Here is a 113,555-nt window from a genome sequence, read left to right as displayed (position 1 = left end):
CAGCATTCGCATCGTCCTGCATTCGAGCATCACAGAGGGAGCGGAGCGGCAGGCGAAGCAGCCGTTCTATATTCCCTATAGCACCGGCAATTCGCCGATCCCGAACGGTAACATGCTGCGCAAGCCGCAATGCCATTTCGGCTGGGATTGGAACATCGCCATTGCACCTCTCGGGCTCTATGGCACGATCGCGCTGAAGAAGCTCGAGATCGCCCGCATCGAGAATGTCGTCATCCAACAGATCCACAATGACGACGGTTCTGTCGATCTGAAGGTGACGGTAGCGCTTTTTGCCAAGGGAACTGGCGTCGCGCAGCTTTATTTCGAGCTGGATGACGAGCGGGTGCGCCTCGATGTCGGCGTCAATGCTGGCGAGACCTCGATCACCCATGTCTTCCATGTCGACAAGCCCAGGTTCTGGTGGCCGGCCGGCAATGGCGAGCAAGCCCTCTACGCTTTGTCCGTGGAGACGAATTTCGAGACCGTTACGCGGCAGATCGGTCTGCGGACGGTCGAGCTGATCACCGACGAGGACGAGGCCGGCAGCCGCTTTGCCTTGAAGGTGAACGGCCGCGAGATCTTTGCCCGCGGCGCCAACTGGATTCCGGCTGACGCGCTGTTTTCGCGCTCCAAGCCGGAGCTGACCGAGGATCTGCTGCAATCGGCGGCGGCCGCCAACATGAACATCATCCGCGTCTGGGGTGGCGGCTTCTACGAGCATGACTGGTTCTACGACATCTGTGACCGTCTCGGCCTGATGGTGTGGCAGGACTTCATGTTCGCCTGCAATCTCTATCCGTCCACGGGCGATTTCCTGGAGAATGTTGAAGCGGAAGTTACCTATCAGGTTCGCCGGCTGGCAACGCATCCGTCGCTCGTGCTGTGGTGCGGCGATAATGAACTGGTCGGCGCGCTCACATGGTTCGAGGAATCCCGTAAGGATCGCGACCGCTACCTCGTCTCCTACGATCGTCTGAACAGGACGATCGAGCAGGCGATGAATAAGGCCGCGCCGGACGCGATCTGGTGGCCGTCGAGCCCGGCATCGGGCTATCTGAATTTCGGCGATGCCTGGCATGCCGATGGCTCGGGCGACATGCACTATTGGTCGGTCTGGCACGAGAACAAGTCCTTCGACAATTACCGCACCGTGCGCCCGCGCTTCTGCTCGGAATTCGGCTTCCAGTCCTACACGTCGCTGCCTGTGATCAAGACCTATGCCGAGGCGAAGGATATGAACATCGCTTCTCCGGTCATGGAGCTGCACCAGAAGAATGCCGGCGGCAACGAGCGCATTGCCGGCACGATGTTCCGCTATTTCCGCTTCCCGAAGGATTTCCCGAACTTCGTCTATCTGAGCCAGGTCCAGCAGGGTCTCGCCATCAAGACGGCGGTGGAATATTGGCGGTCTTTGAAGCCGCATTGCATGGGCACTATCTACTGGCAGCTCAACGACACCTGGCCGGTGGCATCATGGTCGAGCCTCGATTACGGCGGCCGGTGGAAGGTGATGCACTATCTGGTGCGGCGCTTCTTCCAGCCCGTATCGGTCGCGGCGATCCCGTCGGAAGACAACAAGACCATCCGTTTCTCTTTGGTCAACGACACCAATGCCGACGTCACGGCCGATATTTCCGTCTCGCTGCTGAAGCTTGACGGCGAGCGGGTACCTTTAACCACGGCGCATGCGGTCTGCACGCCGGATGCTGCTGTTGTTGCATTGTCGATCGATGCGGATCAGGTGCCGGCCGATTGCCTGCTGGCGTGGCATTTCACCGCATCGAACGGCATGGGCGGCGAGGGGCATTATGTTCACGGCACCTACAAGGCTCTGGAGTTTCAGCCAGCGGGCCTGTCGGTGTTGAGGGAGGAGAAGGAAGAGAACGGCACGGTGGAACTCACCGTCACCGCAAAGGGACTTGCGCTGTTCGTGATGATCGAGAGCGAGACCGAGGGGCGTTATTCCGACAATGCCTTCGATCTTGCCGCCGGCGAAAGCCGACGCATCGTCTTTACGCCGACTAAACCGCTGGCCGGCGGTGTCCCCGCATTCCGCATCTACGATCTGCAATCCAGCCAATCAGTGGATTGAGTTATCACGCCGTCACGGCGGCGTTTTCGGGGCGACAAGCCCAAGACAGACGGCCGGGAGGCCATTGGAGGACTATCGATGACGAAACTTGGATTTCAGCTTTATAGCGCCCGTAATTTTCAGCCCTATTCGGAGATCTTCGTCAAGCTCGGCAAGGCCGGCTACGCCGAGGTCGAAGGCTTTGGCGGCATTTATGCCGATCTGGACGAGGCGGGCCTGAAGAGCCTGCGCGCCGAGCTCGACAAGAATGGCCTGGTGATGGCCAGCGGCCATTTCAGCCCCGACTTTCTTGACGGGCAGGTGGAGAAGGCACTCACGATCGCCAAGACGCTCGGCATGGACTCGATCTACGCGCCGCATATCGGCGCCGACGAGCGCCCGAAGGATGCCGCCGGCTGGCTGGCATTCGGCAAGCGCCTGCAGGAAATGAGCAAGCCCTACAAGGATGCGGGCTTCGAATTCGGCTGGCACAATCACGATTTCGAATTCGTCAAGCAGGCCGACGGCTCGCTGCCGATCGAGCAGATCTTCGAAGGCGCTCCGGATATCTCCTGGGAAGCCGATATCGCCTGGGTCATCCGTGGCGGCGGCGATCCCTTTGCCTGGATCGAAAAGCTCGGCTCGCGCATCACCGCCGTTCACGTCAAGGATATTGCGCCGGCAGGCGAGAACAAGAATGAAGATGGCTGGTCCGACCTTGGATATGGTACGGTTCCCTGGGCAAAGCTGCTCAAGGCGCTGGCCGGCACCAAGGCCAAGCACTACGTTATCGAGCATGACAATCCGAGCGACGTCGATCGTCTGATCACCCGCTCCATCGCATCCTTCAAGAGCTTTTGAGGCACTTCCACATGGCTAAGGAACTTGGCGTCGGCATCATCGGATGCGGCAATATCTCAACGACCTACTTCTCGCTTTCACCGCTCTTCAAAGGCCTGAAGGTGTTGGCATGCGCGGATCTCAACATGGATGCGGCGCGTGCGCGCGCCGAGGAATACAAGGTCAAGGCCCAGACCATCGACGAACTGCTCGCCAATGACGAGCTGGACGTTATCGTCAACTTGACCATTCCGGACGCGCATTTCCCGGTTTCCAAGCGCATTCTCGAAGCCGGAAAGCATGCCTACTCCGAAAAGCCGCTGGTGCTGACCCTTGAGCAGGGTGAGGAACTGCGGCGGATCGCCAAGGAAAAGGGGCTGGCCGTCGGCTGCGCTCCCGATACCTTCCTCGGCGGCGCGCATCAGCTTGCGCGCAAGTTCATCGATGACGGCGGTATCGGCCGCATCACCTCGGGCTCCTGCCATGTCATGAGCCCGGGCATGGAAATGTGGCATCCGAACCCGGACTTCTTCTTCCTGCCGGGCGGCGGACCGATCCTCGACCTTGGTCCCTACTACATTGCCAACCTGATCAACCTGATCGGCCCGGTAAAGCGCGTTGGTGCCATGACGTCCATGGCGTCGGAAACCCGCACCATCACCAGCCAGCCGCGCAATGGCGAGACCATTCCGGTGAAGACGCCGACGACGATCCAGGCACTGCTGGAGTTTGTCAGCGGCGCGAACATCACGCTCACCGCGAGCTGGGATGTGTGGTCGCATCGCCATGCCAATATGGAGCTATACGGCACCGAGGGCTCGCTATACGTGCCCGACCCGAACTTCTTCGGCGGCACCGTCGAGGCCAGCGGTCGTGACAAGGACATCAAACCGCTTGAGAACTGGGCGCATCCTTTCGGCATCGCCAATCAGGAAAGCCCGAGCGGCGCTCGCGCCAACTACCGCACAGCCGGTCTTGCCGACCTCGCCGCATCGCTGATCGACGGTCGCGATGCGCGTTGCTCGCTCGACCGCACGCTGCACGGTGTTGACGTCATGACGTCGATCCTGAGATCGGGTGCGGAAAACCGCTTCATCGATCTGACCACCACCTGCACGCAGCCGGCGGCACTCGGCATCGAAGAGGCGCAAGCGCTCTTGAAGTAAGCGCAGGAAAAGCTAGTTTGCGCGCGGGTGAACAACCCGCGCGTTTTTTCATCTCGAAGGAATAATCATCATGGCTTGGCAACCGGCATCCGACCGCTATGCGAAAATGAAATACAACAGGGTCGGCCGCTCCGGCCTGAAGCTCCCGGCAGTTTCGCTCGGGCTCTGGCACAATTTCGGTGGCGACACCCCGCATGACCGCAAGGTAGACATGTGCCGCACGGCGTTCGATCTGGGCATCACTCACTTCGATCTTGCCAATAATTACGGCCCACCTCCCGGCAGCGCCGAGACGGCTTTCGGCGAGATCCTGCGCACCGAATTCGCCGGCCTGCGCGATGAGCTGATCATTTCGTCCAAGGCCGGCTACGACATGTGGCCCGGTCCTTACGGCGAGTGGGGCAGCCGCAAGTATCTGATCGCTTCCTGCGACCAGAGCCTGAAGCGCATGGGCCTCGATTATGTCGACATCTTCTATTCGCACCGCTTCGACCCGGATACGCCGCTCGAGGAAACCTGTGGCGCGCTCGATCACATCGTTCGTTCGGGCAGGGCGCTCTATGTCGGCATCTCCTCCTACAATTCACAGCGCACGCGCGAGGCCGCCGCAATCCTCAAGGATCTGGGCACGCCGTGCCTGATCCATCAACCGAGCTACTCCATGCTCAATCGCTGGGTCGAGGATGATGGCCTGGTGGATACGCTGGAAGATCTCGGCGTCGGCTCGATCGTCTTCTCGCCGCTTGCACAGGGCATGCTGACGACGAAGTATCTCGGTGGCATTCCGCAGGATAGCCGCGCCGCCCAGAACCACTTCCTGAAGCGCGACTTCATTCGTCCGTCGATCATCGAGAACATCCAGAAGCTCAACGAGATCGCCGAGAAGCGCGGCCAGACATTGGCGCAGATGGCGATTGCCTGGGTTCTGCGCGGTGGCCGGATCACTTCGGCGCTGATCGGCGCAAGCCGCTCCTCGCAGATCGTTGATTGCGTCAAGGCGCTCGACAATCTCGAATTCACGGCGGAAGAGCTGAAGGAGATCGATGTTTACGCCCGCGAGGCCGACGTCAATCTCTGGGCCAAATCAGCCGAGCGGGATTGATCATCCTGAAACGCCCGGAACCCGGTTCCGGGCGTTTTTGTTTGTCTGTGCCGGGGCCGCGCCGGCGCGGGTGCGTAGCAGGCGTTTGCCTGACGAAAATATCCGGCTTGCGAAGGAAATGTGCCGAGGTTACCGTCGGTGCTTGCGGAAAGCGGAAGTATCCGGGCATGGCCGACGTTGGGCCTGGTAGCGCTACCTACAGCGATATTCGAGAATATCCACACAAGATCAGCGTTTTCATTACAGAATTGTAACCCAACCGTCAGATTCGCTTCATGTCCGTGAGGATAAGTTCGCGCGCAAATTCTGAATCGAGGAAACAACCAATGAAAAGACTCTTCACCGTCCTTCTGGCGGCGTCCATCCTGGCGATGCCGTTGGCTGCGGAAGCTCAAGTCAAGCAAGCACCGCCTGCCAACAAGCCAGCCGCGGTTGAGAAGGATGTGGTGAAGAAGAGGGTGGTTGTCCGCAAGGGCGGCTGGGTCAAGGGTCGTCGTCTGTCGGCTTCCGATCGCCGCCGCGCCACCGAGATCGATTTTCGCGCCAACCATCTGACGGCGCCGCCGCGCGGCTATCATTGGGTTCGCATCAACGGCAGCATCCTTCTCGTGGGCATCACCAGCGGCCTGATTTCCAAGGTGCATGAGGCTCGCTAGCTTCGACATGATATCGGGATGAGAAATGGCGGCCCTCAAGGCCGCCTTTTTTATCGCGCTCATTGCTATCGGCTTGAATCAAAATCCCCGGCTTGAGACCGGGGATTGAGCATTCGTCTTTTGTCTATCTCAGCTCAGGCGGCCAGCCGCGTGTGCCAGCATGGTGTAGACCTTGCCGGTATCTGAGGTCAGATAGGATTGCGTGACGGTGCGGTCGCGATCGGTGCGGGCAACGTCGGCAAGCAGCTTTTCGAAATCGGCGATGTAGCGATCGACCGCGGTGCGGAATTCCGGCTCGCGATCATACTTGCGCTTGATCTCGTCGAATGTCTGCTGGCCCTTGAGCGTATAGAGGCGGCGGGTGAAGACATCGCGCTCGCCGCGCTGGTAGCGGCGCCACAGATCGACCGAAGCATCATGATCGATGGCGCGGGCGATATCGACCGAGAGCGAGTTCAGCGATTCCACGACATGGCGCGGATTGCGGGCGACGGGAGCAGCTGCCGCTTCCGTCTGTGCACGCGGTGCAGCCTGGCGAGCTGGCGGCAGATCGGCATTCTCGTCACGCGAGGCGCCGCGTAAGAGGTCGCTGATCCAGCCACCACCGGCCGTTTCCTGACGGGCCGGAGCAGGCGTCTCTGCCGGGCGCTGCGGCTGCACGGCCGGGCGTTCGGCGGGAATGGAGCCGCGCAAGCTAAGGGATTCGATCGAGGGCTGCTGTGGCTGCGGTGCCGGCTGCTGCACGCTCTGCTGGGGAGCAGGAGCGGGCTGCTGAGGCGCAGGCTGTTGCGGCCTGGGAGCGGGAGCGGCGGCTGCAGTCGGTGCAGGTGCCGCCGGTTGCGGGCGCTGGACCGGCTGCGGATTTGCCAAGGCGCGGGCCGAGGGCTCGGAGATTTCCAGCTGCTGGGTCGAGCGGCCGACAATCTGCGAGATGTCCTGCAGGGCCTTGATCTGCTCGGCGACGGCGCGGCGCATGGCGGCAGCGCTTTCCTTGGCTTCTTCGGGAAGATCGAAAGCACCGCGCTTCAACTCGCTGCGGGTCATGTCGAGTTCCCTGCGGATATCCCCGGCCGAGCGGCGGATCTCGTCGGTTGCCCCGGCGAAACGGACGACGGCGTCATCGACAGCGACGCGCAAGGTCTCACGAAGCTGTTCGGCGGCACCATCAGACGTCTTGCCGGCTTCCGCGAACATCTGCTCGACTTCGGACAGCGAAGCCGTGAGGCCGCCGCGAAGGCGGTTGGTCAGATCGTTGGAGCGACGCTCGGCGCTGGCAAAGGTGCTTTCAACGGCCTGGCTCGCTTCCTCGCCGGCCTTTTGAAGTGTGCCGCGCATGCCTTCCGCGGCATCCTCGGCGCGCTTCTCCACTTCGGAGAGAACGCGGCCGATATCCGCGAAGGAAGACTGCACGCCCTGGCGCAGATTGCCGGTGACCTGGTTGGAGCGCTGTTCGGCACGGTCGAAGGCGGTCTCGACCATGGTGCCCAGGGCGCGCATGGTGTTTTCGATTTCTTCCGAGCGTTGAACGAGGCCGACCGCCAGGTTCTGCAGGGCGGTTTCGCGCTCTTCCAGTGTCGACACCAAGTTCGACTGAGCGGCACCCAGAAGCGCGGAAGCTTGCGTCAGCACCTTGGAGTGATCGTCGAAGCGGCCGACGATGCTGCCGACCTGCGACAAGGTCTGGCCGGTGATTTCCGAGAGCTTGTCGACCTTGCCTTCGAGGAGGCGGCTGGAGGCCGAAACCATTTCGCCGGCCTTGGCGGCGGAGTCTGCGAAACGGACAGAGGTCGCGGTAAGACGATCATCAACGCTTGCATATTCGGCTGCGGCGTTGCTGAGCAGGCCGGTGATCGCCGAGTTGTTTTCGGCCAAGCGGGCGATGATGCCGTTGACGCTTGCCAGCAGGTTGTTTTCGAGTGCGCTGACGGTGGTGACCGCATGTTCGGTGCGCGATGCGATGGCATTGATCAGGGCGGCATTTTCGGCGCGCAGGCGCTCCGTGCTTTCCTGGGCCGCAGCCGAGATGAGGGCTGCGGCTTCCTGACCCGTAGCCGCATAGCGGTCGACGATCGGGCGGGCCTTCTCATCGATCAGGCGCGACAGTTCCGTCGAGCGTCCTGCCAGCATCGAGTTCAGTTCGCGGGTGCGCTCGTCGAGCGAGGTACGGATCGATGCGCCGCGCGCTTCCAGTGCCTTGTCGACATCTGTCAGCGTGGCGTCGATTTCGCGGGCACGGTCTTCCAGCGCAGTGCGGATGGCGGTGCCGCGCTCTTCAAGTGCCTTCTCGACCTGGGACATGGTGGAGGCGATTTGCTCGCTACCGCCGGCAAGCGTGTTGCGGATGGCGGCACCGCGGGCTTCCAGCGATTGTTCGGCCGATGACAGGGCCTGCGAGATCGTGTTGACCTGGTTGCTGACGAGGCCTTCGGCTTCGGCAACCTTGTTGACGATTGCATTGCCTGCTTCAGAGAAGGTCTGGGCGACGGCTGCCGCCTGGCTCGCCAAGCGGCTCTGCGTTTCCGAGACGCGGTTGACGAGGTCGTCGGAACGCTCGGTCATGGCGCGTGTGAAGGCATCGCTGTGGTTGCCAAGATTATCGGCAAACTGCTGGCCGGTGCTGGCAAGCAGGTCGGCGGTGCGGGTTGCCTCGCCGTCCATACCCTGAGCGGCATCGGCAACGGCGGTGCGCAGCGTTGTCGCGAGATTGGCGGCCTTGCCTTCGATCGTGCGGTTGACGGCTTCGAGGCCGACATTGAGCGCGCGATCCATGGTCGACAGGCGTTCCTCGATGCGAGCAGCGGCTTCGCTGCCACTGTGATCGATCTGAGCAGCACCCGTTGCCAGGGTCTCGGACAGGCGATTGCCTGCCGCATCAACCTGGGCGGTAACGCCGGTCACACCTTCATGAATGCGGCTTTCGAGAGCGGACAGGCTGGCTTCGACGCGCGAACCGGTATCGGCGAAGCGGCTGGTCATGCCGTCGATCGACTGGTTGAGGTTGGACGAGAAGCTTTCCGCCGAGCGGGCGATATCGCCTGCTGCCTGCTGAATGCGGCCGGCAACGTCGCCAGCGCCGCTGCTGAGGCGTTCTTCCAATGCTCTTGCGCTTGCGTCGATGGTCTGGCGGAGCGAAGCCTCGCGGTCTTCGAGCGACATTTCGAGCATGCTGGCGCTGGTGGCAATCGACGTCCCGATGTTGGTCGTCTGCTCCATCAGCGTATTGTCGATCTGAGCGTGCGCATCACGCAGCGTCAGGCTGATGGCGTTGCTGCGGTCTTCCAGCGTCGAGCGCATGCGCTCGTAAGCAGAGGCCAGGTTCTGATCCATCTGGGACAGGCCTGTGCCGAGCGTGTCTTCAAGCTGGCGTGTCGTGCTGCCAAGCGCGTTCTCGACCCTGTCCGTGCCGCTGTTGAGCAATCCCGACAGAGATTCCGTGTGGGCTGCGAGCGAGCGGTCGAGGCGATCCTGATTTTCGGTGTAGGCAGCGCGAATGGCATCCGCCTTGTCGCCGAAGGCGCCAGCCACGCGGGATTCCGCGCCGGAGACGCTGTCGAGCAGGGCGTTGGCACGCGATTCCAGGGCGCCTTCAAAGCGGCTCTGGTTTTCGGCGAGCGAGATTGCAAAGGCCATGCTCTTGTCGTCGAGCGTGTTGGTCAGCGCGTCATGGCCGCTTGCCACGGTGTGAGCGATGGCCTGGGCGCTGTTCGTCAGGGTTTCCTCGAGCTTCGCCTGGTTCTCGGAGAGAGCGATTGCCAGTGCCATCGTTCTGTCGTCGAGGCTGTTGACGATCTTGTCATGAGTGCCGGCGACCGTGCTGGAGAGTGCATCCAGGCGGCTGGAAAGAGCGTCTTCAAGGCGGGACTGGGTGTCGGAAAGCGAAATGGCCAAAGCCATGGCCTTGTCATCCAGCGCATCGCCAATGGCGGCGTGATTGCCGGCGAATGCGTTGGTGATGGCTTCCGCACGGTTGGCCAGCGTTTCTTCGAGACGAGATTGACCGTTCGTCAAAACGTCGGAAAGTGCCCGTGTCTTGCCATCAAGCGTATCGGCGACGCGCTCGGCGTGGCCGGAAACCGTGTCTTCCAGGCGGGACTGGCTTTCGGACAGAGCGATGGCAAGCGCCATGGTCCGGTCGTCAAGCGCTTCAGCAAGAGCAGTATGATTGCCGGCGAAGGCCTTGATGATCTCTTCGGCGCGGTTCGAGAGCGTTTCCTCAAGGCGGCTCTGTCCGCTGGTCAAGGCAGCCGCGAGTGCGCCAGTCTTGCCGTCAAGCGTATCGGCGACGCGCTCTGCATGGCCTGCCACGGTTTCTTCCAGTCGCGCCTGGCTTTCAGAGAGGGCGATGGCAAGCGCCATGGTCCGGTCGTCGAGCGCGTTGGTGACGGTTTCGGCGTGACCGGACACTGTGCTTTCCAGGCGCGCATGGCCGTCGGCGAGGGCGCGGGCAAGCGCCTTGGTCTTTTCATCCATGGTGCCGGCGACCTGCTCGGCATGTCCGGAGACGGTATCTTCCAGCCGCGACTGGCTTTCGGAGAGAGCAATGGCAAGGGCCATCGTCTTGTCGTCGAGCGTATCGGCGAGCTTGCCATGTGTCTCGGCAATGGCGCCGGTGATGGCGTCGGCGCGGCTTGCCAGCGTGTTTTCGAGGCGCAGCTGGTTCTCGGCAAGCGAGATCGCCAGCATCGAGGTGCGTTCGTCGAGTGCGGCAGTCAGATGCTCATGCGAACCGCTGACGGCGCTGACGATGCCTTCCGAGCGTTCGGCCAGCGTCTGTTCGAAGCGTGACTGATTGTCGGCAAGAGCACCGAACAGGGCCGTGCTGCGAGACGCCATGACGGCGTCGATGCGCTCATGGGCGGAACCCAATGCCTGGGTGATCTCGCTGGTGCGGGACGAGAGCGTATTGTTGATCTCGTTGGCGCGGCCGGTGAAAGCGGTGGTGAGTTCTTCCGTGCCGCTCTGCAGGGCGGCAGAGACATCCCGCGTCACGCCCTGGACGGCATTGGTGAAGGTGCTTGCGTGGGTGCTCAGCGCAGCGTTCAGTTCGCCTGTACCCGAGGTGAGGGCGGAGGAAATGCCGCTGGTGGCATTCTGCAGCGCAGAGGTGATCTCGCCGGCCCTGGAGCCGATGGCGCTTTCCAGTACTTCCTGGCCGGTCGCCAGAGTGGTCGCTAGTGCGAACGACTGGTCGGTGAGGGAGGAGCCGAGGCGCTCGATGCTGGACGTCAGAATGCCTTCAATGGCTTCCGAGTTGCTGCCCAGGGACTGATTGATCCGGGCAAGGCTTTCCGAAAGCTTGCTGTCGAGCGTGCCGGCGCGCTTGTCGAAGGCGGAGGTGAATTCCGAGACATGCTCGTCAAAGGTCGTCGAAAGCTGCGCGATCGTCGACTGGAAACGCTCTTCGAAGAAGCCCGAACGAAGATCGATGTCCATCATGGTGTCATCGGCCGTCGATTGCAGGCTCTGGCGGAAGCTGGCACCCTTTTCGTCAAGAGACGTATTGAGCTTGGCCAGCACAGTATCCAGCGTGCCGGTGATCGAGCGTTCACCGCCGGTGAGGCTCTCACTGATTTCCCTGGTGCGGGCGACCAGCGTTTCGTTGAGCTGGCGGGCGCGCTCGTTGAGGGCGTTGTTCAGCTTTTCGGTATTCGCATCCAGCGTCGAGGCGCGGGTTTCAAATTGGCCGAGCAATTCCTTGCCGCGTTCGCCAAGCGTCGACGAGAGGGCGTCCAGGCGTGAATCGAACTCATGGCTAAGCGCGAGGCCCGAAGCGTTGAGGTTCTGCAGCAGGCTATCGGTCTTGGCTGCGAGCAGAGTTCCGAGCGCCTGAACGGCGGAATCCGACTTTTCCATCAGCGCCGCAGCGCGGGTATCGATCATCGAGGCAAAGGCTTCGCCCGATGTAGACAGGCGTACGGCGATCTCTTCAGTCGCCAGCGACAGATCTTCCTTGATCTGGTCGTGGACGCCCGAGATCGATGAGCGAATCCGCTCGGCGTGATTGACGATCGCATCGCGTTCGGTGCCGAGTTCGTGGACGAGGCCGCGCACGCGCAATTCATTGTCGGCATAGCTGCGCTCGAGCGCGTTGACTTCGGAATGGACGAGGGTTTCCAGCTCGGTGGCGCGCGCAATCGTGCGCTCGATGCCCTCATTCATGGCCGAGACTTCGCGACGCACTGCCTGACCGACGGTCATGATGCGATCGGAGGCGACGGTTTCAGGCTCGACGAGGCGCAGCGCCACTTCCGCCATGGAGCGGGCGGCATTGCGCATGTCGTGCGCCCGCGAGATCATCATGCCGAAGGCATAGAACATGAGGACGGGTATGACGATGCCGACAATGCAGGCAATGACACCGGGAAGGGCGACGAGATCGGCTACGGATTGGATGTTTCGGATCTGCGCGCCATAGAGAAGGAAGGCGAGGCCGGCGCCGCCGATGATCCAGAACAGCGAAAAGATCGTGGCGTTGCGGACCGCATGGCTCTGGGAGCCGCTATCCAAAGCCTTCAGGAGGCTGGCGGGGCTTGCCCGATTGCCGTCGTTTGCCGCCGCAAGGTTCGGGCTTTTAGGTGCCTCCGCGGGGCGGGGCGTTGCGGCAGGGGCGGGCGCGCTTCGTGCGCTGCCAGCCTTGCGGGCTGCATCGTCCTTGGTCTGCTTCATCGGCTGTTTCGGCGGTTCAGACACTTTTCGCTCCGGGACATCAGGCGTGGGACCGCTGCGAGACTCCAAGTTCTCGTCACTGAAATCGATCTGCAAAGCTTCGTCCAATGCCTGAAAGGCCTTGTCCTCGACCGACTCGATGTACTTTTTGTTCGCCATGCGGTTACGCCTCGTTACAACTCACTCGGGCTTGCCGTGTCGTTTCCGGAAATTCCGCCGTATCCAGAAAAGACGAACCCTGCCTCCCGTGGGGTCCTCCGTCTTCGATAAATATCGAGGGTGGATTTCCCATTACATTTCAGAGTGGATAACTGGTTTTTCAAACGGATGTTATGAAAACATTACCATCATCCACTTCCTGGGCAAAGGCATGCGCCATAAACCCAATCTAGCCGTATCGTAGTGACACATTCCCCCAGTCATGACAATTAATTCCACTGTAAAGTCAGTGGATCGTTAAGGCGCGATTAACCTTCCTAACGTGTTCAAGCGCATGAAAATCCAATATTCTGGGCATGTTTAACGCGCGTTAACCATGTCGTGAGTTTTACGCCCTCAATGTGCCAAAATTTAACTCGATGGCCATGCCAAGACCGCAACTATGCGGCAGGTCGCTAAAACAGTCACAGGTTAAGGACGGGAGCGTTGGCACATGGCAGCACTGAATATTGCATTTGAATCTCCGGATAATTCGCGCGGGCCGACCCCATCAAGGGAGCGGGCGATCGACCTCGTCCATCTCGCAAAGCAGACCATGGGCGACAAGGCTCTCGAAGTCGAAGTGTTGCAGATGTTTGCCCGGCAGGCCCGATCCTGTCTTCAGGAGATCGGCAGCGGCGATGCCAACCGCATCCATGCGGCATCCCACAAGCTGAAGGGCGCAGCAAGCGCAGTCGGCGCCTTTCGTGTCGCGGACGCGGCGGGCGCTCTGGAAAACGATGGTAGCGACGCGACCCATATGGCCGCCGTCACCACATGCGTCATCGAGGCAGAGAACTTCATTCTGAAGCTGTCGCGCTGAGCTGATCCTTTCGAAAGCCTGCAAATGCATCGTTGCGCCGCCAAGCGGGAAATCCGTTTCGGCGGCGCAAATGTTGACTGCCCCAGCGAATTGTTGGAAGTAAAATTCCGGATCGTCCTTTACTCACGAATTTCGGAATTCATCTACATGACCCAATTGACCATCGTCGCCTTTGACGGCACCCGTTTTGACCTCAATGTCGACGACGGCTCCACCGTAATGGAAAACGCCGTACGCAACTCCGTTCCGGGCATTGAGGCGGAATGCGGCGGAGCATGTGCCTGTGCCACCTGTCATGTCTATGTCGACGACGAATGGACGGAGAGGGTCGGCAGTCCGCAGGCGATGGAGGAAGACATGCTGGACTTCGCGTTCGATGTCCGCCCCACGTCGCGGCTCTCCTGTCAGATCAAGATGACGAGCACTCTTGACGGGCTCGTTGTCCACGTTCCTGAACGTCAGGCTTGAAAGACGCCAGGGCTCGCGCAGCTTTGGCCGCGTGGTCCCGGCTCTCAGTTGTATCTGAAACTCTCCGGCCGCCCCAAAAAGATGCCCCGCTCAGCTGGTACAGCGAGCGAGGCGAGGCGGGCGCATCACCGACAGGCAAGGGAGGAAACGCCTGTGGCTTCAAGACGCGCCAGGAGAACACTTAGCGCATGCTTTGGAAAACAAACCCCGATTGCGCTGAAAGAGTGAACAAACCCGCCAGCGCAGGCATTCAAAGAAGATCACTTCGAGATATCGTCCGGCATTTTCGAATCATCCGGTTCGTTTATCCCTGTGATTAATAAGAAAAACCTATTTCAGATTATCGTAAAGTTCAAAGAACGACATGACCGGACGATTCACAGAAATAGTGGCTGTTTTCCCACAATTCGTGACATTTGAGTGGTCTTTTGCGTGAATGAATGTCCCGGGGTGATCTACTGCCGGTTGTTTCCGCGGCTACGGTAGTAAAGCAATCTCTGTATTCGGTTCTGAAAGTTGATGGCTTCGATGCGATCGAATCGCGCCTGATCGGCATCGTGCCGCTCGGTTTCCCGCGCCGTCACCTCATTCGCTTTGTCCTGAAGCGCGTCGCAATTGCTGGCCGATGGCAAGGAGAGGATCAGCCGCTCCATCTGCCGGGCGTGCTGGCGCGCAATCTCGACGTGACGATCCTCGTGGCGACGAATGTCGGCAGCAAGAGTGTCCCAGATCAGGGAAAGCTGCTTGCTCGCACGGCGCCGGTCGCGCCAGCGGGGCAGGATGATTTCGGTGTCGACCGTGACCCTGGCGCTGGAAATGTAGCAGCGGCCGCTTGCTTCACTATAGGTCGCGCTGCCGCCGAAGCGAATTCGCGTCGCGCCCGGATGATGGCTGCTGGAGCCCATCGCGAGCGGTCCTTGATGGTTCAATGCGGCATCGAGTTCGTCGGCGCTGCTGCCCTTGATGTCGAAATAGGAAATGGTTTTGCGGGTAACCACCTCGGCATGGGCGATTTCAGTCATGCAGAGCGCGAGCAACAAGGCACACGAAATACTGATCTTATGGGATGCAAGCGGCATTCGTGACGCAACCATGTTGAACTTCGGCGAACCTTGCGGCATAGGCACTGTGAGCGCAATATCGAGCGCAAGGTTTTTTCATTTTCAATGGGATGGGACGGTTCGTGACGGAGCTTCGCAGCCATAGCTGGCATGTCGCGCATGGCCGCAGCATCGAGGTCGGCAAAAAAAGCGTCATCATGGCTATCGTCAACGTGACGCCGGATTCATTCTCTGACGGTGGCCACTACGAGGCTGTCGATGCCGCGGTGGAACATGCGCTTGCCTGTATCGCTGACGGCGCTGCCATTGTGGATATCGGTGGAGAATCGACGAAGCCGGGCGCCGATGTCGTTAGCGCCAGCCAGGAGCAGGGGCGGGTGCTGCCCGTCATCGAGGCATTGCGAAGCAGGACCGATGCGCTGATCTCGGTGGATACCTATCGGGCTGACACGGCGCGGCTGGCAATCGGAGCCGGCGCGCATATCGTCAACGATGTCTTCGGTCTGCAACGCGAGCCGGATATAGCTGGTGTGGCGGCGCAGACGGGAGCGGGGCTTTGCATCATGCATACCGGTCGCGACAGGCAGAAACTGCCCGATGTGATCGACGATCAGATCCTGTTCCTCAGCCGTTCGCTCGACATCGCCGCGGCGGCTGGCGTCAGCAGGCAAAATATCGTGCTCGACCCCGGCTTCGGCTTCGCCAAGGAGAATGCCGAAGAGAATCTGGAATTGATGGCGCGTTTCAATGCGCTGCTTCGGTTCGACTTGCCGCTGCTGGTGGGCACCTCACGCAAGCGATTTGTCGGCACCATCACGGGGCGTGATGCCGCCGGCCGCGATGTCGGCACGGCCGCGACCAGCACAATCTTGCGTTTGCAGGGAGCAGCCCTATTCCGCGTACACAATGTCGCAATCAACAGGGATGCGCTGGCCGTTGCGGATGCTATTCTCAGGACGCGCGCGAGACTTAAAGCATGATCCCTGAACCAAGGGAGCGGTTTTCGAACGCCGTTGTGCCTGTTCGAAACGGAGGGACGCCATGAGCGCTGTGACATATACCATTACTCTGCAGAATTGCGCTTTCTTTGCCCGCCACGGCGTGCATGACGAGGAAGAATTCCTCGGACAGCGCTTTTTTGTCGACGCCGAGCTCGACGTGGAGGCCGGTGATGCGCTGGAGCGCGATTCGATCGGCGATACCGTCAATTACGGCATCGCATTCACCGTTATCGAGGAAATCGTCACCGGCCGCCGGCGATATCTGATCGAGGCGCTGGCGCTCGATGTGGCCAAGGAATTGTGCAAGCGCTTTCCGGGTATCCGCCGCGCGAAGATCACGGTGCGCAAGCCCAATGCGCCGGTTCCGGGTGTTCTCGATTACGTACAGGTGAGTGTTGAGCATTTTGCCTGAAAACGGAGCCGTGCGGGCGACGCTTGGTCTTGGCGGCAATCTGGACAATCCGGTCCATGCAATGGCGCTTGCCTTGCACACGCTTGACGGGCGGGATGACTGCCGGGTGGTTTCGGTGTCGCGGCTTTACCGTACGCCGCCCTGGGGCAAGACGGATCAGTCTCTGTTCTATAATTCCTGTGCCGCAGTCGACACGACGCTGGCGCCGGAGGCGTTGCTTGACGTCTGTCTTGATATAGAGCGTGACATGAAGCGGGTTCGGCTGGAGCGCTGGGGGCCGCGGACGATCGACATCGATATCCTGACCTATGGCGATCTGGAGCAGGCCGAGCCGCTGTTGACCATCCCGCATCCGCGCATGACCGAGCGCGGTTTCGTGCTGATGCCTCTTGATGATTTCGCGGGCGATCTCCTGGTGAAGGGCCGCACGATCAAGAACTGGCTGCGGGACGTCGATATCGAAGGGATCGAGGTTGCGGATCAGAGCCGGGATTGGTGGCGATCCGCCTGATATCAAATGAAAAGGCCGGCAGAATATGCCGGCCTTTGACGATGAGCATCATGTCTGAAGTTACTGGATCGATCCGACGGCCATCTGATCGATGTCTGCCCGCTTCAGCGTTACGCCGATGACAGGCACCATCTGCTCGCCGACCTTTACCGAAATCGTAACGTTCATCGACTTGTTGTCGGAAACGCGGGCGATCATGGCGCCGTTCAGCTTCTGGCGGATCAGGCCGAGAACGACCGTGCCGTCATTGACTGTGCCCGAAGTGATGTCCAGGCCCTTGCCGGCCGCGCCGTCCAGGAATTTTCCGCTATAGGAGCCGCCGCTCTGGGTGATCTCAGCCGACATCGGTTGCTGGAAGACGCCGACGCGGCAGGTGCCGTCGAGCTTGACGCCCGCATTGTTGCCGTCGAGCGGCTTGCCCGTAAGGTTGCAGCTGAATTTCGTGCCCTTGTACTTGCCGGCGACAATTTCGCCCGGACCGCTCCATGAGCCGGCAACGGACTGGAAGAAGGCCTTGTCGCGAGGAGCCGCGTCGGCCGATTGCACCCAAGTGCCGGTAGAGAGGGTCGCGGCGGCGAGGCCGCTTACAAGAAGAAATTGACGCGAAAACATGGACATTCCTTAGCGAGGCGGAACCGTAAAATTGGTTCTCACTTTTGCCCGAGAATGGTTAATGCTTGGTTTCTTCAGCGCTCGTAAAGCCGGATTTACAGGCGCTCACGTCGTTGGGCGGCCGGTTACACCAGGCGTGAGGTCTCCGGCGAAGTCGGTAATGCCGGGGCGCTTGAGCGCCTTGAAGGATAGAGGTCGGCAGAGATCCATGGCCGCGATACCGATTCGCGCCGTCATCATGCCGTTGACGACGCCTTCGCCCAATCGTGCCGAAAGCTTGGAGGCGAGCCCGTGGCCGATCAATTGCTGCACGATGCTGTCGCCGACGGCGATCGAACCGGTAACAGCCAGATGAGCCAGCACGTCGCGCATCAGCCTGACCATGCCGAGCGTGCCGGGCCTGCCGCCATAGAGCTCGGCCATGGCCCGCACCAGTTTCGCCGCCTCGTAGAGAACGTAGAGAATGTCGACCAGCGCGCGCGGGCTGACGGCGGTGACAACGGAGACACGTTTCGAGGCGCCGAGGATCAGTGCCCTGGCGCGGCGGTCAAGCGGGCCGAGCAATTCGCGCTCCGCAAGGTCGATCAGCTGCGGTGCGTCGATGATGTCGTCTTCGGCCGCCTTCAAAGTGGCGCGGCCTCGCGCGGTCTCCGGATTGGCCTCCAGAATAGTGCAGAGATGCTTCACCAATGCCTTGGCCCGACCGGGGCGTGTTTCGACGATGGCAGCCTCCGCTTCCGCCTTGATGCTTTGCACGGCGGCCAGCCGCATCATGCCGGCGGTTTCCCTGAAGACAATGGCGAGTATGGCAAGGATACCGATGGCGACCACGGCGAGGGCCGTATAGCCGAGCCAGTCGGCGCGGCTGAATAGGTCACGGATGAGTTGATCCGTCCAGAGCCCGAAAGCGAGAGATATCAGGATGCCTAAGGCGCTCAGCGCTACCTTGCCGAAGGAGAAACCGCGACGGCGTGGCTTGGCGCCGACGCCTCCGGCAAGTGCCGGGTCGAGGGCAGGGTTGATGAATGGATCGTCCTCATCGGCAGTCAGGACAATCTCGGTATCAAAACTTTGCGGCTTGCGGCGCGGCGTTTCCGCACTGGTCTTCGCAGCCGTACCGCTCGGCTCCAGCGAAAAGGCTGCCGGACGGCGGGAGGTACTGCCTGGTTCGTTTGGGGTCGGTTTCGTCATGCGAGACGGTCTCCGAACAGGAACTGCATGGCGCGATCGAGGCGGATATGCGGCACTGAAAGCTTGATGCCGCTGCCGGTTTCGTCCAGCTCCGGCGGGCGGAACCGAACGACATTCACCTCCGGCAAGTGGACCTTTGCCCCATCGGATTCAAGGGCTTCAAACAGCCAGCGTGGATTCTCGGGAAGATCGCCGGGGAACACCGCCGTCTTGCGATCGCCGTCGAAGATTTCGCCGGCGATGGTTTCCTTGTCCATCGGCGTGCCGACAATGACGGGAAGGGTCTGTCCGTCGCGCGTCACCGTCGCCTCGCGGGTGGCGCGCACGGAGGCAATGGCCATGACCTCGATGCCGGCGCCGGCCATGCCGATGCGCTCGACGGCGCGCTCCACTAGCCGACGGGTCAGGGCCTCCAGCCGGTCATGGCTCTCATGATGCAGATGATCGGCCTTGGTGGCTGCCACCAGCACGCGATCGATCCGGCGGCCGAGCAGCGAGGAAAAGAAGGAATTGTTGCCCGGACGAAAGCAGGCAAGTACATCCGTCAGCGCGCGCTCGAGATCCTGAACCGCTTCGGGGCCGCGATTGATGGCCTGCAATGCGTCGACAAGGACAATCTGGCGATCGAGCCGGGCGAAATGCTCGCGAAAGAAGGGTTTGACCACGACCGATTTATAGGCCTCGTAGCGGCGTTCCATCATTGCCCAGAGCGAACCCTTCGGCGCGCTGCGCTCAGTGGGGAGTTTCAGCGGCGCAAAGGTGAGGGCGGGTGAGCCATCGAGATCCCCGGGCAACAGGAAGCGCCCCGGCGGCAGCGTCGAGAGCGAGCGTTCGTCGGATTTGCAGGCCTTGAGATACCAGGCAAAGGCAGTCGCAAGCTCGCGCGCCTTCATCTCGTCCGCGGGGGCGGCGATGTCGGCATTTTCGGTCATCGCCAGCCAGTCCTGCGAGAGTTCCGCACGAATGCCGGTTGTGGCCAGCGCCAGTGTCTCGTCGCTGAAGGTGCGGAAATTCTTGCCGAGCAGCGGCAGGTCGAGCAACCATTCGCCGGGATAATCGACGATATCGATGGAAAGGCGGCCTGAGGAGAACAGCCGGTTCCAGCCGCTGGCACTTTGATACTCCAGGGTAATGCGCAGTTCCGAAATTGCGCGTGTCGAATCCGGCCATATGCGCTCTTTCACCAGCGACCGGATATGATCCTCATACTGAAAGCGTGGTACGGCATCGTCCGGCTGAGGTTCGAGACGGACAGAGGAAACGCGGCCTGATTGCACCGGCTCGAACAATGGCAGGCGTCCGCCATTCAGCAGGTTGTGCACCAGCGACGAGATGAAGACGGTTTTGCCGGAGCGGGAGAGGCCGGTTACGCCCAGACGGACTGTCGGGCTGACAAGCCCAGTCGCACGATCAGCGAGATTGTCGAAAGCGATGAGAGCGTCGTCGGTAAAGGAGGTCAGGCTTGGGGGCAAGGCGGGATCCCTGGGTGACAGCGTGACCGTGAATATAGGAAACGAATCTTGCTCCGAACAGATGGGGCGATATTGGCGAGCCATACCGCCAGATGCGCAACTTGCCTCGCCCGAGGCTGATATCTCTATTCGGTGACAAAATCCGTCAGCGACCAACCGGAGGGTGTCGCGTCGATGACGGCGAGGCCGGCTGTCGGAAAGCCACGCGGAAGTGCTGCGGCCAGGGCTTCGTGACCAATCAAGGTTTCCAGCGTCTGCTCGATGATCGGATTATGTGCCACCAGCATGACGGACTCCTGGTCTGTCTGCGAAGCGATCAGGGAGAGGTAGATATCCAGCGTTCCATTGTAGAGAGCATCGACGAAGCGGAATTCGGTGGAAGGGCTGACAACGCGGCGCATGGCATCCGCGGTCTGGCGACAGCGAAGCGCCGTCGATGAGATTATCAGGTCCGGCTTGTAGCCTTTGTCGGCCACTTCGTCTGCGACGGTCTCAGCCGCGGCATAACCGTTATCGCTCAAGGGGCGGTCAAAATCCCGCTGCCCCGGCGCGGCTTGTTGGGCCTCCGCATGGCGCAGGAGATAGACCCGTGATGGCGGCGGCGAGAGGGTCGTCATGATGAAGTTCCGAAGATCGATTCGTCCCATGAGGTAGCGTCTATTCGCATGGGCCGTCAACTGCGCTGAGATCCGTCGAATCGGGAAATGAGGCGTAGTCACGCGAAGGTTATGGAACCGCCAAATTTGGCCTGTCGTCAATATATGATGAAAAAATAGACCCTTAGCCGAATTTTATGACAAATTTAAAAATCGGTTGACAGCGTCTATTTGGCTTGAATCGACACTATCGGTTGGGATATACACCCCGCGATATGAGATGTTCTTCAGGAGAATCGCGTTGAGTGAGAAGATCGATCTTAGTAATTATGTGCCCTCGGAAGACGAGGAGTTCATGAACCTGAATCAGCGAGCTTATTTCCGAGCAAAGCTGATAGCCTGGAAAAACGACATCCTAAGAGAAGCGCGCGAGACGCTGGGTCACCTGGCTGAGGAGAGCGCAAATCATCCCGATCTTGCCGACCGGGCATCTTCGGAAACAGACAGAGCCATCGAGCTTCGAGCTCGCGACCGCCAGCGGAAACTCATCTCTAAAATCGATGCTGCAATGCAGCGTATCGACGAGGGTACCTATGGTTACTGTGAAGAGACAGGCGAGCCGATCGGCCTCAAGCGTCTCGACGCACGCCCGATTGCGACCCTGTCGATCGAAGCGCAGGAACGTCACGAGCGCCGCGAGAAAGTCTATCGCGACGAATAAGCGTTCCGTTTCGATTGGAACCTATAAACAAAAAGGCACGACGTCATATGCGTCGTGCCTTTTTGATTCGGCCGCGTTTTCTGCCGCGCATTATTTGTCGCGGCTGACGCTCATTTCACCGAAGATACGAGCCACTTCCTTCTGAAGCGCGCTGTCAGCTCCCGTCATCGGGGCAAGTTCGGGGTCGACGCGCTGCGCCGGGGCTGGAGCCTGAGATGGGGCCGGCTGCTGCTGGACCTGGCGCTGCGGGGCAATGTTTGGAATGATCCGTTCCGCCGTCAGGTTCTTCGACATTTCCGCTTCCAGAACGCGCTGGAAGTCGTTGCCGGTTTCGGTCGGACGCGGGGTCTCAATGCTGGGCTCTACGGGAGCTGTGCGCGCCGGTTGCGCCGACAGGACGACCTGGCGTGCGGCGTCCAATATGTCGGCGGCCTCCGCCTCGGTAATTGCGGGTGCGGGCGGTTGCACGCGCTGCGGCGGCGCAGCGACGGGCGGGGAGAGTTCGGCCGGGCGCGCTACCGGTGCTGGCGTGGCAGCAACGGTTGGCTCTGTGCGCAGATAGGCTTCGACCTTGTCTTCGACGGTCTGCGGGCGTTGCGGAAGCGCGGCCAAAGGGCCTTCGAGTTCCTCGACCTTTTTCCGTGACTGCGGTCGGTCCTCGAGTGCCGTGGGGCTTTCGAGCGGTGTCGATGCTCCCGCCCGCGCGGGATCGGAGATACCGGATTCGATGACGATATCCGTGGGGCCGCCGATCATGATCAGGTGCTCGACGCCATCGCGCCGGACAAGCACGAGACGGCGACGTGCGTCGACGGCTGCTGCGTCCAGTACCTGAAGGCGCGGCTGGCGATTCTTGCCACCGCGCACGAAGGGAGACGGCGCCCGGTTGCGCATGACCCAAAGAATGCCGATCAGCACGAGGAGGGCGATGCCAACCCCGCCGGCTGCGAGAAAGAAACGGCTGCCATAGGCTCCGGCGATTTCGTCCAACATGTCGAGATACTCCGTATTTATCCCCGATGTCGCGGCCCGCGCGCAACTACGCCAGGGTAGATGTTTCGACCCTGGCCTTCCTATGCGGCGATCATATGGACAGGATCATAGCGGATACAAGATGCGATTGTAGCCTGTTGCGCTGTCTTGCCTGTGAATTCAAGCCTTTCTGGCCCGGCAAAGCTTTTTGCTGATGATGCAAATTGCTAAAGAAGATTCGAAAGGTCCGACTCCGGCGAGCCGTAACGTGTATGACATGTCGCGAGGAGAACGGCGGAGACGAGGGGTTTATGACGAAGCAGCGTCCGTCCGACGAGTATAGCGTGCCGCTGGTGGATCGCGGGGTTCGTTCCGGCACTGTGCTGCGCATCATGCTGCTTGCGCTGGTGCTTGTCGCCGCTGCCGCCGCGTTCGTCGTGTTCAAGAGCCAACTCGACAATGAAGCCGTGCTCGGTGGCCTGGGCATTCTCGCCATGGTCGGCATCTTCTTCCTGGTTTCCTCGATCATCGGCTTTGTCGAGGTCATGCCGCAGCCGCAATCCGACAGTCTGGCGCGCTCGTTTCTGAACAGCCATCCGGATGGAACGCTGATTACCGACGAGAAGGCTCGCATCGTCTATGCCAATGCCGCCTATGGCAGGCTGACCGGCGCCACCAAGGCGACGGAAGTGCAGTCGCTGGAGACGTTGCTGTCGCGCAACCGCGAGTCCAACGAGGCCTTGTACCGCCTCGCCAACGGCCTGCGCGACGGCAAGGAAGGATCGGAAGAATTCCGGCTTCTGAAGCCGCTCGGTCCTTTCAATGGAGTCGGGCAGACAGCCCATTGGTATCGATTGAAAGCGCGGGTATTGCAGCCGGAGCAGGGCGGCAGCACGGCGCTGCACATCTGGCAGATCACGGATATCACCTCAGAGCGCGACGATCAGGAACGCTTCTTCAAGGAGCTCCAGAACGCGATCGACTATCTCGACCACGCGCCGGCAGGCTTTTTCTCCGCCGGCCGCAAGGGCGAGATCTTCTATCTCAATGCGACGCTGGCGGAGTGGCTGGGCTTCGACCTGACCAAGTTCGTGTCGGGGTCGATGACCATCCGCGATCTCGTCGCCGGCGAAGGGCTGGCGCTGATCCAGTCCGTCCAGGCCGAGCCCGGATTGAAGAAGACGGTGACGCTCGATCTCGATCTCAGGCGCTCGAATGGCCAGAGCCTGCCGGTACAGATCGTCCACAGCGTCACGTCGATGCGCGATGGCGCCCCGGGCGAAAGCCGCACCATCGTCCTGACACGCCAGAACGGCGGCGACACCGAGCAATCGGCTTCTGCGGCTGCGATGCGCTTCAGCCGGTTCTTCAACAATACGCCGATGGCGATCGCTTCCGTCGATGGCGCCGGCCGCATTCTGCGGACCAATGCGCCGTTCCTGAAGCTCTTCTCGGATCTGGTGTCGCGCGACGATATCGAGCGTGGCGCGGCTCTGGAGACCGTCGTCAACGACAGCGACCGTTCGCGCCTGCATCAGGCGCTGGCGGCTGCCAAGGATAGGCAAGGCGATATTCCTCCGATCGATTCCCGCAATCCCAAGGACGACACCCGGCATTTCCGCTTCTATATCAACGCCGTGATCGACCAGACCGACGAAGCGCCGGAAGAGGCTGCGATCGTTTATGCCGTCGAAGTGACCGAGCAGAAGGCGCTCGAGACGCAGATGGCGCAGACGCAGAAGCTCAACGCGGTGGGCACGCTTGCCGGCGGCATCGCGCATGACTTCAACAACGTATTGACCGCAATCCTGCTCTCTTCGGATCACCTGCTGCTGCAGGCACGGCCTTCCGACGCCAGCTTTGCGGATCTGATGGAAATCAAGCGCAACGCCAATCGTGCCGCTGTGCTGGTGCGGCAATTGCTCGCCTTCTCGCGCAAGCAGACCATGCGGCCGTCGATCCTCAACCTGACCGACGTGATCGGCGATCTCCGCATGCTCGTGGACAGGCTGCTATCGGGCACGCATGTCAAGCTGGATGTCGACTATGGCCGCGACCTCTGGCCCGTCAAAACCGATCTTTCGCAGTTCGAGCAGGTTCTCATCAACCTTTGCGTCAATGCGCGCGACGCCATGCCGGGCGGCGGTACGCTGACCTTGCGCACCCGCAATCTTCTGGCCGCGGATGTCAGCGCCTTCAACTATGCCTATCTGCCGCATGAGGATATGGTTCTCGTCGAGGTCAACGATACCGGTACGGGTATCGCGCCTGAAATCATGGACAAGATCTTCGAGCCCTTCTTCACCACAAAGGAAGTAGGCAAGGGCACGGGCCTCGGCCTGGCGATGGTCTATGGCATCATCAAGCAATCGGGCGGCTACATCAATCCGGAGTCGGAAGTCGGCAAGGGAACGACGTTCCGCATTTTCCTGCCGCGCCACATGGTCGACCCGGCTGTCGCGGCCGAAGCAAAGGCAGCGGAAAGCCGTGGCGTTACGGCGATGGATCAGAGCGTCGCAACGGCGACACCGGCTGAAGAGCCGGCGGATCTGACCGGCAAGTCTGCCGTCGTGCTGCTGGTCGAGGACGAGGAAGCCGTGCGTCGCGGCGGCAAGCGCATGCTAGAGACACGCGGCTATACCGTCTATGAGGCGGGTTCGGGTGTCGAGGCGTTGGAAATCATGGACGAGCTTGACGGTCAGGTCGACGTCGTCGTCTCCGACGTCGTCATGCCGGAAATGGACGGCCCGTCGCTATTGCGTGAGCTGCGCAAGAAATATCCGGATATGAAGTTCATCTTCGTTTCTGGCTATGCGGAAGATGCGTTTGCCCGCAATCTGCCGGCCGACGCACAGTTCGGCTTCCTGCCGAAGCCTTTCTCGCTGAAGCAGCTGGCGGTCGTTGTGCGGGAGACGCTGGACCGATAGGCGAATTTTCCCGGTCGATATTGCCGATGCCGTCGCATCGGTGATATCAACCGCGCATGATCGACCTTGCCAAGCCCATTTGCCAAATGTGGTGGCGCTCCTTCTAGGAGCGGCAGTCGTCATTTTACGAAATCGACCCTTGCCGCCGTGATCCGGCAGGCATGGTCATTTCCCTTTTCCTTCCCGATGGCGGCGGCTCCCTTTACGGAGCAAAAATGTCTTCCCCTATCGATACACGTCCCGTCATATTGACGGGCGACAGGACCACGGGTCCTCTCCATCTCGGTCACTACGTCGGATCGCTGAAGAGCCGCGTCGCACTTCAGCGCTCTCACCGGCAATTTCTGTTGCTGGCGGATACACAGGCGTTGACCGACAATGCCCATGATCCGGTAAAAGTCCGCCGCAATGTTCTCGAAGTCGCCTTCGACTATCTTGCCGTCGGCATCGATCCGTTGGAGACGACGATCTGCCTGCAGTCCGCGCTGCCGGCACTGGCGGAACTGACGCTGCTCTATCTGAATTTCGTGACGGTCAGCCGTCTGGAGCGCAATCCGACGATCAAGACCGAAATCCAGCTGCGTGGCTTCGAGCGTGACGTGCCCGCTGGTTTCCTCTGCTATCCGGTGGCCCAGGCGGCCGATATCACCGCCTTCAGGGCGACGGTCGTGCCCGTGGGCGAGGATCAGGCGCCGCTAATCGAGCAGACCAACGAGATCGTCCGCCGTCTCAACCGGCAGGTCGGTCGCGATATTCTTGTCGAAGCCGAGGCCATGATACCCGCCGTGGGCCGGCTGCCCGGTGTCGATGGCAAGGCGAAGATGAGCAAATCGCAGGGGAATGCGATTCCGCTTTCGGCATTGCCAGACGAAATAACCGATGCCGTGCGGCGCATGTATACCGATCCCACGCACCTGCGTGCCAGCGATCCCGGCAAGATCGAGGGAAATGTTGTCTTTATCTATTTCGACGCCTTCTGCGAGGATCGGCAGCTCGTGGACGACTTGAAGGAGCGGTATCGGCGGGGTGGGTTGGGTGATGTCACCGTCAAGAGATATCTGGAAGATATTCTACAGGCGTTGCTTGCGCCGATCCGCGAGCGCCGCGCCCGATATGCCGCTGAGCCAGGCTATGTACTGGACATATTGCGCGAGGGGAGCCTCAAGGCAAGGGAGAGGACGGAGGCAACCCATGCCGAATTGCGGGCCGCCCTTGGCCTTTTCACATTGACCTAGGGCGGCTGCGGCTTTGTTTATTCCGCCAGAGCGACGGCGATTTCGGCACCGAGACGTGCATTGTTCTCGACGAGAGCGATGTTGGTCTTGAGGCTGCGGCCATCGGTAATGTCGAAGATGGTGCTGAGCAGATACGGGGTCACGGCTTTGCCGGCGATCTCGTCGCGCTCGGCACTGTCGAGGGCGCGCTGGATGTAGATTTCCATTTCCTCGCTCGGAATTTCGTCGGCTTCCGGCACCGGATTGGCGATCAGCATGCCGCCATCGATGCCGAGCTGTTCGCGGGTCGTCTGGAAATTGGCGATTGCGGCCGGGCTATTGAGCGTCAGCGGGCTCGGCAGGCCGGAGGAACGCGACCAGAAGGCCGGGAATTCGGCGCTGCCATAGGTGACGACGGGCACGCCGCGGGTTTCCAGAACTTCCAGCGTCTTCGGAATATCGAGGATCGCCTTGGCCCCGGCGCAGACGACGATGACGCCGGTGCGGGAAAGCTCTTCAAGGTCGGCCGAAATATCGAAGCTTTCTTCTGCACCGCGATGGACGCCACCAATGCCGCCTGTCGCGAAAACCTTGATGCCGGCGCGGGCAGCCGCAATCATCGTGGCGGCGACCGTGGTCGCACCGGTGCGGCGCTCGGCGATCGCGAAGGCGAGATCGGCACGCGACACCTTCATGGCGCCTTCTGTCTTGGCAAGGGCTTCCAGTTCTTCCGGCTCAAGACCGATATGCAGCGTGCCGTGGATAACGGCGATGGTTGCCGGAACCGCGCCTTCCTGGCGAATGATCGCCTCGACGCTGCGTGCCATCTCGATATTGCCGGGGTAGGGCATGCCATGGGTGATGATGGTCGATTCCAGCGCGACGAGCGGCGCGCCGCGCATCTTGGCGGCGGCGACTTCCTTCGAATAGGCGATCGGAAGCAGTGGCGAGATAGGCTTGGTCATTGTCGTGTCCAATTGACTGAAACAGGATAGGCTAGTGAAGCGAGCTTCATGACAGAATAGCGACCTCGGGAACAAGGGCCAACATCGACTTTAGAAGCTCGGGCGAGAGATTTTCAGCCGTGGCCAAGGGCGACTGCACCGTGATCGCGGCTGCGGCTACACCGTGGCGGACAGCTTCGGCCAGATCGTGTCCGGCGAGCAGCGCGGATAAAACGCCGGCCGCAAGGGAATCTCCCGCACCGGTGACATCGGCGACATCTTCGACGATGGGCGGCTGCAGGCTGACGACGGCATCACGCGAAAACGCGATCAGCTCGCGCTTGCCACGGGTAATGACGCCGTTGCGCAGACCGAGCGCGCGCAATCCGCTGACCCATTCCAGAGGATCGTCCGGACGGCTCTCGGTGAGCGCCGCGGCCTCGGCTTCATTGAGAAAAAGATGATCGATGCCGGCAAGGCTCGGCTTCAACCTGATAACCTTGGCCGGTGAGATCGCGATGGCGGCGACGGGCTTGCGGCAGGCAGACGCCCTTGCGGCAATCGCGCCCAAGGTTTCGGCCGGCAGGTTGGCATCGCAAAGAACAAGGTCCGTCGCCTCGAATGCATCGCGAACGGCGCGAATCGCCAGCCGCCTGGGCACGAACAGCTGATAGAGTTCCATATCGGCAAGCGCGATCACCAGATTGCCGTCGCGTTCGAGGATCGCGGTGTAGCTCGGCGTCTTGCGGTCGAGGAAGACGAAGGGCGTATCCTCGATGCCGGCATGGCTGGCGGCCTCCGCGACCATCTCGCCCGAGGGGTCGCCGCCTCGGGGGGAGATCAGCCGGACATTGAAGCCGAGACGGGCAAGATTGCGGGCCGCATTGAAGCCGCCGCCGCCCGGCTCCTCGAACCATGCTCCCGGATTGCTGGCGCCCGGCGCCGTCTCGCCGAAGATGCGGCCGCGACGGTCGACATGCGCGCCGCCAAGAACGAGAATCTTCTTCGCCATATGGTTTTCCTCAGCGATCAAAAAGGCGAATCGGGCCGGTCGCCAACATGCTGGAACCCATTGCCTCCGGTGGGTAAGTGTCTGGGAAGAAAGGAGAAAACAAAAGTAGAACGGAATTCATTTTATCTTTTTCTTTCAATCGCTTGTTGTGCTCTTGTGAAAAGAGAACAAATAGAGTACACAATTCTCATCGGCGGCGACATTGCTAGAGCGGCTTCAATAACCTAAAGGTGGATCGAATGTCTCAGAATTCTTTGCGGCTTGTAGAGGACAAATCGGTGGATAAAAGCAAGGCACTTGAAGCGGCACTCTCTCAAATTGAGCGGTCGTTCGGCAAGGGCTCGATCATGAAGCTCGGTTCCAACGAGAACGTGGTTGAAATCGAAACGGTTTCCACGGGCTCGCTGAGCCTTGATATTGCCCTTGGCATTGGCGGCTTGCCGAAGGGGCGCATCATCGAAATCTACGGGCCGGAAAGCTCGGGTAAGACGACGCTGGCGCTGCAGACCATTGCAGAGGCCCAGAAGAAGGGTGGCATCTGCGCCTTTGTCGACGCCGAACATGCGCTCGATCCGGTCTATGCCCGCAAGCTGGGCGTCGATTTGCAGAACCTTCTGATTTCGCAGCCGGATACCGGCGAGCAGGCGCTTGAAATCACCGACACGCTGGTGCGCTCCGGCGCCGTCGACGTTCTCGTCGTCGACTCGGTTGCTGCCTTGACGCCGCGCGCCGAAATCGAAGGCGAAATGGGCGACAGCCTGCCGGGCCTGCAGGCTCGTCTGATGAGCCAGGCGCTGCGCAAGCTTACGGCTTCGATCTCGAAGTCCAAGACCATGGTGATCTTCATCAACCAGATCCGCATGAAGATCGGCGTCATGTTCGGCTCGCCGGAAACGACGACCGGCGGTAACGCGCTGAAGTTCTATGCCTCGGTTCGCCTCGATATCCGCCGCATCGGCGCGGTCAAGGAGCGTGAAGAGGTCATCGGCAACCAGACGCGCGTCAAGGTTGTCAAGAACAAGATGGCGCCTCCCTTCAAGCAGGTCGAATTCGACATCATGTATGGCGAAGGCGTTTCCAAGACCGGTGAACTGGTCGATCTCGGCGTCAAGGCCGGCATCGTCGAGAAATCCGGCGCCTGGTTCTCCTACAACAGCCAACGCCTTGGCCAGGGCCGCGAGAATGCGAAGCTCTTCCTGCGCGACAATCCGGATCTCGCCCGCGAGATCGAACAGTCACTGCGCCAGAATGCCGGCCTCATCGCCGATCGCTTCCTGCAGAATGGCGGTCCGGATGCCGATGATAGCGATGCCGCCGCTGAATAGCGGTTTAGCGGGCCGATCCAGGCTTTGATTTACGACCGAAAACCGAAACCGGCCGCATTGTCCAAGGGATGTGCGGCCGGTTTTGTTTGTGCGGCTGGACAGGGGCGGGAGCGAACGATAAAAGCCACTGACTTTGATGCAAGTTGCCGAGCGCAGTACTGAAGGGCCCCATATGAGCGGTGTGAATGAAATCCGGTCGACCTTCCTCGACTATTTTAAGAAAAACGGCCACGAGATCGTGCCGTCGAGCCCGCTCGTACCGCGCAACGATCCGACATTGATGTTTACCAATGCCGGCATGGTGCAGTTCAAAAACGTGTTCACCGGCCTGGAGCAGCGTCCCTACAAGACGGCTTCGACGGCGCAGAAATGCGTGCGCGCCGGCGGCAAGCACAACGACCTCGACAACGTCGGCTATACGGCCCGCCATCACACCTTCTTCGAAATGCTCGGCAATTTTTCCTTTGGCGATTATTTCAAGGAGCGGGCCATCGAGCTTGCCTGGAACCTGATCACCAAGGAATTCGGGCTCGACGCCAAGCGCCTGCTGGTCACGGTCTATCACACCGATGACGACGCCTTTAACCTCTGGAAGAAGATCGCCGGCCTTTCGGACGACAAGATCATCCGCATCCCCACCAGCGATAATTTCTGGGCGATGGGCGATACTGGTCCCTGCGGTCCCTGTTCGGAAATTTTCTACGACCATGGCGACCATATCTGGGGCGGCCCTCCGGGCTCTCCGGAAGAAGACGGTGATCGTTTCATCGAGATCTGGAACCTCGTCTTCATGCAGTTCGAGCAGATCACCAAGCAGGAGCGGGTCGACCTGCCGCGCCCGTCGATCGACACCGGCATGGGCCTCGAGCGCGTTGCCGCGGTTCTGCAGGGCAAGCACGACAATTACGATATCGACCTGTTCCGCGCGCTGATTGAGGCCTCTGAGGAGGCGACAGGCGTAAAGGCCGAGGGCGAGCATCGCGCCAGCCATCGTGTCATTGCCGACCACCTTCGCTCTTCCGCCTTCCTGATTGCCGATGGCGTTCTGCCGTCGAATGAAGGCCGCGGCTACGTGCTTCGCCGCATCATGCGCCGCGCCATGCGTCACGCACAGCTGCTGGGTGCCAAGGAACCGTTGATGTGGCGGCTGCTGCCGGCGCTGGTCCAGCAGATGGGCCGCGCCTATCCAGAGCTGGTGCGCGCCGAGGCGTTGACTTCAGAGACGCTGAAGCTTGAGGAAACACGTTTCCGCAAGACGCTGGAACGCGGCCTCTCGTTGCTGAACGACGCTACCTCGGAGCTGCACAAGGGCGATAGCCTGGATGGCGAAACTGCCTTCAAGCTCTACGACACCTATGGCTTCCCGCTGGACCTGACGCAGGACGCCTTGCGCGCCCGCGGCATCGGCGTCGATATCTCCAGCTTCACCGATGCGATGGAGCGGCAGAAGGCCGAAGCACGCTCGCACTGGACTGGCTCCGGCGACAAGGCGACCGAAACCATCTGGTTCGAGCTCAAGGAAAAGAACGGCGCGACCGAATTCCTCGGCTACGACACGGAATCAGCCGAAGGCGTTATCCAGGCGATCGTTAAGGATGGTGCCGCTGTCGACAGCGCTTCGGCTGGCGACAAGGTGCAGATCATCGTGAACCAGACGCCATTCTATGGCGAATCCGGCGGTCAGATGGGTGATACCGGCGTCATCTCCGGCGACAGCGGCAAGCTGGCGGTGGGTGACACCCAGAAGAAAGGCGAGGGCCTTTTCGTCCATATCGCCGAGGTTTCCGACGGTACGATCAAGGTTGGCGACGCCGTGGTGCTGACGGTCGATCACGCAAGACGCTCGCGCCTGCGCGCCAACCATTCCGCCACCCATCTGCTGCATGAAGCCCTGCGCGAAGTGCTGGGTACCCACGTCGCGCAGAAGGGCTCGCTGGTTGCGCCCGAGCGCCTGCGCTTCGACGTTTCCCATCCAAAGCCGATGACGGCCGAGGAGCTGAAGGTCGTCGAAGAGATGGCGAACGAGATCGTGCTGCAGAATTCTTCGGTTACGACCCGCCTCATGAGCGTCGACGACGCGATTGCCGAAGGCGCGATGGCACTGTTCGGCGAGAAGTATGGCGACGAAGTGCGCGTGGTGTCCATGGGGCAGGGCGTGCATGGCAGCAAGGCCGGCAAGCCCTACTCCATCGAGCTTTGCGGCGGCACGCATGTCTCCGCCACCGGGCAGATCGGCCTCGTCCGCATCCTTGGCGATAGCGCCGTTGGCGCCGGCGTGCGCCGTATCGAAGCTGTCACCGGCGAATCCGCGCGTAGCTATCTTGCCGAGCAGGACGAGCGCGTGAAGAACCTCGCCTCAACGCTGAAGGTCCAGCCGGCCGATGTCGTTTCCCGCGTCGAAGCCCTGATGGACGAGCGCCGCAAGCTGGAGCGTGAATTGGCCGATGCCAAGCGCAAACTCGCCATGGGCGGCGGCCAGGCCGGTTCTGCCGATGCGGTTCGCGAGGTCAATGGCGTCAAATTCCTCGGCAAGGCCATTTCCGGCGTCGATCCCAAGGATCTCAAGGGTCTGGCGGATGAAGCCAAGGTCAGCCTCGGCTCCGGCGTCGTGGCGTTGATCGGCGTCTCGGAAGACGGCAAGGCCAGCGCGGTCGTGGCCGTCACCGAAGACCTGATCGGCCGCGTAAGCGCCGTCGATCTCGTGCGCGTTGCCTCAGCTGCTCTCGGCGGCAAGGGCGGCGGTGGTCGTCCCGACATGGCGCAGGCCGGCGGCCCCGATGGTGCCAAGGCCGACGAGGCACTTGAGGCGGTTGCTGCAGCTCTCGCCGGCTAATTCGCTGATTTTATATTTCTGACTAAAATGGCGGATGCTTCGGTGTCCGCCATTTTTCTTTGTGCGGGCAACTCCGCAGGATTTGTCAAATCGGGTTATGGTCTTGTCGGGCCGATCGGTTTGCAAGAGGTTTGACATGAATGGTGGAACGGCGTGGACGCTTTACGAGACCCGGTTGCGCCGGGTTTCGGCCTATATCCATGAGCATCTGGATGAAGAGCTCGATATGGAAAAGCTCGCCGAAATCGCCTGCATGTCCAGCTATCACTGGCACAGGATCTATCGGGCAATCTATGGCGAGACGGCTGCGGCCACGGTCAAGCGGCTGCGGCTGCATCGTGCCGCCGGCGATCTCGTCAACACCCGTCTATCCATCAGCGACATTGCAAAGCGGTCGGGCTATCCCAACCTCCAATCGTTCAACCGCATCTTCAGATCCGTCTACGGCATGCCGCCGGCGCGATATCGGAATGAGGGAAGCCATACGATCTTCGAACCCAGCACCCAAGGAAGGATCACTGTCATGTTCGACGTTACGCTTCGCACCATTTCGCCTATGTCACTCGTCGGTGTCGCCCATCGCGGCTCCTACATGCAGATCGGCCAAGCTTTCGAAACCCTGTTCGGCACCATCTTTGCCCGCGGCCTTGCCGGGCCGGACATGCGCATGATCGGCGTCTATCTCGACGATCCCGATGTCGTCGAGGCTGACAAGCTGCGCTCCGTCGCCTGCGTCACCGCCGGCGAGGGAATGACGGCCGAGGCGCCGTTGGAGCGGCGCGCGCTCGATGGCGGCGAATATGCCGTGCTGCGCCACAAGGGCCCCTACGCAAACATGCACAAGGCCTATCAATGGCTCTATGCGCAATGGCTGCCGGCATCGGGCCGACAGCTGCGCGATACGGTCATGTTCGAGGAATATATCAACAATCCGCGCGACGTGCCGCCCACGGAGCTGTTGACCGACATCTACATGCCGCTGCAATAGCGGGTGCCGTCTTTTATGAGTAAATCGGCATAAACAACTGCCGTCTCAGGGATTCGGCTTCTTTGGCATCGCTGCATTGTCGATGTCGTTGCCACGGCGGTAGGCGTCGCGGTCGCTTACACGGCTCCAATAGTCGATGAAGGCCGGGCGCTTTTCGATCGTCCCGAAATTCAGCCCATAGCCGACATGCGAGCCGACATAGACGTCGGCGGCCGTAAAGCGGTCGCCGGCGATGAAGGGCGAGGTCGTGATCGCGTGCTCGATGGTGTCGAGCACATTTGTGAAGCTGCCGCAGCCGGCCATGCGCAGGCGTTCCGGCGGCACTTCGAAGCCAAGCGCACGATTGGTGACCGCCATCTCGAATGGACCGGCGGCAAAGAACATCCAGCGGAAATAGCGGCCGCGTTCGGCTGCCGTCGGCGCAAGGCCGGCTTGCGGAAAGGTTTCTGCCAGATAGGCACAGATGGCCGCACCTTCGGTGACGATGGTATTGCCATGCCTGATGGCCGGCACCTTGCCCATTGGGTTCACCGAGAGATATTCGGGCGCCTTCATCGTCGTGCCATAGTCGAGATATTCGGTGCGATAGGGCTGGCCGGTCTCCTCCAGCATCCAGCGGGCGATGCGCCCGCGCGACATGGGATTGGTATAGAAAACGAGTTCTTCGGCCATCTCTCTCTCCCTTTGTTGGTCGCATTCTTGCCACTACACGACGCCGGCGGCAAGATTTCCGGCAAAAGAAAACCCGGCGCTGAGGCCGGGTTTTCGCTAGTTCCAATCTCGGCGAGGCTTAGGCAGCCATGGCCTTCTGGAGGTTTTCGTCGATCTTGTCGAGGAAGGCGGTGGTCGACAGCCAAGGCTGATCCGGGCCGATGAGCAGGGCCAGATCCTTGGTCATGAAGCCGGCTTCGACGGTATCGACGCAGACGGTTTCGAGCGTGGCGGCAAACTTGGCCAGTTCGGCATTGTCGTCGAGCTTGGCGCGATGGGCGAGACCACGGGTCCAGGCGAAGATCGAAGCGATCGAGTTCGTCGAGGTTTCCTGGCCCTTCTGGTGCTGGCGGTAGTGTCGGGTCACCGTGCCGTGTGCGGCTTCGGCTTCAACCGTCTTGCCATCCGGCGTCAAGAGAACCGAGGTCATCAGGCCGAGCGAGCCGAAGCCCTGTGCAACCGTGTCGGACTGGACGTCGCCATCGTAGTTCTTGCAAGCCCAGACGTAACCGCCGGACCACTTCAGAGCGGAGGCGACCATGTCGTCGATCAGGCGGTGTTCGTAAGTGATGCCGATTTCGTCGAACTTCGCCTTGAACTCGCTCTGGTAGACTTCTTCGAAGATGTCCTTGAAGCGGCCGTCATAGGCCTTGAGGATGGTGTTCTTCGTCGACAGGTAGACCGGCCACTTGCGCATCAGGCCGTACATCATCGAGGCGCGGGCGAATTCGCGGATCGATTCGTCGAGGTTGTACATGGCCATGGCAACGCCGGCGCCAGGAGCGTCGAAGACGTCCTTTTCAATGACCGTGCCGTCTTCGCCGACGAACTTGATGGTCAGCTTGCCCTTGCCGGGGAACTTGAAATCGGTCGCGCGGTACTGGTCACCGAAAGCGTGACGGCCGACGACGATCGGCTTGGTCCAGCCCGGAACCAGGCGCGGTACGTTCTTGCAGATGATGGGCTCGCGGAAGATGACGCCGCCGAGAATGTTGCGGATCGTGCCGTTCGGGCTCTTCCACATCTGCTTGAGGTTGAATTCCTTGACGCGGTCTTCGTCCGGCGTGATCGTCGCGCACTTGATGCCGACGCCGTGCTTCTTGATGGCGTTGGCGGCATCGACAGTGACCTGGTCGTTGGTCGCATCGCGGTTCTCGACCGAGAGGTCGTAATAGTCGATATCGATATCGAGGTAGGGGTAGATCAGTTTGTCTTTGATAAACTGCCAGATGATGCGAGTCATTTCGTCGCCATCGAGATCGGCAACGGGGTTAGCGACCTTGATCTTCTTCATACTTCTGCCTCGTTTAAGCTGATGGGACCGGATGGTCCTGTGGTGAATGTGAAGTCCCGAGCGCTATAACACCGCAAGCCCGGAACGCAAAGCCGATAGAGCCCTCGACATCGCGTTTTTGATCATTCGCCGGATCACCTGCTTTTTACGAGCGGGCCATTGCCAAAGCATTCGATGGGTCTAATGTCGCCGGTGTTTTGCCTGCCGCAACGGAATCATATCATGCAGAAATTTGCTGTCTCCGCACTTGCCTTTACGCTCTTTCAATTTTCCCTGGGCGCCCAGATGGCGCTCGCAGCCGATGCGACGGCCCCGGTCAAGGTCATCATGGATGCGACCGTCTCCAACTGGGCCGGCGGCGACAGCGACTGGCAGGATATTTTCGACGAAAGCAGGCTCAAGGAAGACTACAGCAAGGATTTCGCTGCGAAATATCAGGCGGCAGCTCAGTTTCCCGCGGCCGACGAGGATGGCATTTCGCCGTTCGACTATGATGTCATCGTCAATGCTCAGGACGCCTGTCCGCTGGAAGAGGTGAAGCTGGCTGCCCAGCCACCAAAGGGCAATGTGACCGAGGTGCTGGCGACCTTCAAAAAGTCCACCTGCATGGGCACCGATGCCGATTATCAGAAGACGACTACTGTGCGTTTCGAAGTCATCCAGGAGGCCGGAAGGCCCGTCATCGACGACATCGTCACGAACGACGATAATGGCAGCCCGAGCTCGCTGAAATCGGTCATGCAGGATCTCGTCAAGCAGCAGCAACAACCTTCCGATCAGCAGAAGCCGGCCAACCCGCAATAGTCAGTTTGTGCTGAAGCCATTTTTGTCCGGCCGGACTATGAGCCAGAATGTGGTGGCAGCGAGCCCTACAGATCCCACTGCCGTAGCTAGAGCCAGAAGCGTGTATTCGTCGGCTCTGATGGTGCTTATATTGCCTCCAATAATGAACATGGAAAAGAGCACTGCCGCCCCTAAAATTGCGCCTGCGGCGGTGTAGTGGCCGATTTTTGTCCATCCTCTTAGAAACAGAGCAAAATGGATGGGGAGCCCCAGGCTGAACGCAATCGCATAACCAATCGCGGCCAAGGGCAAAATGGCCTCCCATATCGATATGTAATCTTCCAGTCCCCGTCTCAGGAGGAGCGCCGCTATGGCTGCTGAAGGCAACGGCGCAAGGGCGACCCCAGCCGCCAACCTTGGTGGAATTCGCACCGTCTTCATTCACGCCTCGATCATTTCGCAGCTATGGATTGCCGTAGACCATATGTAAGCGCTCGTTAAATGACAATTGACTTGAGGTGCCGAACGGGACACTCAAAAGCCTTGCCGATTGCCGCCTCTCTCGTTATTCCGACCGTGATTTGCGTGATTAAGGTTCGCGCGCGGAGATAAAGCGTCATGGCAGGCACGAATAGCGAGCGTAAACTTCTGGCCGAAGGGCCGGCCGTCATTCTGGTCGAGCCGCAGATGGGCGAGAATATCGGCATGGTGGCGCGGGCCATGGCGAATTTCGGTCTTGCAGAGCTCCGCCTCGTCAATCCGCGCGACGGCTGGCCGAACGAGCGGGCACAGGCGACTGCCTCCAAGGCGGATCACATCATCGAGGCGACGAAGGTCTACGATACGCTGGAGGAGGCAATCGCCGATCTGAATTTCGTCTATGCGACGACGGCACGCGAGCGCGATGGCTACAAGCCCGTCTGCTCGCCTGTGGTGGCTGCGGAGACGCTTCGTGCGCGGTTCAAGGCCGGCGAGGGCACCGGTATCCTCTTCGGGCGCGAGCGATGGGGTCTGACGAATGAGGAAGTGGCGCTGGCTGACGAGATCGTGACCTTTCCGGTCAATCCGGCCTTTGCGTCACTGAATATCGCCCAGGCCGTGCTGTTGATGTCCTACGAGTGGATGAAGTCGGGTATGGAGGACGTTGCCGAGGTGCCTTTCCAGGCCATCGAGCAGCGGCCTTCCACGAAGGATCAGCTCTTTGGCCTGTTCGACCAGCTCGAGGAGGCTTTGGATGCCCGCAATTATTTCCATCCTGCCGGGAAAAAGCCGAAAATGGTCGACAATCTCCGAGCTGTCCTGTCGCGCAGGGCGTTTACCGAACAGGAAATCAGCGTGCTGCGCGGCGTGATCTCGTCCCTCGACCGTTTTACGCGGAATGCTCCTCGCGGCAGCGGCTCGCATCCCCGGTCCTCCAAAACGACCAAGGAAACCAAGAACGATGACAGCAGCGGCGAATGAGCTGAAACCGGTCCTGGTCTTCGACTCCGGTATTGGCGGGCTTACCGTCTTGCGTGAGGCGCGGGTTCTGATGCCAGAGCGCGGTTTTATCTATGTCGCCGACGATGCCGGTTTTCCCTATGGTGGCTGGGAGGAGCAGGCGCTGAAGGAGCGCATCGTCGGTCTCTTTGCCAAGCTGCTTCTGCAATATGATCCTGAAGTCTGCATCATCGCCTGCAATACGGCTTTCACGCTTGTCGGCGCCGATCTGAGGGCAGCCTTTCCAACGATGACGTTTGTCGGAACGGTCCCGGCGATCAAGCCGGCGGCGGAGCGCACCCGCTCAGGTCTGGTCTCTGTGCTGGCGACACCGGGCACCGTGAAGCGCGCCTACACCCGCGACCTGATCCAGTCTTTCGCCACCCAGTGCCATGTCCGGCTTGTGGGATCGGAAAATCTGGCTCGTCTGGCGGAAGCCTATATCCGCGGCGACGCGGTGTCCGACGAAGCAGTGCTCGCCGAAATCAATCAATGTTTCGTCGAGATGGATGGCCGCAAGACCGACATCGTCGTGCTGGCCTGCACGCATTATCCGTTCATGGCGAATATCTTCCGCCGGCTGGCGCCATGGCCTGTCGACTGGCTGGATCCCGCTGAGGCAATTGCGAGGCGTGCGCGCAGCCTGGTGCCGCAGGTGGCGGACGCCGTTCATCCCGATAATTTCGACTTTGCAATGTTCACCTCCGGCGCGCCGGATTTCCCGACCCGGCGGTTGATGCAGGGTTTTGGACTGAAGGCTTGATGATGACTGACACAATATCGTTGCGTAAACTCGATCGCGTGGACATGCCGGCAGCAGCGGCCGTTCATCGCGCCTCCTTCAACGAGCGCCTTCCGACGCTCTCCGGGCTGCATACATCGGAAGAGGATGTCGGCTTCTGGAGTGCCGTTGTTTTCAAGGACTGCCAGATCTGGGGCGCCGAAGAAGATGGCCGCCTCGTGGGCGTCATTGCCTTTCTGGAGGATTGGATCGATCAGCTCTACGTTCTGCCCGAAGCTCAAGGTAGGGGTATCGGCGGCCGATTGCTCGATGTCGCCAAATCGGCCTATCCCGTGCTCTCGCTCTGGACATTCCAGAGAAACGAGCCTGCGCGCCGTTTTTACGAAAAGCACGGCTTCTTCGTGGTTGACGAGTCGGACGGGGCAGGCAATGAGGAGAGGGAGCCGGATGTGCTTTACAAATGGGAAGCACGACTGCACCGACTTTAAGTCGGACGGAGCGGCGGATATTGGGAGATCGATATTTGATGTCTTTTGAAAATGGTTGCAGTTTGATCGTCGAGGCAAGCCATGCGCCTGCGTGACTGCCATAACTTTCATGATTTCCGCGCTCTGGCAAAGGGCCGGCTTCCCGGTCCGATCTTCAATTATATCGATGGCGCTGCCGACGACGAAGTGACGCTTCGGCGCAATACCGCAAGTTTCGAGAGCTGCGATCTGGTGCCGAACGTTCTTCGCGGCGTCAGCGAGATCGACATGTCTGTCACCGTCATGGGACAAAAGCTCGCGACGCCCTTCTATTGCTCGCCGACGGCCCTGCAGCGTCTGTTCCATCATCAGGGTGAGAACGCGGTCGCGGCGGCAGCGGCTTCGCTCGGCACCATGTTCGGCGTCTCTTCGCTTGGCACGGTCAGTCTTGAGGAAATCCGCAAGAGGCATGCGGGACCGCAGGTTTACCAGTTCTATTTCCACAGGGATCGTGGGCTGAACCGGGCGATGATGGAGCGGGCGAAGGAAGCGGGCGTCAACGTCATGATGCTGACGGTCGACAGTATTACCGGCGGCAATCGTGAGCGCGACCTTCGCACCGGCTTCTCCATTCCCTTCAAGCTCAATCTCGCCGGCATCGCACAATTCGCCATCAAGCCGGCCTGGGCGTTGAATTATGTCACCCACGAGAAATTCCGCCTGCCGCAGCTCGACGAGCATGTGGACATGAGTGGCGGCGCGATGTCGATCGGCAAATATTTCACCGAGATGCTCGATCCATCGATGAACTGGAGCGATGTCGCCGAAATGGTGAAGCATTGGGACGGTCAGTTCTGCCTGAAGGGCATCATGTCTGTCGAGGACGCCAAGCGTGCCGTCGATATCGGATGCACCGGCATCGTGCTGTCGAACCATGGTGGCAGGCAATTGGACGGCTCGCGGTCGGCATTCGATCAACTGGCCGAGATCGTCGATGCCGTCGGCCATCGCATCGATGTCATGATGGATGGTGGCATCCAGCGTGGTACACATGTGCTGAAGGCCCTGTCGCTCGGAGCCAAGGCGGTTGGTCTCGGCCGCTTCTACCTCTATCCGCTGGCCGCCGCCGGCCAGGCGGGCGTCGAACGCGCGCTCAAGCATTTGCGCACGGAGATCGAGCGCGACATGAAGCTGATGGGCTGCACCTCAGTCAGTGAGCTGTCGCGGGCGAATCTCCGGTTTCGCTGATATCGCGATTGCCTGTGGGTTTTTTCAATCCACGGGCGCGAAGCTTGGAAATCTTTGCTAGACGAGGGCGCGTCCTTTCAGAAAGATGGGACGCAACCGCATTTGATTCTTGATCATAGGGGAAGTGCATTGCAGGTCGGCATCGACATGGGAACGGCGTCCGGCGGGACCAGCGCCCAGCTCGATATCGAGGAGCTGCTGGCGACTCGTCTCCTGGTACAAGGCAATTCTGGTTCCGGGAAGTCGCATCTGCTGCGACGCCTGCTGGAACAATCCGCGCAATGGGTGCAGCAGGTCATCATCGATCCGGAAGGCGATTTCGTCACACTGGCCGATAAATTCGGGCACGTCGTCGTCGATGGCGAACGCACAGAGGCCGAGCTTGCCGGCATCGCCAACCGCATTCGCCAGCATCGTGTGTCCTGCGTGCTGACGCTCGAAGGGCTCGATATCGAGCAGCAGATGCGTGCCGCTGCCGCCTTCCTCAATGGCATGTTCGATGCCGATCGCGAATTCTGGTATCCGGTGCTCGTCGTCGTCGACGAGGCGCAGATGTTTGCACCGTCCGTGGGTGGCGATGTCTCCGAAGATGCGCGCAAGATGTCGCTCGGCGCCATGACCAACCTGATGTGTCGCGGCAGAAAGCGCGGTCTTGCCGGCGTCATCGCCACGCAGCGCCTGGCAAAGCTTGCCAAGAACGTTGCGGCCGAGGCTTCCAACTTCCTGATGGGCCGCACCTTTCTCGATATTGACATGGCGCGCGCCGCCGATCTGCTCGGCATGGACCGGCGTCAGGCGGAAATGTTCCGCGATCTGAAGCGCGGCAATTTTGTAGCGCTCGGCCCGGCGCTGTCGCGGCGGCCGCTGCCGATCACCATTGGTTCCGTCGAAACCTCGGCGCGTTCATCGAGCCCGAAGCTGATGCCGCTGCCGGATGCGCCGCAGGATGTGGAAGACCTGATCTTCACGCCGGATCCGGAAGAGTTTTCCAAGGCCATCGTGCGTCGCACCACGCCTGCGCCACGTCCGACAACTGACATTCTGGCCGAGCTTTCCCGCTCCGTGCCGGCGGCAAGTTCGGCTCCGGCCGAGCCGAGGGTCAGCCAGCCGGAACTATCGAGCGAGGATCGCGAGGCGAGGGTGGGCGGTGTGCTGTCGGAGATCCTTGACGATCCGGCTTCCGGCTTCCGCACGGATTCGGTGCTCTATCAGGAATTTCTCGTGCGGCTGCGCATGCGCCGCGTGCCTGGTACACCGATGAGCTTGTCGGAGTTCCGTCGCCGCGTGGCGATCGTACGTTCAGGCGCCGACGAAGCGATCATGGCGACCGATCAGTGGGCAACGGCTCTTTCGCTCTCCTCGAGCGTCACTGATGATCTGCAGGGTGTGTTCCTGATGCTGGCCAAGGCGGCGATCGGCAGCGAGCCATGCCCATCCGATGCCCGTATCGCCCGCGCCTACGGCACGCATTCGGCACGTCGCGCCCGGCGTCTGCTCAGCTATTTCGAGGAACAGGGCAGCGTTGTCGTCCACACGGACTTCTCCGGCAAGCGCATCGTCGCTTTCCCGGATATGGGATGCCAGACTGTGCCGGGCGACGCCAATGCGCCTGATCTTGATGGCGGCGAGCAAGCGGCGGCGGAATAGCTGCCGTATTCTTGCTGAAGAGCGCCAGGCGCTGTTGACATTTTCATGACGACCCCTTAGAGACCGCCCCAACGCCGGGCAGAAATGTCCGGTGTTTCATTTGACATGTCCCGTGGCTTTCTCCGTTCGCTAATGTGAGAAGCCTGTCAGAGCTCGAAAACGGAGTTCAGAGGAGGGCGTGTTTCCTTCGCGGTTCGGCAACGGGCCGCGGCAACGTTTGAAAGGAAATGCGATGAGCAAGCGCGAATCGTCCAAGTACAAAATTGACCGCCGTATGGGCGAGAACATCTGGGGCCGTCCGAAGTCCCCGGTAAACCGTCGCGAATACGGCCCGGGCCAGCACGGCCAGCGCCGCAAGGGCAAGCTTTCGGACTTCGGTGTGCAGCTGCGCGCCAAGCAGAAGCTGAAGGGTTACTACGGCGACCTGCGCGAGAAGCAGTTCCGCGCCATCTTCGCTGAAGCTGACCGCCGCAAGGGCGACACCTCGGAAAACCTGATCGGCCTGCTCGAATCGCGCCTGGACGCGATCGTCTACCGCGCCAAGTTCGTTCCGACCGTCTTCGCAGCGCGTCAGTTCGTCAACCATGGCCACGTCACGGTCAACGGCGTTCGCGTCAACATCGGTTCGTTCCGCTGCAAGGCTGGCGACGTCATCGAAGTTCGCGAAAAGTCCAAGCAGCTGGTCACCGTTCTGGAAGCGGTTTCCCTCGCTGAGCGCGACGTTCCGGACTACATCGAAGCCGACCACAACAAGATGGTTGCGACCTTCGCTCGCGTCCCGGCTCTTGCCGACGTGCCTTACGCCGTCGTCATGGAACCGCATCTGGTCGTCGAATTCTATTCGCGTTAATAAGCGGATATTCTTCTTGATGAATGGAAAAGCCGCTCCCTTCGAGCGGCTTTTTTGTCTTGGAGCGCTCTATGACCGATTTGCAGGCAGTTCTTGACGGCATCCATGCTGAGCTTTCGCCGCGCATCGGCGAAGGCAAGGTCGCCGATTATATTCCGGAGCTCGCCAAGGTCGATCCGAAGCAGTTCGGCATGGCGATCGCGACGGTCGACGGAGAGGTTCATAGTGTCGGCGATGCCGATGTAGCCTTTTCCATCCAGAGCATTTCCAAGGTGTTCATGCTGACGCTGGCGCTCGGCAAGGTCGGCGAAAGCCTGTGGAAGCGGGTGGGACGCGAGCCGTCTGGCACCGCTTTCAACTCCATCGTCCAGCTCGAGCGTGAAGAAGGCATTCCCCGCAATCCCTTCGTCAATGCCGGCGCCATTGCCGTCAGCGATGTGGTGTTGTCAGGTCATGCGCCGCGCGAGGCGATCGGCGAGCTCCTACGCTTCGTGCGCTATGTGGCCGATGACGAAACGATCACGATCGACGACAGGGTGGCGCGGTCGGAGACACAAACGGGTTTCCGCAATTTCGCGCTCGCCAATTTCATGCGTGCCTATGGCAATCTCGACCATCCGGTCGAGCACACGCTCGGTGTCTATTTCCACCAATGCGCTCTTTCGATGAGTTGCCAGCAGCTTGCCAAGGCGGGGCTCTATCTCGCCGCACGCGGCAGCAATCCGATCACAGGCCATTCGGTCGTCTCACCGAAGCGGGCGCGACGCATCAATGCCTTGATGCTGACCTGCGGCCATTATGATGGCTCGGGCGACTTCGCCTATCATGTCGGCCTTCCCGGCAAGAGCGGCGTCGGCGGCGGCATCCTGGCCGTAGCGCCGGGCATCGGCTCCATCGCCGTTTGGTCGCCGGGCCTGAACAAGGTCGGCAATTCTCAGCTCGGCGCGGTGGCGCTGGAAATGCTGGCAGCACGCACGGGCTGGTCGGTATTCGGTGATTGATGCGGTGTCTTCTTGACGCGCTTTCTGCTATCAGCGTGGCAAGATACTGAGGACGATGGAATGAATATCGCGACGACGGTGATGGACGAAATCGATATCGAGGCTGAAGACGCCGGCTCCGGCGTGCATCCGATGTTTTTCGACGCGCCTCGGTCCGTCTCCTTCAACAAGCTCCGCAAGCGGCTTTTGCGGCAGGTGCGTCAGGCTCTGGAGGATTTCCAGATGCTGAAGGGGCAGAAGCGCTGGCTGATCGGCATTTCCGGCGGCAAGGATTCCTATGGGCTGCTGTCGCTGCTGCTCGACCTGAAATGGCGCGGTCTGCTGCCGGTGGATCTGATCGCCTGCAATCTCGACCAGGGCCAGCCGAACTTTCCGAAACATGTCCTGCCGGAATATCTGGCCAAGATCGGCGTCGAGCATCGTATCGAATATCGTGACACCTATTCCATCGTGAAGGAAAAGGTGCCTGAGGGTGCCACCTATTGTTCGCTCTGTTCGCGTCTGCGCCGCGGCAATCTCTATCGCATCGCACGCGAAGAGGGCTGCGACGCGTTGGTGCTCGGACATCACCGCGAGGATATCCTCGAAACCTTCTTCATGAACTTCTTCCACGGTGGCCGCCTGGCATCGATGCCGGCAAAGCTTCTCAACGACGAGGGCGACCTGATGCTGCTGCGTCCGCTCGCCTATGCCGCCGAAGACGACCTCGCCAAGTTTGCCGCCGCCATGCAGTTTCCGATCATTCCCTGCGATCTCTGCGGCTCGCAGGATGGGCTGCAGCGCAACGCGATGAAGGACATGCTTGCCGATATCGAGCGGCGCATGCCGGGCCGCAAGGATACGATGCTGCGCGCATTGGCGCATGTGAATCCCTCACATCTGCTCGATCCCAAGCTCTTTGATTTCGCTGGCCTGATGACTGGGCAAACCGACACCAATTAGGCAGTTTTGCCACACCAGCGCCATCGAATCGGTCATAAGAGGAAGCCCTTTCAAAACAGAGGCCTCCGATGACTTTCTCCGATACGGACTTCGACTATCTGACGACGATCGTTGCCGAGGCGGCGGCGCAGGAAATCCTGCCGCGGTTCCGCAATCTGGGTGACGCTGACATATCGGAAAAGACCTCGGCCATCGATCTAGTGACGGAGGCTGATCTCCTTGCCGAGAAGCATATCACAGCGGCGCTGAAGGCGCGCTTTCCAGGCGCTCTTATCGTTGGCGAGGAGGCTTATGAGGCCGATAAGTCGGTCGTACCGGCGTTGGCACATGCGGATCTGGCCTTTACCATCGATCCGGTGGACGGCACGTTCAATTTCGCGGCGGGATTGCCGGTGTTCGGCACGATCGTCGCCGTCGTCGCCAAGGGCGAGACCATCGCCAGCCTCATCTATGATCCAGTTCTCGGAGATAGCGTCACCGCCATGCGTGGCGCGGGCACCTTCCTGCGCCGGCAAACGGGGCAGACGAGGCGGCTTTCGGTGGCGGCGCCCGCAGCGCTCGGCGCCATGACCGGCGCGATATCCTGGGGGCATATGGATGAGCCGGAGAGGTCGCGCATCTGCTCCAATCTCGCAAAGACGCGCATGACGTTCTCGCTCAATTGCTCCGCCTATGAATATTGGATGGTGGCGTCAGGCAAATGGCATTTCATCGGCCATTCCAAGCTAATGCCCTGGGATCATCTCGCCGGCGTGCTGGCGCATCAGGAGGCCGGCGGCTATACGGCCAAATTCGACGGCTCACCCTACCGTCCCGGTGAAACGACGGGCGGCATCATCTCTGCGCCGGATAGGGATAGCTGGCAAACGATCCGCCGGGACATTATCGGCGACTGAAAGGAAGGACCACATCATGACATCGCTCGTTGACATCACCACCCTCGCTCATGTGTTGCGCCGCGCCGCGCAGATGGAAATTCTGCCGCGCTTCCGCAGGCTTGGCAGTGATGATGTCCGCGTCAAGAGCGAAGCGACGGATCTGGTGACCGAGGCCGACGAACGCGCCGAGCGGATGGTGAAGGCAGAGGTGTCGCGGCTCTGGCCCGAGGCGCTCTTCATCGGCGAGGAATCGGTCGCGGCCGATCCGACGCTGCTGGACAAGTTGGCCGGCGCGGATCTGGCCATCATCGTCGACCCCGTGGATGGCACGTTCAATTTCGCCTCCGGCATCCCGGCTTTCGGTGTCATGGCTTCGGTGATCTCCAGGGGCGAAACGGTTGCCGGGATTATCTTCGATCCGATGGGCGACGACTGGGTGCTGGCGGAACGCGGCAGTGGCGCCTGGTTGCGGCGTCCGGATGGCGAGACGCTGCGCCTGAAGGTCGCCCCGCCGGTTGCGCTGGAGGACATGGTCGGCATGGCATCGACCGGCTTCCTGCCGAAGGGCAAGCGGGCTGAGATCATGGGCAATCTCGCCAAGGTGCGTTATTCCACCAACTATCGCTGTGCTGCGCATGAATATCGCACGCTCGCCGGCGGCCATGTCCATTATCTCATGTACAATAAGCTCATGCCCTGGGATCATCTGGCCGGTACGCTCATCTCGCAGGAAGCCGGCGCTTATGCGCGCCGCTTCGACGGTTCGCCCTATCTGCCGCAGCATCTCGATGGCGGACTTTTGATCGCCGTGGACAAGGATTCCTGGGAGCTGCTGCGGCGCGAGGTTTTCACCGTCTAGCAGGCTGCATCGGCCCGGCTCGGCAACCGGCGTGACCACTTGGAAAGTCACGCGGGGAAGGTTATCTTCTTGGCAGAGGCAAGGGCCGTGGGTGGCGCTTGTCGAGAGGATGAGGCAGATGTCCGAGACGAGCCGCAAGCTGACCACCATCTTCTGCGCTGACGTGCAGGATTATACGCGTCTTATGGGCAGGGACGAGGAGGGGACGCTTGCGACCCTTCGTCGATATCGCGATGCCATGACGCGGCTGATCGAGGCGCATGGCGGCCGAGTGATCAATACCTGGGGCGACGGTGTCTTCGCCGAGTTTCCAAGCGTTGTCGAAGCCGTGCGGGCAGCCGTTGATGTCCAGAACGAGCTTGCTGGCTACAATGCTGCGCTCGATACCGAAAAGCAGATGCTGTTTCGCATCGGCATCAACCTTGGCGATGTGATCGCCGATGGTAGTGATCTCTATGGTGACGGTGTCAATATCGCCGCACGGCTCCAATCGCGCGCCTCTCCCGGCGGTATCGTCATCTCCAATACGGTTTACGACCAGGTCCGCAACAAGGTCGCGGTCGGCTTCGACTTTCTCGGTCAGCTCGAGGTCAAGAATATCGAGGGCGGCGTGCCGAGCTATGCGGTGCGCGTGGGTGACGTGCAGGTGGTCGACACCAGGACATCCGAATATCGGTCCAACCCGCAGCCGGCTCCGGCCCGGGCGCCGGATATGGCGGCAAGAATACCTCTGCTGCAGGATTGGCGGCTCAATTACGGGACGCCGCTGATTATCTGTGCCGGTCTTGCCGTGCTCAATGGACTGACCTGGAGCGGTGAGTTCTGGGCGAAATGGCCGATACTCATCATCATCTGGGTCAACGCGTACCGCTTCGTTCGCAGCAACAAGCAGGTCGACATGGCGATTGCCAGCCTAGTCATCACCGGCATCGGCATCGTCGCCATCAATCTATTCACATGGTACGGTACGCCATGGGCGGTCTGGCCGCTGTTCGGCCTCGCCATCGCCGCTGCGGTGCGCTGGGTCAGCCGTCCGCGCAGCGGCGTTTGAGGAAGGTCACGTCGATCAGACGTGACCCATGCCGGGCTCCAACGCCGGCGTATCGCCGGGATGCGTGAAGAGCTTGCCGCGCTCGGCCCATAGGGTTGCGAGGATCGTGAGCGCACCGAATATGGTGAAGCCGGCGATCAGCGGCTGAGCGGTTCCATCGAACATCTGGCCGACGATGCCGCCAAGGAGAACACCGACCGTCGTGGAAATCGAGCTGGTGATGGCTGCTGCCGTGCCCGCCAGATGTCCCATCGGCTCCAGGCTGATGGCCATGCAGTTGGTGGTGATGACCGCGAACATCATCAGCATGATCGAGATCAGCACATAGATGAAGGTGAAGCTTGGCTGGCCGAACATGCCAACGATGTAGCCGACAGCGCCGAGAAGGGTGAAGACGATCATGGCTGCGTGGGAAATGCGGCGCATGCCGAAGCTGCGGACGAAATAGCCGTTGGCGAACTGCGCCACAGCGGTACCGGCGGCCGTTGCCGCAAAGGCGATCGGGAATGTGTCCCCAAGGCCATAGACTTCGCCGAAGACCTGCTGCACCGAGACGATGTAAGCGCAGATCACGCCGGTGTAGAGCGTCAGGCCGATCATGTAGCCGCAGGTGATGCGGTTGGTCAGGACTGTCTTGAAGCCGGAGATCACGGATGCGACCGAAAGCGGCAGGCGCTCTTCGACGGGAAGCGTTTCCTTCATGCGGAAATAGGCGACCAGGAACAGGCCGGCGCTGACGATGCCGATCAGGATGAAGATCCATTGCCAGTTGGAATAGGCAACGATCAACTGGCCGACGAAGGGCGCCACCATCGGCATAATCATGAAGACGATCATGACGTAGGACATCACACGCGCCATTTCACGGCCACCGAAGCAATCTCGAACGATGGCAAGCGTGGTGATGCGCACGGCCGCAGCGCCGACGCCCTGGGCGAAGCGCAGAGCAAGCAGGGCGAAGAGACTGCCGCTCCAGGCCGCTGCGAACAGCGTCACCGTGTAGAAGGCAAGGCCCCCGAGTAGAATGCGCCGCCGGCCATAGGTATCCGACAGGCTGCCGAAGAAGAGCTGGCAGATGCCGAAGCCGAGGAAATAGACGCCGATGACAAGCTGCGTATCATTGGGGTTGGCGACATTGAGGGATTGGCCGATGTTCGGAAGCGCCGGCAGCATGCTGTCGATGCCCATCGAAATGCTCGCCGTCATCAATGCAATGATGAAGATGAATTCGACGATGCCGAGGCCGATGCGGTTGGAGCCGGATTGGGCCGGCGTATTGTCTTGAGGCGGGGTCATGGGAATGTGCCTGTCAATGCAATGCGAGGGATTGGTCGGCCGGTGGCGGCGCGTTGTGCGGGCGGAACAGCCGCCCCTTTTCGGCAATCAGCACGAACATCAGGCCGATCAGCGAGACGGTGAAATAACCGATGACCATCGGTGTCGCCGTTCCGTTGAAATACTGGCCGATGCCGGCGCCGATCGATGCGCCGCCGACCGTGCTCATGAAGCCGAGTACCGAAGACGCGGTGCCGGCGACATGGCCGAGCGGTTCCATCGCGAGTGAGTTGAAATTCGAGCCGATCCAGCCGAACTGGAACATGGCCAGCGCGAAAAAGATCATGAACAGTGGGAAAGGCATTGGCGCCGGGCCGTAAAGCTGCACCATCAGCCAGATGAAGGTGATGAAGGAGAAGCCGAGCAGGGCGGCATGCGACAGCCGACGCATGCCGAAGCGGCCGACGAGTTGCGAGTTGATGAAGGAAGACAGGGCCATGAACAGCGCCACGCCGCCAAAGGCGACGGGTGTATAGACGCCAAGTCCATAGATGCCGCTGTAGATCTGCTGGGCGGAATTGATGAAGCCGAAGAGCGCGCCGAACAGGAATGTGCTGGCGATGGTGTAACAGAGCGCAACGCGGTTGGTCAGTACCATCTTGAACCCGGATGCGACCGACCTGATGGTCAACGGCCTGATATTTTCGGGTCTCAGCGTTTCGGGAAGCCGGAAGTACATCCACAGACCGACAAGCGTCGCCATGGTGCCGATGAAGACGAAGATCATGTGCCAGGTGCTGACGAGCATGATGATCTGGCCGCTTCCAGGTGCGATGACCGGAACGATCATGAAGACCATCATGATCAACGACATCACCTCGGCCATCAGACGGCCGCCAAAGACGTCGCGGACGATGGAGATGGTGATGACGCGCGTTGCCGCCGAGCCAAGGCCCTGAATGAAGCGCAATGCAAGCAGCCCGGCAAAGGATGGAATAAGAGCAATGCCGAAGGCCGAGACGACGTAGACGACAATGCCGATCAACAAGGGGATGCGGCGGCCGAAACGATCCGACAGGGGGCCATAAATGAGCTGGGCCGAGCCGAATCCGATCAGATAGGCCGTAACCACATATTGCCGATGGTTTTCGTTCTCGACGCCGAGACTGGAGCCGATCTGCTGCAGGGCAGGGAGCATGATATCGATGGCCAAAGAATTGATCGCCATCAGAAAGGCCGCGAGCACGATGAACTCGCGTTTGCCCATGGGCAGCTGCCCCTGGGACATAGCCTGGGATGAAGTCGTCACGGTTTTATTCCCATAAACATATCAAGGCGCTGCCCGACGGCAGCGCCTTATCGATCGAATTGAACATGGAAACCGGACGAGGAGCCCGGTGACCGGTCAGGAGGCGGCGCGAACGCTGATGCCGCTTTCCTGGAAGTGCTGCTGCAACTCGCCCGCCTGGAACATTTCGCGCACGATATCACAGCCGCCGATGAATTCGCCCTTCACGTAAAGCTGGGGAATGGTCGGCCAGTTGGAATAGTCCTTGATGCCCTGACGGATCTCGGCGTCTGCGAGGACATTGATGCCCTTATAGTCGACGCCGATATAGTCGAGGATCTGGACCACCTGGCCCGAGAAACCACACTGCGGGAACTGGGGCGTGCCCTTCATGAAGAGAACAACGTCGTTATTCTTTACTTCATTTGCGATGAATTCGTTGATGCCGCTCATTGTCCAGTTCCTTTCACATGCGGGGTCAAGGCCCGCAGCGTTAAATCTGCTCCCATAAATAGCAAGCGACCGATTGGATTTCCAGACGCAAAACGTACCGTATGTCTTTTTCATCGCATGAATGAATTTTCGACGCGCGCGACCGGTGAGCCGCAGAATTTGTCGATTAGCCATTTTTCTTGAACAGTGCGTTTTGAAATCGCCTCTTCAACTCGAAGACTGAACAACACAAATAAATCGGAAGCAAGGGGCGATTAATATTAGGGTGCTATCTAATTTACAAACGGCCGGTATGTTTGTTAAAGTCGGTCGAATGGTGCGGTTTGGCGCGCATCGGTTCCTTGCTGAGCATTGCATTCGTATTTTGAGGGAGCGAACACCATGAGCCATCATCATTATTCCGAGGGCCAGGTTGGTGAAGAGCGTGAGTTTTACAGCTCTGAAGAGACGAGTGAGGGCGAGCGGGAATATTATGAGCATGTCCGCACGCCCAAAGCCTCGATATTGAACAGCACTGTTACCGTCAGTGCCATCGTTCTGATTCTCAGCATAGCATTTGGCTATCGCGCTTCGATCGCGCCGACACCGCAGCTGGCCACGCCTCCGATTGTCGAGAGGATTATGACGGCACCACCGGCGGATCCATGTGCGGAGACGTCGCCTTATCCCGGTCGCGAGTGCTGATCTGATTCGCTTTTTTGGCGTTCGAGGCGACGGATAATGCCGCTTCGTGTAGCAGGTAGGTGGGTGTTTCCCTGAAGTCCTCGTCAGTTTTCGGCGCGCATGACGATACTCTTTTGATTTTTCATGTTTTTCGAATGGCTTTGTGGAATATTGCCATGAAAAAGCCGATAGGCCGTGGTCTTCGCATTGCTCTGTGTATCTGACGCCGCAAGCCTGCCCCGGGGACTGACAACATTATGGACAATATTAGGAAAAGGGTAGTTCTCCACTTCCCTGGCTTCGAGCCATTGGATGCTGCTGCCCATCGGGCCCGCTACGAACGCTCGGCGAGGCAGGCCGGTGCCGTGTGGGACTTTTCCGTTAATATCGGCGAATTGAAGAATTTTGGCCGGGCGCCCTATTTCGATGTGAGCACGGCCGGTGCCGAGTGGCAGACGCAAAGCCGCGTTCACATTGTCGATCACGATGATCTTGTTAAGGCGCTGAATGGCAGGCCCTTTTTTACCCGGCTGGCGCAGGGTTATCTCGCAGCCGCAAGAGTTGCCTCGTCGGGAGGGATGACGGGCTATTTTCGCCATGCCTGGCGTTTTGGCCTGTTCTTCATCTTCCCGTTTCTGCTGATGCTCGTCGGGATGTTGCTCAGCCTTTCCATTGCATTCACACCGTTCATGTTCGGATTGCCGGCCTGGAGTCATATTGGCAGCATCGCGTTGGCGGTGGCCTTCTTCGTCTACATTTTCCTGCCGCAAACCGAAAAGCTGCATACGTTGCATCTCTTTTCCGATTGGGAGATGGCTGTCGCGATGGCCCGCCTGAACGGCATCGGCGGCGAGCAATGGCTCGAGGCATGCGCGATCAGCGTACGACAGGCGCTGGACGAGTCGGATGCCGATGAGATCGTCATTTCATCACACAGCATGGGATCGTCAGTGGCGACCCACGTAGTCGGTCTGCTGCTTGAGCGTGAACCTGAGCTTCTTCGCGGCAAGCGCGTGGTGTTTGTGACGCTGGGAAGCGCCATTCTGCAATGCGCCCTGATGCGGCCGGCAACGGTGCTGCGCTCACGCGTCGGCCTCATCGCGCACTGCAAGGATATCTTCTGGCTGGATGTACACTGTCTGACCGACGCGATCCATTTCTACAAGACGAAGGTCGTTGAGGTTTGCGGGCATCCGGATGCCGAACAGGCCTCGATCCTGTTCATACGCTTCAAGCAGATGCTGTCGGCAAAGCACTATGCCAAGATCAAGCGCGATTTCTTGCGGGTTCACCGGCAATATGTGCTGGGGCCGGACGTGCGCGCCTTCTTCGATTTTACCCTGATGACCTCGAGCCCGTTGCCGGGATCGCGCTTCGCGGAATTTTCTGTGAAAAACATGCCGGAGCTGACGGTCAACTCCGGCATTGAGGCGCAGGTCGTCTCAGTCGGGCGCTGACGTCTGCAGCGCCAGGGCGTGCAGGACGCCGCCCATATTGCCCTTCAGGGCATCATAGACCATCTGGTGTTGCTGGACGCGGCTCTTGCCGCGGAAAGCTTCCGCGACAACTTCAGCGGCGTAGTGATCACCATCCCCAGCCAGGTCACGAATGGTCACCTTGGCTCCGGGAATGCCGGCTTTGATCATGTCTTCAATATCGCCGGGGTTCATTGGCATGAGTGGTGTACCTCGATTTATTCAGCGGCAGCGAGAGCGCCGCCATCCATGAAGGCAGGAAACCACGATTCATGCGCATCGCGCAACTGCTCAACCGGCAGCGACAGCACGCCATCGATGACGAGTGCGTCACCGCCGATGGTGCCGAGGCGACGGAAGGGCACGCCGGCGCTTTCCGCATTGATGCAGACGAAATCGGCGACATCGGCCGGAACGGCGATGACGTAGCGCGCCTGATCCTCACCAAAAAGCGCTGCATGCGTCGGCGTTTTGCCTTCGCTCAGATCGATTTTCAGGCCCTTGCGGGATGCCATCGCCATTTCGGCAAGAGCCAATGCCAGTCCGCCCGATGAGATATCGTGGCAGGCCGTGACCTGGCCGTTGCGGATGGCGGAGCGGACGAAATCGCCGTTGCGGCGCTCGGCGAAGAGATCGACTTCCGGAGCCGGACCCTCGGTCGAGCCGAGAATATCGCGCAGGTAGATCGAGGAGCCTAGATGGCTGCCATCGAGGCCGATCATCAGGACACGGTCACCTTCAGAGGCAGATCCGATGCGGGCCATCGCCTTCCAGTCCGGCAGCAGGCCGACGCCTGCGATGGTCGGTGTCGGCAGGATGGCGACGCCATTGGTCTCGTTGTAGAGCGAGACATTGCCCGAGACGATCGGGAAATCCAGCGCCCGGCAGGCTTCGCCGATACCCTTGATGGCGCCGACGAGCTGGCCCATGATCTCGGGCTTCTCGGGATTGCCGAAATTGAGGTTGTCGGTTGCGGCCAGCGGCTCGGCGCCGGTTGCGGTGATGTTGCGCCAGCATTCGGCCACGGCCTGCTTGCCGCCTTCGAACGGATCGGCTTCAACGTAACGCGGTGTTACATCTGACGAGAATGCCAGTGCCTTGGTGGCATGGCCCTCGACGCGAACGACGCCGGCATCGCCGCCCGGCAGCTGCAGCGAATTGCCCTGGATCAGCGTATCATATTGTTCATAGACCCAGCGGCGGCTGGACTGGTTAGCGGAGCCGACCAACTTCAGGAGTGCCTGGCCGTAATCTTCCGGTGCAGCCACGAGATCGGCGGGCAAGGCAGCGCGCTTGTCGGCTTCTCGCCACGGACGGTCATATTCCGGAGCCTGATCGCCGAGGTCTTTGATCGGCAGGTTGGCAACTTCCTCGCCCTGATGGATGACGCGGAAGCGCAGGTCGTCCGTCGTCTTGCCGACGATGGCGAAATCGAGGCCCCACTTGACGAAGATCGCCTTGGCGACGGCTTCCTTTTCCGGCTGCAGCACCATGAGCATGCGCTCTTGGCTTTCCGACAGCATCATTTCATAGGCCGTCATCTGCTCTTCGCGCACCGGCACCTTGTCAAGCTCAAGCTCGATGCCGAGATCGCCCTTGGCGCCCATTTCGACGGCAGAGCAGGTGAGGCCGGCCGCACCCATGTCCTGGATGGCGATGACGGCGCCCGTCTGCATCAGTTCTAGGCAGGCTTCCAGCAGGCACTTTTCGGTGAAGGGGTCGCCGACCTGAACGGTCGGGCGCTTCTCTTCGATCGATTCGTCGAATTCGGCCGACGCCATGGTCGCGCCGCCGACGCCGTCACGGCCGGTCTTGGCGCCGAGATAGACGACGGGCAGGCCGACGCCCTTGGCTTCCGACAGGAAGATGGCATTGGACTTGGCAAGGCCGGCGGCAAAGGCGTTGACCAGGATATTGCCATTGTAGCGCGCATCGAACTCGACTTCGCCGCCGACTGTCGGCACGCCGAAGGAGTTGCCATAGCCGCCGACGCCGGCGACGACGCCGGAGACGAGGTGGCGGGTCTTTGGATGGTCCGGCTCGCCGAAGCGCAGCGCGTTCATCGCGGCAACCGGGCGGGCACCCATGGTGAAGACGTCACGCAAGATGCCACCGACGCCTGTGGCAGCGCCCTGATACGGCTCGATGTAGGATGGGTGATTGTGGCTTTCCATCTTGAAAACGACGCAGTCGCCATCATCGATGTCGACTACGCCGGCGTTCTCGCCAGGTCCCTGGATGACGCGCGGTCCCTTCGTTGGCAGGGTGCGCAGCCACTTCTTCGATGATTTGTACGAGCAGTGCTCGTTCCACATCGCGGAAAAGATACCGAGTTCGGTAAAGGAAGGCTCGCGGCCGATCAGATCCAGAATGCGCTGATATTCATCCGGCTTCAGGCCGTGGGAGGCAATCAGTTCGGGGGTGATCTGGATCGAATTGGAAATGGTCATGGGCGCTCGAGGGTCCTTGCCTGGAAAGGGTTTGAAGGCCGGTCAGGGGATCGAGGTCTCTTTAGCGCAAGTCAACCTGTCGTGCGACAGGAAAATCACCGGCGTTCACAACACGCCGGCATTGATAACAAGCTAGCAGCGATATGGCCATTTGCGGCCACGCTCCGCCGATCAGAATTTGTAGCCGACCAGAAGGCCGACACGCGTCATGCCGCCGTTCGGACCATCGCAAAGGTTCGCATGCGAAGAATGCGCAATTTGCGCCATCATGTTCCAATGGCTGTCGAAATTGTAACCGATGCCGGCATATTCATGGAAAAGCAGGCGACAGCCGAGCATCGGCCCATGTTCGGTCCAATCATTGAGATTGCCCGAATGCACCGTTCCGCCAAAGCCGGCTTCGGTGAAGATGCCGTTGCTGTGGGTCAGCGTCCAGGAAAGGCCGGCATAGACCTGCGTCGCAGATCCGGCTGTGCCGATCGAGGTTCCCAGGTGGATACGCGGATGGGCCAGCTGATCTTTCCAATTGGCGGCCGGATTGTAACCGAACGGATTGAACAGCACCTGGACGTCCGGGAACACGCCGTTTTCGTGGTCGTATCCGCTCTGGATCGAGCCGCTTGCTCCGAAACGGAGTTCGTCGAAAATCTTCGGCGGGGCTGCCGGTGCAGCCATATCTGCCGCAATTGCGACGGACCCACCTGCGAAAAATATGGAACTGATTGCCAGAAAACTCGTAACTAAACGCTTGCTAAAATTGCATGCTGAAACGCTATCGATGGCCATGCACTCCCCCTGAATGGCGGGCGAATCTATAGTAACATTGATAGAATGGTAGTGTGCTAAGAGTCGAGATGGCGGAATCGGAATTTCACAAGTCGGCTGTCGATAAAGTGCCGAGGCTTGCTTAAATGTGACTATCGTAACCCGACGATCCGTTTTCCAGCAGCCGCCGCAATGTCATGAAGCCTGCAGCGACGTCTTCGCGCCGTTTCGGAGACGAGAAAGCGACCCGAACGCGGTGATAGACCTTCTCCATGCGCGCCGCCTTGAACTCGTCTTCATCGTCTATGAGGACGCCGTCGGCAATGGCGGCATTCTTGAAGGTGCCTGACAACCAGGGTTCAGGCAGCTTCAACCACAGGAACGGCAGATGCGGGTGGGAGTTGAACTCGAATCCCGCGAGCGCCTCCTGTGCAATTTGTTCACGCGCCCTGATTTCCTCGACCGATTTGCGGCGCAGATCCAGAGCATGACCGCCCAGTACCAGACGGGCGCAGGTTTCTGCCAGAATGAAGGGCAGGCCGCCGGTGGTCATCTTGTGCGTGACCTTGATGCGCTGCGCGAAATGCGGGGGGCAGGCGACCCAGCCGCCGCGCACGCCTGCTGTCACGGATTTCGCCAGGCTGCTGACGACGAAGGTGCGCTCGGGCGCGATGGCTGCCATCAACGGGTTCTGGTCGCCGGTCATGCCGCCGTAGAGATCGTCCTCGATCAGCCAGACGCTGTGCCGGCGCGCAATGGCGGCGATCGCGCGTCGGCGCGATTCCGGCATTGTCACCAGAGTGGGATTATGTGCTGTCGGCATGAGGAAGGCCAGGCGCGGATGCTGCTGCTGGCATAGCCGCTCGAAATCATCCGGAATCATGCCGTACTCGTCGGAATCGACCAATATGGAGCGGCGTCCGAGGAGGCGGGTGGCACGGCTGATCTGGGTATAGGTCAGGTTTTCGAAGACGATCTTGTCGCCGGGCGAGGTGACGGCCGAGATGACGGCAATGGCGCCGGCATGGGCGCCCAAGGTCGGCACGACGGTCTCGATGTCGGGCTTCCAGCCGTTGCGGGCAAGCCAGATCTGTCCCGCCTCAAACCAGCTCGTCGGAAAATTCCTGGAATAGGAGGAGATTTCCGACTGATGTTCGTTGCTGATATCGGCGAACAATTTGCCGATGATCTCCCCCTGGCCGATGTCGGGAGCCGCCGTCGTATCGAAACGTATCCGTGCATCTGGCGTATTGAGGCCGCGGGTGCCGGCAAGCGCCTGGGTGATCGGATCCACCTGTTCGATCTGCTTGCCGTTCGAACGCTCCAGCACATAGGTGCCGCGACCGACCTCGCCGGCGACGAGGCCACGCTCGTGCACAAGCGCATAGGCACGGCTCACCGTGCCGATGGTGACGCCGATATCGTAGGCAAGATTGCGTTGCGGCGGCAGCTTGGTGCCGGGCGGCAGAACGCCATGGGTGATCGCGTTCTCGATGCTGTCGGCAACGCGGATATAGACCGGTCCGTTGCCACTGGAAATGTCAGGGAGCCAATTTGTCATAATGACAATTTCCTAGATTGTCTTGATTGTAGAGTCAATACTAAGTGTCAATTGTATCGTTTGGCTCGGTACGCCACGAAATGTCACCATCAAGCGAGCATTTAAATGAGTACAATTGATACAATCCACCCAACTGAAGCCGAGAAGGCTTTCGCCCCGGTGCGGGACGCGGCGGCGGCGCAGCCAAGGTCGCGTGCCGCGCATAGGCTCTGGACATCCTTCTTGCTGTGGATGCAGAAACGCGAAAGCCGCCGGGTGCTACGGGACTTGACGAATGATGAGTTGAGCGATGTCGGGCTGACACGAAGCGAGGCCAGGACCGAGGTCAGCAAGTCGTTCTTCTGGGATTAAAGCAGGACGGTGCGCGACAGCCAAGGCGGCATGGGTGCCGTCTAGCTTAGCCCCAGAACGGAACGAACGAAGTCGGCGCGTTCCTCCACGCCGATTTTCGGCAGGATATGGACCTGATAGCCAAGCGCGGGATAATCGACCGTCAGCCGATCATACTCGGTGATGGCCTCGGAGACGTCATGTCTTCGCTCGCGGTCGCCGACATATATTTCCGGCCAGGGCGGCGTGAGGAAGACATGTCCATTGTAGCGATGTGACTGGCCGTAGGTGGTCAGGGCCGGTTCGCCGGTAAGCTTTTGGAGGGCCGACGCGGCGTCGATCAATCCCCTGTCGAAGAAGATAATGCCGGGAAGCTTCGCGGCTGCCTTGCGGTCGGCGAGTGATACATCGATTGCCCTGCGGACGAAGGCGGTGGCATCCACCCATGGCAATGCTGAGCCGCCGCTGTCCAGTTCCTGGGTGACAATACGCCGGCCGGGCTCCTCGATCACGTGGTGACCGCGACGCCTGAGCGCTTCCAGCAGCGTCGATTTACCGCCGCCCGAGCAACCTGAAAGAATGACAAATCTATCCATGACAATGGTCCCTAAAGTTGAGGGCACGTCATGCTTTGGCTGCAGTGTCGCGGAATGCGAGCGGGCTATTGGCCTAGGTGCAGTTCTTCGAACCCGCAGCCCAGCGATTGACGTCGCCGGTGATACGGCCGCCGGAGGCGCCGTTCAACATCGGACCGAAGGCCTGCAATTGGGCCGGATTGCCTTCCGCCTGGACAACCAGGGACGGACGGCCGGTCGGATGTTTCTTGTCGACCACGAGGATGCGCGGACGACCAGTGAAGGAATTGAGTTCCGGGGCTAGCTGATAACTGGCGAAAGTCGGGTCGGACGATTTGAACCAGCAGGCGCTGGCACTCAACATGACGCGCTCCATCGTCGACAGCGCGCTGTGATCGGTCGCGATGATGCTCGGCGGACGCGGGCCGCATGAGGTGACCAGAAGCCCAAGCATCGCGATGGCAGCGGCGGAGTAAAGTCCTGTCGGGAGGCGAGGGCGCATCAATCTCTTTCCAATAAGCGGTTAGGTCTGGCTTTGCCGAAGGAGCGGAACCGCTTTCTTGCCGACGCCCTGCTCTTTTGTGCAAAGACGTCGATTTTATGGTTTCCGCGCCAGGCCCGGGGATTTATCAGGCTGCGATCACGCCAAGTGCAGAGGCGAAGAGGCCACGGCCATCATTGCCGCCATGTGCAGCCTCGATCAGGTTTTCCGGATGCGGCATCATGCCGAGGACATTGCCCTTGGCGTTGATGACGCCGGCAATGTCATTGACGGAGCCGTTCGGATTGGTTCCCTCCGCATAACGGAAGACCACCTGGCCATCGCCTTCGATAGTCTTCAGCGTCTCGGGATCGACGAAATAATTGCCGTCGTGATGCGCGACCGGGCTGCGGATGACCTGGCCCTTGGCATAGGCGCTGGTGAATTCCGTCTCGGCATTGACGACTTCGAGCTTCACTTCGCGGCAGACAAATTTCAGCGAGGCGTTGCGCATCAGCGCACCCGGCAGCATCCCGGCTTCGACCAGGATCTGGAAACCGTTGCAGACGCCGAGAACCTTGACGCCCTTGTCGGCCTTGTCCTTGATCGCCTGCATGATCGGCATGCGGGCGGCGATAGCGCCGCAACGCAGGTAATCGCCATAGGAAAAGCCGCCGGGAATGACGATCAGGTCGACATCCGGAATCTCGGTCTCGGTCTGCCACACGGTCACCGGCGCATGGCCGGAAATCTTGGTCAGCGCCGCGATCATGTCGCGATCACGGTTGAGGCCGGGGAGTTGGACGACTGCTGATTTCATGATGCTGTTCCCGCAATAGGCTAGGGGTAATCGCTGGAATGTGCTTCTTGAGCCATACCTCATTGCTTCCGGCAAAGAAAGAATGGCTCGCGAAGGAGGACAATCAGTCGATCGAAATGCTGAAGTTCTCGATGACCGTGTTGGCGAGGAGCTTTTCGCACATGGCTTTCAGCTCCGCCTCGGCCTTGCTCTTGTCGGTGCCTTCAAGCTCGAGGTCGAAAACCTTGCCCTGGCGGACCTGATGAACGCCGTCAAAGCCAAGCGCGCCGAGCGCGCCTTCGATTGCCTTGCCCTGCGGATCGAGAACGCCGTTCTTCAGCGTGACGGTTACACGAGCCTTGATCACGATTGTCCTTCCTGAACTTACTTGACGAGAACCGGTCCCGTGCCGCGCACGGGTTCGTTTTCATTTATGATGCCGAGGCGGCGGGCCACTTCGGAATAGGCTTCCAGCAGGCCACCCATATCGCGGCGGAAACGGTCCTTGTCCATCTTCTCGCGGGTCTCGACATCCCAGAGACGGCAGGAGTCGGGCGAGATTTCATCGGCAAGGATGATGCGCATCATGTCGCCTTCGAACAGGCGGCCGCATTCGATCTTGAAATCGACGAGCTGGATGCCGACGCCGAGGAAGAGGCCGGTCATGAAGTCGTTGACGCGGATGGCAAGCGCCATGATGTCATCGAGCTCGGCAGGATTTGCCCAGCCGAACGCAGTGATATGCTCCTCGGAAACCATAGGGTCTTCGAGCGCGTCGGACTTGTAATAGAATTCGATGATCGAGCGCGGCAGCACCACGCCTTCCTCGATGCCGAGGCGCTTGGAGAGCGAGCCGGCGGCAACATTGCGCACGACGATCTCGAGCGGAATCATCTCCACTTCCTTGATCAACTGCTCGCGCATGTTGAGGCGACGGATGAAATGCGTGGGAATGCCGATCTTGTTCAGATGGCTGAAGATATATTCGCAGATGCGATTGTTCAGAACACCCTTACCATCGATAACTTCGTGCTTCTTCTTGTTGAAGGCGGTGGCATCGTCCTTGAAGAACTGGATCAGCGTGCCCGGCTCAGGTCCCTCGTAAAGGATCTTGGCCTTGCCCTCGTAGATACGGCGGCGACGGTTCATTGGTATTGTTCTCTGTCTTTGGCGCTCACGGGATAGCGCAAGTGGATCGTATGTGGGCGTCCCCATAACGGATAAGAAGCGAATTCACAATCCGCCAACGCCTCCTTACTCGGAATTCCGGCCATGGCGGGGTGCCAAAGCAAGAATCGGGATCCGGTCATCACCTGTTTTACAGGCTTTTATCTAACGATGGAATGAAGGTGGCCGGTACTTCACAGGCTAGTGAGCCGGTCTGCATCCATCGAACGTCCGTTTCAGCTATATCACGGCTTCAACTGGCTGAGGAACTTGGCAAAGACCATCGTTCCCTCGGGCCACGGCCCGTGGCCGGATTCGCTGTTGATATGGCCGGACTCGCCGGCATCGATCAGCAGAGAGCCCCAGCTGTTGGCGATGTCATCGGCGTGCTCGTAGCTGCCGAAGGGGTCGTTGCGGCTTGCAATCGTCATCGAAGGAAACGGCAGTGGTTCGCGCGGGTAGGGGCCGAACGTCATCAGGTGTTTCGGGCGGATGTCGGGATTGGCGACATCGGGCGGCGCGACCAGGAAGGCGCCGGCGACTTTGTTGCGGAAATGCGGGATCGCATGGATCACGGAGGGCACGCCAAGCGAATGCGCCACGAGCACGACCGGCTTGTCGCAAGCATTCACCTCTTCGGCAATGCGGGCGATCCAATCATCGCGAACGGGCTTCGACCATTCGGCCTGTTCCACGCGCCGCGCCGTCGAGAGCTTCTGCTCCCAGCGCGTCTGCCAGTGATCCGGGCCGGAATTGGTGTAACCGGGGACTATGAGGATATCTGCGTCGGAGACTTTCATGATGCGCCGATGTGGAAAGTGTGAACCCAACTGTCAAGGGAAAAAGGCGACAATTGCGGCAAAATTTGTTAGGCTGGCCTTTGCCGGTAGCGAATGACGATGTCGGCGCCTGTTTTGCCGCCATTTGCACCGCTAGCCGAGCACCACGGTTGAGGAGGAGAGCATTATGACGGCATTTCACGTCATGGCTGGAGCGGACCATAGCTTTACGCGCCCCGCCATCCGCAAGATCGGAATCGCCGATCTCGTCGACGCCCTTAAAATGGGGCTGGACGATTTCAGCGAGAAACCTTCGCACTACGTTTTCCTGTGTCTGATGTATCCGATTGCCGGCATTGCGCTGGCGATCTGGAGCACTGACCGGAATCTGTTGCCGCTGCTGTTTCCGCTGATGTCCGGCTTTGCCTTGCTCGGCCCGATGGCGGCGATCGGTCTCTATGAGATCAGTCGGCGGCGCGAGAAGGGACTGGATACGTCCTGGAGCCATGCCTTCGACGTGCGCTTTTCTCCGGCACTGCCGTCGATCATCGTTGCCGGCCTCATGTTGCTCGGCCTGTTCATCGTCTGGCTCTTTGTGGCGCAGAATATCTATTTCCTCTATTTCGGGGATGGCGTAGCGCCTACGCTTTCTTCGTTCGCCTCCAGTGTCCTGACCACGCCGGAAGGGATGGCCATGATGCTTTGGGGCGACGCGATTGGCTTCGTCTTCGCACTCGTCGCGCTGGCGACTACGATCGTTACCTTTCCATTGCTGCTGGACCGCGACGTCGGTGTCGTCGCCGCGATCGATGCGAGCATCCGGGCGACGCTGACCAATCCCGTTCCGGTGGCTGTCTGGGGGCTGATCGTTGCGGCGCTTCTTGTCCTCGGCACCATCCCGATTTTTGCGGGCCTGGCCGTCGTCATGCCGATACTTGGCCATGCATCCTGGCATCTCTACCGCAAGCTGGTGGTGGCCCAGGACTAGACGCCGGCGTTTTCAGCGGCTCCTGGAAATCGTTGGAACCGCAACAGCGTTGCCACGTTGATCCGCATCATCAAGGAGATGCGGATCATGGCTTGGCTTACGCACATCTTCACTCGTTTTGCGATCACGGTCTCGGAATGGACGGGCAAGCCGGCCATATTCGTGCTGGCCTTGTTCTCCGTCATTCTCTGGGGCGCCACCGGGCCGATCTTCGCCTATTCCGATACCTGGCAGCTTGTCATCAATACCAGCACGACGATCGTCACCTTCCTGATGGTGTTTCTGCTGCAAAACGCCCAGACGCGTGACACGCGGGCAATCCAGGCCAAACTCAACGAGCTGATCCTGACGAGCGCGGCCGAAAACCGCTTTGTCGGCATCGAAAATCTCGACGACGAAGACCTCAAGCATCTGGACCGGCTGGTCGAGAAGGCAGCGAAGCGCCATCACGAGCGGCATGCGGGCGATGCGGGTGAAAGCGTCGAGCACAATCGCACGGTCGCCGCCAAATCTACCAACAAACGAAAAAGGCGGCGCACTAGCGGCACCGCCTCAACTCGCAATCAGAGCAATCCAGCCAAGTCTTAGCCGAAGACGCGCTTGAAGATCGTGTCGACATGCTTGGTGTGGTAGCCGAGGTCGAACTTTTCGCGAATGTCTTCTTCGGACAGTGCTGCGCGCACTTCCTGGTCGGCGAGCAATTCCTCGAGGAAGTCCTTGCCTTCTTCCCAGACCTTCATCGCATTGCGCTGGACGAGGCGATAGGAATCCTCGCGAGAAACCCCGGCTTGCGTCAATGCGAGCAGTACACGCTGTGAGTGAACAAGTCCGCGGAACTTGTTCATATTCTTCATCATATTGTCGGGATAGACGAGCAGCTTGTCGATAACGCCGGTCATGCGGGCAAGCGCGAAGTCGAGCGTCACGGTCGCGTCCGGACCGATCATGCGTTCGACGGACGAATGCGAGATATCGCGCTCGTGCCAAAGCGCAACGTTTTCCATCGCAGGGATGGCATAAGAGCGAACCATGCGCGCGAGGCCCGTCAGGTTTTCCGTCAAAACCGGATTGCGCTTATGCGGCATGGCCGAGGAGCCCTTCTGGCCAGGCGAGAAATATTCCTCGGCTTCGAGAACTTCGGTGCGCTGCAGGTGGCGGATTTCAGTCGAAAGACGCTCGATCGAGGAGGCGACAACGCCGAGGGTGGCGAAGAACATCGCGTGACGGTCGCGCGGGATGACCTGCGTGGAGACCGGTTCCGGCTTCAGGCCGAGTGCGGCGGCGACATGTTCCTCGACGCGGGGATCGATATTGGCGAAGGTGCCAACAGCGCCGGAGATCGCGCAGGTTGCGACTTCCTCGCGGGCGGCGATCAGACGCTGCTTGCAGCGCTCGAATTCGGCATAGGCCAGCGCCAGCTTGACGCCGAAGGTGGTGGGCTCGGCATGGATGCCATGCGAGCGGCCGATAGTGACGGTGTCCTTGTGCTCGAAGGCGCGGCGCTTCAGGGCTTCCAGCAGCTTGTCGATATCGGCGAGCAGCAGGTCGGTAGCCCGCACGAGCTGGACGTTGAAGCAGGTGTCGAGCACGTCCGACGAGGTCATGCCCTGGTGCACGAAGCGCGCGTCCGGGCCGACGATTTCCGCCAGATGCGTCAGGAAGGCGATGACGTCGTGCTTGGTGACGGCCTCGATCTCGTCGATGCGGTCGACATCGAAGGTCGCCTTGCCCCCCTTTTCCCAGATGGTGTCGGCGGCCGACTTCGGAATGACGCCGAGAGCGGCCAGCGCGTCACAGGCATGGGCCTCGATCTCGAACCAGATACGGAACTTGGTTTCGGGCGACCAGATGGCGACCATTTCCGGTCGGGAGTAGCGCGGGATCATGGGCTCAAAACCTTCTTGTCTGACGGAAAGGGAAAACTTGGCGCCCCCATAACAAAGACGGGCGGCAATCACAATGTTTGTCGCGCCGATCTTTCACCTCAACGCCTATGCCGCGCAAGATATGTGGCTGCAGCGACCAGGAAAAACAGGCCGAAGGGCAGAAACAGGGTCAGGCCGAGGACTGCGAACTGGTAGACGGCGCTGGCGCCGGTGAACAGGAACTGGAATATCCAGATAAGCGAGCCGAACGGAGCGTGCCAGCGCGCGTAGAACCAGCGATAGTCCATGGCGAAGAGGAAAGCCGTCGCGGCTACGGTGCCGACTGATAATACGAGAAAGAATGCGGCGAAACGTACGCTGGGCGGCCGGTGCTTGGTGAAATGCCCGGTAAGCGGCACCATGACGAGCCAGGAGAGGGTGCCACCGAAAAAATAGACGAGCGTGAGGGCGGTCAGGTGGCTCGTCAGAAGGCCATTGCGCAGATACAGCGCCGCCAGCGCTGAAATCGCCATTGCCGAACCCCAACAAGCTGCACCACCCAAAAGTCCAAGGCAATAGGAGGCGGCGGTCCGCGTCCGGTCCGCCGCCTTGATGGTGCTGGTCGGATTAGTTCGATCCAACGCGACCTCGTTCGGCCGCGGCCCTGAGATCGCCGATCGTCTGCTTGTAGGCCTCGACCGATTCGCCCTTGAAGATTGCGGAGCCCGCAACAAGGACATTGGCGCCGGAGGCGATGATGAGTTCGGCTGTATCGGTGGAAACGCCGCCATCGACCTCCAGCTCGATTGGCCGGTCACCGATCAGAGACCTGGCATTGCGGATCTTGTCGGCCATTGCCGGAATGAATTTCTGGCCACCAAAGCCTGGATTGACCGACATGATCAGGATCAGGTCGATATCGTCGAGCACGTTTTCCAGGATCGAGAGCGGCGTGGCCGGATTGAGGGTGACGCCGACCTTCTTGCCGAGGTGCCGGATCGTCTGCAGCGAACGGTGCAGGTGGACGCCGGCTTCGGCATGCACGGTAATGCGGTCGCAGCCGGCCTTGGCGAAGGCTTCGAGATAGGGATCGGCGGGCGTGATCATCAGATGGCAGTCGAAGGTGGCGGTCGTGTAGGGACGCAGCGCCTTGATCACATCTGGGCCGAAGGAAATGTTCGGCACGAAATGCCCATCCATGACATCGAGATGGATCCAGTCGGCTCCGGCTTCGGTCACATCTTTCACTTCCTGGCCGAGCTTGGCAAAATCGGCGGCAAGAATGGAAGGGGCAATGCGGATCGGCAAGGTCATGGGAAAGCTGAGCTCCATCTGATTTTTTCAGCTTGGATTAGCACCGCTTCGGCGGGCAAACAACAGCCCGGGCGGATCGCCTCAATTCGATGGTGTGGTTACCGGCACGAAAGCATTGCTGCGCCACTCCAGCAGCCGATAGGCATTTTCGGTCAGTTCATGGCTCTGACCGAAGGTGATGGGGCCGATGGCCGTCTGGAACGCCGTGCCGATGAGCTTGTCGGTTATCGCCTTGTTTTCCGCTTTGGCGCTTTCGGCTGCCTGATTGGCGATCTGGACTGCCGCGGCCGACGGCAGGATATAGCCGTCCGGTTCGATGCCGCCGGCGCGCATGGCCTGCACAGTCGGCTGCGCTTCGGGCAGGCTGGTGTAGTCGGGCAATGCGATGGCCTGTACACCCTCCTGCAGTGGTACCGGTTGATCGGCGGCGCGCATGGCATCGCCGCCCATGATCGCAAGCGGAATATTCTCGCTCTTGGCGTCGCGGGCAATGACAGCCACATCGCTGCGGTCACCACCGATGAAGACGCGTGTGGCGCCAGCTTTCTTCAGGCGGCGCACGAGGGCGATCTGCTGATCCTGACCGGGGCGGTAGGTATCGGTGAAGACGGGCTTCAAGCCCTTTTCTTCAAGCGCAGTGCGGATCGCGCCCACCAGTTCGCGACCATGGATCGTGCCGTCGTCGATCAGGGCCAACGGGTCGGCTGCCCAGTTTTTCAGGATCGTGTCGATGGCCATTGCAGCTTCGGCGGTGTCTACCGGCGCCAGGCGAAAGAGCGGCCAGCCGTTCTTCACGGCATCTTCCATCAGGATGCGCGAACGCACGGAGACGGTAATGGCTGGAATGCCGGCATCCTTGAGCCGGGGCAATGCGCCTTCCAGCGTCTCGGTGCAGAGAAAACCGATGGCTACCTGCACCTTGGCGGCGATCATTGCCTCGGCTGCAGCCCGCCCGCCATCTTCCGTGCAGGGTTCGTCGACGACCGTCGCCGTGTCCTTCTGCGCCTGGATCTCGAAATTGGCGCCGGCGATAATCTCGGCTCCAAGCGTGGCGAAATTGCCGTCCTGCGGCGCCACGACACCGATATGAACATCTGCGGCGTAGCTGCTGCCGGCCGCGGAAAGCAGCACAAACAGAAGCGGAAGGCGACGCAGAACGTTCATCGATTGCTTATCCCGGACAATTTTCTGCTCTATTTATCCGTCTGAAGGAGATCGTCAAAGAAAAAGCAGCACAATCCCTCTGTTTTCAATAGAGCTATTGTAGAAAAGCTAACACCTGCCCGCCATATTGAACGAAGACGGGGTATCACAGGAAGATGGAGACGGTGGTGCTAGACAGGCAGCGTATGGATCCCGCGCTTTATCGCGATGCCATGAGCCGCTATGCGGGCCATGTGCAACTGGTGACGACGGCGCTCGGCGGTGAGCGGCGCGGCGTGACGATCACGGCAGCCTGCTCGGTATCGGACAGTCCAGCGACGGTTCTGATCTGCCTCAACAACAGCAACATCAAGAACGAGATCTTCTTCAACAGCGGAATCTTCGCACTGAATACGCTCGGTGCCGATCACCAGTCGCTGGCCGACGCCTTTTCCGGCAAGACGCAGATGACGACCGACGAGCGCTTTGCCGCCGGCAAATTCGAGACTCTGGCCACCGGCGCGCCTGTCCTTGCCGATGCGCTGGCCGCCTTCGATTGCCGCGTCATCGAGATCAAACAGGCTTCGACTCACAACATCATCTTCGGCGAGGTCATGGCCATACGCTATAGCGAGCCAAAGCCGGCATTGCTGTATATGAACCGAGGCTACCACGCGCTATAACTTCCGTGAGGGAGTTATCATGGCGGATCAAGAATCATCACCTTCGCTGCCGAGTTCGATCGAAGAGACGATAGCGCTGCTCGGCGCTCATGATTATCTGGCCGGGCGTGCCCTCGGCACGGTACTTTTTCTGGCTTTGAAGATGAAGCGGCCGCTCTTTCTCGAGGGCGAGGCCGGTGTCGGCAAGACGGAGATCGCCAAGGTCCTCTCCAAGGCGCTCGACCGGCCGCTGATCCGCCTCCAATGTTACGAAGGCCTGGATGTCTCATCGGCCGTCTATGAATGGAATTATCCGGCACAGATGCTGGAAATCCGCCTTGCGGAAGCCTCGGGTCTCACCGATCGCGAGCGCATCGAGGCAGATATCTTCTCCGAACGCTATCTGATCCGCCGGCCGGTGCTGCAGGCGCTGTCGGGCGTCGGCGGCCGGGCACCGGTATTTCTGATCGATGAGCTGGATCGCACCGATGAGGCTTTCGAAGCATTCCTTCTGGAGGTTCTGTCCGATTTCCAGGTGACGGTGCCGGAACTTGGCACCATCCGCGCGAGTGAACCGCCCATCGTCATCATCACCACGAACCGCACGCGCGAGGTACATGATGCGCTGAAGCGGCGCTGTCTCTACCATTGGGTCGATTATCCGCAGGCGGAGTATGAGCTCGAGATCATCCGCCGCAAGGTGCCCGATTGCAGCGAGGCCCTGTCGCGTCAGGTCGTTGCCTATGTGCAGAAGTTGCGCACGCTTGATCTCTACAAGAACCCGGGCGTTGCCGAGACGATCGACTGGGCGAATGCGCTGACACAACTCGATCGGCTGGCGCTTGATCCGGAGACCATTTCCGACACGCTCGGAACGCTGCTGAAATACCAGGACGATATCGCCCGCATTCAAGGCGGCGAAGGCAAGCGCATACTGGACGACGTGAAGTCCGAACTGATTGCGACGGGATAATTCATGGAGCCCGGCGCGCAAGAGGGTGTCGTCGCCACATCGTCACCGGCCGGTGATGGACGTCTCGCCGACAATATCGTCCTTTTCGGGCGTGCCCTGCGAAAGGCCGGCCTGAAGATCGGGCCTGGCGCCATTGTGGATGCTATCCAGGCCGTGGAAGCGATCAGTATCGGTTCACGCGAGGAGTTTCATGCCGCTCTCTGCTCGGTCTTCGTCAAGCGGCATGACGATCTGGCGATTTTCGACGAGGCGTTCCGGCTGTTCTGGAGCCCTCGGGATCTCCTCGCGAAGATGATCGCGATGATACCGCCTGAGGCGCTGGATCGCAGCGACGTCAAAAGGCCGAAGGCCGGTGAGACCCGCCTGGGCGATATCCTGTCGAATGAGCGCGAAGGCTTGCGCCCTCAGCGCGAGACGCCCGGCATAGACATCGACACCCGCTTCACGACGTCGGGCAGCGATATGCTACGCCGGCTGGATTTTGCGCAGATGTCAGCGGCTGAGATTGCCGTTGCCAAGAAGGAGCTTGCCAAGCTGCGGTTGCCGCTGGATCGCGTGCGTACGCGCCGCTTTGCATCCTCGCATAGACAGGGCAAGGTCGACCCGCGTGCAACGATGCGATCTGCCTTGCGCACCGGTGGAGCATTGATCCTTCCGCGCTTTCGGCAGCCGAGGTACATACAGCCGCCGCTGGTAGTGCTGGCGGATATTTCCGGTTCGATGAGCCAATATACGCGCATCTTCCTGCATTTCCTGCATGTGTTGACCGAACGGCGTCGGCGGGTACATACGTTTCTCTTCGGTACGCGGCTCTCCAACGTTACCAGAGCCATGCGCCACAAGGATCCCGATCAGGCGCTCAATGAGTGCGCCGCGGTGGTGCGCGATTGGTCTGGAGGGACGCGCATCGGCGAGACGCTGAGGGAATTCAACCGGCTTTGGGCGCGCCGGGTACTCGGGCAGGGCGCGATTGTGCTTTTGATCACCGATGGGCTGGAGCGTGAGGGCGTGGAACAGCTTGCCGAGGAGATGGATCGTCTGCATCGCTCCTGCCGGCGGCTCATCTGGCTCAATCCGCTCTTGCGCTTCGATGGTTTCGAGGCGCGCGCTCGCGGCGTAAAAGCCATGCTGCCGCATGTTGACGAATTCCGCCCGGTTCACAATCTAATATCTCTGGCCGATCTCGTATCTGCTCTCACCGCCGGGCGCGCTGATGCCTACGATCCGCGCCGGTTTCTCAATAGATCATGAGGCTCCGATGTCAGACATATCAGAAAGCCTGGATCCGCTTGCCATCGCGGAGGAATGGGCCTCGGCAGGCCGCAACGTGGCGATGGCGACGGTCATCGACACCTGGGGGTCGGCACCGCGTCCGGCGGGCAGCCACCTTGTGATCGACGGCGAAGGCAATTTTCACGGCTCGGTTTCGGGTGGTTGCGTGGAAGGCGCCGTCATCACAGAGGCGCTCGACGTGATCGCGACAGGCAAATCGCAAATGCTCGAATTTGGTGTCGCCGACGAGACTGCATGGCGCGTCGGTCTCTCCTGCGGCGGCCGAATCCGTATCTATGTGGAAAGGCTGGCCTGATGGATCGTCAGATATTGGCGCGGCTGAATGCTTTGCGGCATGCGCGGCAAGCAGCGATCCTCGTCACGGATCTGTCGGGCGGGTCGGACCAACTCATTGTCGAGGGAGACAGACTGGAAGGTGTAATGGCCGAGGCTGTGGCGTCGGCGTTTCGTTCTGGCAGATCGTCGGCGGTGGAAATCGAGGGGCGGGGCCTCTTCCTGAACGTCCATCTGCCGCCACCGCGCATCGTCGTCATCGGGGCCGTACACATCAGCCAGGTTCTGGCACGCATGGCAGCGCTTGCCGGCTTTGATGTCACCATCATTGATCCCCGCACGGCCTTTGCGACGCAGGAGCGCTTCGAGGGGATCGACCTGATTGCCGATTGGCCAACCATTGTGCTGAAGGAACGCCCTCTGGACAGTTATATGGCGCTGGCTGCCGTCACCCACGATCCGAAGATCGACGATGAACCGATTCTGGAGGCGCTGCGAACGGGTTGCTTTTATGTCGGCGCGCTCGGTAGCCGCAAAACCCATGCCGGCCGCCTGGAGCGACTGAAGCGGGAAGGCGTGGCCGACGCTGATCTCGCTCGCATCCATGCTCCTATTGGTCTTCCCATCGGTGCTGCAACCCCGGCGGAGATCGCCGTTGCCATTCTTGCCGAGATTATCGGCTCGCTTCGCGCACGCGATGTGTCGTTGCCCAAGGGTGCGCAACCATGATCGTTGACGCAATTTCAACGGCGGCCGAGACCTGAAATGGATCATTTCGGTCGATTGCCAGATGGCATGTTAGCCGGCGAATAATCGCCGCTACGGCATGTTCAAGGCATGCATGTGGAGGACTGTCATGGAAATACCGCCGCGCGATATCGTGGCCAAGCCGGCCGTGGAAATATCGGTGGCTGTCGTGTTGCTCGCGGCCGGGCGGGCAAGCCGCATGGGCGAGGGCGGGCCACACAAGCTGCTCGCAGAGTTCGATGGCGTAGCTTTGGTCCGGCGGTCGGCGTTATCAGCGATGGCGAGCGGTGCCGCCTCTGTCGTCGCCGTGACAGGCCACAGGCGCGGCGACATCGAGCGGGCACTCGGCAATCTCGCCCTCGAGCAGGTCTACAATCCGGATTACGCAGCCGGCATGGCAGGTTCGCTGGCCGCAGGTGTGGGGACGCCGGCTGCGCAGCGGGCGGATGGTGTGCTCGTCATGCTGGCCGATATGCCTGGTATCACGGCCGATGACCTCAAAACCTTGATTTCTGCCTTTCGCGAGGCGGGTGGCTTGGCGATCATCCGCGCGGTATCGGGCGGCAAGCGTGGGAACCCCGTCATTCTTCCCCATAGCATGCTGCGTGCCGTCATGCAGCTCGAGGGCGATGTCGGCGCGCGGCATATTATCGAAACGTCGCGGCTTCCGGTTATTGACGTCGATATAGGCGAGGCGGCACATCTCGATGTGGATACGCCCGAGGCCGTTGTCGCAGCCGGCGGTGTCTTGAAGGGATAGGGAATGGACAATAACGATATCGAAGACATGTTTCAGTCGCTTGGGCCAGTGACGATCAAGCGCATGTTCGGCGGCAAGGGTATCTATCATATGGGGCGTATCCTCGCGCTCGAAGTCGATGACGAGATCCTGCTGAAGGCCGATGAGGTCAGCGCCGGCGAATTCGAGGCGGCCGGCGCGCGGCGCTGGGCCTATGAGGGAAAGAAGGGCAAGGCAATCAACATGCCCTATTGGTCGATCCCCGAGGATGCTTTCGATGATCCGGACATCATGACGCGTTGGGTGAGGTTGGCCTACGAGGCCGCCTTGCGTGCCGATAAGTAGGCGTCAGCGGAAGTCTTCCTCGCTGAGATGTGCGATCGTTGCCCTGGCAAAGTCCGAGAGCTGAGCCGGCAACTCGTCTCGGCCGAACCAGCCGAAGTCTGAGAGCTTGTCGGGCTCGACAAGATACGCCTCCCCGGAAAAGTCCTTGCAGACGTAGATCAGAGAAATCCAGTGCTGCTGATCCGCCGCAACAATGACTTCCGTTGTGCAGAGATATTCGATCTTGCCGATGCAGAGGCCGCTTTCCTCTTCCGCCTCGCGTATAGCGGCGTTGGCGGCAGGTTCCATATGGTCCACTTTGCCGCCGACGATGCTCCAGAAGCCGGCTTCCGGCGCCTTGAGGCGCTTATAGAGCAATAGCTTGCCGTCCCGCAAAATTGCGAGACCGGTTCCTAGTCCGGGGAAATCAATGCCGGGCTTGCCCATGCGTACATCCCGAGATGTGCGGCTGAATGGGCCTATCAGGCCTTGGCGTTCGCGACGATGAGCATGAAAGCCGGGATATCGTCACCGAAGCCGACCGGGGTCGGGCCGTCATCATGGTCGCGGTAACGGTTGCGGCGCTCGCGATTGTCATCATTCGCAGCGGGGAAGGGCCGGTGATTGTTGCGAGAACCGTTGCTGGACTTGTTGTTATTCTCGGATTTGCGCTCGTTTCTCACGCTTTCAGCCTTTGCTGGTGCTGCTTCGATCACTGCGACGCCATTATCTTCGACGTCGATATCAGTTTTATGACTCGAGGCACTCCGGCCTCTGGGGCTGCGATCACGATCGCGATCACGGCCTTTGCCTTTCGGCTCGCGGCGGCGGGAAGAACGATTGTCGTCCCCACCTTCTTCGGCTGGCGGCAATGCCGACAGATCACCGTTCAGCCATTGCACATCTTCGCCGATCAGCTTTTCGATGGCGTCGATATGCTTGGTGTCGCGCTTGGTCACGAGGGTGAAGGCGGCACCGGAGCGGCCGGCACGGCCGGTACGGCCGATACGGTGGACATAATCTTCCGAATGGATCGGAACGTCGAAATTGAAGACGTGGCCGACATCGGGAAGGTCGAGACCGCGTGCGGCGACGTCGGAAGCAACGAGAAGCTGGATCTGGCCGTCGCGGAAGTTCTGCAACATCGTCGTACGCGAACGCTGGTCCATGTCGCCATGCAATGCACCGACCGAGAAGCCGTGGCGTTCAAGCGAACGGAAGAGGTCGGCCACATCCACCTTGCGATTGCAGAAGATGATGGCGTTCTTCAGATCCGTCTGGGCGCGGATGAGGTCGCGCAACGTGGCGCGCTTCTCGTAATCCTTGCTGTGCGAGGCGACGAAGCGTTGCGTCACGGTCTTCGCCGTCGATGCAGGCTTGGCGACTTCGACACGTTCCGGATTCTGCAGGAAGCGGTCAGCCAACTTCTGGATTTCCGTCGGCATGGTGGCCGAGAAGAACAGCGTCTGGCGGGTAAAGGGAATGAGCTTGGCGATGCGCTCGATATCCGGGATGAAGCCCATATCCAGCATACGGTCGGCTTCGTCGATGACGAAAATCTCGACGGCGCTCATCAGCAGCTTGCCGCGCTCGAAATGGTCGAGCAGGCGGCCGGGCGTGCAGATCAGCACATCGGCGCCGCGTTCCAACTTGCGATCCTGTTCCTCGAACGACACGCCGCCGATCAGCAGCGCGATGTTGAGGCGGTGGTTCTTGCCGTATTTCTCGAAGTTCTCGGCGACCTGGGCCGCCAGCTCACGCGTCGGCTCCAGGATCAGTGTGCGCGGCATGCGGGCACGCGCACGACCCTTTTCAAGCAGGGTCAGCATCGGCAGCACGAAGGAGGCCGTCTTGCCTGTACCCGTCTGGGCGATACCACAGATATCGCGGCGCTGCAGCGCAAATGGGATGGCACCGGCCTGAATCGGAGTCGGTGTGGTGTAGCCCGCGTCAGTAACCGCGGAAAGGACTTTTTGGCTCAAGCCAAGGTCAGCAAATGTTGTCAAAGGGAAAACTAGTTCCGTCTTGGTTCGGTCGAACACTATGAATCGACACGCAAGAACGTGCCGGAATGCAGCGCGACATAGAACCAAATACCCGTGAAGTCAAGGAAAGCAGCCGCTTCTGTGGGCTCGAAGTTCATTCATGACGCAATTTTTAGATTAGTGCCACATTTGTTGCGCCTTTGTCACAACTTCGGCGGCTAAATTGCCCCAAGTCCCTGAATGTAGCTTGCGAGTTTCGTGCCGGCATTGATGAAATACATAGGATCTATGGGGTGTCCGTTTTCGCGAACTTCATAGTGAAGATGCGTGCCTGTCGAGCGCCCGGTGCTGCCGGCGAGGCCGACGACATCGCCGGTGCCGACCTTGTCGCCGACCCTGACCAGCACCTGTTCCATATGACCGTAGCGCGTGGATATGCCGTCGCCATGGTCGATCTCTACCATATTGCCATAGCCGCCTGTCCAACCCGCCGAAACTATCTTTCCGGGAGCCGTTGCCTTGATCCGTTCGCCGGGGCTGAAATGAAAATCGGTGCCGGTATGAAGGGCCAGTGTGCCGAAGAATGGGTCCTTGCGATTGCCGAATGGGCTGGTGATGAGCTTGCCCGGCGCAGGATTTCTGAATGGCAGGCTTTCGGCGGTGCCTCGCACCGTTTCCAATCGCGTCAGGGCGGTATCGAGATCGGCCATGGACTGCTCAAACTGATCTACATTCTCCGGCGCGACATAGGGGCCGCCGACGCCGCCATCCTCGTCCTCTTTGCTGGCAACTTCGTCCGGAACCTTGACGCCGACATTGTGCATGATCGCCTGAATCTCGTTCGTCGTACCGGATGCGTCGGCTGTAAGATTACGGATGCGCGTCAGCTGATCCTGTTCGATATGCTTCAGGGACAGCGTCACTTTGGAGAAGACGCGATCTGCGCGGTCGGCGACGGTTTCCGGGGCGGGGACATAGGCGAGGGTGGAATTGTCGGGGGTAACGTCGGCGGGTTTGCCGCCCGAGAGAAGCTTCTCGATCGCCTTCGGCGCCGTCAGCTCAGCATGTTCGTTCTTCGGAGCATTCGCATCGGCATGGGGGCTCTTGTCGGTCAGGCCTGAGCTCTCGGCTCTGTCGAGAAGCGCATTGAGCTTGCCGCCGCGCGAGGATAGCTGCTGCTGCTGCTCGATGAGTTTGTCGACCTTCTCTTCCACGACCTGCTGATCCAGAAGCTGGCGGGAGGTGACACGATCGACCTGGGCGCGCAGCGCCGCAATGCGGTCCTCATAGTCATATTGCATGCGGGCCTGGCGCGCCATGGTCGCGCCGATCAGGTCGTCACGCAGGACAAGGTAGGAGGTCGCCAGGAGATAGCCGATCGAGAAGAGGCCGACTAGGCAGACGGCAATTGCGGCCATCCATGGGCGCACGGTCATGTGACGCACAGTGTCACCGCTCGCCAGAATGATCGTGTGGTGCCGCTGCTGCTTGCCGAAAACCCGGTTCTGAGGTCTTGCTGTCACCGAGACTCTCCCAATTGATACCATTTGGCATCTATTGGAACTACACGGCATTATGGTTAACGAATGCTTTCTATTTCAGTATTAGATACCGGAAAAGTCGTTTTGCGTTAGTATATCAAGCATTGCTTGTAGATGTCAGCGATCGATAGAAGGAAGGCGTCAGCCCAGCTTCCGCGCGCGCTATGTCGTTGAACGGCGCCTTGAGCGAGCCGCGGAAGTTCGCGCGCACCAGCTCCTGAAATGCTCGGGCTGGATCGCGCTTTTCCCGGGCGCAGAGAAAGCGAAACCACTTGGCGCCAACGGCGACATGGCCTTTTTCGTCATTGTAGATGACATCGAGCACGGCGGCACTTTCCATATCACCGGTCTCTCGCATCTTCGCCTGCAGCGCAGGTGTCACGTCCAACCCTCTTGCCTCCAGGATCAGCGGTACGACGGCGAGGCGGGCGGTCAGGTCGGTGCGGGTGGCGTGCGCTGCCTGCCACAGGCCGTCATGGGCGGGCAGGTCGCCATAATCGGCGCCAAGTTCCTGCAGCCGCACGCGCACCATCCGGAAATGCTTGGCTTCCTCGAAGGCGACCTGCATCCAGCCGTCGAAGAAGGAATTGGGCACGGGCTCGGTGGCGAAGCGCGCGACGATGTCGAGCGCAAGATCGACCGCGTTCAGTTCGATATGGGCAATGGCGTGCAGCAAGGCGATGCGGCCCTTGAGCGTATGCAGCGAGCGCTTCTCCATATGCTTCGGCGGCACCAGTTCGGGCCGTTCCGGTCGCCCGGGCCGATCGGCCAGCGGCGGGTCGAGCGGCGAACGCAATGACAGTGTGCGGGCAAACCAGCGCGTCGCGGATTCCTGGGCGAGCGCGGTCTTGCGATCGAGATCTGCCGAGCGAATGGCGGCGATGGCGCCGCCGCGTAGCGAGGTGATCGTATCTGGATTGCCGCCCATGCCGTCAAAGCTCCCTTGCGGCAGCCAGAACGGCGTCGGCATGGCCGGCGACCTTGACCTTGTCCCATATGCTGGCGATCCGGCCGTCGGCGCCGATCAGGAAGGTCGAGCGGACGACACCCATATAGGTGCGGCCATACATGCTCTTTTCCCGCCACACGCCATAGGCAGTCGCCATCGTCTTTTCCTCGTCCGAGGCGAGCGGAACGGTGAGCGCATATTTTTTGACGAACTTGTCGTGGCTCTTCACCGTATCGGGGGATATGCCGAGAATGGCGGCGCCGGCGTTGGCAAAATCGGCTGCAAGCGCCGTGAAGGAAATCGATTCGGTGGTGCAGGCCGTGGTGTCGTCCTTGGGATAGAAGAAGAGGACGAGGGGTTTTCCGGCGAAATCAGCAAGACGTATCCGCCCGCCGCCATCGCGCGGAAGATCGAAATCCGGGGCCTTGTCACCAACATTCAACTCAATGGGAGAAACTTCCGTCACGGGAAAATCTTTCTTTTGCCGGGTTTTTAGACGATACTAAGGTTGAGCCATATATGCTGCTCAGGTATGCCGTCCACATGGGACGCAGCGTCACCAACAAAATTACCGAGAATGAAAGGGACGCACAGGAGTGATCCGAGGCGAAAAGGTAACATTCCGCAAAAAGGATCTTGTGTCACTCGACCATCTGCCGTCTGCTCAGGTCGATGATCCCCTGATTGTGCATGTGCCCGAGCGTACCAGCCGCAATCGCTCGCATGTCTGGCACGTCTGCCGCATGACGCTGGTTTTCATCGCATTTCTCGCCATCATTCTCGGAGCAGTGATCGCCACGATCGAAAGCGGCATCTTCGATGCCCCCTTGTCCCAGAAGGCGCAGACGGCCCTCGATAAGGCAATCGGCCCGCGTTACAAGGCGGAGGTCGGTGCAACCGTCGTCCGTTTCACATCGGATCTGCGGCTGGCCCTGGAGGCACGCGACGTCAATGTAGTCGATCAGGACAGCGGCAAGCATCTGTCGACCATGTCGACGGTCAATATGGAGCTTGATCCGCTGGCTCTTCTCGAAGGCCGCGTGGAAGTGGCAAGCGTTGCCGCAGAGGGTATCGCACTCGATACTTCGCTCCTGCCTCAAGGCAATCCCGTCGATCTCACGGCATTGCGCGTCGATGCGCTGCCGCAGGCGTTGACCTCAGCCTTCGACAACCTCGACTTTCTGGAGCGCTTCGTGCAGCGCGGCGGTACGAATTCGGTGCGCATTTCCGGATTTTCGGTGAAGCTCGCCAGGCAGGAGGGCGACCCTATCTCGCTGGTGGTCGATAATCTCACTTTCGAGCGAAACGAACCGAATTCACTGCATCTGTACGGACAGGTGGCCGTCAACGGGTCCGTGGCGACACTCGACGTGAAGGCGGCGCAACAAGAGGCCGGCCATACCTCGTCGCTGATCGCGAAAATCACCAATCTCGATCTCAAGCCACTGACGATGGCTTATGACGCGAACGGTACTCCGCGTCAGGGCATCATGAGTTTCGCCGATGTGACGCTTTCTGCCGTCAAGGGTGGTCCGGGCACCGATCCTAAGCTGGAAACCGCCATCGCTATCCAGCCGGGCGTATTCTACATGGATCGCGATCCTCAGGATCTAACGCAGGGCGATATCAATCTCGCCTATAATTTCGATCATCAGACCCTCGAGATCGCGCCGTCGAAAGCGATATTCGTGGGCACAATCGTGCCGTTCTCGGGCGCTCTCATTGATCTCGACCGCGTCGATGCCAATGCGGGCAAGGGTTTCGGCATCGACTTCCTGATCAAGGAAGGCACGGCCGCTTCCTCGATCTCGGGGGAAAAGCCCGTCAGTTTCGACGGTCAGGCGACGGGACGCTTTCTGTCGGCGACCAAGGAATTCCAGTTCGACACCATCGGCATATCGACGCCACAGGGCGCATTGTTCGGCTCGCTGCACATGAAGCTCGGCGACAGCTCGCCGGAAATCAGCTTTGGTGGCCGCGCCGACAAGCTCGACACCACTGTCGTCAAGCAGCTATGGCCCTTCTGGATGGCTTCCAAGCCGAGAGTATGGGTGGAAAACAATCTGTTTGGCGGCTCGGTGACGAATGCGGTCATATCCGTCTTCATTCCGGCGGGCAGGTTGAGAGAGGCTGCGCAGACCGGCAAGCTGCAGCTCGGCAAGAACGAGTTGCATATCGCCTTCGATATCGACGGGGCACGCCTCAATGTTCCCGGGGATATACCGCCGCTGCGCGACACGAAGGCGCATTTCGATCTCACAGGCCCGACGATGGGCGTCGAGATCGCCACCGCCACGTCCTATTTCCCGACGGGACGCACGGTTACGCTGAACGATAGCAGTTTTTCGATACCGGCGACCTACGACAAGCCGCTGATGGCCGATCTCGATCTGACGATTTCAGGCACCGGTGACGCCGTCGGCGAATTGCTGACATATAAGCCTCTCGAGGTCCTTCAGCGCACCGAATTCAAGCCTGAGGATTTCAACGGCAAGATCGTTGCCAAGGTCGATGCCCGCATCGGTCTGGTCGCCGACCAGAAGCCGCCACCGCCGGATTGGGGGGCGAAGCTGACGCTCAGCAATGTCGACCTGCTGAAGCCGATGAACAATCGCAAGATTACCAATCTGACCGGCGAGATCGATGCGGATCCGCAATCGGTCCATCTGCAGGCACAGGCGCAGATAGACGGCATTCCCGCTCAGATCGATATGGTCGAGCCGACAGACGGCAAATCGACCGTCAAGCGCGGTCGCGTGATCACGGCAACGCTGAGCGATGCTCAGCGCAATACGGTCATGCCGGGTCTTCGCGATATGATCGATGGACCTGTGAAGGTGGAATTGACGCGCATCGACGATGATCGGCAGGGCGTCAAGGTCGATCTCGGCAAGGCCGCGTTGACGGTTCCGTGGATCGGCTGGTCGAAGGGCGTCGGCATCCCGGCAAGCGCCCAGTTCGAGGCGTCCGGCCCCGACAGCCAGACAGCGCTCAAGAATTTCACGCTGAAGGGTGACGGTTTTGGCGCCAGCGGTGATCTGATGATCAGCAAGGGTGCCCTGTCGTCCGCGAGTTTCGACAGCGTGAAGCTCTCGGCCATGGATGATTTCGGATTGTCGCTGAAGCACAGCAAGGGAGGAAGTTATGACGTCCTCGTATCGGGCAACTCCGCAGATATCCGCCCCATCCTTGCGCGGTTGAAGTCGTCCTCCGCCGGCGGACGGCAGAGCGGCGGTGACGACGATTCAGCAAGCGCGACAGTTCGCGTCAATCTCGACAAGGTTGTCGGCTTCAACGATGAGGCCATCGGCAATCTCAAGGGGACCTATTCGATCGCCGGCGGCAAGACGACGGCTGCGGATTTCTCCGGCGTAACCCGCAGCGGCGAGGCGTTCGTCACGCAGATGAGCAAGGGCAGCAACGGCGTGATCCGCATCACCAGCGGCGACGCAGGCGCAGTGGCGCGCTTCACCGATCTTTACAAGCATCTCAAGGGCGGCCTGCTCAATCTGTCACTACGCTCGACCGGCCAGGACAATTGGGATGGCTCGCTCGATATCCGCAAGTTTGCCATTATCGATGAAAAGAAGCTCTCAACGATCGTTTCGACCCCGAGCGGCAAGAATGGAAAGAGCCTGAATGCGGCCGTCAAAGACAATATCGACACGCGTTCGCAGAACTTCGAACGCGGCTTTGCGCGGCTGGTAATGCGCGACGGAGCACTCTCGGTCGAGAATGGCGTAGTACGTGGCGTTCAGGTCGGAGCAACGTTCCAGGGGACGCTGAAGGACGCCGACGGCAAGATGGACATGACCGGGACCTTCATGCCCGCCTACGGCCTGAACCGACTGTTCGCGGAGGTGCCGATCGTAGGCTTCCTGCTGGGCAACGGCAGCGACCGCGGCCTGATCGGCATTACCTTCCGCCTGACCGGCAGCTTCGACAAGCCGAATATGCAGATCAATCCGCTGTCGATCATCGCGCCGGGTGTCTTCAGGCAGATCTTCGAGTATTGAGGCAGCGCGAAGCGGAGACGTTGTCTGCGCATTGCGCAAAGGCCATAAGAGCAGACTATCTTTCTTCCGCCAATCGTTTGCGTATGCGTTCCGGTCCACCGCTCATGCGTTGGGCGAATGGTCGATCCGGATTGACGACGCGCCAGAACGGGGCGTCGCCACTTTCGCTGATCTGCACGAGGTGTCGCTGAACGGTGACAGGACAGCAGGCGTCGGCGCCATATTGCGCTGCAAGCGACTTTCGCAGTTCGCCGACATCTGACAATCGACCCGGCGGTGCTGCCCAGAGGGCATGGGAAACCATATCTTCGCTCGGAATCAACATGCTCTGCGTAGCGCTTCGGCCTTTGGCTCTCGTCTTGATGACGGGTAATTCATCCATAATCCACCTCCAGAGTTTCGGATCCTGACAGAGGACGAACGCGTAGTCTGCGACCCGACACATGGATGCAGAAAATTCGCTGAGGGATCAGGCCATGAACGTATGGAGAAATGCCCGGGCCATCATCTGGGAGGGATTGGGCTTTATCAAGTTCTCGATCGTGCCGCACTATCGATCGAACCACGGTGCTATTTCCCTGCTATCCCATCCTATCAGGGATTGAATTTCTTGAGCCACTCCAGCGTGGCCGGAACCATGTGGTCATCGATCATTTGCGGCCCGGTAAAGGCGCTGAAAACGTGATCCGTATCGAAAACGTCCAGGCGCTCTTCGCCATCGTGATAGTCGAGAAGAACCTGTCCGGATGCCGGTTGGGGCGTGACGGTCGTATCCTTGCTGCCGACGATGACCTGTAGCGGGCCGGGATAATGCGCGATTGCGGCGATGGTGCTGGTAGTCGGCATTTGCTGGAAGAAGGACGCCTTTAGCGTGGTATCGGCGCCCCAGGGCAATTTGGAGGTGATTTCGGTATCCGGCGGGCTGGTCAATCCCTTGGCGACACTGTCGGCGCCAAGCAGGCCGGCATAGGTATAAAGAGGCGTCACCACCGGTGCCCACAAGGTCACCGATTTGACCTCCGGCCGTGCCATTGCCACATGGGCACCGACAAGGCCGCCCTGGCTCCATCCGAGGATCGATATTCTGGAACTGTCGACCTTGTCGCTGGCCTTGAGCCAATCGATCGCGGCAATGCCATCCTTGATTTGACCGGAGAAAGTGGTGTCGGCCCATTTGCCGTCGCTGTCGCCCGAGCCGCGGAAGTCGATCCTCAGGCTGGCATAGCCGCTTTCCGCGAAAAGCCTCGCGCTGCGGGAAAATACGCCTTCCTTGGTGTCCTTGATCGCCAATTCATCGCGCGTGCCGCCGAAGCCGTGGAACATGACCACGACCGGGGCCTTGGGGTTGCTGTCGATGGTGGACAGGGTGCCGATGACCTTCTGTCCATCGACATTGAAGACGATTTTCGTTTCAGCCGCAGACGCAAAGCTCGCGATGGTCACCGCAACAATGCAGGTAAACCCCAATCCGAATGCCTTCAGTCCAAACATCTGCCGTCCTCCCCGATCGCGATTTATGGAGGCTAGTGAAGGTGGACATAGCGGTCAAGGACGGGATCTGAACCTATCGACCTGCGTGGCCGATTGCTCTTGTCAGAACGAGAAAGGCCGGCTGAGTGTGCCGGCCTTTCCAGTTTCATATAGCACTCGGCAGCTCAGGCGGCCGGGTGGATCAGGATGTGCTTCTTCTTGCCCAGCGACAGCTTGATGACGCCATCGGCGGTGATTTCACCGCTGCCGATCGTCCGGCGCTCGTCGCTGACGGCCTCGTCGTTGATGCGCACAGCACCGCCCTGAACATGACGGCGTGCCTCGCCGTTCGAGGCGGCCAGACCGGCGCGCACAATCAGCGACAGAAGGCCGAGACCGGCTTCGAGTTCGGACGCGGGGATCTCGACGGACGGCAGGTTTTCGGACAGGCCGCCTTCCTCGAAAGTCTTGCGCGCCGTCTCTGCTGCCTGTTCGGCGGCAGCGCGGCCATGCAGGATCGCCGTGACCTCGGTCGCAAGGATCTTCTTGACCTCGTTGATCTCGGAGCCGGTGAGCGCCGAGAGGCGGGCGATCTCATCCATCGGCAACGTGGTGTAGAGCTTCAGGAAGCGCTGGACGTCAGCGTCTTCGGTGTTGCGCCAGTATTGCCAGAAGTCATAGGCCGAGAGCAGGTCGGCATTCAGCCAGACCGCGCCGTTGGCGGATTTGCCCATCTTGGCGCCGGAAGAGGTCGTCAGCAGCGGCGAGGTCAGCGCGAAGAGCTGCTTGGTCCCCATGCGGTGACCAAGGTCGATGCCGTTGACGATGTTGCCCCACTGATCCGAGCCACCCATCTGCAGGCGGCAATCGTAGCGCTTGGCCAACTCGACGAAATCGTAGGCCTGCAGGATCATGTAGTTGAACTCGAGGAAGGACAGCGACTGCTCGCGTTCCAGGCGCGTTTTCACGCTGTCGAAGGACAGCATGCGGTTGACCGAGAAGTGGCGGCCGACATCGCGCAGGAATTCGAGGTAGTTCAGCGAACGCAGCCATTCGGCGTTGTTGATCATCAACGCCTCCTTCGGGCCTTCGCCGTAGGTGAGGTAGTTCGAGAAGCAGCGCTTGATCGAGGCGATGTTGCTCTCGATCGTGTCGACCGTCATGAGCTGGCGGGACTCTTCCTTGAACGAGGGGTCGCCGACCATGCCGGTGCCGCCACCCATCAGCGAGATGGGCCGATGACCGGTCGCCTGCATCCAATGCAGCATCATGATCTGGATGAGCGAACCGGCATGCAAGCTCGATGCCGTGGGATCGAAGCCGATATAGGCGGTCACGGTTTCCTTGGCGAAGAGGTCGTCGAGTCCCGTTTCATCGGAAATCTGATGAATGAAGCCACGCTCTTGCAGGGTGCGCAGGAAATCGGATTTGAACTCAGCCATGATCTTGGTCTCTCGAAGCCGCATCGATGGAGGATGCAGCGAAGTCGCTATTGTTGAATGTCGCGGGGCGCGTTTAGCATTGATTTGCCGGCGCGTCACCATTTTGGTGACATGCGAATGCCAAGTTTCGGTCTGCGGGCAAGGGGCAGGCGGCGCTATTGTAAATTAAAGCGTCTCAACGTGAATACACCGCCACTTCGCCCCGAAGCCGCCGGGAATATGCCGCGCATTCGCCCAAATCAAATCCTAGTCATTTATTGTTGATCCCCCGCAGTGCGCCACATGTTTCCTGAAAGAAACCGGTATGTCACCTTTGCTTTCGATGATGGGATTGTCATCCAAGAAGACGATCTGGGCATTCTTTGCCTTGATATTGGTTTTGGCCGGGATCGCTGGTGCGAACTCGGCCGAGGCGCAGAACTCCCCTGAAAAGAGAATAGCGCTTGTCGTCGGCAACGCCGCCTACAAGACGGGCGCATTGCCGACGCCGGCCAATGATGCCGGGCTGATCGCGCAAACGCTGCAAGCCGCCGGCTTCGATGTGATCGGCGCGCGCGACCTCGACCAGAACGGGTTGCGCGATACGCTCAGGGATTTCCTGGCAAAAGCGAATGCCTCTGGGCCGAATACCGTGGCTTTCGTCTATCTGGCTGGCTACGGGCTCCAATACCAGGGCGGCAATTATTTCGTGCCGGTGGATGCGCAGATCGCCAATGCGACTGATGTTCCCGTCGAGGCGATCCGGGTGACGGATTTCACCAAGTCCCTGGCTGCGATCAACAATCGCGGCAGCATCGTCGTGCTAGACGCGGCGAGGGCCAATCCGTTCGCGCAGTCCAATCAGCCGCTGGCCGGCGGCCTGACGCTTGTCGAACCCGACGCGCATCAGTTGATTGCGTTCAATGCCGCACCGGGCACCGTCGCGCCGCCGGAAGCCGGTCCCTATGGTTCCTATGCCCATGCGCTGGCGGAAATGATTCGCCTCGGCGGTCTTTCGCTCGGCGATGTGTTCGACCGCACACGCCTGCGGGTCAGCGATCTCACCAAGGGCGCCGAGATATCCTGGGACGCCTCGAAGTTCACCAACACCTTCACATTCTTCGATCGCGCTCCCGATGCGCCGGCGGCTCAGGTGTCGACCTATGACAATGCCGCGATCCGCACCAAGGCCATTCGCGACTTCGATGAAAAGGATGCCTATTTCGCGGCACTCGATCGCGACTCGCTGCAGGGCTACGAAGATTTCCTTGCCGCCTATCCGAACGACTCCATGGCGCGGCGCGTGCGTGCCATCATCGCCGCCCGCCGCGAGGCGATCACCTGGCGTGAGACGTGGATCGCCGATACGCCGCAGGCCTATTGGTCTTATCTGAGGCGTTATCCGCACGGCCCGCACGTCTGGGATGCCCGCCGCCGTCTCGATCACTTTGAGGCAACCCTGGAGCCGCCGCCATCATTTACCGTGATCGAATATGATGTACCGCCGCCGCCACCGACGGAGATCGTCTATGTCGATCGGCCGGTGCTTTATTTTGATGACGCCGATTTCGGCTATGCGCCGCCGCCGCCCGTGGTTTTCCTGGCGCCACCGCCACCGGATTTCGTGGTGCTGGCACCGCCGCCGCCCGTGGTCGACCTTTATGTTCTGCCGGCGCCGGTCTTCGTTCCGGTCGCAGCCTGGGTGCTGCCGCCGCGCGATGTCGCTCCGCCGGAAAACAACATCATCTTCAACAACATCCACAACACGGTCGTGAACAATACGGTCATCAACAACAGCACGACCGTCAACAACACCACCGTCAATGAAACCGGTGCTGCACCCGCGGCGCCCGGCCTGACGACCGGGCAGAAGCTGGCCGGAGCCGCTGTTATAGCCGGTGCCGGTGCGGCGGTGTTGCATGTGGCTCTTCCGCCTTCGATACAGAAGAAGGCCGCGGTTCTGCAGAACCCGAACCCGGCGGCAGCCGTAAAAGCGGCTGCCGGCAGCCCCGTTGCTCCTGCAACGCAGCCGCAAGCCGGAAATGCTGCCACCGCTCATACGCTTCCCGGCGCCAATGGCCAGCCTTTGCCGGCTGCTGGCAAGCTTCCGGCTGCTCAGGGGCAGGTACAGACGAAGCAGGTGCAATCGCCGCAGGCAGCGCCCGGCGCCGTGCATAATCCTCCGGCCACCACTGTTGCCAAACCCGCTCCAGCGGGCGCGAACGACAATGCGCATGCGCTTCCCGGTGCAAAGGGGCAGCCATTGCCTGTGGTTGGCAATACGCCTCCGGTGAAAGGTCAGGGCCAGGTCGCAAAGACGCCGCCGCCGCAGGTCGCTCCGGCCGCCAAGCAGAACCCGATTGCTGCTGAACCCAAGCCGAATGCTCATGCCCAGCCGGTAAAGCCGGCAGCAGCTCCGGCCATTGCCACCAGAGCCCCCGCCAAGCCGAGGGCGGCCAACAACAATCAGCCGCATATCGCAGCTGCGCCGCCGCCACGGCATGTGAACCCTGTGGCCGCACAACCAAGGCCGGCGCCGCACGCGGTCGCACAGGCGAGGCCGCCCGCTCCGAAGCCTCAGGCTCAGCCGAGACCGCAGCCGCAGCCAAAGGTCGCGCAGCAGGTGAAGAGACCTCCGCCACCACCGCAGAAGCCGCCGGAAAAGAAGAAGTGCGGAGCGCCAGGGTTTCCTGCATGCCACTGATCGGCGATTTCAGCTGGTGATCCGGGGGCCGCGCATGCGGCCCTTGCTTTTCGAGCGCATATATCGCGGTCGCTGGAGCGCCCCGCTGCCGTTAGCGGCTTGCCGGCCGGTGACCGTCGTGGTTGAACATGAAACCTAGTTTCAGGATCGGGAAAAGGCAGACAGATGAGCGACGCCACCATACTCGAGACTCCCCGCCTTGTTCTGACGATGTGGAATGAGGGCGATGCCGAGATGATTCGACAGCTTCATTCGACAATCGAGACGACCCGCTATCTTTCGGGAGCGGCGCCATGGACGCTTGAGAAGGCGGAAGAGCGCTTGAAGAGCTGGTTCGATGAACAGGCCCGCGACGGCACGACCAAATACAAGATGTTGAGACGAGATGACGGCCGTTTTATTGGGCGGGCCGGGTTCTCGCGCTTCCAGGAGAGCGGGCGGGGCGAGTTCGAGCTCGGCTATTCGATCCGGCAGGATGCCTGGGGTAACGGCTATGCCACGGAGATAGCCGGCGCGCTGGCGCAATGGTTTTTCAGCCGTGGTTTTGCCAGGGAATTTATCGCCTTCACGCATCCGGAAAATTCCGCTTCGCAGCGAGTGCTGCAAAAGATCGGCATGCGATACGAAGCGCCGATCACAGTCGGCGGCGCTCCGGGGCTCTGTTTCAGGATGTCGCGCTAAGAGCAGAAGCCTCTTAGCGGATACGCTTTGCGGCCGGTTCCGGCACCAGTTCGCCATTGAGGCGACGATCGAGATAATCCTCGCATTCACCGAGGAGCGTGTCGACCTGGCCGTTGAAGAAGTGGTTGGCGCCTGACACGATCTTATGCGTGATCAGGATGCCCTTCTGCGTCTTCAGCTTTTCGACGAGGCCGTTGACGTCCTTTTCCGGAGCGACCTTGTCGGCATCGCCGTTGATGATCAGGCCGGACGAGGGGCAGGGCGCGAGGAAGGAGAAATCATAGATGTTCGGCTGCGGCGCGAGCGACATGAAGCCTTCGATCTCAGGGCGGCGCATCAGCAGCTGCATGCCGATCCAGGCACCGAAGGAATAGCCGGCAACCCAGCAGCTCTTGGAATCGGGATGCAGGCTCTGGACCCAGTCGAGTGCCGATGCGGCATCGGAAAGTTCGCCGGCGCCATGGTCGAATTCGCCCTGGCTGCGGCCGATGCCGCGGAAGTTGAAGCGGAGAGTGGTGAAGCCACGCTTCTGGAACATATAGAAGAGCTGGTAGACCACCTGGTTGTTCATCGTGCCGCCGAACTGCGGATGCGGATGAAGGATGATGGCAATCGGGGCGCTTTTTTCCTTGGAGGGCTGGTAGCGGCCTTCAAGGCGGCCTGCGGGGCCGTTGAAAATAACTTCGGGCATTGATACTCCGGCTCTTCTTTTTCTGCGTTTGAACCCAACGGCACGCAGCAAGTTGACTTGACGAATGCGCTCATCTTTTCTAGAACGCAGTTTAGAACAATTCGAAACTTGATGCGGTGTTCCGCGCGTTGTGTGTTCAACGATTTATGGAACGTGTCATAAGGCATGCCCGGCTGAAATTTCAAGGAAAATGAGCCGAACGCAGCAAAGCAATGTCAGGCAGGAAGAAGATCGTGGCGACAACGCGCCTTTATCTCGACTGGAATGCCACCGCGCCGCTTCATCCGGCAGCGCGCGATGCGATGCTACGTGCAATGGATATTCAGGGCAACCCAAATTCGGTGCATGGCGAAGGCAGGGCGGCGCGTGCCGCCGTGGAGACCGCACGCCGGCAGGTTGCCAACCTGACGGGTGCAGCGCCCGCCCATGTCGTTTTCACCAGCGGCGCCACCGAGGCTGCCAATACGGTGCTGACGCCTGAGTTTCGCATGGGGCGCACGCCGCTTGTCGTCAGCCATCTCTATATATCCGCTGTCGAACATCCGGCGGTGCGCGAGGGCGGCCGGTTTTCGAAGGATGAGATCAGCGAGATCCCGGTGACCTCGGCCGGCACGGTCGACCTTGTGGCCCTGGAAACAATGCTATCGGCTCATGATAAGGCGAGCGGACTGCCGATGGTCGCGGTCATGCTCGCCAACAACGAGACCGGAATCGTCCAGCCGGCCAGCGAGGTGGCCAGGATTGTTCAGGCGGCGGGCGGCATCTTCGTCGTCGATGCGGTTCAGGCAGCGGGCAGGGTGGCGATCGATATCAATGCGATCGGCGCGGATTTTCTGATCGTGTCGTCGCACAAGATCGGCGGCCCCAAAGGAGCGGGGGCGCTGATCTCGCGCGGTGAAGTGCTGATGCCGAAACCATTGATCCATGGCGGTGGCCAGGAAAAGGGGCATCGGTCCGGCACGGAGAATACGCTGGCTATCATTGGCTTCGGGGCTGCTGCGGAAGCTGCGCTCGTGGAGTTCGATGGCCGCAATGCTGGAATCGGCACTCTGCGCGATCGGCTGGAAGACGGTATGCTGGTTGCGGCACCCGACGTCATCATCCATGGCAAGGAGGGAGCGCGGGTGCCGAATACCAGCTTCTTCACTCTGCCGGGATTGAAATCCGAGACCGGCCAGATCGCCTTCGATCTTGAAGGCGTCGCCATTTCAGCTGGCTCTGCCTGCTCATCGGGCAAGGTCGGCGAGAGCCATGTGCTCGTTGCCATGGGATGCGACCCGAAGCTCGGGGCTCTGCGCATTTCGCTCGGTCCGACCACGACCGAGGCGGACATAGATCGCGCAATCGCTGCGTTTATTCGCATCGCAGGCCGCCGCAAACTGGCGGGTGCAGCGGCCTAGGGCCCACAAATTTGCGGAAACGACAATTTCCGCTTGCCAAGCGGGCTGAAAAGTCCCTTTTGGCCGACTACATAGAGGGCAGACATAAGTCTGCCGCAACGTTGACAAGCTGCCGGACCTTGGATCCGGCGAGATTGGAGAACGAAATGCCTGCAGTCCAAGAAACGGTCGATCAGGTTCGCCAGATCGACGTGGACCAGTACAAGTATGGTTTTGAAACCATCATCGAAATGGATAAGGCTCCCAAAGGCCTTTCCGAGGATATTGTCCGCTTTATTTCCGCCAAGAAGCAAGAGCCGGAATGGATGCTGGAATGGCGTCTTGAAGCCTATCGCCGTTGGCTGACGCTGGAAGAGCCGACCTGGGCTCGCGTCGACTATCCGAAGATCGATTTCAACGACATCTATTATTATGCCGCGCCGAAGAGCACATCTGGCCCGACCTCGCTCGATGAGGTCGATCCGGAACTTTTGAAGGTCTACGAGAAGCTCGGCATTCCCCTGCGCGAGCAGGAGCTCCTTGCCGGCGTCAAGACCTCGAAGATCGCCGTCGATGCGGTGTTCGATTCGGTTTCGGTCGTCACGACGTTCAAGGAAGAGCTGAAGAAGGCTGGCGTGATCTTCATGTCGATCTCGGAAGCGGTCCGCGAGCATCCGGATCTCGTGCGCAAATATCTCGGCACCGTCGTGCCGACATCGGATAATTTCTATGCGACGCTGAATTCGGCCGTCTTCACCGACGGTTCCTTCGTCTTCGTGCCGAAGGGCGTTCGTTGCCCTATGGAGCTGTCCACCTACTTCCGCATCAACGAGAAGAACACCGGCCAGTTCGAGCGTACGCTGATCATCGCCGAAGAGGGGGCCTATGTCTCCTATCTCGAAGGCTGCACGGCGCCGCAGCGCGATGAAAACCAGCTGCACGCGGCCGTTGTCGAGCTCGTCGCGCTTGACGATGCCGAGATCAAGTATTCGACCGTCCAGAACTGGTATCCGGGCGACAAGAACGGCAAGGGCGGTATCTATAACTTCGTCACCAAGCGTGGCGATTGCCGCGGCCACCGTTCCAAGATCTCCTGGACGCAGGTCGAGACCGGCTCTGCGATCACGTGGAAATATCCGTCCTGCATCCTGCGCGGCGACGATAGCCGCGGCGAGTTCTACTCGATCGCCGTCTCCAACGGCCATCAGCAGGTCGACAGCGGCACCAAGATGATCCATCTCGGCAAGAACACCTCGAGCCGTATCGTCTCGAAGGGCATTGCTGCCGGCGTGTCGCAGAACACCTATCGCGGCCAGGTCTCGGCTCACCGCAAGGCGTCGAACGCGCGTAACTTCACGCAGTGCGACTCGCTGCTGATCGGCGACAAGTGCGGCGCGCATACGGTGCCCTATATCGAGGCGAAGAACTCGACGGCGCAGTTCGAGCATGAAGCCACGACGTCGAAGATCTCTGAAGATCAGCTGTTCTACTGCCTGCAGCGCGGCATCCCGACCGAAGCGGCGATCGCGCTGATCGTCAACGGCTTCGTCAAGGAAGTGCTGCAGGAGCTGCCGATGGAATTCGCCGTCGAAGCGCAGAAGCTGATCGGTATCTCGCTTGAAGGCAGCGTCGGGTGATGGCGGCTGCGGACACGGTCACGCTCTTTCGTCCAGTGGGATTGGAAGAATTGAAGTTGATTGAAGAGAGTGGCTGGAAAGCATTTCCGCCACGTCTCCCGGATCAGCCGATCTTCTACCCGGTTACGAATGAAGAGTACGCCGCGCAGATTGCGAGGGACTGGAACACCAAGGTCGGCTCGCGACGCGGTTATGTGACACGTTTTGAGGTAAATGCCGCCTATGCATCACGCTTTGAGCGAAAGATCGTTGGTGGAAGAGAACACGAAGAGCTTTGGGTGCCGGCGGAAGAACTTGATGAATTCAATCGCAATATCGTTGGTGCGATTGTCGTGACGCAAAGTTTTTCGCCCGCAGAAGAGCGGTAAATTTATAGGGACAATCACCGCTGGTTGGATCGCCGATCACCAGGGTGGGACGAAGGAAACGAATATGCTTGAAATCAAGAACCTGCATGCCCGTATCGCCGAAGACGGCACCGAGATCATCCGTGGCCTGAACCTGACCGTGAAGGCGGGTGAAGTTGCCGCCATCATGGGCCCGAACGGCTCCGGCAAGTCGACACTCTCCTATATCCTCGCCGGTCGCAGCGACTATGAAGTCACCGAAGGCGAGATCCTTTATAATGGCGAGAGCATTCTCGAGCTCGACGCTGCCGAGCGTGCCGCCAAGGGCATATTCCTGGCCTTCCAGTATCCCGTGGAAATCCCCGGCGTCGCCACCATGCAGTTCCTGAAGGTTGCTCTGAACGAGCAGCGCAAGGCACGCGGCGAAGACGAACTGACGACGCCGGATTTCATCCGCCGCGTCAAGGAAGCAGCCGCCAAGCTGCAGATCAACATGGACATGCTGAAGCGCCCGCTCAACGTCGGCTTCTCCGGCGGTGAGAAGAAGCGCGCCGAAATCCTGCAGATGGCGCTGCTGGAGCCGCAGCTTTGCGTGCTCGACGAGACCGACTCCGGCCTCGACATCGATGCACTGAAGATTGTCGCCGATGGTGTCAATGCGCTGCGTTCGCCTGATCGTGCCGTGATCGTCATCACCCACTACCAGCGCCTGCTCGACTACATCGTTCCGGACACCGTTCACGTCCTCTACAAGGGCCAGGTGATCAAGTCCGGCGACAAGACGCTGGCGCATGAGCTCGAAGCCAACGGCTATGCCGACATCATCGGAGCTGCAGCCTGATCGGGGCGGAAAGGATACGTCGATGAACATTCAGACGACGAACCGCCTCACCGCTGCCGAAACGGCGTTGATCGAGGCATACAACAATCAGCTCGGCGATCTGCCCGGTGACGGCGAAGTCTTTGCCGTCCGCGATCGCCTGCTTGATGATCTGAAGACCACAGGCCTGCCGACGCGTCGCGTCGAGGCCTGGCACTATACCGATTTCAAGAATCTGCTCCGTCTGGTGCCAGCCGACATCGGCAAGGGCCTTGCCGAAGCCTTGCCGCCGATTGTCGAGGGATCTTCGGTGGTTACCCTTCTCCAGGGCAAGGCGAGCGAGAAGGCTGCCGCCAAGGATCTGACGATCGGTCGCTATGCCGATAGCCTGATCAACGGCACGGCCGCGGCAGGTCTGGAAGCGCTCGGCAAGGATGACGCCGTCGGGCGCATCAATGCGAGCTTCGTACGCGATGGCTATGTCATCGATTTCCCGGATGGTACCGAACTCGACGCGCCTCTGGAGGTGCAGTTGGTTCATGCCGGCGGCCAGATCCACAGCCGTCTTCCGGTTACCTTCGGCGCTGACGTCAAGGCGACGGTCATCGAGCGTCACCAGGCTGTCGAAGGTGCTGCGGCACTCGTCTCGTCGGTGAGCGAAGTCAAGATCGGCGAACGGGCCGAAGTGACCTGGATTATCCTGCAGGAGCAGGGCAGCGAGGATACGCATCTCGGCCAGCTCCGCATCGATCTCGGTGCGGATGCCAAGTTGAGGCTGTTCGTCATCAACGCCGGCGGCAAGCTGGTGCGTCAGGAGCTCTACATCAAGGTGACGGGCGAGGGCGCCGATCTGACGCTGCGCGGCATCAACCTGCTCGGTGGTGACACGCATACCGACGTGACGATGGTGCTTGGTCATGACGTTCCGAACACCGGATCGACTGAGGTTATCCGCAATGTCGTGTTCGACCGCGCGCGCGGTGTCTTCCAGGGCATGATCCGGGTCGCGCCGGATGCGCAGAAGACCGATGCCAAGATGGCCTGCAACACGCTGCTGATGTCCGACGATGCCGAGTTTTCGGTCAAGCCCGAGCTTGAAATCTTTGCTGATGACGTGCAGTGCGGCCATGGAGCCACTGTCGCCGATATCGACGGCAACCATCTCTACTATCTGATGGCGCGCGGCATTCCCGAGAACAAGGCGCGGGCCATGCTGGTCAACGCCTTCGTGGCCGAGATTGTCGAGGAACTGGAAGACGAAGCACTGGTCGAGGCGCTGGAAGGCGTTATCTCCGGTTGGCTGGAAAAGCACGCCTGATTGGAGGCAAAGCTCGTGGACAAGATCGTGCCGGCAACGGCCTATGACGTCGAAGCCATTCGCCGGGATTTCCCGATCCTGGCGACGACGGTGCATGGCAATCCGCTTGTCTATCTCGACAACGGCGCGTCGGCGCAGAAGCCGCAGGTCGTCATCGATGCCATTTCGCACGCCTATTCGAATGAATATGCCAATGTGCATCGCGGCCTGCATTTCCTCTCCAATGCCGCCACGGAAGCCTATGAGGCGGCGCGCGAAAAGGTGCGCCGCTTCCTGAATGCACCGTCCGTCGACGATATCGTTTTCACCAAGAACTCGACGGAGGCGATCAACACCGTCGCCTATGGATGGGGCATGCCGAAGATCGGCGAGGGCGACGAGATCGTCGTCTCGATCATGGAGCATCACTCGAATATCGTTCCCTGGCATTTCATTCGGGAGCGGCAGGGCGCGAAGCTCGTCTGGGTGCCGGTCGATGACGAAGGTGCGTTCCATATCGAGGATTTCGAAAAGAGCCTGACGGAACGTACCAAGCTCGTTGCCATCACGCATATGTCGAATGCGCTCGGAACGGTCGTTCCGGTTAAGGAAGTGTGCCGAATCGCTCATGAGCGGGGCATTCCGGTGCTGATCGACGGCTCTCAGGGTGCGGTGCATATGCCGGTCGATGTGCAGGATATCGATTGCGACTGGTATGTCATGACCGGCCACAAGCTCTATGGTCCCTCGGGCATCGGCGTTCTCTACGGCAAGAAGGACAGGCTTGCCGAGATGCGGCCTTTCCAGGGCGGCGGCGAGATGATTTTCGACGTCACCGAGGAAAACGTCACCTACAACGACCCGCCGCATCGCTTCGAAGCCGGCACGCCGCCGATCGTGCAGGCGATTGGTCTCGGTTACGCGCTCGACTACATGGAGAGCATTGGTCGTGCGGCAATCGCCCGCCATGAGGCCGATCTGGCGGCCTATGCGGCCGAGCGGCTGCGCGATATCAATTCGCTGCGCGTCATCGGTACAGCGTCTGGCAAGGGCGGCATCTTCTCCTTCGAGCTCGCCGGTATCCATTCGCATGACGTCTCGATGATGATCGACCGCAAGGGTGTTGCCGTCAGGGCTGGAACACATTGCGCCCAGCCGCTCTTGAAACGCTTCGGCGTTACCTCCACATGCCGTGCATCGTTCGGCCTGTACAATACGCGTGCCGAAGTGGATGCTTTGGCTGATGCGCTGGAATATGCGCGCAAGTTCTTTGCCTAAGGAGGCAAGCGATGTCACTCGACGAAAGCGAACAGAAGATCGACGTACGCGAAGGGATCGTGCATTCCAGCATCCCCGAGGACGAACTGGCGCGCCTCAGCGACGACATTATCGGCGCGCTGAAGACGGTCTATGATCCTGAAATTCCCGCCGATATCTTCGAGCTCGGACTGATCTACAAGATCGACATCGAAGATGATCGCATGGTGAAGATCGTCATGACGCTGACAGCACCGGGTTGCCCGGTCGCAGGCGAAATGCCGGGTTGGGTCGAAAATGCCGTTGGCGCGATCGAAGGCGTTTCCGGCGTCGATGTCAGCATGACCTTCGATCCGCCGTGGACGCCGGACCGCATGTCGGAAGAAGCGCAGGTTGCTGTCGGCTGGTATTGAAGCTTTAAGCCGACGGATTTACATTAAGACTCGAAGCGCCGGATCTTGACCCCGGTTGTGGAAGGAGAATGAGCCCATGGGCTTTGCAATCATGAGCATGACGGATACGGCAGCTGCCCGCGTCAAGGCGATCGTCGAGAATTCGGGTCCTGATGCCAAGGGGGTTCGCGTCGGCATAAAGAAGGGCGGCTGCGCCGGGATGGAATATACCATCGACCTGGTGACCGAGCCGAACGCGAAGGACGATCTGATCGAGCATGATGGCGCCCGGGTCTGGGTTGAGCCTTCCGCTGTGCTTTATCTGCTCGGCACCCAAATGGGTTTCGAAAGCACGACCCTGCGTTCAGGCTTTACCTTCACCAACCCCAACCAGACATCGGCCTGCGGCTGCGGCGAATCCGTCGAGCTGAAGCCTGCGGATCTGGCCGCGCTGGCAGCTCAACGTCAGGCCGCGCAGCCCGCATAAAGCGAATCCCTGCGTATTTCACCTTCATGCGTTTCGTGCTTTGATCGACGCATGCCCGGGTTTTCCGTTGCTCCCTGGTTAACCGGTTCAGCCGGATAAAGTCAGCAGGCGGTGCGGGGGATTTTATGGCTGCTTCGGCATGGGTTTACACATTGATCCCGGCTACGGCCGCAATCGCTGGCTCCGTGGTTGCGGTGAATACGCGGCCGGGCCCCAATCTTGTCAGTGCAATCCAGCATTTTGCCGCCGGTGTCGTGTTTGCGGCCGCCGCTGGAGAGATCCTGCCTGATATCATGCACCGAGGCTCTCCTCTGGCGACGGTTATCGGCGGCGCGATCGGCGTCGCCGTCATGCTGTTGGTCAAGCAATTGGAGAATTGGGCCAAGGGACCAGTTGGCCTGCTGGCTGCGATTGGCATCGATATCCTGATCGATGGCCTGGTGCTCGGCATCGGGTTTGCGGCTGGCCCGAAGGTCGGCCTACTGCTGACGATCGCCCTGACGATCGAGGTGCTGTTCCTTGGTCTGACCGTGGCCAACGAACTGGGCGAGAGCGTTCGCTCCCGCACCAGGATTGTTGCAATCACGGCGGCGCTTGCGCTCCTGCTGCCGATCGGCGCTCTGCTCGGAACGCCGGTGGCGTTGCTGCCCGGCCCGATCTTGACCGGATTCTTCGCGTTCGGGCTGATTGCGCTCCTCTACCTCGTCACCGAGGAATTGCTGATCGAAGCCCACGAAACACCCGATCGTCCTTGGGTGACGGCGATGTTTTTCGCGGGCTTTCTCGTGCTTCTCCTGCTTGAAGAGTCGATCGGTTAGCGATTGCGATTCTCAATGTGCTGATGGCACCGGTGTCAGCTTGAGGCCGAGCGCCTTGACGACCTTGAGGATCGTCGCGAATTCCGGATTTCCTTCGCCGCTCAATGCCCGGTAAAGCGCCGAGCGGTTCATGCCGACATCCTTGGCAAGTTTGCTCATATTGCGCATGCGCGCCACGTCGCCCAATGCCCTGGCAATGGAGGACGGATCATCAGTCGCAAAAGCGGCTGCGATATAGCTATCGGGATTATCCGTATCGAAGCGATTTTCCTCGTTCATGTCATAGGCCTTTCCGTATGAGCCAGTCGCGGATGATCTCGGCCTCGTCTTGATGGAGGTCATGACCAGTTGGCAGCACAAGTGCGCTGACATCCGCGCCGGCGTTTGCAAATTGTTGTCTCACGAGTTCCGCATCACCGGGCGCGCGGCGTTGATCGTGCTCGCCGGCGGTAATCAGGATCGGCAGGTCGAGCATGGGTGGAAATTCTGCCTCAGGCGCTGGTGAAAGGGGGCGTATCAAGACGGCTGACGATGCGAGTCCGGGCTGTCGCTGCAGGACCGATGCAGCCATGATGGCGCCGTTGGAGAAACCGACCAGAATGGGCGGCTGCGCAAGCTGCTTTGTCTCTATCGCCATTGCAATGAAACGGCAGAGCCTGTCCGTCTGCCGGTCGAGATCGTTGTAATCCAGGCTGCGGTCAGGGTTGCGGCGAAAGAAGGCAAAGCCATCCTCCCATTCGACCACGCCGCGCAGAGACATATACGGCCGTTGCGGCGCAATCGTATCCGCAAGCGGGATGAGAGACGTTTCATCGCCGCTGCTGCCGTGCAGCAGAATCAGCGGAGGCGAGGGATGGTCCGCTCGCCCGGTGACGACATAAAATTCCGGCCATTCCGGCATAAAACTGACTTCCAAAGCCCATTGCCGCGTCATTAAAAACGCCGCGCATCCGGTGGGACGCGCAGCGTTTCATAGACAAGTTTCGCAATAGATTTATGTCGGCATTTGGCGAAGCGACTGAACCGCTTCGCTTTTTCGCGAAATATTCTATTCGGCCGCCTCGGCGTAGGACTCGACCGGCGGGCAGGAGCAAATCAGGTTCCTGTCGCCATAGACGTTATCGACGCGATTGACCGGCGACCAGTACTTATCCACCCGGAAGGCACCTGGCGGGTAGCAGGCCTGTTCGCGCGAATAGGGTCGATCCCATTCGCCGACAAGGTCTTCCACCGTATGAGGCGCGTTCTTGAGGGGGTTGTTGGTCTTGTCCATCCGGCCCTCTTCAATGGCGCGGGCTTCCTCGCGGATTGCCAGCATCGCCGCGCAGAAACGGTCGAGCTCGGCCTTCGTTTCCGATTCGGTCGGCTCGATCATCAGCGTTCCTGCGACCGGCCAGCTCATGGTCGGTGCGTGGAAGCCGCAATCGATGAGGCGCTTGGCAACATCGTCAACCGTCACGCCGGCGCTTGCGACCAGCGGGCGCGTATCGATGATGCATTCATGCGCGACGCGTCCGTCCTTGGACTTGTAGAGGACGTCATAGGCACCCTTCAGACGGGCGGCGATGTAGTTGGCGTTGAGGATCGCCACCTTCGTCGCCTGCGTCAGGCCTTCGCCGCCCATCATCAGGCAGTAGCTCCAGGAGATCGGCAGGATCGAGGCCGAACCGAAGGCTGCTGCCGAGACAGCACCGCTGCGGCCGTCCGTTTCCGGGTGGCCGGGCAAGTGAGGCGCCAGATGCGCCTTGACGCCGATCGGCCCCATGCCGGGGCCGCCGCCGCCATGCGGGATGCAGAAGGTCTTGTGCAGGTTCAGATGGCTGACGTCTGAGCCGATGTCGCCGGGGCGGGAAAGACCGACCATGGCGTTCATGTTGGCGCCATCGAGATAGACCTGACCGCCATGCTTGTGCACGAGATCGCAGATCTCCTTCACCGTCTCCTCGAAAACGCCGTGCGTCGAAGGATAGGTGATCATGCAGCAGGAGAGGTTGTCGGCATATTGCTCGGTCTTGGCGCGGAAATCGGCCATGTCGATATCGCCATCGTCGCTGACCTTGACGATCACCACCTTCATGCCGGCCATCTGCGCGGAGGCCGGGTTGGTGCCGTGCGCCGAAGTCGGGATGAGGCAGATGTCGCGATGACCCTGGCCATTGGCAATGTGGTAGTTGCGGATGGTCAGGAGGCCGGCATATTCGCCCTGTGCACCGGAGTTCGGTTGCATGGAGAAGGCGTCGTAGCCAGTCACGGAGCACAGCTTCTCAGTCAGATCATCGATCATTTCGCGATAGCCGAGCGCCTGATCGGCCGGCACGAAAGGATGAATGTCGGAGAATTCCGGCCAGGTGATCGGCAACATTTCCGCCGTCGCATTCAGCTTCATCGTGCAGGAGCCGAGCGGGATCATCGAACGGTCGAGCGCCAGGTCGCGGTCGGAGAGACGGCGGATATAGCGCGTCATCTCGCTTTCCGCGCGGTTCATGTGGAAGATCGGATGCGTCAGATACTCGCTGGTGCGCAGCAGATCCTTCGGCAGACGATAGGAAGGCTCGAAATCGGCGATGCGGAAATTGCCGCCGAAGGCACGCCAGACGGCTTCCAGCGTCGCAGGGCGCGTGCGCTCGTCGAGGCTCATGGCGATCTTCGTCTCGCCGACTTTGCGCAGGTTCACACCCTCGGCGACGGCGGCCCGCAGGATCAGGCCCTGCATGTGGCCGACCTCGACGGTGATCGTGTCGAAGAAGCTTTCCGGCTCGACGGTATAGCCGAGCTTTTCCAACCCTTTGGCCATCAGAACGGCCTTCTGGTGGACCTGCTGGGCTATGGCCTTCAGCCCCTGCGGACCGTGAAACACCGCATACATCGAGGCCATGACGGCAAGCAGAACCTGCGCGGTGCAGATGTTCGATGTCGCCTTTTCGCGGCGGATATGCTGTTCGCGGGTCTGCAGCGACAGGCGATAGGCGCGGTTGCCGCGCGCGTCGACGGAGACGCCGACGAGGCGGCCGGGCATGGAGCGCTTATGATCGTCCTTTACGGCCATATAGGCCGCGTGCGGACCGCCATATCCTACCGGCACGCCGAAGCGCTGGGAGGAGCCGATGGCGATGTCCGCACCCATTTCACCGGGAGACTTCAGGAGTGTCAGCGCCAGCAGATCCGCAGCGACGACGGCGATGGCGCCGGTTTGATGCAGTCGCGAAATCAGGCCGGTGAAATCGCTGATACGGCCATGGGTGCCCGGATACTGGAAGATCGCGCCGAAGACATCGACCGGATCTAGATCGGTGAAGGGATTGCCGACGATCACGGTCCAGCCGAGCGGCTCGGCGCGCGTCTTGATCAGCGCGATGGTCTGCGGATGGCAATCGGCATCGACGAAGAAGGCCTTGGCCTTCGACTTCGCGACGCGTTCCGCCATCGCCATGCCTTCGGCCGCGGCAGTCGCTTCATCGAGGAGCGAGGCGTTGGAGACATCGAGACCCGTGAGGTCGCTGATCATCGTCTGATAGTTCAGAAGGGCTTCGAGACGACCCTGGCTGATTTCCGGCTGATACGGCGTATAGGCGGTGTACCAGGCGGGGTTTTCCAGAATGTTGCGCTGGATGACCGGCGGCGTGATCGTGCCATAATAGCCTTGGCCAATCAGCGAAACCAGAACCTTGTTCTTGTTGGCGGTGTCGCGCAGCTTGTCGAGCGCCTCGCGCTCCGTCATCGGCGCGCCCCATGCGAGCGGCGCCTTCTGGCGGATGGCCGGCGGCAGCGTCGCATCGATCAGGCCGTCGAGGCTCTTATAGCCGATGACGCGAAGCATATCGGTCATCTCCGACGGAGACGGACCGATATGACGGCGATTGGCAAAATCGTAAGGCTGGTAATCGGTGAATGTGAATTCCGTAGGCGTCGTCATTACCCGATCAACTCCTTGTAACCGGATTCATCAAGAAGACCATCAAGATCGCTGACATTCTTCAGCTTCAGCTTGAAGAACCAGCCGTCGCCCATCGGGTCGGAATTGACGAGTGCAGGATCGGCAGCGATGGCTTCGTTGACTTCGGTGATTTCTCCATCAAGCGGACAATAGACTTCGGAAGCCGCCTTGACGGATTCGACGGTTGCCGCGTCGGCGCCCTTGGAGAGGTTGGCGCCAACTTCGGGCAGTTCCACGAAAACGAGATCGCCGAGCTGTTCGGCGGCATGTGCGGTGATGCCGACCGTTGCGACGTCGCCTTCAACCTTCAGCCATTCATGTTCTTCGGTGAATTTCAGCATGGATAAATCCTCTCTGGAAAAGACGTTCAGCGTTTGTAGGTAGGTTTGACGAAAGGCAGGGCGCTGACAGCGACGGGCAGGTACTTGCCGCGTACCTCGGCATAGACGGTCGTGCCGGGCGAGGCGAGCGAGGTCGGCACATAGCCCATGGCGACGGGCGACTCGGCGCTCGGACCGAAGCTGCCCGAGGTGACCTCACCGATTTCGGTCTTGCCCTCTGCATCGGCATAGAGCTTGGCATGATTGCGCACCGGTGCCTTGCCTTCCGACTTCAGGCCGACGCGGCGGCGCGAGGCGCCATTGTCGAGTTCCGCCAGAATGCGGGAAGCACCGGGAAAGCCGCCGGCACGGGCGCCACCGGTCTTGCGAGCCTTCTGCATCGCCCATTCGAGCGCGGCTTCCACCGGCGTCGTGGTCTGGTCGATATCATTGCCATAGAGGCAGAGACCGGCTTCGAGACGCAGGGAGTCGCGAGCACCGAGGCCGATCGGCTGCACGTCCGGATGCTCGAGCAGCCGGTTGGCTATGTCCACAGCTTTATCGACCGGCACGGAAATCTCGAAACCGTCCTCGCCGCTATAGCCCGAACGAGAGACGAGGCACGAAACGTCATGAAGGCGACAATGGCGCACATCCATAAATTTCATGTGGGCGATGTCGGCCCAGAGTTCGGCAAGGACATCGACCGCACGCGGCCCCTGCAGGGCAATCAGCGCGCGATCTAATGAAGTGATTTCGCAGCGATCGCCGATATGAGCTTGAAGATGCTTGAGATCCTGCTCCTTGCAGGCGGCGTTGACGACGACGAACAGGTGATCGTCCAGATGGGTGATCATCAGATCGTCAAGAATGCCGCCATTGTCGTCGGTGAAGAAGCCGTAGCGCTGACGTCCCTCGGCGAGCCCGAGGATATCGACCGGCACCAGGCTTTCCAGCGCAAGTGCGGCATCCTCATATTGGCCGGAGCGGGCGCGGATCGTCACCTGGCCCATATGGGAGACATCGAACAGACCGGCTGAAGCACGGGTCCAAAGATGCTCCTTCATGACGCCTGCAGGATACTGCACGGGCATGTCGTAACCAGCGAACGGCACCATGCGGGCGCCGAGGGACACATGCAGATCGTGAAGCGGTGTTTTCTTGAGGGCAGCGGTCTCGTCCAAATGACGCCTCCGGGTTTTGCGCTGATATCGAAGCGCAGAGCTCACAATTTCGACGCGGTCGCGCCTGACGATGAGCCCCCTCTGTCTGTGTGCCTGAGATTGTTATCCCTTCGGCGAACGCTTGCGCGCTTCTCTCCAGAGTTCCGTCTGCCCCTTGCTGGTCCTTTGGCCTGAGAGTTTCCGGGGCGGTTGCTCCTTCGGCACCGGCTCGCGCCGGATTCTCCCAACAAGGTTGAGTGTCATTATCTGGTAGTCGAGAGAGATGGCAAGGGGCAAATGTCGTCATCGAACAAATTTTTGTCGCGCTGTTCGAAGCTGTGCCGAGCGGCGGAGGCGGGGCTTTGCAACGACCTCCTGAAAGGCTATCCCTTCGGATCGACAGAGGAGCCGGGCAGGAGAAAATGATGAACCGTTGTCACGTCGCAGCATTGCTGATCTCAGCAGCCGTACTTTCGCTTTCGCCGATTGGCGCGGTTGCGCAGCAGAGCAATGACATGAAGGGCATGGCTGGAATGCATATGGATGCAAAGGCAGCACCTTCCGGTTCGGCTACCGGCAAGCTTGGCGATCTCGATATCAGCGGTGGTTATGTTCGTGCCATGCTGCCCGGCCAGCCGGTCGGCGGCGGGTATATTACCATCCACAATACCGGCAAGACCGCCGACAAGCTGACATCGGTTACGTCATCGGAGGCGGGCAAGGTGGAGCTGCACGAGATGAAGATGGACGGCGAGATCATGAAGATGCGCGAGATGAAGGATGGCATCGCCATTCCCGCCGGCGCTACCGTGACGCTTGCTCCCAATACCATGCATATGATGTTCAAGCAGGTGAAGACGCCTTTCAAGAAGGGCGGCGCGGTGCCTGTCATGCTGATGTTCGAGAAGGCCGGGATGATCGATCTCACCCTGCCTGTCGTGTCGGCCAAAGGAAACTGAGCCAGAAAATTATCCGGCGCGGATAATTCCAGTTTCCACTTTTGCTCGAAATGCTCTAAAGCCACCTCAAAAGGTCGGGAAATGCCCGGCCGCGGGGCTATTCGTCCCGTTGTTTGAATCGGCATGATCCCGTCCAGCGAATGTTTGGCACTTCCGGGGCATGCCGCGGCATTTGAAAGAAGAACAATGGCCGGGATTGAACATATACAGGTCGAGCCTGAAGAAGCCGGCATGCGCCTCGATCGTTGGTTCAAAGTCCATTTTCCGGGTCTGGGATTTGGTCAGCTGCAGAAGCTGCTGCGTTCCGGCCAGGTGCGCGTCGATGGCGGCCGCGTCAAGACGGATGCGCGCGTGCAGCCGGGGCAGGTGGTGCGCGTGCCGCCACTCGACGTCGATGCCAAGGCGCTGAAGAGCGGCCCTATCGGCAACAATGACCTGAAACATTCCGGCGACGGCGAGCTTCTCGCGCGCATGCTGCTTCATGAAGACGACAAGGTCTTTGTATTGAACAAGCCGGCCGGCCTTGCGGTGCAGGGCGGTTCCGGCCTTGTCCGTCATCTTGATAAGATGCTTGAGGCATGGACAAGCAAGAAGGGTGAAAAGCCGCGCCTGGTGCACCGCCTCGACCGCGATACATCAGGCGTCCTCGTCGTTGCCCGCACCCGCGGCGCCGCGCAGAAGCTGACGGCGGCCTTTCGCGAACGCGATACCAAGAAGACCTACTGGTCGTTGGTGAAAGGCGTGCCGCGCAAGCATGAGGACAAGATTTCCACCTGGCTGGTGAAGGAAGCGACACCGGACGGTGATCGTATGCGCATCGCCAAGCATGGAGAAGATGGCGCGGACCACGCCATCTCCTACTACCGCGTGCTCGAAACCGCGGCGCAGAGCCTCGCCTGGCTGGAAATGGAGCCCTATACCGGCCGCACGCACCAGCTGCGCGTTCATGCCCTGCACATAGGCCACCCGATCATCGGCGACCCCAAGTATTTCGATGACGATCCGAACTGGGATTTTCCAGGCGGTGTCCAGAAGCGCCTGCATCTGCATGCCCGCCATATCGACATCCCGCATCCGAATGGCGGTCGCCTGCGCGTTACGGCACCTTTGCCGCCGCACATGGTGCAGACCTGGAACCTTCTCGGACTTGACATGGCATCGGCAGGGGAGCCGGACGACGAATGAAACTGGTTCTTTTCGATTGCGATGGCACGCTGATCGACAGCGCGCGCCTTATCCATGAAGTGATGGCGCGCACGTTCGTCGCCTTCGGCTACAAGCGCCCCGATGTCTCCGCCACCAAGTCGATCATCGGCCTGACGCTCGATATCGCCATAGCCCGCATGCAGGGCAAGGCACATGTCGATGACGAAGCGATCGCGATGACGGCGCATTACAAGTCGATCTTCCCCGGCGTTCGCGATGAATCTGACATGCAGACGCCGCTGTTCGATGGCATCAAGCCGTTGGTCGAGACCCTTGCGGCCCGCGACGAGTTGCTGCTCGGTGCCGTGACTGGCAAGTCCCGCCGTGGCCTGACCCATATTCTTGAAGTCAATGGTTTCACGCCCTACTTCATGGTTTCACGCACCGCCGACGATTGCCCGTCGAAGCCGCATCCGGCGATGGTGACGGAATGCTGCGATGAAACCGGGATGGACCCGCACGATACCATCGTCATCGGTGACGCTGTCTACGACATGCAGATGGCAAAGGCAGCCGGAGCCACGGCCATCGGCGTATCCTGGGGTTACGCTTCGGTCGAGGAGCTGCTTGCAGCCGGCGCCGATGCGATTGCCCACCATCCAAATGACTTGTTGAGCCATATTCTCTGAGGTGACGCCATGCGCGACCTGTTGAACGATCTTTCCGAGGGGCTGAGCCACCCCGATCCGATCCGCCGTGCGCAGATCCAGATGAAAAGGCCCTTGCCGAAGCGCTTCTACAAGGAGGTGACGATCAGCAAGGGTGAAGAGGGCCACGCCATTTCGCTCGATGGCAAGGCGGTCAAGACGCCGGCTCGCCATACTCTCGCCTTGCCGACGGAAGCGCTCGCCAGACTGGTGGCTGCCGAATGGGCGAGGCAGGTCGAGGTCATCGATCCCGCGACCATGCCCGTTACCCGCCTTGTCAACACCGCTATCGATGGCGTCGTCGCCGAAAGCCAGGCGGTATTCGACGAAATCGTGCGCTTTTCCGGCAATGACCTGCTCTGCTATCGGGCCGATGGCCCGGAGCGCCTCGTGGAGCGACAGTCGGCGCGCTGGAACCCGGTGATCGAATGGGCAGCGGACACGCTTAGCGCGCGCTTCATCCTCGCCGAAGGTGTCATGCATCAGGATCAGCCCGGCGAAGCCATCGCTGCCTTCGCCTTGGCTTTGCAGAAATACGATGCGTCGATGGAGCTTGCGAGCCTGCATACGATCACGACGCTGACCGGCTCGGCGATCCTGGCGCTTGCCTTCGCGGAGGGTTTCCTGCCGCTCGCTGACGTCTGGTCGCTCGCCCATCTCGACGAAGACTGGACGATCGAACATTGGGGCAGCGACGACGAAGCGGAACAGCGGCGCTCGCAACGTTTTGAGGAATTTCAGGCTGCAACGGATGTTTTTTCTGCTCTGCGCAGTTGAATATTGTTGATTTCCAGTCCTTTATAGCGGCCTTCGTATCTTGCAGATTGGGAAGTCGGGGCAGGGATCATGTTGTTGTCGAGGTCGAGAGCCGTGTCGGCGCTCGTAGGATGTTTGGCTCTGGCGGCGTGCTCCAGCTGGTCCGTTGATCCTCCTCCTCCGACCTATGACGTTCGCAGCTCGACCGTGGTGGCCGATCAGGCCTTGCCGCCCGTTTCGCCAGCGTTGATTGCAGCCGTCAATGATCGCGTAAATGCCTCGATCGCTGCCACGACCCATAATGCGGCGTTGCCGCCTGTCGCCATCACCATCCGGCTGACCGATGTTCGCAAGGCGCGCGGTTTCAATCGCGATCGCAGCAGCGCGAAGGTCAATATCGATGCAGCCGAGCAGAACGGCGGCTCCGTCATAGCCATGGCGTCCTTTGAGATCAGAACGGTCGCGCCCGATCCGGCCACGGCCGACGAGCTACTGGCGGAAGATATCGCCGCGCGCGTCCGCTCCATCTTTTCGCTGACCATGCCTCGGCTGGCGGAATAAGCTGATAGCTTCAAGGAAGGCTTGCGGCATGCTAAGCCCGAGCAGTAAGGGAGAGAGGGCCGCATGAAGGAAATCCTGCAGGAACTGGAACGCCGTCGCGAAGTCGCAAGACTGGGTGGAGGCCAGGTGCGCATCGACGCGCAGCATGCGCGCGGCAAGCTGACGGCGCGTGAGCGCATCGATATCTTTCTCGATGAAGGCTCCTTCGAGGAATTCGACATGTTCGTCGAACATCGCTCGACCGATTTCGGCATGGACAAGAGCAAGATCGCCGGCGACGGCGTCGTTACCGGCTGGGGCACCGTCAACGGTCGCACCGTTTTCATTTTTGCCAAGGATTTCACTGTCTTCGGCGGATCTCTTTCAGAGGCACATGCGGAAAAGATCACCAAAGTACAGGACATGGCGCTGAAGAATCGCGCGCCCATCATTGGTATCTACGATGCCGGTGGCGCCCGTATCCAGGAAGGCGTGGCCGCACTTGGTGGCTATGCCGAGGTATTTCAGCGCAACGTGCTCGCTTCCGGTGTCATCCCACAGATTTCCGTGATCATGGGGCCTTGTGCCGGCGGTGACGTCTATTCGCCCGCCATGACCGATTTCATCTTCATGGTCCGCGACACATCCTACATGTTCGTCACCGGGCCGGATGTGGTGAAGACGGTCACCAATGAGACAGTGACTTCCGAACAGCTCGGCGGCGCGTCGGTGCATACGACAAAATCCTCGATCGCCGATGCGGCCTACGACAATGACGTCGACACGCTGCTGCAGGTGCGCCACCTCATCGATTTCCTGCCGCAGTCAAACACATCAGCACTTCCGGAGATCGAGTGCTATCAATCCGTCACTGAGCCCGATACCTCGCTCGACACGCTGATCCCGGCCAATGCCAACAAACCCTACGACATCAAGGAGCTGATCCTGAAGGTGGCGGACGAGGGCGATTTCCTCGAGATCCAGGAGAGCTTCGCAAAGAATATCGTCTGCGGCTTCGGCCGGATCGAAGGTGCGACGGTCGGTTTCGTCGCCAACCAGCCGATGGTGCTGGCCGGCGTGCTTGACAGCGATGCGTCGCGCAAGGCCGCACGTTTCGTCCGCTTCTGTGATTGCTTCAATATTCCGCTCGTCACCTTCGTCGACGTACCGGGCTTTCTACCGGGAACGGCGCAGGAATATGGCGGGCTTATCAAGCATGGCGCCAAGCTGCTGTTCGCCTATGCCGAGGCCACCGTGCCGAAACTGACAGTCATCACCCGCAAGGCCTTTGGCGGCGCCTATGACGTCATGGCGTCGAAGCATCTGCGCGGCGATCTCAACTATGCATGGCCGACGGCGCAGATTGCCGTCATGGGTGCCAAGGGCGCGGTCGAGATCATCTTCCGCAAGGATATTGCCGATCCCGAGAAGATCGCGGCCCATACCAAGATGTATGAGGACCGTTTCCTGTCGCCCTTCGTTGCTGCCGAGCGCGGCTACATCGATGAGGTGATCATGCCACGCTCCACGCGCCGGCGGTTGGCGCAAGGGTTGAAGATGCTGCGCAACAAGGACCTGACCAATCCCTGGAAGAAACACGACAACATTCCATTGTGAGTATGTGACAACAAGCCACGGATTTTACACGGAAAATTGATTGGACGTCAGAATCCGTGTTTTCCCGTTCGCCGGCGTGCACTCTAATGCTTTGTCCTGGGGGAGTTAAAACTGGAGTCTAAAATGGCGCTTTCCGATCGGCTGAACCAATATCAGCCCTATGCTCTTACTGTATTGCGTGTCGTCACCGGCGTGTTGTTCATCGAACATGGCGTGCAGAAGCTTTTCGGCTTCCCGCCCGGTGGTCAGTTCCCAAGCCCGTTGCCAACCCTGATCCTGGTTCAGGGTATCATCGAGCTCGTCGGCGGTTTGGCGACGATTGTCGGCTTCTTTACCCGTCCGGTCGCATTCATCCTTTGCGGCAATATGGCGGTTGCCTATTTCATGGCGCATTACCCGAAGAATTTCTTCCCGGTCAACAATGGCGGTGATGCGGCCATCCTCTATTGCTTCATCTTCCTGTTCCTGATCTTCGCTGGCCCCGGCCTTCTGGCGATCGACAACAACAAGAAGTAAGCACATAGATGCCGGGCTCGGTCCTTGGCTGAGCCCGGTGAATAAATCTGTCTCTCGCGTGTTGACCCCATAGTCGGCGGAACGAGAGCATTGTGACAGGATCTCGTTCGCATCCCCTTCGAACGGAGATCCTCATGTCCCTTTCCGAACGTTTGTCGCCTTATCAGCCTGCAGCACTCGCGGTCCTGCGAATTGTCACGGCTATCTTGTTCATCGAACACGGCACGCAAAAGCTCTTCGGCTTTCCGCCAGCACCCTATGAAATCACGACATTATTTTTCGTCGCGGCCGTTATGGAGCTTGTTGGCGGCATCCTCATTCTGATCGGTCTCTTTACCCGCCCCGTCGCTTTTCTGCTCAGCGGCGAGATGGCGATCGCCTATTTCACAGTCCATATGCCGATCAATTTCTTCCCGGCGAACAATCAGGGCGATGGCGCAGTGCTGTTCTGCTTCATCTTCCTGTTTCTGGTGTTTGCCGGTGCGGGAGAGTGGGCGCTGGACAATCGCCAGCGCCGATGACCGAGGGTTCGTCAGGCGACGAATTTGAGGCCGGCAATGCCGGCCACGATCAGGCCGATGCAGGTGAGGCGGACCAGGGTCGCGGGATCGCCAAGCAGCCATATGCCGAGCAGCACGGTGCCGACCGTGCCGATGCCCGTCCAGACGGCGTAGGCCGTGCCCATGGGCAGGGTCTTTACCGCAAGGCCCAGCAGCGTGATGCTGATGATCATCGATATGACAGTGAGGACTGTCGGCGTCAGCCGCGTGAAGCCGTCGGTATATTTGAGGCCAACCGCCCAGCCAATTTCGAACAGACCTGCAAGAAAAAGCAGAAACCAGGCCATTTTACGCTCCTTTGTTAAGAGCGAGGCCGTCCCCGCGGATGCTTACGGCCGATCAATCGATATCGGCCGCCGCAGTCGTCTGCGCGTTTTCTATATGCCTCTGTTACCGGCGTTTTTCAAGCTTTTGAGTGCATGGCTGCCATGCCACCCGTTTCACGCTAGCCGCTCGGCGTGCCATTTCAGATGATCGTCCATGAAGCTGGAAATGAAATAGTAGGAGTGGTCGTAGCGTTCGTGCATGCGCAGCGTCAGACCGATGCCGGTATCCTTGATGGCCTCTTCGAACAGCCAGGGGCGCAGGCCGTTTTCGAGGAAACTGTCGGCCTTGCCTTGATCGATCAGGAACTCCGGGAAGCGGGCGCCGTCTTCGACGAGAGAGCAGGCGTCGTACTGCCTCCAGGCCATTTTGTCGGCACCGAGATACTTCTCCAAGGCCGGCGCGGACCAGTCAGCCGTCGACGGCTGGACGATCGGTGCAAAAGCGGAGCAGCTCTTGAAGCGATCCGGATTCTTCAGTGCGATCGTCATTGCGCCGTGGCCGCCCATGGAATGGCCAAAAATGCCCTGGCGGCTCATATCGACGCGGAACTGCTTGGCAATGAGCGCTGGCAGTTCTTCGGTGATGTAGCTGTACATCCGATAATTTTCGGCCCAGGGCGTCTCGGTGGCGTCGAGATAGAAGCCCGCGCCCTTGCCCATCTGCCAGTTGGTCAGTTCATCCGGCACGTCATTGCCGCGCGGGCTGGTGTCCGGGCAGACGATGATCAGGCCGAGCTCGGCGGCCATGCGGCGATATTCGCCTTTCTCCATGACATTTGCGTGCGTGCAGGTGAGGCCGGAGAGATACCAGAGGACCGGGCGCGGCTCCTTGATTGCCTGCGGCGGCACGAAGACAGCGAAGGTCATTTCGCATTTGCAGGCGTCCGACTCGTGCGAAAAGACGCCCTGCATGCCGCCAAAGGCGGTGTTCTGGGAAATGATGTTCAAGACTGATCTCCAGGCGATGATTGATGTGCTTTTGCACGCCGGCAGAGCCGGTCAAAGGTTTCCAGGAAGGCGGAGCGGTCGCGCGGCGAGAAGGCGGCGTTGTATCCCTTGCTCTCGCCGGTTTCGCGAAGATGTGCGCCGAGATCGCGCATCGCGGTCGCCATGCCGATATTGGTAACGTCAAACACTCGACCTGTCGGTCCGGTCACCAGCGCGCCGGTGGCGACGCAGCGCCCGGCGAGCGGCACGTCGGCGGTGACGACGATATCTCCCGGACCGGCATGCTCGGCGATCCAGTTATCGGCCGCATCAAAGGCGCTGGAGACGATGATGTTCTTCACCATCGGATCCCGCGACGGGCGCAATCCGGAATTGGCGACAAGTGTTACTTCGATGCCGTGGCGTTCGGCAACCTTCAGGATTTCCGGCTTTACCGGGCAGGCGTCTGCATCGACATAGATCATTAAATCAAATCTTTTCAGATGCATGCGGTATATTTCTTGTATACCGCATGCAATTCCTCGGCCTTAGTAGACCACGACACCCCGGATGCTTTCGCCGGAATGCATCAGCTCGAAGCCCCTGTTGATGTCTTCGAGCGGCATGGTGTGGGTGATCATCGGATCGATCTGGATCTTGCCTTGCATGTACCAGTCGACGATCTTAGGTACATCGGTGCGGCCACGCGCGCCACCGAAAGCGGTGCCCATCCAGTTGCGGCCGGTGACCAGCTGGAACGGACGGGTAGAGATTTCCTGGCCAGCGCCGGCGACACCGATGATGATGGATTTGCCCCAGCCGCGATGCGAGGCTTCCAGCGCCTGCCGCATGACCTTGGTGTTACCCGTGCAGTCGAACGTGTAGTCAGCACCGCCGATCAGGTCGCCGTTGCGTTTCGTCAAGTTGACGAGATAGGGCACGATGTCATCACCGACTTCCTTCGGATTGACGAAGTGGGTCATGCCGAACTTTTCGCCCCAGGCCTTGCGGTCATTGTTGATATCGACGCCGATGATCATGTCCGCGCCGGCAAGGCGCAGGCCTTGAAGCACATTGAGGCCGATGCCGCCGAGACCGAAGACGATCGCGGTCGAGCCGATTTCGACCTTGGCGGTGTTGATGACGGCGCCGATGCCTGTCGTGACGCCGCAGCCGATATAGCAGATCTTGTCAAACGGGGCGTCCGGATTGACCTTGGCAAGCGCGATCTCGGGCAGCACGGTGAAGTTGGCGAAGGTTGAACAGCCCATGTAGTGATGGATCTTGTCCTTGCCGATCGAGAAACGCGACGTGCCATCCGGCATGAGGCCCTGGCCCTGGGTTGCGCGGATCGAGGTGCAGAGGTTGGTCTTGCGCGAGGTGCAGGAATAGCATTCGCGGCACTCCGGCGTGTAAAGCGGAATGACGTGATCGCCCTTCTTCACCGAGGTAACGCCCGGACCGACATCGACGACGATGCCGGCGCCCTCGTGGCCGAGGATGGCGGGGAACAGGCCCTCAGGATCGGCGCCCGAGAGGGTGAAGTCGTCGGTGTGGCAGATGCCTGTCGCCTTCACCTCGATCAGCACTTCGCCGGCCTTCGGACCCTCCAGCTGAACCGTCATCACCTCAAGCGGCTTGCCAGCCTGAACTGCTACCGCAGCACGTACATCCATCGTCTCATCCCTTCCTGCAATGATTTTGGTTCGCACGACATTGGCATGGGCGTACGGGACGCCTCAAGTGAAATCAATGCCGGATTTTGATCAAGCAAATTCCATAATGACAGCATCGACCGCCAGGCTTTCACCCGCCTTGGCATTGATCTTGCTGACAACCAGGTCACGCTCGGCGCGCAGGACGTTTTCCATCTTCATTGCTTCGACGATGGCAAGCGTCTCTCCCGCTTTGACCTCCTGGCCCTCGGCAACCGCAATGGCGACGACCAGGCCGGGCATGGGGCAGAGCAGAAGCTTGGACGTATCCGGCGGCAATTTGATGGGCATCAGCCTATCGAGTTCCGCCTGGCGGGGCGTGAAGACTTTCAGCCGCACCGAAATGCCCTGCCAATCGATGCGCAGGCCATTCAGCAATGGGCGGATCTGTGCTGTCAGCTTGCGATTGCCGACGCTGCCGACCCATACGGCATCGCCAGGCCGCCAGTCGGTTGCGACCGTCGCAGTCTCGTCGCCAATCCGCATGTCCATCTCGAAGGGGATGGTCACCACGCCCTCAAGCAATGTCACGGGCAGATAGTCGGTGCCGAGCTTGACGACCCATTCGTCCCGCAGCGGGCCTGCCGCTGGGCGCAGACGGTCGGCGTAACGTTCGCGGCGGCCCGATTCGATCAGGCTGCAGGAGAGGGCGACGGCTGCAAGCACCGCGGCCTGATTCTCATCCGGTGCTGCCGGCGCAAAGCCTTCCGGATATTCCTCGGCGATGAAGCCGGTGGAAAGGCGCCCCTCGCGCCAGCGCGGATGCTTCATCAATGCCGAGAGGAACGGCATGTTGTGCTCGATCCCGTCGACGACGAAGCCATCCAGCGCTTCGCCCATGGCCTCGATCGCCTCCAGCCTGGACGGAGCCCAGGTGCAGAGCTTGGCGATCATCGGGTCGTAATACATGGAAATCTCGGCACCCTCGAAGACGCCGGTGTCGTTGCGGACGATGGACTTGCCGCGCTTCCCCTCGCGTGGCGGACGATAACGCGTCAGGCGGCCGATCGAGGGCAGGAAATTGCGATAGGGGTCTTCCGCATAGAGACGGCTTTCGACGGCCCAGCCGTTGAGCTTGATGTCTTCCTGTTTGAAAGGCAGCTTTTCACCGAACGCAACACGGATCATCTGCTCGACCAGGTCGATGCCGGTCACGAGCTCGGTCACTGGGTGTTCGACCTGCAGGCGGGTATTCATTTCAAGAAAATAGAAATTCCTGTCGCGATCGACGATGAACTCGACGGTGCCGGCGCTCTGGTAGTCGACAGCCTTGGCAAGGGCCACGGATTGTTCGCCCATGGCTTTCCGCGTTGCCTCATCGAGGAACGGCGAGGGCGCTTCTTCCACGACCTTCTGGTTCCGGCGCTGGATGGAGCATTCACGCTCGCCGAGATAGACGACATTGCCGTGACCGTCGGCCAGTACCTGGATTTCGATGTGGCGGGGGTCGACGACGAATTTCTCGATGAAGACGCGGTCGTCGCCAAAGGAGCTCTTCGCCTCGGAGCGGGCCCGGTCGAAGCCGTCGCGCACCTCGTCCTTGCTCCAGGCGATGCGCATGCCCTTGCCGCCGCCGCCGGCGGAGGCCTTGATCATGACGGGATAACCGATCTCGCCCGCGATCTTCTCGGCGTGATCGCCATCCTCGATGATGCCGAGATGGCCCGGCACGGTGGAGACCTTGGCGGCATTGGCGAATTTCTTCGATTCGATCTTGTCGCCCATGGCTTCGATCGCCTTCGGCTTCGGGCCAATGAAGACAATACCTTCCTTTTCCAGCGCCGCGCAGAAGGATGAGCGCTCGGAAAGAAAGCCGTAACCCGGATGGACCGCTTCCGCCCCGGTCTCCTTGCAGGCGGCGATGATCTTATCGGCGATGAGATAGCTTTCCGCAGCCGGAGCCGGGCCAATATGGACTGATTCATCGGCCATTTCGACATGCAGGGCATCGCGGTCGGCATCCGAGTAGACGGCGACCGTCAGGATGCCCATCCGGCGCGCGCTCTTGATCACGCGGCAAGCGATCTCGCCGCGATTGGCGATCAGGATTTTCTTGAACATGCAATCTCCGCCCAATATGTCTGCTGTCTCAGTGTTTTAGCCACAAACCGGGCCGCCGGTCCATGCGCAAGATATCCGCACCTACCTCAAATTCTCCGATCGCGACTGCACGCGCTCCCGCCAGATGATGAAGAGTCCAGAACCGACAATGATGGCGATGCCGATCCATTTGGAAAAATTGGGAAAATCGCCAAAGATCGCATAACCGAGGATCGTCGCCGAGATGATCTCGAAATACTGGAACGGTGCGAGCAACGACAGGGGCGCCAGCCGGAAGGCCCTGACGACGAGCATGTGCGC

At 60.2% G+C, this 113,555-nt stretch carries 109 protein-coding genes and 2 riboswitches (2 of these 111 cut by a window edge); of the genes, 60 read left to right on the top strand and 49 right to left on the bottom strand.

The annotated features are described in order from the left end of the window. The 5 genes from A6U86_RS06285 to A6U86_RS06265 form a co-directional block, all read left to right on the top strand. Positions 1-2,092 carry the 3' portion of a glycoside hydrolase family 2 protein gene (locus tag A6U86_RS06285; RefSeq protein WP_068387348.1) on the top strand. The gene continues 371 nt to the left of window position 1, outside the view, so 2,092 of the gene's 2,463 nt are visible here — the last part of the coding sequence; its start codon lies off the left edge, out of view; the stop codon is at positions 2,090-2,092. A 78-nt stretch (positions 2,093-2,170) separates the two neighbouring features. Continuing rightward, entirely contained in the window at positions 2,171-2,932 is a 762-nt protein-coding gene (locus tag A6U86_RS06280) for a sugar phosphate isomerase/epimerase (protein WP_068387345.1), read from the top strand. Positions 2,933-2,943: 11 nt separating this feature from the next. Continuing rightward, positions 2,944-4,077, top strand: a complete 1,134-nt coding sequence (locus A6U86_RS06275; RefSeq protein WP_068387342.1) for a Gfo/Idh/MocA family protein — start codon at positions 2,944-2,946, stop codon at positions 4,075-4,077. Between the two features lie 70 nt (positions 4,078-4,147). Further along, the gene (mgrA, locus tag A6U86_RS06270; protein ID WP_068387339.1) at positions 4,148-5,179 is read left to right on the top strand and encodes an L-glyceraldehyde 3-phosphate reductase; all 1,032 of its coding nucleotides are present in this window, start codon (positions 4,148-4,150) and stop codon (positions 5,177-5,179) included. Between the two features lie 326 nt (positions 5,180-5,505). Continuing rightward, positions 5,506-5,835, top strand: coding sequence for an RcnB family protein (locus tag A6U86_RS06265; protein ID WP_068387336.1), 330 nt, complete (start codon positions 5,506-5,508; stop codon positions 5,833-5,835). 129 nt (positions 5,836-5,964) lie between these two features. Here A6U86_RS06265 and A6U86_RS06260 read toward each other — a convergent pair whose 3' ends face one another. Continuing rightward, on the bottom strand, positions 5,965-12,660 hold the full coding sequence (locus A6U86_RS06260; RefSeq protein WP_068387333.1) for a hypothetical protein: 6,696 nt from the start codon (positions 12,658-12,660) through the stop codon (positions 5,965-5,967). Between the two features lie 493 nt (positions 12,661-13,153). Between A6U86_RS06260 and A6U86_RS06255 the strand changes: the two genes are divergently transcribed. Then, entirely contained in the window at positions 13,154-13,522 is a 369-nt protein-coding gene (locus A6U86_RS06255; protein WP_068387331.1) for an Hpt domain-containing protein, read from the top strand. Positions 13,523-13,669: 147 nt separating this feature from the next. Next, on the top strand, positions 13,670-13,990 hold the full coding sequence (locus A6U86_RS06250; protein WP_068388012.1) for a 2Fe-2S iron-sulfur cluster-binding protein: 321 nt from the start codon (positions 13,670-13,672) through the stop codon (positions 13,988-13,990). Between the two features lie 455 nt (positions 13,991-14,445). On the opposite strand, the gene A6U86_RS06245 is transcribed toward A6U86_RS06250, so the two are convergent. After that, positions 14,446-15,069 (bottom strand): DUF922 domain-containing Zn-dependent protease, encoded by a 624-nt coding sequence (locus A6U86_RS06245; RefSeq protein ID WP_068388010.1) that lies wholly within the window; start codon positions 15,067-15,069, stop codon positions 14,446-14,448. A gap of 104 nt (positions 15,070-15,173) precedes the next feature. On the opposite strand from A6U86_RS06245, the gene folP reads away from it, so the two are divergent. The 3 genes from folP (at position 15,174) to folK (ending at position 16,975) form a co-directional block, all read left to right on the top strand. Further along, positions 15,174-16,031, top strand: a complete 858-nt coding sequence (folP, locus tag A6U86_RS06240; RefSeq protein WP_244509835.1) for a dihydropteroate synthase — start codon at positions 15,174-15,176, stop codon at positions 16,029-16,031. A 61-nt stretch (positions 16,032-16,092) separates the two neighbouring features. Then, positions 16,093-16,464 (top strand): dihydroneopterin aldolase, encoded by a 372-nt coding sequence (gene folB / locus A6U86_RS06235; RefSeq protein WP_068387327.1) that lies wholly within the window; start codon positions 16,093-16,095, stop codon positions 16,462-16,464. Continuing rightward, a complete protein-coding gene (folK, locus tag A6U86_RS06230; RefSeq protein ID WP_068387326.1) occupies positions 16,457-16,975 on the top strand; it encodes a 2-amino-4-hydroxy-6-hydroxymethyldihydropteridine diphosphokinase in 519 nt (172 codons plus the stop codon). Before folB ends, folK begins: the two co-directional genes overlap by 8 nt. A gap of 60 nt (positions 16,976-17,035) precedes the next feature. On the opposite strand, the gene A6U86_RS06225 is transcribed toward folK, so the two are convergent. From A6U86_RS06225 to A6U86_RS06210, 4 genes are all read right to left on the bottom strand, one after another. Beyond that, positions 17,036-17,587: a hypothetical protein gene (locus A6U86_RS06225; protein WP_068388007.1), complete on the bottom strand. Its 552-nt coding sequence runs from the start codon at positions 17,585-17,587 to the stop codon at positions 17,036-17,038. A 105-nt stretch (positions 17,588-17,692) separates the two neighbouring features. Then, the gene (locus tag A6U86_RS06220; RefSeq protein ID WP_068387324.1) at positions 17,693-18,778 is read right to left on the bottom strand and encodes a YcjF family protein; all 1,086 of its coding nucleotides are present in this window, start codon (positions 18,776-18,778) and stop codon (positions 17,693-17,695) included. Further along, positions 18,775-20,250, bottom strand: coding sequence for a YcjX family protein (locus A6U86_RS06215; RefSeq protein ID WP_068388003.1), 1,476 nt, complete (start codon positions 20,248-20,250; stop codon positions 18,775-18,777). Before A6U86_RS06215 ends, A6U86_RS06220 begins: the two co-directional genes overlap by 4 nt. Positions 20,251-20,375: 125 nt before the next feature. Continuing rightward, positions 20,376-20,867, bottom strand: coding sequence for a histidine phosphatase family protein (locus tag A6U86_RS06210; protein WP_068388000.1), 492 nt, complete (start codon positions 20,865-20,867; stop codon positions 20,376-20,378). 280 nt (positions 20,868-21,147) lie between these two features. Between A6U86_RS06210 and dksA the strand changes: the two genes are divergently transcribed. Next, positions 21,148-21,567, top strand: coding sequence for an RNA polymerase-binding protein DksA (gene dksA / locus A6U86_RS06205; protein ID WP_034477403.1), 420 nt, complete (start codon positions 21,148-21,150; stop codon positions 21,565-21,567). Positions 21,568-21,657: 90 nt separating this feature from the next. Here dksA and A6U86_RS06200 read toward each other — a convergent pair whose 3' ends face one another. Continuing rightward, positions 21,658-22,560: a flagellar biosynthetic protein FliO gene (locus tag A6U86_RS06200; protein WP_068387321.1), complete on the bottom strand. Its 903-nt coding sequence runs from the start codon at positions 22,558-22,560 to the stop codon at positions 21,658-21,660. A 290-nt stretch (positions 22,561-22,850) separates the two neighbouring features. On the opposite strand from A6U86_RS06200, the gene cckA reads away from it, so the two are divergent. Both cckA and trpS read left to right on the top strand, forming a co-directional pair. Continuing rightward, a complete protein-coding gene (cckA, locus tag A6U86_RS06195; RefSeq protein ID WP_068387318.1) occupies positions 22,851-25,466 on the top strand; it encodes a cell cycle histidine kinase CckA in 2,616 nt (871 codons plus the stop codon). A 215-nt stretch (positions 25,467-25,681) separates the two neighbouring features. After that, the gene (gene trpS, locus A6U86_RS06190; protein ID WP_068387997.1) at positions 25,682-26,701 is read left to right on the top strand and encodes a tryptophan--tRNA ligase; all 1,020 of its coding nucleotides are present in this window, start codon (positions 25,682-25,684) and stop codon (positions 26,699-26,701) included. A 17-nt stretch (positions 26,702-26,718) separates the two neighbouring features. Here the strand turns inward: trpS and A6U86_RS06185 are convergent, their stop codons facing one another. Both A6U86_RS06185 and A6U86_RS06180 read right to left on the bottom strand, forming a co-directional pair. Beyond that, positions 26,719-27,645 (bottom strand): pseudouridine-5'-phosphate glycosidase, encoded by a 927-nt coding sequence (locus tag A6U86_RS06185; protein ID WP_068387315.1) that lies wholly within the window; start codon positions 27,643-27,645, stop codon positions 26,719-26,721. 46 nt (positions 27,646-27,691) lie between these two features. Next, complete coding sequence (locus tag A6U86_RS06180) at positions 27,692-28,636, bottom strand: carbohydrate kinase family protein (protein WP_068387312.1); 945 nt, start codon at positions 28,634-28,636, stop codon at positions 27,692-27,694. A gap of 239 nt (positions 28,637-28,875) precedes the next feature. Between A6U86_RS06180 and recA the strand changes: the two genes are divergently transcribed. The 3 genes from recA to A6U86_RS06165 all read left to right on the top strand — a co-directional run bounded on the left by recA (position 28,876) and on the right by A6U86_RS06165 (position 33,782). Further along, positions 28,876-29,961, top strand: coding sequence for a recombinase RecA (gene recA / locus A6U86_RS06175; protein ID WP_068387308.1), 1,086 nt, complete (start codon positions 28,876-28,878; stop codon positions 29,959-29,961). 172 nt (positions 29,962-30,133) lie between these two features. After that, a complete protein-coding gene (gene alaS, locus A6U86_RS06170; protein ID WP_068387305.1) occupies positions 30,134-32,794 on the top strand; it encodes an alanine--tRNA ligase in 2,661 nt (886 codons plus the stop codon). 136 nt (positions 32,795-32,930) lie between these two features. Then, a complete protein-coding gene (locus A6U86_RS06165) occupies positions 32,931-33,782 on the top strand; it encodes a GyrI-like domain-containing protein (RefSeq protein WP_068387302.1) in 852 nt (283 codons plus the stop codon). 45 nt (positions 33,783-33,827) lie between these two features. On the opposite strand, the gene A6U86_RS06160 is transcribed toward A6U86_RS06165, so the two are convergent. Together A6U86_RS06160 and A6U86_RS06155 are read right to left on the bottom strand one after the other, a co-directional pair. After that, a complete protein-coding gene (locus A6U86_RS06160) occupies positions 33,828-34,454 on the bottom strand; it encodes a glutathione S-transferase family protein (protein ID WP_068387300.1) in 627 nt (208 codons plus the stop codon). A 118-nt stretch (positions 34,455-34,572) separates the two neighbouring features. Beyond that, on the bottom strand, positions 34,573-35,787 hold the full coding sequence (locus tag A6U86_RS06155) for an NADP-dependent isocitrate dehydrogenase (RefSeq protein WP_068387297.1): 1,215 nt from the start codon (positions 35,785-35,787) through the stop codon (positions 34,573-34,575). 285 nt (positions 35,788-36,072) lie between these two features. On the opposite strand from A6U86_RS06155, the gene A6U86_RS06150 reads away from it, so the two are divergent. After that, positions 36,073-36,591, top strand: a complete 519-nt coding sequence (locus A6U86_RS06150) for a hypothetical protein (protein WP_141683647.1) — start codon at positions 36,073-36,075, stop codon at positions 36,589-36,591. Here A6U86_RS06150 and A6U86_RS06145 read toward each other — a convergent pair whose 3' ends face one another. Beyond that, a complete protein-coding gene (locus A6U86_RS06145) occupies positions 36,592-36,876 on the bottom strand; it encodes a hypothetical protein (RefSeq protein WP_141683643.1) in 285 nt (94 codons plus the stop codon). It abuts the gene before it with no gap. A 312-nt stretch (positions 36,877-37,188) separates the two neighbouring features. Between A6U86_RS06145 and A6U86_RS06140 the strand changes: the two genes are divergently transcribed. From A6U86_RS06140 to A6U86_RS06090, 11 genes are all read left to right on the top strand, one after another. Then, positions 37,189-38,031 carry an RNA methyltransferase gene (locus tag A6U86_RS06140; protein ID WP_068387292.1) on the top strand — a complete coding sequence of 281 codons (843 nt, stop codon included), beginning with the start codon at positions 37,189-37,191 and terminating at the stop codon, positions 38,029-38,031. Continuing rightward, complete coding sequence (murI, locus tag A6U86_RS06135) at positions 38,012-38,812, top strand: glutamate racemase (RefSeq protein WP_068387289.1); 801 nt, start codon at positions 38,012-38,014, stop codon at positions 38,810-38,812. The genes A6U86_RS06140 and murI overlap by 20 nt, the downstream gene beginning before the upstream one ends. 2 nt (positions 38,813-38,814) lie before the next feature. Continuing rightward, positions 38,815-39,279, top strand: coding sequence for a GNAT family N-acetyltransferase (locus A6U86_RS06130; protein WP_068387991.1), 465 nt, complete (start codon positions 38,815-38,817; stop codon positions 39,277-39,279). Positions 39,280-39,360: 81 nt separating this feature from the next. Further along, a complete protein-coding gene (locus A6U86_RS06125; protein ID WP_068387286.1) occupies positions 39,361-40,506 on the top strand; it encodes an alpha-hydroxy acid oxidase in 1,146 nt (381 codons plus the stop codon). Positions 40,507-40,635: 129 nt separating this feature from the next. Then, a complete protein-coding gene (locus tag A6U86_RS06120) occupies positions 40,636-42,153 on the top strand; it encodes an ATP-binding protein (RefSeq protein WP_068387283.1) in 1,518 nt (505 codons plus the stop codon). A gap of 232 nt (positions 42,154-42,385) precedes the next feature. Beyond that, complete coding sequence (rpsD, locus tag A6U86_RS06115) at positions 42,386-43,003, top strand: 30S ribosomal protein S4 (RefSeq protein WP_068387281.1); 618 nt, start codon at positions 42,386-42,388, stop codon at positions 43,001-43,003. A 71-nt stretch (positions 43,004-43,074) separates the two neighbouring features. Then, positions 43,075-44,004 (top strand): glutaminase, encoded by a 930-nt coding sequence (locus tag A6U86_RS06110; RefSeq protein WP_068387988.1) that lies wholly within the window; start codon positions 43,075-43,077, stop codon positions 44,002-44,004. Between the two features lie 60 nt (positions 44,005-44,064). Further along, the gene (ttcA, locus tag A6U86_RS06105; protein ID WP_068387280.1) at positions 44,065-44,946 is read left to right on the top strand and encodes a tRNA 2-thiocytidine(32) synthetase TtcA; all 882 of its coding nucleotides are present in this window, start codon (positions 44,065-44,067) and stop codon (positions 44,944-44,946) included. A 68-nt stretch (positions 44,947-45,014) separates the two neighbouring features. After that, a complete protein-coding gene (locus A6U86_RS06100; protein WP_068387278.1) occupies positions 45,015-45,842 on the top strand; it encodes an inositol monophosphatase family protein in 828 nt (275 codons plus the stop codon). 16 nt (positions 45,843-45,858) lie between these two features. Beyond that, a complete protein-coding gene (locus A6U86_RS06095) occupies positions 45,859-46,683 on the top strand; it encodes an inositol monophosphatase family protein (protein WP_068387276.1) in 825 nt (274 codons plus the stop codon). Between the two features lie 118 nt (positions 46,684-46,801). Continuing rightward, the gene (locus A6U86_RS06090) at positions 46,802-47,734 is read left to right on the top strand and encodes an adenylate/guanylate cyclase domain-containing protein (RefSeq protein ID WP_068387985.1); all 933 of its coding nucleotides are present in this window, start codon (positions 46,802-46,804) and stop codon (positions 47,732-47,734) included. 15 nt (positions 47,735-47,749) lie between these two features. On the opposite strand, the gene A6U86_RS06085 is transcribed toward A6U86_RS06090, so the two are convergent. From A6U86_RS06085 to grxD, 3 genes are all read right to left on the bottom strand, one after another. Next, positions 47,750-49,030, bottom strand: a complete 1,281-nt coding sequence (locus tag A6U86_RS06085) for a multidrug effflux MFS transporter (RefSeq protein ID WP_068387273.1) — start codon at positions 49,028-49,030, stop codon at positions 47,750-47,752. 13 nt (positions 49,031-49,043) lie between these two features. Then, positions 49,044-50,276 (bottom strand): multidrug effflux MFS transporter, encoded by a 1,233-nt coding sequence (locus A6U86_RS06080; RefSeq protein ID WP_068387270.1) that lies wholly within the window; start codon positions 50,274-50,276, stop codon positions 49,044-49,046. 138 nt (positions 50,277-50,414) lie between these two features. Then, entirely contained in the window at positions 50,415-50,750 is a 336-nt protein-coding gene (gene grxD, locus A6U86_RS06075; protein WP_068387268.1) for a Grx4 family monothiol glutaredoxin, read from the bottom strand. A 381-nt stretch (positions 50,751-51,131) separates the two neighbouring features. Between grxD and A6U86_RS06070 the strand changes: the two genes are divergently transcribed. Next, positions 51,132-51,434, top strand: coding sequence for a hypothetical protein (locus A6U86_RS06070; RefSeq protein ID WP_068387265.1), 303 nt, complete (start codon positions 51,132-51,134; stop codon positions 51,432-51,434). Positions 51,435-51,670: 236 nt separating this feature from the next. Continuing rightward, positions 51,671-52,870: a hypothetical protein gene (locus A6U86_RS06065; RefSeq protein ID WP_068387263.1), complete on the top strand. Its 1,200-nt coding sequence runs from the start codon at positions 51,671-51,673 to the stop codon at positions 52,868-52,870. On the opposite strand, the gene A6U86_RS06060 is transcribed toward A6U86_RS06065, so the two are convergent. The 4 genes from A6U86_RS06060 to A6U86_RS06045 all read right to left on the bottom strand — a co-directional run bounded on the left by A6U86_RS06060 (position 52,856) and on the right by A6U86_RS06045 (position 57,664). Then, on the bottom strand, positions 52,856-53,089 hold the full coding sequence (locus A6U86_RS06060; protein WP_004108912.1) for a BolA family protein: 234 nt from the start codon (positions 53,087-53,089) through the stop codon (positions 52,856-52,858). The genes A6U86_RS06065 and A6U86_RS06060 overlap by 15 nt on opposite strands. 17 nt (positions 53,090-53,106) lie before the next feature. Beyond that, positions 53,107-55,338 carry a phosphoribosylformylglycinamidine synthase subunit PurL gene (gene purL, locus A6U86_RS06055; RefSeq protein ID WP_068387260.1) on the bottom strand — a complete coding sequence of 744 codons (2,232 nt, stop codon included), beginning with the start codon at positions 55,336-55,338 and terminating at the stop codon, positions 53,107-53,109. Between the two features lie 171 nt (positions 55,339-55,509). Then, positions 55,510-56,013: an acyloxyacyl hydrolase gene (locus A6U86_RS06050; protein WP_244509834.1), complete on the bottom strand. Its 504-nt coding sequence runs from the start codon at positions 56,011-56,013 to the stop codon at positions 55,510-55,512. A gap of 232 nt (positions 56,014-56,245) precedes the next feature. Next, positions 56,246-57,664, bottom strand: coding sequence for a PLP-dependent aminotransferase family protein (locus tag A6U86_RS06045; protein WP_068387255.1), 1,419 nt, complete (start codon positions 57,662-57,664; stop codon positions 56,246-56,248). A 105-nt stretch (positions 57,665-57,769) separates the two neighbouring features. Here A6U86_RS06045 and A6U86_RS06040 point away from each other — a divergent pair, with 105 nt between their 5' ends. Beyond that, positions 57,770-58,015 carry a DUF1127 domain-containing protein gene (locus A6U86_RS06040; protein WP_068387252.1) on the top strand — a complete coding sequence of 82 codons (246 nt, stop codon included), beginning with the start codon at positions 57,770-57,772 and terminating at the stop codon, positions 58,013-58,015. A gap of 41 nt (positions 58,016-58,056) precedes the next feature. On the opposite strand, the gene A6U86_RS06035 is transcribed toward A6U86_RS06040, so the two are convergent. From A6U86_RS06035 to A6U86_RS06010, 6 genes are all read right to left on the bottom strand, one after another. Continuing rightward, on the bottom strand, positions 58,057-58,590 hold the full coding sequence (locus A6U86_RS06035; protein ID WP_068387249.1) for an AAA family ATPase: 534 nt from the start codon (positions 58,588-58,590) through the stop codon (positions 58,057-58,059). 73 nt (positions 58,591-58,663) lie between these two features. Next, on the bottom strand, positions 58,664-59,071 hold the full coding sequence (locus tag A6U86_RS06030) for a hypothetical protein (protein ID WP_068387246.1): 408 nt from the start codon (positions 59,069-59,071) through the stop codon (positions 58,664-58,666). Positions 59,072-59,198: 127 nt separating this feature from the next. Beyond that, positions 59,199-59,870 carry a phosphoribosylformylglycinamidine synthase subunit PurQ gene (gene purQ, locus A6U86_RS06025; RefSeq protein WP_068387243.1) on the bottom strand — a complete coding sequence of 224 codons (672 nt, stop codon included), beginning with the start codon at positions 59,868-59,870 and terminating at the stop codon, positions 59,199-59,201. Positions 59,871-59,973: 103 nt separating this feature from the next. Then, positions 59,974-60,216, bottom strand: coding sequence for a phosphoribosylformylglycinamidine synthase subunit PurS (gene purS, locus A6U86_RS06020; RefSeq protein ID WP_068387239.1), 243 nt, complete (start codon positions 60,214-60,216; stop codon positions 59,974-59,976). 17 nt (positions 60,217-60,233) lie between these two features. After that, positions 60,234-60,998 carry a phosphoribosylaminoimidazolesuccinocarboxamide synthase gene (gene purC / locus A6U86_RS06015; RefSeq protein ID WP_068387236.1) on the bottom strand — a complete coding sequence of 255 codons (765 nt, stop codon included), beginning with the start codon at positions 60,996-60,998 and terminating at the stop codon, positions 60,234-60,236. 263 nt (positions 60,999-61,261) lie between these two features. Further along, entirely contained in the window at positions 61,262-61,816 is a 555-nt protein-coding gene (locus A6U86_RS06010; protein ID WP_068387233.1) for an alpha/beta hydrolase, read from the bottom strand. Positions 61,817-61,982: 166 nt separating this feature from the next. Between A6U86_RS06010 and A6U86_RS06005 the strand changes: the two genes are divergently transcribed. Both A6U86_RS06005 and A6U86_RS06000 read left to right on the top strand, forming a co-directional pair. Next, entirely contained in the window at positions 61,983-62,783 is an 801-nt protein-coding gene (locus A6U86_RS06005; protein ID WP_068387230.1) for a DUF2189 domain-containing protein, read from the top strand. A gap of 87 nt (positions 62,784-62,870) precedes the next feature. Continuing rightward, entirely contained in the window at positions 62,871-63,371 is a 501-nt protein-coding gene (locus tag A6U86_RS06000; protein ID WP_068387982.1) for a low affinity iron permease family protein, read from the top strand. Here A6U86_RS06000 and purB read toward each other — a convergent pair. The 4 genes from purB to A6U86_RS05980 form a co-directional block, all read right to left on the bottom strand. Next, positions 63,368-64,669 (bottom strand): adenylosuccinate lyase, encoded by a 1,302-nt coding sequence (gene purB, locus A6U86_RS05995; RefSeq protein WP_068387227.1) that lies wholly within the window; start codon positions 64,667-64,669, stop codon positions 63,368-63,370. The genes A6U86_RS06000 and purB overlap by 4 nt on opposite strands. Positions 64,670-64,767: 98 nt before the next feature. Next, the gene (locus A6U86_RS05990) at positions 64,768-65,181 is read right to left on the bottom strand and encodes a hypothetical protein (RefSeq protein WP_244509833.1); all 414 of its coding nucleotides are present in this window, start codon (positions 65,179-65,181) and stop codon (positions 64,768-64,770) included. A gap of 94 nt (positions 65,182-65,275) precedes the next feature. Next, complete coding sequence (gene rpe, locus A6U86_RS05985; protein WP_068387977.1) at positions 65,276-65,962, bottom strand: ribulose-phosphate 3-epimerase; 687 nt, start codon at positions 65,960-65,962, stop codon at positions 65,276-65,278. An 81-nt stretch (positions 65,963-66,043) separates the two neighbouring features. After that, positions 66,044-67,126 carry a branched-chain amino acid ABC transporter substrate-binding protein gene (locus tag A6U86_RS05980; RefSeq protein WP_068387223.1) on the bottom strand — a complete coding sequence of 361 codons (1,083 nt, stop codon included), beginning with the start codon at positions 67,124-67,126 and terminating at the stop codon, positions 66,044-66,046. A gap of 167 nt (positions 67,127-67,293) precedes the next feature. On the opposite strand from A6U86_RS05980, the gene A6U86_RS05975 reads away from it, so the two are divergent. The 7 genes from A6U86_RS05975 to A6U86_RS05945 all read left to right on the top strand — a co-directional run bounded on the left by A6U86_RS05975 (position 67,294) and on the right by A6U86_RS05945 (position 72,137). Next, entirely contained in the window at positions 67,294-67,788 is a 495-nt protein-coding gene (locus tag A6U86_RS05975) for a flavin reductase (RefSeq protein ID WP_068387975.1), read from the top strand. A gap of 19 nt (positions 67,789-67,807) precedes the next feature. Continuing rightward, the gene (locus tag A6U86_RS05970; RefSeq protein ID WP_068387220.1) at positions 67,808-68,740 is read left to right on the top strand and encodes a MoxR family ATPase; all 933 of its coding nucleotides are present in this window, start codon (positions 67,808-67,810) and stop codon (positions 68,738-68,740) included. A 3-nt stretch (positions 68,741-68,743) separates the two neighbouring features. Further along, positions 68,744-69,991, top strand: coding sequence for a VWA domain-containing protein (locus tag A6U86_RS05965; protein WP_068387217.1), 1,248 nt, complete (start codon positions 68,744-68,746; stop codon positions 69,989-69,991). Positions 69,992-69,998: 7 nt separating this feature from the next. Then, positions 69,999-70,328 carry an XdhC family protein gene (locus A6U86_RS05960; protein WP_068387214.1) on the top strand — a complete coding sequence of 110 codons (330 nt, stop codon included), beginning with the start codon at positions 69,999-70,001 and terminating at the stop codon, positions 70,326-70,328. Further along, a complete protein-coding gene (locus tag A6U86_RS05955; RefSeq protein ID WP_068387211.1) occupies positions 70,328-71,035 on the top strand; it encodes an XdhC family protein in 708 nt (235 codons plus the stop codon). Before A6U86_RS05960 ends, A6U86_RS05955 begins: the two co-directional genes overlap by 1 nt. Positions 71,036-71,162: 127 nt before the next feature. Next, positions 71,163-71,813: an NTP transferase domain-containing protein gene (locus A6U86_RS05950; protein WP_068387208.1), complete on the top strand. Its 651-nt coding sequence runs from the start codon at positions 71,163-71,165 to the stop codon at positions 71,811-71,813. Positions 71,814-71,816: 3 nt separating this feature from the next. After that, complete coding sequence (locus tag A6U86_RS05945) at positions 71,817-72,137, top strand: TfoX/Sxy family protein (RefSeq protein ID WP_068387205.1); 321 nt, start codon at positions 71,817-71,819, stop codon at positions 72,135-72,137. Between the two features lie 3 nt (positions 72,138-72,140). Here the strand turns inward: A6U86_RS05945 and A6U86_RS05940 are convergent, their stop codons facing one another. The 5 genes from A6U86_RS05940 to A6U86_RS05920 all read right to left on the bottom strand — a co-directional run bounded on the left by A6U86_RS05940 (position 72,141) and on the right by A6U86_RS05920 (position 77,057). After that, positions 72,141-72,563, bottom strand: a complete 423-nt coding sequence (locus tag A6U86_RS05940; protein WP_068387201.1) for an NUDIX domain-containing protein — start codon at positions 72,561-72,563, stop codon at positions 72,141-72,143. A 35-nt stretch (positions 72,564-72,598) separates the two neighbouring features. Beyond that, entirely contained in the window at positions 72,599-74,122 is a 1,524-nt protein-coding gene (locus A6U86_RS05935; RefSeq protein ID WP_068387972.1) for a DEAD/DEAH box helicase, read from the bottom strand. Between the two features lie 197 nt (positions 74,123-74,319). After that, entirely contained in the window at positions 74,320-75,624 is a 1,305-nt protein-coding gene (locus A6U86_RS05930; RefSeq protein WP_068387196.1) for a peptidoglycan DD-metalloendopeptidase family protein, read from the bottom strand. 115 nt (positions 75,625-75,739) lie between these two features. Then, complete coding sequence (locus tag A6U86_RS05925) at positions 75,740-76,570, bottom strand: ferritin-like domain-containing protein (RefSeq protein ID WP_068387970.1); 831 nt, start codon at positions 76,568-76,570, stop codon at positions 75,740-75,742. 4 nt (positions 76,571-76,574) lie between these two features. Further along, entirely contained in the window at positions 76,575-77,057 is a 483-nt protein-coding gene (locus tag A6U86_RS05920; RefSeq protein WP_068387195.1) for a peroxiredoxin, read from the bottom strand. 130 nt (positions 77,058-77,187) lie between these two features. On the opposite strand from A6U86_RS05920, the gene A6U86_RS05915 reads away from it, so the two are divergent. Continuing rightward, complete coding sequence (locus tag A6U86_RS05915) at positions 77,188-80,607, top strand: DUF3971 domain-containing protein (RefSeq protein WP_068387194.1); 3,420 nt, start codon at positions 77,188-77,190, stop codon at positions 80,605-80,607. 55 nt (positions 80,608-80,662) lie between these two features. Here the strand turns inward: A6U86_RS05915 and A6U86_RS34620 are convergent, their stop codons facing one another. The 3 genes from A6U86_RS34620 to tyrS all read right to left on the bottom strand — a co-directional run bounded on the left by A6U86_RS34620 (position 80,663) and on the right by tyrS (position 83,519). Continuing rightward, positions 80,663-80,989, bottom strand: coding sequence for a hypothetical protein (locus A6U86_RS34620; RefSeq protein ID WP_083196730.1), 327 nt, complete (start codon positions 80,987-80,989; stop codon positions 80,663-80,665). A 212-nt stretch (positions 80,990-81,201) separates the two neighbouring features. Then, complete coding sequence (locus A6U86_RS05910; protein ID WP_068387193.1) at positions 81,202-82,098, bottom strand: S9 family peptidase; 897 nt, start codon at positions 82,096-82,098, stop codon at positions 81,202-81,204. A gap of 164 nt (positions 82,099-82,262) precedes the next feature. Beyond that, positions 82,263-83,519, bottom strand: coding sequence for a tyrosine--tRNA ligase (gene tyrS / locus A6U86_RS05905; protein ID WP_068387966.1), 1,257 nt, complete (start codon positions 83,517-83,519; stop codon positions 82,263-82,265). Positions 83,520-83,823: 304 nt separating this feature from the next. Between tyrS and A6U86_RS05900 the strand changes: the two genes are divergently transcribed. Together A6U86_RS05900 and A6U86_RS05895 are read left to right on the top strand one after the other, a co-directional pair. Next, the gene (locus A6U86_RS05900) at positions 83,824-86,202 is read left to right on the top strand and encodes a caspase family protein (protein WP_068387192.1); all 2,379 of its coding nucleotides are present in this window, start codon (positions 83,824-83,826) and stop codon (positions 86,200-86,202) included. Positions 86,203-86,367: 165 nt separating this feature from the next. Further along, complete coding sequence (locus A6U86_RS05895) at positions 86,368-86,883, top strand: GNAT family N-acetyltransferase (RefSeq protein WP_068387189.1); 516 nt, start codon at positions 86,368-86,370, stop codon at positions 86,881-86,883. A 13-nt stretch (positions 86,884-86,896) separates the two neighbouring features. Here the strand turns inward: A6U86_RS05895 and A6U86_RS05890 are convergent, their stop codons facing one another. After that, on the bottom strand, positions 86,897-87,574 hold the full coding sequence (locus A6U86_RS05890) for an alpha/beta hydrolase (protein ID WP_068387186.1): 678 nt from the start codon (positions 87,572-87,574) through the stop codon (positions 86,897-86,899). A 233-nt stretch (positions 87,575-87,807) separates the two neighbouring features. Here A6U86_RS05890 and A6U86_RS05885 point away from each other — a divergent pair, with 233 nt between their 5' ends. The 9 genes from A6U86_RS05885 (at position 87,808) to A6U86_RS05845 (ending at position 96,008) form a co-directional block, all read left to right on the top strand. Continuing rightward, positions 87,808-88,974: a cysteine desulfurase family protein gene (locus A6U86_RS05885; protein WP_068387964.1), complete on the top strand. Its 1,167-nt coding sequence runs from the start codon at positions 87,808-87,810 to the stop codon at positions 88,972-88,974. 146 nt (positions 88,975-89,120) lie between these two features. After that, a complete protein-coding gene (sufB, locus tag A6U86_RS05880) occupies positions 89,121-90,590 on the top strand; it encodes a Fe-S cluster assembly protein SufB (protein ID WP_068387184.1) in 1,470 nt (489 codons plus the stop codon). After that, positions 90,590-90,958 (top strand): ADP-ribosylation/crystallin J1, encoded by a 369-nt coding sequence (locus A6U86_RS05875; RefSeq protein ID WP_068387181.1) that lies wholly within the window; start codon positions 90,590-90,592, stop codon positions 90,956-90,958. Before sufB ends, A6U86_RS05875 begins: the two co-directional genes overlap by 1 nt. Before the next feature lie 64 nt (positions 90,959-91,022). Beyond that, positions 91,023-91,778, top strand: coding sequence for a Fe-S cluster assembly ATPase SufC (gene sufC, locus A6U86_RS05870; protein WP_068387179.1), 756 nt, complete (start codon positions 91,023-91,025; stop codon positions 91,776-91,778). Between the two features lie 22 nt (positions 91,779-91,800). After that, positions 91,801-93,075: a Fe-S cluster assembly protein SufD gene (sufD, locus tag A6U86_RS05865; RefSeq protein ID WP_068387961.1), complete on the top strand. Its 1,275-nt coding sequence runs from the start codon at positions 91,801-91,803 to the stop codon at positions 93,073-93,075. 15 nt (positions 93,076-93,090) lie between these two features. Further along, the gene (locus tag A6U86_RS05860; RefSeq protein ID WP_068387956.1) at positions 93,091-94,332 is read left to right on the top strand and encodes a cysteine desulfurase; all 1,242 of its coding nucleotides are present in this window, start codon (positions 93,091-93,093) and stop codon (positions 94,330-94,332) included. 11 nt (positions 94,333-94,343) lie between these two features. Continuing rightward, positions 94,344-94,724, top strand: a complete 381-nt coding sequence (locus A6U86_RS05855) for an SUF system Fe-S cluster assembly protein (RefSeq protein ID WP_068387176.1) — start codon at positions 94,344-94,346, stop codon at positions 94,722-94,724. Positions 94,725-94,800: 76 nt separating this feature from the next. Further along, a complete protein-coding gene (gene sufA, locus A6U86_RS05850; RefSeq protein ID WP_068387173.1) occupies positions 94,801-95,190 on the top strand; it encodes a Fe-S cluster assembly scaffold SufA in 390 nt (129 codons plus the stop codon). A gap of 125 nt (positions 95,191-95,315) precedes the next feature. Next, positions 95,316-96,008, top strand: coding sequence for a ZIP family metal transporter (locus A6U86_RS05845; RefSeq protein ID WP_068387170.1), 693 nt, complete (start codon positions 95,316-95,318; stop codon positions 96,006-96,008). Positions 96,009-96,020: 12 nt separating this feature from the next. On the opposite strand, the gene A6U86_RS05840 is transcribed toward A6U86_RS05845, so the two are convergent. The 5 genes from A6U86_RS05840 to gcvT all read right to left on the bottom strand — a co-directional run bounded on the left by A6U86_RS05840 (position 96,021) and on the right by gcvT (position 101,446). Then, the gene (locus A6U86_RS05840; RefSeq protein ID WP_068387167.1) at positions 96,021-96,287 is read right to left on the bottom strand and encodes an addiction module antidote protein; all 267 of its coding nucleotides are present in this window, start codon (positions 96,285-96,287) and stop codon (positions 96,021-96,023) included. A 1-nt stretch (position 96,288) separates the two neighbouring features. Continuing rightward, on the bottom strand, positions 96,289-96,942 hold the full coding sequence (locus A6U86_RS05835) for an alpha/beta hydrolase (protein WP_244509832.1): 654 nt from the start codon (positions 96,940-96,942) through the stop codon (positions 96,289-96,291). Positions 96,943-97,056: 114 nt separating this feature from the next. Continuing rightward, complete coding sequence (gene gcvP, locus A6U86_RS05830; RefSeq protein ID WP_068387161.1) at positions 97,057-99,921, bottom strand: aminomethyl-transferring glycine dehydrogenase; 2,865 nt, start codon at positions 99,919-99,921, stop codon at positions 97,057-97,059. Beyond that, positions 99,921-100,283 carry a glycine cleavage system protein GcvH gene (gcvH, locus tag A6U86_RS05825; protein ID WP_068387158.1) on the bottom strand — a complete coding sequence of 121 codons (363 nt, stop codon included), beginning with the start codon at positions 100,281-100,283 and terminating at the stop codon, positions 99,921-99,923. The genes gcvP and gcvH overlap by 1 nt, the downstream gene beginning before the upstream one ends. Positions 100,284-100,309: 26 nt before the next feature. Then, on the bottom strand, positions 100,310-101,446 hold the full coding sequence (gene gcvT / locus A6U86_RS05820; protein ID WP_068387155.1) for a glycine cleavage system aminomethyltransferase GcvT: 1,137 nt from the start codon (positions 101,444-101,446) through the stop codon (positions 100,310-100,312). Positions 101,447-101,517: 71 nt separating this feature from the next. Continuing rightward, positions 101,518-101,595, bottom strand: a riboswitch (glycine riboswitch). A gap of 3 nt (positions 101,596-101,598) precedes the next feature. Continuing rightward, positions 101,599-101,682, bottom strand: a riboswitch (glycine riboswitch). A 168-nt stretch (positions 101,683-101,850) separates the two neighbouring features. Between gcvT and A6U86_RS05815 the strand changes: the two genes are divergently transcribed. The 8 genes from A6U86_RS05815 to A6U86_RS05780 all read left to right on the top strand — a co-directional run bounded on the left by A6U86_RS05815 (position 101,851) and on the right by A6U86_RS05780 (position 108,187). After that, positions 101,851-102,384 (top strand): copper chaperone PCu(A)C, encoded by a 534-nt coding sequence (locus A6U86_RS05815; protein WP_068387952.1) that lies wholly within the window; start codon positions 101,851-101,853, stop codon positions 102,382-102,384. Positions 102,385-102,570: 186 nt separating this feature from the next. Next, a complete protein-coding gene (locus A6U86_RS05810; RefSeq protein ID WP_068387152.1) occupies positions 102,571-103,569 on the top strand; it encodes an RluA family pseudouridine synthase in 999 nt (332 codons plus the stop codon). Further along, positions 103,566-104,219: an HAD-IA family hydrolase gene (locus tag A6U86_RS05805; RefSeq protein WP_068387149.1), complete on the top strand. Its 654-nt coding sequence runs from the start codon at positions 103,566-103,568 to the stop codon at positions 104,217-104,219. Before A6U86_RS05810 ends, A6U86_RS05805 begins: the two co-directional genes overlap by 4 nt. A 9-nt stretch (positions 104,220-104,228) precedes the next feature. Then, on the top strand, positions 104,229-105,014 hold the full coding sequence (locus A6U86_RS05800) for an ATP12 family chaperone protein (RefSeq protein WP_068387145.1): 786 nt from the start codon (positions 104,229-104,231) through the stop codon (positions 105,012-105,014). A gap of 69 nt (positions 105,015-105,083) precedes the next feature. Further along, complete coding sequence (locus A6U86_RS05795; protein WP_068387142.1) at positions 105,084-105,554, top strand: hypothetical protein; 471 nt, start codon at positions 105,084-105,086, stop codon at positions 105,552-105,554. Positions 105,555-105,617: 63 nt separating this feature from the next. Then, entirely contained in the window at positions 105,618-107,150 is a 1,533-nt protein-coding gene (locus A6U86_RS05790) for an acyl-CoA carboxylase subunit beta (protein WP_068387139.1), read from the top strand. 123 nt (positions 107,151-107,273) lie between these two features. Then, on the top strand, positions 107,274-107,666 hold the full coding sequence (locus A6U86_RS05785; protein ID WP_068387136.1) for a DoxX family protein: 393 nt from the start codon (positions 107,274-107,276) through the stop codon (positions 107,664-107,666). 134 nt (positions 107,667-107,800) lie between these two features. Continuing rightward, positions 107,801-108,187 (top strand): DoxX family protein, encoded by a 387-nt coding sequence (locus tag A6U86_RS05780; RefSeq protein WP_068387133.1) that lies wholly within the window; start codon positions 107,801-107,803, stop codon positions 108,185-108,187. Positions 108,188-108,198: 11 nt separating this feature from the next. Here A6U86_RS05780 and sugE read toward each other — a convergent pair whose 3' ends face one another. From sugE to A6U86_RS05750, 6 genes are all read right to left on the bottom strand, one after another. Then, positions 108,199-108,513, bottom strand: coding sequence for a quaternary ammonium compound efflux SMR transporter SugE (gene sugE, locus A6U86_RS05775; protein ID WP_068387130.1), 315 nt, complete (start codon positions 108,511-108,513; stop codon positions 108,199-108,201). Positions 108,514-108,666: 153 nt separating this feature from the next. Continuing rightward, on the bottom strand, positions 108,667-109,500 hold the full coding sequence (gene fghA / locus A6U86_RS05770) for an S-formylglutathione hydrolase (RefSeq protein WP_068387128.1): 834 nt from the start codon (positions 109,498-109,500) through the stop codon (positions 108,667-108,669). Continuing rightward, positions 109,497-109,964, bottom strand: a complete 468-nt coding sequence (locus tag A6U86_RS05765) for a YaiI/YqxD family protein (protein ID WP_068387125.1) — start codon at positions 109,962-109,964, stop codon at positions 109,497-109,499. Before A6U86_RS05765 ends, fghA begins: the two co-directional genes overlap by 4 nt. Positions 109,965-110,027: 63 nt before the next feature. Beyond that, entirely contained in the window at positions 110,028-111,155 is a 1,128-nt protein-coding gene (locus tag A6U86_RS05760; protein ID WP_068387122.1) for an S-(hydroxymethyl)glutathione dehydrogenase/class III alcohol dehydrogenase, read from the bottom strand. Positions 111,156-111,245: 90 nt separating this feature from the next. After that, positions 111,246-113,255, bottom strand: a complete 2,010-nt coding sequence (locus A6U86_RS05755) for an acetyl/propionyl/methylcrotonyl-CoA carboxylase subunit alpha (RefSeq protein WP_068387119.1) — start codon at positions 113,253-113,255, stop codon at positions 111,246-111,248. Between the two features lie 81 nt (positions 113,256-113,336). After that, positions 113,337-113,555, bottom strand: partial view of a DMT family transporter gene (locus A6U86_RS05750; protein WP_068387116.1) — the 3' end only. It continues 717 nt past the right edge of the window; the window shows 219 of its 936 coding nt (coding positions 718-936); its start codon lies off the right edge, out of view; the stop codon is at positions 113,337-113,339.

The sequence above is a fragment of the Rhizobium sp. AC27/96 genome (genome assembly GCF_001692325.1).
In the GTDB taxonomy this organism is placed as follows: domain Bacteria; phylum Pseudomonadota; class Alphaproteobacteria; order Rhizobiales; family Rhizobiaceae; genus Rhizobium.
This window is presented reverse-complemented; position numbering and strand designations above follow the sequence as displayed.

Bases quoted from the DNA above. Each gene is read 5' to 3' on its own strand.
- A6U86_RS06280 (WP_068387345.1), top strand. From the start codon at position 2,171: ATGACGAAACTTGGATTTCAGCTTTATAGCGCCCGTAATTTTCAGCCC.
- A6U86_RS06275 (WP_068387342.1), top strand. From the start codon at position 2,944: ATGGCTAAGGAACTTGGCGTCGGCATCATCGGATGCGGCAATATCTCA.
- mgrA (WP_068387339.1), top strand. From the start codon at position 4,148: ATGGCTTGGCAACCGGCATCCGACCGCTATGCGAAAATGAAATACAAC.
- A6U86_RS06265 (WP_068387336.1), top strand. From the start codon at position 5,506: ATGAAAAGACTCTTCACCGTCCTTCTGGCGGCGTCCATCCTGGCGATG.
- A6U86_RS06260 (WP_068387333.1), bottom strand. From the start codon at position 12,660: ATGGCGAACAAAAAGTACATCGAGTCGGTCGAGGACAAGGCCTTTCAG.
- A6U86_RS06255 (WP_068387331.1), top strand. From the start codon at position 13,154: ATGGCAGCACTGAATATTGCATTTGAATCTCCGGATAATTCGCGCGGG.
- A6U86_RS06250 (WP_068388012.1), top strand. From the start codon at position 13,670: ATGACCCAATTGACCATCGTCGCCTTTGACGGCACCCGTTTTGACCTC.
- A6U86_RS06245 (WP_068388010.1), bottom strand. From the start codon at position 15,069: ATGCCGCTTGCATCCCATAAGATCAGTATTTCGTGTGCCTTGTTGCTC.
- folB (WP_068387327.1), top strand. From the start codon at position 16,093: ATGAGCGCTGTGACATATACCATTACTCTGCAGAATTGCGCTTTCTTT.
- A6U86_RS06225 (WP_068388007.1), bottom strand. From the start codon at position 17,587: ATGTTTTCGCGTCAATTTCTTCTTGTAAGCGGCCTCGCCGCCGCGACC.
- A6U86_RS06220 (WP_068387324.1), bottom strand. From the start codon at position 18,778: ATGACGAAACCGACCCCAAACGAACCAGGCAGTACCTCCCGCCGTCCG.
- A6U86_RS06210 (WP_068388000.1), bottom strand. From the start codon at position 20,867: ATGACGACCCTCTCGCCGCCGCCATCACGGGTCTATCTCCTGCGCCAT.
- A6U86_RS06200 (WP_068387321.1), bottom strand. From the start codon at position 22,560: ATGTTGGACGAAATCGCCGGAGCCTATGGCAGCCGTTTCTTTCTCGCA.
- cckA (WP_068387318.1), top strand. From the start codon at position 22,851: ATGACGAAGCAGCGTCCGTCCGACGAGTATAGCGTGCCGCTGGTGGAT.
- trpS (WP_068387997.1), top strand. From the start codon at position 25,682: ATGTCTTCCCCTATCGATACACGTCCCGTCATATTGACGGGCGACAGG.
- A6U86_RS06185 (WP_068387315.1), bottom strand. From the start codon at position 27,645: ATGACCAAGCCTATCTCGCCACTGCTTCCGATCGCCTATTCGAAGGAA.
- A6U86_RS06180 (WP_068387312.1), bottom strand. From the start codon at position 28,636: ATGGCGAAGAAGATTCTCGTTCTTGGCGGCGCGCATGTCGACCGTCGC.
- recA (WP_068387308.1), top strand. From the start codon at position 28,876: ATGTCTCAGAATTCTTTGCGGCTTGTAGAGGACAAATCGGTGGATAAA.
- alaS (WP_068387305.1), top strand. From the start codon at position 30,134: ATGAGCGGTGTGAATGAAATCCGGTCGACCTTCCTCGACTATTTTAAG.
- A6U86_RS06165 (WP_068387302.1), top strand. From the start codon at position 32,931: ATGAATGGTGGAACGGCGTGGACGCTTTACGAGACCCGGTTGCGCCGG.
- A6U86_RS06160 (WP_068387300.1), bottom strand. From the start codon at position 34,454: ATGGCCGAAGAACTCGTTTTCTATACCAATCCCATGTCGCGCGGGCGC.
- A6U86_RS06155 (WP_068387297.1), bottom strand. From the start codon at position 35,787: ATGAAGAAGATCAAGGTCGCTAACCCCGTTGCCGATCTCGATGGCGAC.
- A6U86_RS06150 (WP_141683647.1), top strand. From the start codon at position 36,073: ATGGCGCTCGCAGCCGATGCGACGGCCCCGGTCAAGGTCATCATGGAT.
- A6U86_RS06140 (WP_068387292.1), top strand. From the start codon at position 37,189: ATGGCAGGCACGAATAGCGAGCGTAAACTTCTGGCCGAAGGGCCGGCC.
- murI (WP_068387289.1), top strand. From the start codon at position 38,012: ATGACAGCAGCGGCGAATGAGCTGAAACCGGTCCTGGTCTTCGACTCC.
- A6U86_RS06130 (WP_068387991.1), top strand. From the start codon at position 38,815: ATGACTGACACAATATCGTTGCGTAAACTCGATCGCGTGGACATGCCG.
- A6U86_RS06125 (WP_068387286.1), top strand. From the start codon at position 39,361: ATGCGCCTGCGTGACTGCCATAACTTTCATGATTTCCGCGCTCTGGCA.
- rpsD (WP_068387281.1), top strand. From the start codon at position 42,386: ATGAGCAAGCGCGAATCGTCCAAGTACAAAATTGACCGCCGTATGGGC.
- A6U86_RS06110 (WP_068387988.1), top strand. From the start codon at position 43,075: ATGACCGATTTGCAGGCAGTTCTTGACGGCATCCATGCTGAGCTTTCG.
- ttcA (WP_068387280.1), top strand. From the start codon at position 44,065: ATGAATATCGCGACGACGGTGATGGACGAAATCGATATCGAGGCTGAA.
- A6U86_RS06100 (WP_068387278.1), top strand. From the start codon at position 45,015: ATGACTTTCTCCGATACGGACTTCGACTATCTGACGACGATCGTTGCC.
- A6U86_RS06095 (WP_068387276.1), top strand. From the start codon at position 45,859: ATGACATCGCTCGTTGACATCACCACCCTCGCTCATGTGTTGCGCCGC.
- A6U86_RS06090 (WP_068387985.1), top strand. From the start codon at position 46,802: ATGTCCGAGACGAGCCGCAAGCTGACCACCATCTTCTGCGCTGACGTG.
- A6U86_RS06085 (WP_068387273.1), bottom strand. From the start codon at position 49,030: ATGACCCCGCCTCAAGACAATACGCCGGCCCAATCCGGCTCCAACCGC.
- A6U86_RS06080 (WP_068387270.1), bottom strand. From the start codon at position 50,276: ATGGGCAAACGCGAGTTCATCGTGCTCGCGGCCTTTCTGATGGCGATC.
- grxD (WP_068387268.1), bottom strand. From the start codon at position 50,750: ATGAGCGGCATCAACGAATTCATCGCAAATGAAGTAAAGAATAACGAC.
- A6U86_RS06070 (WP_068387265.1), top strand. From the start codon at position 51,132: ATGAGCCATCATCATTATTCCGAGGGCCAGGTTGGTGAAGAGCGTGAG.
- A6U86_RS06065 (WP_068387263.1), top strand. From the start codon at position 51,671: ATGGACAATATTAGGAAAAGGGTAGTTCTCCACTTCCCTGGCTTCGAG.
- A6U86_RS06060 (WP_004108912.1), bottom strand. From the start codon at position 53,089: ATGCCAATGAACCCCGGCGATATTGAAGACATGATCAAAGCCGGCATT.
- purL (WP_068387260.1), bottom strand. From the start codon at position 55,338: ATGACCATTTCCAATTCGATCCAGATCACCCCCGAACTGATTGCCTCC.
- A6U86_RS06050 (WP_244509834.1), bottom strand. From the start codon at position 56,013: ATGGCTGCACCGGCAGCCCCGCCGAAGATTTTCGACGAACTCCGTTTC.
- A6U86_RS06045 (WP_068387255.1), bottom strand. From the start codon at position 57,664: ATGACAAATTGGCTCCCTGACATTTCCAGTGGCAACGGACCGGTCTAT.
- A6U86_RS06040 (WP_068387252.1), top strand. From the start codon at position 57,770: ATGAGTACAATTGATACAATCCACCCAACTGAAGCCGAGAAGGCTTTC.
- A6U86_RS06035 (WP_068387249.1), bottom strand. From the start codon at position 58,590: ATGGATAGATTTGTCATTCTTTCAGGTTGCTCGGGCGGCGGTAAATCG.
- A6U86_RS06030 (WP_068387246.1), bottom strand. From the start codon at position 59,071: ATGCGCCCTCGCCTCCCGACAGGACTTTACTCCGCCGCTGCCATCGCG.
- purQ (WP_068387243.1), bottom strand. From the start codon at position 59,870: ATGAAATCAGCAGTCGTCCAACTCCCCGGCCTCAACCGTGATCGCGAC.
- purC (WP_068387236.1), bottom strand. From the start codon at position 60,998: ATGAACCGTCGCCGCCGTATCTACGAGGGCAAGGCCAAGATCCTTTAC.
- A6U86_RS06010 (WP_068387233.1), bottom strand. From the start codon at position 61,816: ATGAAAGTCTCCGACGCAGATATCCTCATAGTCCCCGGTTACACCAAT.
- A6U86_RS06005 (WP_068387230.1), top strand. From the start codon at position 61,983: ATGACGGCATTTCACGTCATGGCTGGAGCGGACCATAGCTTTACGCGC.
- A6U86_RS06000 (WP_068387982.1), top strand. From the start codon at position 62,871: ATGGCTTGGCTTACGCACATCTTCACTCGTTTTGCGATCACGGTCTCG.
- purB (WP_068387227.1), bottom strand. From the start codon at position 64,669: ATGATCCCGCGCTACTCCCGACCGGAAATGGTCGCCATCTGGTCGCCC.
- A6U86_RS05990 (WP_244509833.1), bottom strand. From the start codon at position 65,181: ATGGCGATTTCAGCGCTGGCGGCGCTGTATCTGCGCAATGGCCTTCTG.
- rpe (WP_068387977.1), bottom strand. From the start codon at position 65,962: ATGACCTTGCCGATCCGCATTGCCCCTTCCATTCTTGCCGCCGATTTT.
- A6U86_RS05980 (WP_068387223.1), bottom strand. From the start codon at position 67,126: ATGAACGTTCTGCGTCGCCTTCCGCTTCTGTTTGTGCTGCTTTCCGCG.
- A6U86_RS05970 (WP_068387220.1), top strand. From the start codon at position 67,808: ATGGCGGATCAAGAATCATCACCTTCGCTGCCGAGTTCGATCGAAGAG.
- A6U86_RS05965 (WP_068387217.1), top strand. From the start codon at position 68,744: ATGGAGCCCGGCGCGCAAGAGGGTGTCGTCGCCACATCGTCACCGGCC.
- A6U86_RS05960 (WP_068387214.1), top strand. From the start codon at position 69,999: ATGTCAGACATATCAGAAAGCCTGGATCCGCTTGCCATCGCGGAGGAA.
- A6U86_RS05955 (WP_068387211.1), top strand. From the start codon at position 70,328: ATGGATCGTCAGATATTGGCGCGGCTGAATGCTTTGCGGCATGCGCGG.
- A6U86_RS05950 (WP_068387208.1), top strand. From the start codon at position 71,163: ATGGAAATACCGCCGCGCGATATCGTGGCCAAGCCGGCCGTGGAAATA.
- A6U86_RS05945 (WP_068387205.1), top strand. From the start codon at position 71,817: ATGGACAATAACGATATCGAAGACATGTTTCAGTCGCTTGGGCCAGTG.
- A6U86_RS05940 (WP_068387201.1), bottom strand. From the start codon at position 72,563: ATGGGCAAGCCCGGCATTGATTTCCCCGGACTAGGAACCGGTCTCGCA.
- A6U86_RS05925 (WP_068387970.1), bottom strand. From the start codon at position 76,570: ATGGGCGGCAATCCAGATACGATCACCTCGCTACGCGGCGGCGCCATC.
- A6U86_RS34620 (WP_083196730.1), bottom strand. From the start codon at position 80,989: ATGGATGAATTACCCGTCATCAAGACGAGAGCCAAAGGCCGAAGCGCT.
- A6U86_RS05910 (WP_068387193.1), bottom strand. From the start codon at position 82,098: ATGTTTGGACTGAAGGCATTCGGATTGGGGTTTACCTGCATTGTTGCG.
- tyrS (WP_068387966.1), bottom strand. From the start codon at position 83,519: ATGGCTGAGTTCAAATCCGATTTCCTGCGCACCCTGCAAGAGCGTGGC.
- A6U86_RS05900 (WP_068387192.1), top strand. From the start codon at position 83,824: ATGTCACCTTTGCTTTCGATGATGGGATTGTCATCCAAGAAGACGATC.
- A6U86_RS05895 (WP_068387189.1), top strand. From the start codon at position 86,368: ATGAGCGACGCCACCATACTCGAGACTCCCCGCCTTGTTCTGACGATG.
- A6U86_RS05890 (WP_068387186.1), bottom strand. From the start codon at position 87,574: ATGCCCGAAGTTATTTTCAACGGCCCCGCAGGCCGCCTTGAAGGCCGC.
- sufB (WP_068387184.1), top strand. From the start codon at position 89,121: ATGCCTGCAGTCCAAGAAACGGTCGATCAGGTTCGCCAGATCGACGTG.
- A6U86_RS05875 (WP_068387181.1), top strand. From the start codon at position 90,590: ATGGCGGCTGCGGACACGGTCACGCTCTTTCGTCCAGTGGGATTGGAA.
- sufC (WP_068387179.1), top strand. From the start codon at position 91,023: ATGCTTGAAATCAAGAACCTGCATGCCCGTATCGCCGAAGACGGCACC.
- sufD (WP_068387961.1), top strand. From the start codon at position 91,801: ATGAACATTCAGACGACGAACCGCCTCACCGCTGCCGAAACGGCGTTG.
- A6U86_RS05855 (WP_068387176.1), top strand. From the start codon at position 94,344: ATGTCACTCGACGAAAGCGAACAGAAGATCGACGTACGCGAAGGGATC.
- sufA (WP_068387173.1), top strand. From the start codon at position 94,801: ATGGGCTTTGCAATCATGAGCATGACGGATACGGCAGCTGCCCGCGTC.
- A6U86_RS05845 (WP_068387170.1), top strand. From the start codon at position 95,316: ATGGCTGCTTCGGCATGGGTTTACACATTGATCCCGGCTACGGCCGCA.
- A6U86_RS05840 (WP_068387167.1), bottom strand. From the start codon at position 96,287: ATGAACGAGGAAAATCGCTTCGATACGGATAATCCCGATAGCTATATC.
- A6U86_RS05835 (WP_244509832.1), bottom strand. From the start codon at position 96,942: ATGACGCGGCAATGGGCTTTGGAAGTCAGTTTTATGCCGGAATGGCCG.
- gcvP (WP_068387161.1), bottom strand. From the start codon at position 99,921: ATGACGACGCCTACGGAATTCACATTCACCGATTACCAGCCTTACGAT.
- gcvH (WP_068387158.1), bottom strand. From the start codon at position 100,283: ATGCTGAAATTCACCGAAGAACATGAATGGCTGAAGGTTGAAGGCGAC.
- A6U86_RS05815 (WP_068387952.1), top strand. From the start codon at position 101,851: ATGAACCGTTGTCACGTCGCAGCATTGCTGATCTCAGCAGCCGTACTT.
- A6U86_RS05810 (WP_068387152.1), top strand. From the start codon at position 102,571: ATGGCCGGGATTGAACATATACAGGTCGAGCCTGAAGAAGCCGGCATG.
- A6U86_RS05805 (WP_068387149.1), top strand. From the start codon at position 103,566: ATGAAACTGGTTCTTTTCGATTGCGATGGCACGCTGATCGACAGCGCG.
- A6U86_RS05800 (WP_068387145.1), top strand. From the start codon at position 104,229: ATGCGCGACCTGTTGAACGATCTTTCCGAGGGGCTGAGCCACCCCGAT.
- A6U86_RS05795 (WP_068387142.1), top strand. From the start codon at position 105,084: ATGTTGTTGTCGAGGTCGAGAGCCGTGTCGGCGCTCGTAGGATGTTTG.
- A6U86_RS05790 (WP_068387139.1), top strand. From the start codon at position 105,618: ATGAAGGAAATCCTGCAGGAACTGGAACGCCGTCGCGAAGTCGCAAGA.
- A6U86_RS05785 (WP_068387136.1), top strand. From the start codon at position 107,274: ATGGCGCTTTCCGATCGGCTGAACCAATATCAGCCCTATGCTCTTACT.
- A6U86_RS05780 (WP_068387133.1), top strand. From the start codon at position 107,801: ATGTCCCTTTCCGAACGTTTGTCGCCTTATCAGCCTGCAGCACTCGCG.
- sugE (WP_068387130.1), bottom strand. From the start codon at position 108,513: ATGGCCTGGTTTCTGCTTTTTCTTGCAGGTCTGTTCGAAATTGGCTGG.
- A6U86_RS05765 (WP_068387125.1), bottom strand. From the start codon at position 109,964: ATGATCTATGTCGATGCAGACGCCTGCCCGGTAAAGCCGGAAATCCTG.
- A6U86_RS05760 (WP_068387122.1), bottom strand. From the start codon at position 111,155: ATGGATGTACGTGCTGCGGTAGCAGTTCAGGCTGGCAAGCCGCTTGAG.
- A6U86_RS05755 (WP_068387119.1), bottom strand. From the start codon at position 113,255: ATGTTCAAGAAAATCCTGATCGCCAATCGCGGCGAGATCGCTTGCCGC.